The following is a 114,879-nucleotide window of genomic DNA, read 5'->3' on the forward strand; positions in this document are numbered from 1 at the left end:
ACAATGAATTCGGCGCCGGTGGAGAAGCTGGAATCGTCACTGGCCAGGAAGAGGACGGTCCGGGAGACTTCCTGCGCCTCGCCCATGCGGTGCAGGGCGACGTGGTTCATGGGGTTTTCCATGCCTTCGGTCATCGGAGTCTTGATGACGCCGGGGTGGACCGAGTTGACGCGGATGCCGTACTTGCCCAGATCCAGGGCAACGGACTTGGTCAGCCCGCGGACGGCGTACTTGGTGGCGGTGTAGCCCGGCAGCTCCACAAATCCCTGCAGGCCGGCGGTGGAGGAAATGTTGATGATCGAACCGCCCTTGGATTCCTTCAGCGCCGGGATGGCGGCCTTGATGCCCAGGAACACGCCGTTGAGGTTGATGTTCACAATGCTGTTCCACTGCTCGAACGTGTAGTCCTCAATGTGCCCGAAGTTGGCGATGCCGGCATTGTTGACCAGCACGTCCAGCCCGCCGAACTCGGTGACTGCGGTCTGCACAGCGGCGTTCCAGTCCTCGGCCCTGGTGACGTCCAGGTGTACGTAGCGGGCGTTGTCGCCGAGCTCCTCGGCGGTCTTCCTGCCGTCTTCATCGAGGATGTCGCCGATGACGACCTTGGCACCTTCGGCCACCAGCAGCCGGGCATGCGAGGCGCCCATGCCCCGTGCGCCGCCGCCGATTAGTGCCACTTTGCCGCTTACGCGTTCCATACCGCTTCTCCTTCAGATAAGTGTGATCTTGACTTATTCAACACCTGTAGAAGAAGTATCGATGCCCCGAAAGCCATAAATGTGACGGGAGAGACAGTTGCTGGATTTCACGGCCCTCACCCGGGCGGGGCGGTCAGGCGGCACCGGGAAAGCCGTCACGCGGCCACCACGGCGGAAGAAGATGCGGCAGCGACGCCAGCTGCGCTTCGACGTCGTCATCCTCGCCGGCAGCCCACTGCTCGAACCAGGAAGCGTAGGCGCCGCCCAAAAAGGCCGCCACGGTATCCAGGTCAAGGCCGGGCACCAGCCCGTGCGCGTCCCACACGTCCAGAGCCAGGCGGAACCGGCACCTGAGCCCGTCCGCGAGCACTCCCGGAAAGGAGCCGGTGGAAAACAAGGCTCGGTAGACCCGCTGTTCGGACCGGATGTGCCGCAGAATGTGGCGGACAGCGTCGACGTAAAGGATGCCCACCTCTTCTCGGCTGAGCCCGTCACCGTCAAGATCGACGTCAACCGCACCCAGCTTGTCCACAGCCCCCGCGTAGAAGGAAGCTGCGAAATCGAAGATGCTGCGGTGGTGGCCGTAAAACGTAGTGCGGTGCACTCCCGCCCGGCGGCAGAGCGCAGCAACACTGATGTCCGACAACTCGTGGTCGCGCAGCAGTTCCCAAAGTCCGGATTCCAAGGCTTCCCGTGTGCGTACAGTCCGCGGTTCCCCGTCCGCGGGACGGTCCGTTCGGAACGGCGTTTCCGGTGCTGGCATGGGTTCCATCCTCTCAGATACACGGAAGGGCCCCGCCGAAGCGGAGCCCTTCCATGCCGCGGCGCTGGGGGACGCCGCGGGGATGGTGTTCTTGGTTATTCAACACCTGTAGAAGAGACTCTAGCGGAGAATACCCTTCGGAGCACAAACCGCTGCCGGGGCGTGTCGCCGTGAGCTGCGGTCAGCCTGCTTCAGCGGGCCTCGCCCGGTGCCGCGGAGGCAGCGGAATGATGGGCGAAGTCCGCTGCTGATACTGCAGATAGCCCGGATGCCGGGCCCGGGAAATACTCTCGGTAAAAACCGTGGATCCGGCAAAGAGCAGGGTCAGCAGCACGGCACCCAGGACGGTCCAGTGGAACCAGTTCCCGGTGGCGGCAACGGCAAAGCCGTAAAACAGCCACCACTGCGCCTGCTCAAAGAAGAAATTGGGATGGCGGGAAAAGCGGAAGAGCCCGGTCTGCAGGAAATCGGGGCGAGGAGTGCGGCCCGCCCTGCACTCGGCGGCCTTCCACTGGTGAAAGTCCCATTGCTGCTGGTCGGCAACGCTCTCGCCCGCCAGAGCGGCGGCAAACAGGACGGCCAGGATCCAGTCCCCCGTGTTCAGCGGGCCGGGATTCCGGTAGACCGTGAGGGCCGGAAGCGTCATCAGGAAGATGATGACGTTCTGATAGACGCTGATGAACAGGAGATTGAAGAGGGCAAACTGCCACGGTTTCAGCCGTTTTTTCAGGATCCCCCACCGGTAATCCTCGCCGCCGGGCGCATAACCGCCCTTTCGCGCAAAGTTAAAGGTCAGCCGGGCTCCCCAAAGCGTCACCAGCACGGCCATCAGCACCGGGCGCCCCTCAAAACCCGCCGCTGCCGCGAAAACCCACACATAGGCCACGGGCGCCACCGACCAGATGCGGTCGGTCCAGGAGTACTCGCGGGTGACGAGGGACAGCACCCACGTTCCGGCGGTGACGGCGGCGAAAATCCACAGGCAGACCATGACCGGGTTCATGTTTGGAGAATACGCGCGCGGGACACGGCGGGGAACGCTGCAGGACCCGTGGACCCGTGAACCGCCGCAACCTCGAACCTGCCCTGCGGGCGCGCCTGCTAGCCTAGCCGGACCGGCAGTTGGGGGCTGCAGGCGCATCTGGCCCCGCCGCCGCTTCAATGCAGCGAAAGGGATCAGCATGCAGTCAGGACGCCGTCGACCTCGTCAGGACCCGTTGAGCCGGCGACCCCTGCGGCCCCTGCGGCCCGGAACAAAGCGGTCCGGCACAAAGCGGCCCGGCAGGCCGCATCCCGCGGCCGCGGCGGCTGCGGCCGCCGCCTTGCTGATCGTTCTGACCGCCTGCAGCGGTGCCGGCGCGCAGGAGGACGCCGCAGCAGACCCGACCGGCACCGCAGGCACCACCGCTCCGGCCGCCCTGCCTTCCGCCGTCGCGCTGCCTGACACCCCGGTGGGACTTCAGGCGCAATGGGTCCTGGACCTGATTAATGCCGAAACGGCGGTGGAAGGCGACGGATTCGAGACAAACTTCGCCGCAGTTATTCTGCAGGAGCTGCCCGCCGGGGAACTGGCGAAAGTTCTGGAGCAGGTGCGTTCGGAGGGACCGTGGACTCCGGCGAAGGTGGACGCAGTCGCCGGGCAGGGCGTTTTCACGCTGAGCGGCAGCACCGGTGAGCTGGTGGACCTGCAGCTGTCCGTTGATGAGGCCAGCCTGATCAACGGTATTTTCTTCGGTCCCGGAACTCCCGCCCGCACACCGGCTGCCGGCTGGGAGGAGTTGAAGTCCAGTGTTTCCGCGCTGCCGGAGGGCACCGGGCTGGCGGTCTTCCGCGTGGCGGACGGTTCCGCCGTTGTGGACATCAATTCAGCGGCAGGCAAGCCGCTGGGCTCGATCTTCAAGCTCTATGTGTTGACCGCGGTCACGGACGCCGTGGCTGCGGGAACCCTGGGCTGGGACAGTCCGCTCACGGTCACCGATGACCTGCGCAGCCTGCCTTCCGGGGACCTTCAGGACGCTCCCGCCGGCACCGCAGTCACTGTCCGCGAAGCGGCCCTGAAGATGATTTCCATCAGCGACAACACGGCCACGGATCTGCTGATCAACGCAGTGGGCCGCGGTGCGGTGGAGCAGGCGCTCTTCGACACGGGCCATTCCGACCCGGACCGCAACCGGCCGTTCCTCACCACCCGGGAGCTGTTCCAGCTTGGCTGGGGCGTGGAGGAGTCACTGCGCGGGCAGTGGGCGGAAGCCGACGTCGAGGGTCGCCGGGCGCTGCTGGAGAACCTCCCGAAGGGGGTGCTGGATATTCCTGCCGAGGCGGTCTCGACGGCGGTCTGGCAGCAGGGCCTGGACTGGTTTGGCACAGCTGATGACGTGATGCGGGTGCATTTGGCCCTGCAGGAGCGGGCCGGGACGGAAGCCGGAGCACCGCTGCGCGAGATTCTTGGTACCAACAACGGTCTGGGACTGGAGGTCGGCGGCGACTGGAGTTACATCGCGTTCAAGGGCGGCAGCGCCCCGGGTGTGATGGCAGGATCCTGGTACCTGGAGCGCAGTGACGGTGAACGGTTTGTCGTGGTGCAGCAGGGAGTCAGCGATAGGCCGGAAGACGTGGCCAATGCCGGGGCTTTTTTTGGTCCGGCGCAGGACGCCGTCACCCTGCTGGCAGCCGAGGCCGGCAAGTGAGCCGGGGCCGGGGCTTACCGACGGCGGCCGGAAGCGCCGGCGGGTGACTTCCGTACTGCTGCGGCCCTGGCAGCAGGCCGACGCCGGAGCCCTGGCGGCCGCTTACCGGGACAGTGCCGATTTGGAGCGGCAATTGCGTGCGGACGCCGCAACAGCCGACGGCGCGGAGCGCATCATCCGGAAGGATCTGGGCTGGGATCCGCAGACCGCGTGCAATCTGGCCATCCTGTGGGACGGCACGGCCGTGGGTAATGCCGGCATCAGCAGCATCGACGTCCGGCACGGCACCGCCTGGACGTACTACTGGCTGGCCGGGGCGGCGCGGGGCAGGGGGCTAGCGGCGCGGGCCGTTGCGACCCTGGCGCACTGGGCGTTCGTCGAACTGCAGCTGCACCGCCTGGAGCTGGGCCACCGGACCAACAACCCGGCGTCCTGCAAGGTGGCGGAATCCGCCGGTTTTGCTGTAGAAGGAATCCAGCGCGAAAAGCTGCGGTACGGCACCGGCCGCTTCGACGTGGAAATCCACGCTCGGCTGGCCACCGACCCGGTTCCGGAGCTGCAGCGGATCGACCTGCAGCTTCCCTGAGCAGGGAGCTGCAGCCCTGCGCCGCGCTGCCCGCGGCAGCGCGCCCTGCGCCCCCAGGACAGCGCGGCAGTACGGGCTAGTGGTTCGCCGTGTTCCGGGCAGCAAGCGCGTTGAAGAGCGAGGCGGCCGTCGCAGCATGTCCAACCGTGACTGTCAGGCTCTTCCCGCCGCAACCGTGTACCCGGAGCGCTTCGCCGTTGCGGAAGATCAGGCCAACGGAACCCGCTCCGCCAACCCGAATCCCCCACCCGAGAAACTCCGCGGGACCGCGCACAGTAATCACCTCGGCAGTTGCCTCCCGGCCGGCCGGAACATGGAACCGCCCCAGGCCGAGCAGCGTGGTGCAGGTCAGCCCGCGGCTATCGACCGTAACAGTCCACCGTCCGGTGACGATCCCGAGCGCCAGAAGGACCGCTCCGGGAACAGCCAGGAACCAGAGCGGCGTAGCCAGCCCGAGGATGAGCAGGGCCAAACCCGGAATGCCTCCGCCCAATAGGCACACCCAGGCGGTGGCTGCGGTGGCCCAGACGGCGCGCTCCCCCGGAGCCAGATCCAGCGCCGGTACCGGAACACCGGCAGAATCCGGTGCTGCCAGCGGCCGGCTGCCGGCGACGACGGCGGCCAGCAGGCCGTAGGCGAGGCTCAGGAGAGCAACAAGTGCCGTCGAGGAACGCGGATCCGGCGCCTGCAGCGGATCGGCAAGGCCCACCTGGCCGCTGAGCATCGCGGGGAGGGCTGCGGCAAGGAAGACGGCGACACCGGACAGAACACCAACGGACAGCCGGCGGCCCCACCCGGCCAACCTGCCGGACCACTTCAGCACCGCCAAGACGAACAACACCGCTGCAGCCGGAACGGCCAGGGACAGCATGCTGAGCCATAAAGGACTGACCGTAGTGACCCCGCCCGTGGACCAGTTCCACTGCTGGGCCACATCCGCGGGAAGCCGTGTGCTCCATCCTGCGACCACTGCGAGCGCACCCAGCAGCACGGCTGCGCTCGGCAGGAAAACCCCCAGCCAGAACCGGGGGTCCGGGTCTTCCGGAATGCGGGGGCCGGAAAGGTGGGTCGTCATACGGCGGTTTCCTTTTCAAGGCGTTGGCGGAAGAGAGCAAGGATCGTTTCGGCGGACAGTCCAAGTCCGGCCAGCTGTGAAGCGGCGTCATCGAGGATGTGCAGCGCGTGGTCCCGGACGGCAGGGGCGGGGGCAATGACAACCGCTCCCCGTCCCCGCCGCAGCTCAATAAGTCCCTGGCTACGCAGGTCCTGGTACGCATGCAGGACGGTATGCAGGCTTACTCCCAGTGACTCCCCGAGAGCTTTCGCGGCGGGCAGCCGTTCGCCGTTGGCGAGCGAGCCGTCCAAGATGCCCTGCCGAACGGCTCCTGCTATTTGCTCGTGGAGCGGCGACTCGTGAGTGGGCGTCAGGCGGATCAGCACTTGATCAGCCTATTGTTATGGGCAAACCATAACAATAGGCTGAGGAGAATTCTCCGCGATTTCCGGCTGACCGGCTAACGCACCATCCGGAGAACGGGAATATCGTGCGCCGTCGGGCTGCCGGCCACCTGCGCACCGTCGGGGCGGAACCCGTTGCGCCGGTAAAAGGCCTGAGCCCGCGGGTTCTCGGCTGCCACCCACAGCTGTGCGGGGCCCTCCCCCGCCACCGCCTCCAGAAGCGCCTGCCCGACGCCAGTGCCGTGGTGCGAAGCCAGGACGTAGAGCATGAACAACTGCCGTTCCCGCACCGGGGGAAAGGCCGGATGTTCCCGTACCGAGGAAGGCCCGGCCATGGCCAGGCCGACCAGCTCCCCGCCGGCCTCCGCCAGCGCGCTGCTTCGCAGCGGGGAGTCCCCGGCTGAGATACGCTCCCACAGCGGAACGAGCGACGCAGCGGTGAAACCGTCCCAGAAACTGCCGTCCACCTGTCCGGTGTACGTTTCCGTCCAGCAGCGGTGGTGCACACCTGCGAGCGCGGGCGCGTCAGCGGCTGTCGGCGTCCTCAGGGTGAAGTTCATGGGCGGAAGCCTACCGGGATCCTCAGGGCCGGGCTTCGGGAGCGCCGGGACCGCTTTCGTCCTCCGGGTCCTGCATCAGGTCCACGGCCAGGGACGCGAGCGCTACAGCGAGGGCCATCCAGTATCGGGGTGCGGGTACGCGGTGCTTCAGCAGCCAGCGTTCCAGCCGCTCGTCCAGGCGAAGTGACAGCATCTGGATGCCGGATACGACAACTCCGGCACCGACGGCAATCAGGGCGCGCACCGCAGGCGGCCGGGCGAAAAGCGGACCCTTTTCCGCCCCGGCGGAACCGCCGTCGCCCACTGTAATCAGGCCGCGCACCGCGAGCGGCTGAACGAAAAGCGAGCCCGGCTCCGCGCCGGAGGAACCGTCGTCGCCGGCTGCGGTGCCGTGCTGGTTCCGGCCGGCCGGCCGGAACAGCACGGCAGCCAGTCCGCCAACAGCGAGGGTCCCCGGGACCACAACAAAGGCACGGCGAAGCTGCGGAGACCAGTCAGCCGGTCGAAGGAGCGTGAAGGCTCCGGAAATTGCGGACACGGTCAGCGACAGGGGCAGGTTCTTCATGCCTCCACGGTACTGGACCCGGTCTCCGGGCCGGCGGACGGCAGCAACGCGACATCCCGGCACACGGACAGCCTGCCGGCGGCAGCTGCCGTCCCGACACTGAGACCAACGAGGGCTCCGAACGGGTCGAACCCGAAGACCGCCCACAACAGTGCGGAGGGCACCGCGAAAAACACAGCCACATGAATCCATTGCCGGCGCACGGGGCGCAGCAGGAGCCCCAGCACCAGGCCCACGGGAATACCTACCAGCAGCGAAAGCCCGCCAAACATGGTCATCGCAAACAGCCACATACCGAAGGGGTTGACCTCAGATCCCGATTGTTTCGGTTCCTGCAGGAGCAGGACCACATACAGCACCGTCCAGGCCGCCAGCCACAGCCCTGCGGCAACGGCCAGCCCTTTAAACAGGCCGTAGTTGCCCAGCACCACCCGGACTTTTCCGGCCGACTCCGTCGGTTGCTCCTGCATTCCGCCCCCCTGCCCTGCACCGAGCCTAGCCGCACCCTGTTCTGCGCTGTCCTGCGCTGTTCTGTGCTGTTCCGTGCTGTTCCGTGCTGTTCCGTGCTGTTCCGCCACCCTCCGCCCCCTCAGCCCCCGCCCGCGGTCATGCTTCCGGCGCGCCGGCCCGCGGCCCGGGATCGTAAAGGGTGCCGCTGCGGAACCGGTCGCTGAAGTTGCCCAGTGCAAATTCGCGCAGGTCGTAATCACCGGTCAAATGTCCGGCGGCGGCCACCTGCAGGGACAGGGACGCCCGGTGCAGCTGCGCACGCGCCACAAGTTCGGCGTCGGCAATGTCCGCGACGGCGGCTGCACCGAACGCACCGACCAGCGGGGCCAGGTCCATGGCCGGATCCCCCAGGCAGGCGTTGTCAAAATCCACCAGACCGGAGATTTCCGAGCCGGCCCAGAGCACGTTGTGCAGACCGAAATCTCCATGCACGACGCCGGGCGGCACCAGTGCTTCCGCCGCCAGGACCTCCGCGACCACCCGGGTTGCCGCTCGGATTTCGCGCGGAGCCAATCCCGCCGTGATTCCCGCGACGACGGCCGGCCAGTTCCCCGCGCCGCACCACTGCCGCACCGGAGGGAGCACGCCTTCGGAGGGCGGAACCGTGGCGGCCAGGGCCGCGAGCACCTGCTGCAACGGAACCCGCACTGTTTCCCAGCGTTCCAGGGGCCGGTGCTCCCCCGGAACAAAGCCGTTGAACTGCGCTGACCAGCCCTCCCCGTGAAATGGTTCACGCAGCACGGCAGGGATTCGGAACGGCAGTGCCGCCGCGGTGAAGGCTGCCAGGTTAGCCGTTTCGGTGCGGGTTCTCTCCGCATGCCCGGTCCCGAACGCCACACGCACGACGGCGGAGTCCCCCAGCACCGCGACGCGGTGGAACGCCCCGCTCCGGAACTCCGCCCTGTTCCAGTCCAGGTCCGGCCAGAGTGACTGCAGCCCGGCCCAAAACTCGGCCACCGGGTCTTTTCCGTCCCCGATGCCGGTGGCAGCGACCGGTTACTCCTGCTCGCCGGTGAGGCTGACCTCAAGCCGGCCGTTCACAACCCTGGTGCGGAAGACAGGCTGCGGAGCAGTTGCCGGCCCGTGCACCACTTCGCCGCTGCGCACGGAGAAGGTGCTGCCGTGCCAGGGACAGACCACGCACAGCTCTCCCTTGGCTTCCTGAAGATGGCCCTCGTGCAGGGGACCGCCCAAATGGGAGCAGGTATCTGCCAGCACGGAGATGTCCGGCGGCAATCCGCCGTCGGCCTGCCGGAGCACCAGCAGGGGAACGCTGCCAAGCGCGGCTGACTTCAGCTGGCCCGGCGGGAAACTCTCCACCGGCCCCAGGGAGTGCCACCCCTCGGGGACTTCCTCCGGCAGGTCCTCGTTGCGGTTGACTCCGGCACCCTGCCGGTAGGAGAGGTGTCCGCCCAGGAACCCTCCAACCCCCGAAATGCCGAGTCCGGTGAAGGCCAGGATCTTACCCCGGCCGTGATGCCCGCCTTTGCGGGCCAGCCACGACCCCAGGAACAAGGCGGTGGCAACCGCGTTGGCGCCCTGGTGCACGACGCCGGTCCGCTGCTGCATGGTGTCGAGCTGGGAAAAGTCGGTGACTCCGGTCAGGGCAGTGGGCACCGCGGTCACCACCCCCAGTCCCACGAGGGTTTGGGCTGCGCGCTGATTGCCGGGCAGCACGTCCAGGACCGCGGCGGAGACCCAGGCTCCCAGCGGCACAATCACCATGAGGGGATGCAGCGGATGTCCCAGCGGCACGCCGTGCAGCGCATCTTTTACCTGCGGCCACGGCAGCGCCTTGCGTACCAGGCGGGACACCGTTCCGGCGGCGGGATCGAGCCAGGCTGCCCTCTCGAGCTTGTCGGCGACGGTGACCAAAGGCAGACGTGGCATGGCGCTCTCCTCAGACGGGCTGCTGGTGCTCACCAGAGTAGCCATGCTCCCGCACAGGCACCACAGTAAAGGCCGCCGCTGCTTCCGGCGCGGAGTCCTTTGGCGGGGCGGGAGCGGAGACGGCCGGCCCGGCCCGGCATACTGGCCACCAGCCGGTATCGGCAAAAGGGCGGTGCGGGTGCTGCCGGAAACAAGCAGTCAGGAGCAGAAATGGGACATGTGGGTTCGTATGTGTGGGAACTGCGCCAAAAAGTGGGCTCCCGACAGCTGCTGCTGCCCGGGGCCCAGGTCCTGGTCCTGCGGGCTGACGGCGCCGCACTCCTGCAGCGCCGGGCCGACAACGGAGTCTGGGAGCTTCCCGCCGGGGCCTGCGAACCCGGCCAGAGCTTCGCCGGAGCCGCTGCTGCCGAGCTGTTCGAAGAGACGGGCATCCGGGCGGATCCCGCCGGGCTGGTGGCCTTCGCGAGTCTTTCCGATCCTCAGCTGCATCAGTTGGAGTATCCCAACGGTGACCGGGTGCATGCGTTCGCCCTGTGCTTCGTTCTGGAGGGGTGGCAAGGAACGGTGAGACCGGAGGAAGCCGAAGTCGACGAGATCGGTTTCTTTCCCCTGACACGGGTTCCGGCGCCCACCCATCCGCCGACGCTCGAAGTGCTCCGGCTGTTTGAGTTGTACCGGCAGACGGGCGCATTCCAGGCCCGGTGAGAGTCAGTAGCGGCTGTGCGGCGGGAGGGCCGGGAGGGTAAGGCAGACTGGGGGCATGACTTCGGGGGACGAGACAACAACCATGTTCCGCACTCGCATGCCGGTCCGGTACCGGCTGATCCTGGGCCTTCTGGGACTGATCAGCGCAGCCGGAACAGTTGCTGCAGCCCTGGACGCGGACCCGGCGGTCCTCTGGGTTGGCGCCTTCATAGTGCTCATTTTCGTGCCCGTCCTGGTGATGACCGCCAGGATTACCGTGGGTGGGAAGGGCATGGAAATCCGGGTGGCCGGAATGTTCTCCACGGAGATTCCCTACCGGGAGATCACCGCCGTCTCCGCCGGGCCGGACACCGGGATCCGGGAGGGCATGGGACTGCGCATCCTTCCGGACGGAACCGGATATCTGGTGGGCGGGCCGTCGGTGCGGATCGACTGCGGTTACACGGCCGTTCTGGTCTCCTGCCGTGAGCCTGAGCGGCTCCTCGCCTGCCTGGCACCGCACGTGAATTCCGTTCCCGGGCGCTAGCGGGAGACACGCACTTAACCGGCGGTGCCGCCCTCCTCCGCAGCGGAGAAGGACGGCACCAGAGCGTTCAGCGGGCCCAGCCGGGATCAGCGGGTGGCGGCGCCGTCGTGCGCACCGCGGGCAGTTCCCGCAGGCGGTGCAGCCGCCGTGCCGGAATCGCCGTCGGCGTCCGCACCCTCGACATGCGGGTGGCGGCGCTCCAGCGACGCGCCCTCCACATCGACGTCGGGCAGGATCTTGTCCAGCCACTTCGGCAGCCACCAGGCTTTGTCGCCGGCCAGGTGCATCAGCGCGGGGATCAGCAGCATGCGCACCACGAAGGCATCCAGGAGGACGCCGAAGGCCAGCGCAAAGCCGATGGGCCGGATCATGGTGCTGTGCGAGAAGATGAAACCGCCAAACACTGCGGCCATAATGATCGCCGCGGCCGTGACCACCGAGCGGCCCGCACGGACGCCCTGGGCGACGGCGAGCCGTGCCGGCGCCCCGTGGGCGTAGGCCTCGCGCATTCCCGAGCCCAGGAAGAGCATGTAGTCCATGGCCAGCCCGAAGAGGATACCCACCAGGATGGTCGGCAGGAAGCTCAGGATCGGGCCGGGGGTCTCCACACCGAAGACGGCGGAGAGCCAGCCCCACTGGTAGATCGCGACCACTCCGCCGAGGGCGGCGAAGTAGGACAGGATGAAGCCGAGCGTGGCAATGACCGGAACAAAGATGGATCGGAAGACCAGGATCAGGATGAGCAGCGAGAGTCCCACCACCACGCCGAGGTAGACCGGCAGCGCGTCGGACAGCTTGTCGGAGATGTCGATGTTTCCGCTGGCGGAGCCGGCTACGCCGATCTCGTACTCACCGTTCAGGGGAGACATATCCCGGAGCGTATGCACGAGGGTCTCGGTGGATTCGCTGGTGGGGCCTTCCTTGGGGATGACCTGGAAGGCGGATACGGTCCAGTCCTCGGAGGATCCGATGGGAGCAACCGCAGCCACGTCCTCCTGGTCGAAGATGGTGCGGGCAATCTCGGCCTGGGCGGCCAGTGATTCCTCTTCTGTGGAGGCATCGGGTACCTCCGCCACCACCAGCAGCGTGCCGTTCTGGCCTTCGCCGAACTTCTCGGAGACGGCAGCGTAGGCCTGGTACTGGCTGGAGTCGTGTGCTTCGGCGGAGCCGTCCGGCAGGTTCTGGCGCAGGTCCAGCGCCGGGATGGCGATCAGCAGCAGACCGGCGATTGCGGCAACCACGGTCAGGACCGCGCGGCCCGTGCCCATGGCCTTGGCCTTTACGGTCTCCGGGCGTCCGGTGCCTGCTGCGGCAGCTTCGGTGTGAGCGTCAAGGGCAGCACGTTCCTTGCGGCTGAGCACGCGCATGCCGGCGATCTTCAGCAGTGCCGGGGTGAGGGTGACGGCGATCAGCACGGCGACGGCAACGCAGGCGGCGCCCACGGTGCCCATCAGGCCCAGGAAGGGGATGCCCGTGATGTTCAGGGCCAGCAGGGCGATGAACACGGTGGCGCCGGCAAAAACCACGGCGTTGCCGGAGGTGCCGTTCGCCAGCGCGATGGATTCCTGCAGGCTGTACCCGGCCTTGAGCTGGCGCCGGTGCCGGTTGACGATGAACAGCGCATAGTCGATCCCCACGGCGAGGCCGAGCATCAGCCCGAGGATGGGGGTGATCGAAGCCATCTCAACGACGCCGGAGAAGGCCAGTGCGCCCAGCGCGCCGATACCGACGCCGATCAGCGCGGTCAGCAGGGGCAGGCCGGCAGCAACCAGGCTGCCGAGCATGACCACCAGGACGACGGCGGCGACCACCAGGCCAACGACCTCGCCGATTCCGAAGAGGTTCGGGACGGCGGCGGAGATGTCGGCGGAGTAGTTCACCTTCACTCCGTCAATCGGCGAGTCTTCAAAGGCTGCCACGAGGGCGTCCTTGGTTTCCTGCGTGATTTCCATCTGGGTTTCGCTGAAGACCACGTTCAGTACAGCGGCGCTGCCGTCTTCGGAGACGGTGCGGATCTCCTTGGCCATCTCCAGCAGCTCGGCACCCTGCTCCGCGGGCAGAGCCTGCGCTTCTAGGTCCTCGGCTCCTGCATCGAGTTCGGCGCGGCCGGCGTCCAGCTGTGCCTGCCGGGCATCCAGCTCAGCGAGCATCTGGGCCGGCGCTCCGGCAGCCTCAGCCTGCGCGCGGGCCTCATCCAACTGGGCCTGGCCGGCGTCGAGCTGGGCCCGGGCCTCCTCCAGCTGGGCGCGGCCGGCGTCAATCTGTGCCTGGCCTTCGGCCAGCTGCTGTGCCTGCGCAGCCCGCTCTGCCTCGGTGGCAAACGGGTCGACGACGGCTTCCACGCCGTCGAGCTCCGCGGCCTTGGTGACCAGCGCGGAGATTTCCTGCTGCTGCTCGGGCGTGAAGCTCGAGCCGTCCTCGGTCTGGACTATGACTGACCCCGACCCGCCGGAGGCCTGCGGGAGTTTCTCCTGCAGGCGCTCGGTGACCTGGGTGGTGGGGGTATCCGGGATGGAGAACGCGGTTGCGAGCGTGCCGCCGAAGAGCGCGAAGGCTCCTCCACAAAGCACGAGCACTGCGATCCAGGCCGCAAGCACGGTGCGCGCCCTGCGCGCAGCCGCCCGACCTAGTCGGTAGAGGAATTCAGCCATGAGAGTCCTAACAGGGGGTGGGGAGGGAAATTTAAGGTGGCGGAGCTAGGCGGTATCCCGGGCGGGAAGTTCGGCGCAGTGTCCGTACCGGACGGCTTCAATCAGCCTCTCCAGCTGGCGGGACCAGACCTGCCGGGACTCGGGCGTGTCCACGGCGCCCGTTTCGGCGGCCCAGTGGTGGTAGAGGACCCCGACGCCGCCGGCGAGGGAGCCGACCAGCAGGTGCAGGTCCAGCTTGTCGGCGTCCGGGCGGCGGAGGAGGATGGCGGCGAGCAGGAGGTTGCTCACTTCGGTGAACACCCGCAGCGTCATCAGCGCCTGTCGGGGCGACGGCTGCGCGGCGGGGCGGCCAAGCACCCGGGTCAGGTAGGCCAGCGGCGCAACGAGGTCCGCCGCGCGGAGCACAGCCGCCATTTCGTCCATCATCGAGGCATTCGTGCCGTCACCGACGGGAACGTCCGCCAGTCCTTCTATGACGGATCCGAGGGCGTCACTGCACACTTCGACAACCACGTCGTCCAGGGAGGAGAAGTGGTTGAAGACGGTACGGCGTGAAACGTCTGCCCGTTCGGCCAGCTCCTCGACGGTGAAGTCGGTGCCGGACCGTTCGTCCATCAGCGCGGCTGCGGCATCCACGATGGCCTGCCGGTGGCGGTTTTTGAGGGCAGCGCGTCGGTCGGTGGCGGGTTCTGGAAGCACACTCCTACACTAAGTGCACTGATGCACTTAGTGCAATTTGGTTTCCGGTCCGTCCGGAAGCAGGACGGTAAAGACGGACCCCTCCCCCAGGCTGCTGCGGAATGTCAGGCTCCCGCCGTGCAGTTCCACAATGTTCTTCGTAATGGCCAGGCCCAGGCCGGCCCCCGGCACGGCGGCAGTAAGCGCGCTGCGGGAGCGGAAGAACTTGGTGAAGACCTTTTCCTGCTCCTCGGGCGACATTCCCCTGCCGGTATCCTCCACTTCCAGCAGGAGAGTCAGCCCGTCGCGCCGCAGCCGGACCTTTATGGTCCCGCCGTCGGGCGAATACTTCACCGCGTTGGACAACAGGTTCTCAACCACCTCCCCCATCCGCCGGGGGTCCACCTCTGCGGGAGCGGAATCGGGAACATCAAGGGAGATCTTCACGCCGCCGGCAGCCGCGCGCGGAGCAGCGGAGAGAACGCCCGCGCGCACAATCGCCGCCACATCAACATTCTTCCGTTCCAGTTTCTTGGTTCCCGACGCCACGGACAGCAGATCGGACACCAGCCCCAAGAGACGTTCGGCGTTACGCATTGCCACGGAGAGCGAGGCGCTCACGTGCTCCGGCAGGTCGTCAGTGTCCAGGGCCAGGTCAAGGTAGCCCAGGATGGAGGTCAGCGGCGTGCGCAGTTCGTGGGATACGTTCGCCACGAACTCATCCTGCGCTGCGACGGCACGCACGAGCCGGGTGACGTCGGAAAAGGACAGGACAGAGCCGGAGACTCCGCGCGCTCCGCCCACCGGCCGGGCCGAGACGCTCACCGCCATCTGGTGCTCTCCCGTCCCAATCCACAACACTTCATCCGTGAAGGTTTCGCCGGCGGCTGCGCGCGGGATTGGCAGTTTCTCCGGCGGCAGGGGCGTGACGCGGTCCGCACCGAATGCGGCCAGCGCGTCCAAGTTTCCCGGTCCGCCGGCAATCCGCTGCCAACTGCCGGCCAGATGCGAGTTCATCAGAATCGTGGTGCCCTCTCCGTCCACGACCAACAGCCCGACGTCGGCGGTGTTGAGCACCGTTTCCAGCAGTGCCTCCCGTTCCCGGCTCAGCAGGAGGTTCTCCTGCAGGATCCGGTCCTTGGCCTCCAGCGCGTGCTGCTTCTGCCGCAGCCGCTCCTCCGCTGCGGCCCGGGCAGCTTCTGCCGCCTCAGCTTTGCGCAGGGCAGCGGTCAGCTCGCGTTCGAACCGGGTGCGCTTGGGTGCACTGAAAAACGTGAGGCGGTCGAGGCAGGCGCCCTCGCCGTCCGCTGTGCTGTCCCGGGTGCTGTCCCGGACGCCGGACACCAGCATCGGAAGAAGATCACCGCCGGCGCCGGTGAGGGTAAGGGCCATTTCGTCGAAGCAGCCGGTCACTCCCAGCTGCACCATCGCGAATGATGTGTAGAGCACCCGGTCGGCCGCGGGCATCAGTTCGAGCAGGCTTGTACCGATGATCTCTTTACGGGAGAGCTGAAGCCAGCGGGCCAGGGTCTCGTTGACGTCCAGGACGGTGCCGTCCGTCCCGGTGACGAGATAACCCGACGGCGCGGCGTGGAAGTGCGCCGCATAGTCCTGCGTGCCGGCTGGCCGGGTGCCGCCGTTGTCCGGGGTATCGTGACTGTGCATTTCAGGGAAGGACATGGGTGGAGCGGAACAGGTAGTGAAGAACGGCCTCGGCGGTTTCCCGGGGTGCACTGACGTGGGGCATGTTGCCTTTGGCATTGAGGTGGACGAGTACGCTGCTGGCCAGGTTCTCGTGGAGGTAGCGGGAGGCGGCGGCCGGGGTCAGCGGATCTCCCGGTGTTTGCAGCAGCAGGACGGGGATCTGCACCGCGGGCAGCAAATGGCGGATATCGGTTTCCAGGGACAACTGCAGGAAGTCCCGGACATACTCCGGATGGAGCCGGCAGATTGCGGCGGTGAGCTCTTCGGCCAGGACCGATCCGGGCGCCTGTCCCGTCATGGGCGGTGCCATGGCCGCCGCCCACAGCGGAAAGTTCAGGGTGACAGCTTCGAGGATTTTCTCAATGTCTCCGGCTGACAGGCCGCCGGCGTACCTGTCACCCGGTATGTTGCGGTAACACGCGGAAGCTCCAATGAGCGCCAGCCGCGTGATCCTGGCGTTGCCGGCGGCCGCGGCCGCGATGCCCATCATCCCCGCCACTGTGTGGCCCACCAGCGTGACCTCCCGCAGGTCCAGGGCGTCCAAGATGCCGGTCAAATCTTCCAAGTAGCCGTCCAGGGACGAGTATTTTTCGGCTGAATACGCGGATATATCTGCACCTCCGGTCCCCGCATGATCGAAGAGGACAAGCCGGCACTCCTGCAGAAACGGGAGAATCCGGTGCCACACCACTTGATCGCACCCGAATCCCTGGGCCAGCATCAGTACCGGACCGTCGGACGGGCCCACGAGGCGGACATTGTTTCTGGCCAGGATATTGTCGCGCTCCACGGCCTTCAGTTGCCGGATCCGGTTGCGGTGCCGCGGCGGCTCGCGCCCGGAACTGCCGGGATACGGAAAAGAGGGAAAAGGGAAGGTGAATAAGCACTGTAGAACATAAGGGAGACCTTTGGTGCAGAGAAAGGACGAACAGGCATTTACCGGTTCCGGCGGAACGAAGGCTACGGCGTTGTGCGGCTCCAATCGAAATCTAACAGAAAAGGAACCAGCCGGAAGACAGGGCTGCTGCTCCGGAGACTTCCCGCAGAAGCTTTTCCTGCTTTCCGGTGCAGATGAATGTCAGGCTTACGCGTCCTATCAGGGACGACGCACCTGACCTGATGAATTCGCGGAAGCCGGAAGTCCCGGCAAGAATGCATTTGGGTGATTAACGGCACCTCTTTCCCTCCGGGCAGCGGTGCCTGGGAATAAAAGTCCGCAGATAGAGCACGGAATGGCAGCGGGGACCGGTGTCGAACCGTGCCGCCCTTTCGGCGGAGCAGTTCCAGTCCGAGAAGAAAGATATCCGCGGATTTGGCGTGCGCTGCCCGCATCACCTGTGCAAGGGTGGGAAGAAGCAGAAGGCCCACCCCTGACGGGTGAGTCTTGCCACCGGCGTCCGCCGACGTCCGCCATCGACAGGAGCAGCACATGAGTGACCAGGACCAGAGCGTCAACCCCGGCTCCGATGCAATGACCAACAATCTTGCCGGGACACGGGACGAGTTCAATGACGAAGTGACAGCCCGCCTTGTCGAGGAAGCCAAGTCCGAGGAACGCGAGGAAGAGCGCGAGGAGCAGCCGGCCCTGAAGGTGGACGAGGACAGCCCGGCCTCCGACGCCGAGGCCTCCTCCTAACACCCCCGCGGAAAACCGCTTCCCGGAAAGCAGTCCCGGCCGAATACTTGCTAAGCGCACTGTCCTTTTGGGCCCGGCCTTCTTATTCTGGGATTAACCGAAGCGGGTTAATTCCCAAGCGAAGGAGACTCCCATGAGCACCAGCGCAGGAGCAGCCGGCCAGCCGGCCCGCAGGCCAAACCGGGGGGCCGCAGGGCAGCCCGGACAACGGGCTGACAATACCGGCGGACGTGACGGCACGGAGAGCCGTGAGCAGATTGTCGGCCGGGAGAAGGACCAGTTCGGCGGGGTGAAGATTGGTTCGGCGTTTTTTGGCTGGCTCGCCGCCGCGGGAACCACGGTTCTCCTGAGTGCGATTGCCACCGCCTTTGGTGCCGCCCTCATCGCCAATAACGTGGACGTGGCCGGGGAGGCCACGGCGAATCCGGAAGGTGCCGGCATTACGGGCGTCATCATCCTGATGGTGATCCTTTTTGTCGCCTATTTCTGCGGCGGGTACGTAGCAGGACGAATGGCCCGGTTCAACGGAGTCAAGCAGGGTGTTGCCGTGTGGGCCTGGGGTATTGTCATCGCCGTCGTGCTGGCGCTCATCGGTGCCATCGCCGGCAGCCAGCTGAACATCAATGCACAGCTCAACACCTATCCGCAGCTTTCCGGGGACAATACCGCGGCTGCCATCATTTCCGCCGTCATTGCTGCGCTGGTGGCACTCGGCGGTGCCATTTTGGGAGGGCTGGCAGGCATGCGCTTCCACCGGCGTGTTGATAAGGCCGGGCTCGGCACCTAACCGGCATGCGCACCCCTTCGAACCTGCACCGCACTCGGCCCCCGGCTGCCCTCCCGGCGGTCAGGCGCCCGTGAAGGCACGCTCCCTCCCGCCCTGGGTGAGGCGGACCGGCATCGAGGTTGCCGGGTGGATGCTGATCGTCCTCGGACTGGCAGCTCTTGTCCTGCCCGGCCCGGGGCTCCTGGCCCTCGTTGCCGGGCTGGCGGTGCTCTCGCTTCGCTACCGGTGGGCCAGCCGCTTTCTGCGCCCTGTTCGAGCCAAAGCCTTTGAAACGGCAGAAAAAGGCGTGGAGACCTGGCCGCGCATCAGCGCCAGCGTGATCGGAGCGCTCTCCCTCATGGCGGTCGGAATTGTCTGGGGAGTCTGGGCCAGGACGCCGGACTGGTGGCCCTACAGCGACGCACTGTGGCTGCCCGGCGGCTGGGGTACCGGAGCCGGACTGATCATCTCAGGGCTGATTGCCTTGGGCATGATTGTTTACAGCTGCCGCAAATTCAGGGGGAAGGCCAGCCGAGCTCCGCAAAGAGAGCCGGATCCCCGGTAAGACGATTCAGTCTGATCAGGCGCTCTGGCCGGACCTCAGGACGGCATTGAGCGACTGCAGCGCCGAAGCGGCAGCATCCAGTGCCCTGCCTTCTTCGTCACTCAACCCGGCGAGACCGCTCCGAATCGGCCCGGCCCAGGCATCTTCGATCGCTTCATCCTGGGCCAGCGCTTCGTCGGTTGGAACCAGCCGGCTGATCCGCCGGTCGGCGGGACTGCTTTCCCTCGTGACGAGACCGCGCTCCGTCAGGACGCGGACGGCGGCACTTGTGTTGCTCTGCTTAAGAGCCATGCGCCGCGAGAGTTCAGTGACCGTCAACCCGGGTGCCTCCAGAATGTGCTTCAGCACCGCCAGTTCTGTCGAGGCCAGCGGATCGATGCCCGTGACGTCGGGGATGCGCCGGTGAATGGTCCAGGCAAGGTCGCGAAGCAGCACGGCCACTTCACGCTGTCGGGCCGCGGTATCGCTCTCATCCTTCATGGGCTCATCCTAACGCATATGTTGACATATATATGTTGGCATATGTATAGTGGACGGCTCCCGAACCGTCTAGGAAAGTTCCCATGCCCGATTCCACCGCCACTCCCCCTTCCATCGTGCGCCGCACCAGCGGACAACTCATCCTCCTCCTGGCCCTGCTGACCGCCGTCGGCCCCCTGTCCATCGACCTCTATTTGCCGGCCTTTCCGGGGATGGCAGGAGACCTCAATACCACCGCCGCAGGGATCCAGCTCACCATGACCACCTTCCTGGTGGGCCTGGGCCTGGGGCAGCTGTTCATCGGACCGCTGTCGGACGGTATCGGCCGCCGTAAACCTTTGCTGATCGGCACCTTTGTCTGTGCCGCAGCCAGCGCCATCTGTGCAGTTGCCCCCACCGTTGAGATTCTCGCCTCGGCGCGCTTCCTCCAGGGGCTCGGCGGCGCCGCCGGCGTCGTTCTTGCCCGCGCCATTGTTTCGGACACCGCCCGCGGCGCCGCAGCTGCCAAGCTGCTGGGCGTTCTGACCATCATTTGTGTCATTGCCCCGGTCATCGCGCCGCTGGCCGGCGGCGCAATCATCGCGGCTGCCGGCTGGCGCGCTGTGTTCTGGATCCTGGCCGTGCTTGTACTGGTCCTCTTCATGTGGGGCATTTTCGGCGCCAAAGAAACCATGGCGCCGGAAGACCGCAACCACGGAGGCATCAAGACCACGCTGCACGTGGCCAAAGAAGTCCTGAGCAACCGGAACTACACCGGCTATCTGCTGACCTTCTGCTTTGCCTTCGCCGGACTGTTCGCTTACATCTCCGCGTCTCCGTTTGTCATCCAAAACATCATGGGACTATCCGAAACCCGGTTCTCGCTGATTTTTGCGATGAACGCCCTGTGCATCACCATCGTGAGCGTCATCGCTGCGGCGCTCGCGGGCAAGGTCTCCTACCGCCGAATGATTGCCATCGGCTTGGTTGTCGCCGTGCTGGCCGCCGCCGGACTGCTCATTTTTGCCCTCAACGACACCCCGATGGTTCCCATGCTGGTCCTGTTCGCCGTGTTCCAGGGCTCGCTCGGGTTCATCTTCGGCAACGCCACGGCACTGGCCCTCGATGAAGCCGGCCACCACGCCGGTACGGGTTCCGCCTTCCTGGGATGCCTGCAGTACGTGCTGGCGGCCGCCGTCGCACCGATCGTCGGCCTGGGCGGAGAGGACACTGCCGTCCCCATGGGCATAGCCATGGTTGTCTTTGCGGTCCTGGCAGCGGTTTCCTACCTGACGCTGACTCGTAAACCCACGGCCGCTCCCGCCGGCGCGGAGCAGGACAACCACTTGTGTGAAGAGACCCCGCAGCCGGTTTCCCGCGCCTAGCAGCAGCCGGCATAACCGGGAAATATCCGCGCCTCAGACGCGGCCGCACCGCAGAAGCACCCCCGGCTCCGGTGCCTCACCCGAGCCGTTTCTGCGCATCGCCGCTAGGCGCACAAAGCGCAGGTGCATGGATGCACAGGCTGTATGCCGACCGCTCTTCCGAGACTGAAGCTGGTCGCTTCAAAGAGCAGGTCCAGGAACTCGGGAACAGTGCCCGCCCGCGGGCAGTAACGCGAAGATGCGAGGATCGGAGGAAGGGGGTAGACCCGGTCCACGTCGAGGTCCCGGAAGTCCAGTGCCATATCGGCGGCCAGCGCCTTGGACAGCATGTCTTCGGCGGCCGGACTCATGGTCCTCCGGTTGGAAACGCGGTCAATTTTGGGGTGGATCCGGGTGCCCCATGCGTCCAGGTGGACGCGCAGCACGAATTCCAGCGCCAGCATGTCCACTTCATGCAGCGACGGGCCGTCCGTCCACGACACATCGATGGTTGCAATGTCATAAGCAACCATCGGCACCGCTTGGAACTGTACGCCGGGAAAGGCCTCCGCCAGGAAGGCGCGAAGGTGCTCCGCGACGTCACATGGCCACGGGTGTTCCATCATGTGCCCTTCCCTGACCGCGGTCGATCATTGGGACAGGTGCGGTCCCGGGCCGGCCTTGGCCGCCCGGACTATCATTTGTCGCGGTCTGCAACGGGATTGTCGCCGCCCACAACGGATCAGACTCTATGTCCATCGGAGTACCCTCCGCCAGAGTGCAGACGGGGTTAATTTTGCTCCCGTCCCACGGCGCCCCGGGGCGCCCCCTGTTCTCCACCTAATACCCGAAATTCCTGCAGGTGCAACTAATAACTCGGTTTCCGAAGGGTTTTACCGGGACCTCTGGTATTCACGGCGTGTCTGCTGGAAGTATATGAGCCTGACGGCATCACCCAGACGTCGGAAGAAAATCAGCATCCACACCGCACCTTCTACAGTCTTCACCTTCACGGGGGCAGCCTTCCAGATCCCCACGCTGCAGAGGCTGCCGATACATGAACTTTTCCCCCCAAACACCCAGTCTTCCCGCTTCCGCCGCAGCAGATTCCACCGGCGGTTCGCGGCAGCGAGGGCAGCACAGTACTTCGGTTTTCACTTCTTCATGGCCGGATGTCATCGGCCGGCCTGACCCCAACGGGAGGGACCTCGTATGAGCCAGTTAGCTGCGGCACAACCCACCAAGCCGCTAACGCCAGGAGCCGAATGGTGGTCTCTGACCATCCAACCCACTGAAAAAGATGTTTGTGATGCTGTCATCGGAGAGGTCATTACTCCGCTGGCAGCGCAGGCCCGATCGTGGGGTGCACAGCGATGGTTCCATACCCGCTGCATGGACCCGGCTCATCCCTATATACAGGTCCGCATTCTGGGTGCGCCGCGGGTCCTGGACCGGCTGGAATCTCTGATGCGCGCACTGGTGGACCAGTCGGCTCCCAATCTGGGGGAGCTCCAGACCTCGGAGTACCGCGAAGAGCCCATTCCCAGCCGCTGGGATTACGGCCAGGTTTCCGCGAGGGCTGAATCCGATCTGGCGAAATACGGCGGAGCGGACGGTCTGGCTCTGGCAGAGGAAGTCTTTGAACTGTCCTCCGATCTGGCCGCCTGGGCCACGTCCCGGTTCCCCAAGGCGAACAGCCGTTCCTCCCTGGCGGCGCTTCTCCTCTTTGATGCCAGCTATGCCATGATGCGCGGACCGCGGTCACCGGTCTGGGCGGACCGGAGGGCCATCTCGTGGGATTACTACTGGGACAGCCATCTCCGCAGCTGCACCGCGGCTTCCGGCCCGCAAGCGGCGCACATGCGCAATGCACTGACCTCGCAGTTGGCGCCACGCATTCTGCCCGCACACCGGCTGATGGCCGCCACCGCCTCGGAACCGGCTGTGGATAACTGGCGCAAGCGCTGGTCCCGGGCCATCGACACGTATTTGTACCGGGCGGACAAAGTCCGGGCCAGCCGCAGCGCCCAGCAACTCACGGTTTACCAAAGCCGCCTGATGCTGAACCGGTTGGGCATTTCTGTCCGGGACGAGGCCGGCTTGGGGCTGTACGCGCGATCCTGGAGCAAGGAACGGGAAGCTGACTTCCTGAAGATGGCGCCGTAGGGCTTCCTGTACAGGTTCCGCACCCGGCGCGGGTGCGGAACCTGTACAGGAAAAATCCACCCGGGCGCCTGTCACATGGCTTCGGCGGACCGTATAACATCGGCAGCCGTGAAACCTGCCTACTCGACCGAGATCACGCCTACACTCGGCTAATGAAGGCAATCCTGGGCGGAACCTCGGTAGCTGCGGAGCTTCAGCAGCTCATCCTTGAGACTGAGAGCATGGAGCAGTTCCTGGAGGCTTTCGCCCAACACGCGGCCGGGCTGTTCAGTGATCAGGCCCTCCTTCTGTGCGGCGTCACCCTCAAGCGCGGAAGACAGGCGGCAACCGTGGCCAGCAGCAGCGCTGCGGCCAAGGAGCTAGACGAAGTCCAATACGGTTTCGGCCAGGGTCCCTGTCTGCACGCGGCATCGACGGGAGACGTCACGCTGGTGGCTGACACGCGGACCGATCCCCGCTGGCCGGCGTACTTCGATGCAATTCAAGACCGGGGCTACTACTCTATTCTGGCCGTCCCCCTGGTCGTGGGCGACGACGGCGGAGCTGCACTTGATTTGTACGCCCGGGAAACCGGGGTGTTCGACGACGAAATGACGCGCCGCGTCCAGGATTACGCCGCCGAGGCCACTGCCACCCTGCAGGTCGCTGTTCAAATTGCCGCCTACCGGGAAATTAATGAGGACCTGCGCGCAGCCATGCGGTCCCGGACGGCAATCGACGTCGCGGTCGGCATTGTCGCCGGCCAGAACCGCTGCACCCAGGAGCAGGCCTTTTCCATACTCCGCCGCGCCTCCAGCAACCAGAATTTGAAGCTCCGCAGCCTGGCTGAACGTGTGGTGGAGTCGGTCACCGCCGCCAAGGTCCAAACTCACTTCATCGAGTAAGCCGGGTGCCGCCCGATCCGCTGCCGGCCCGGCCTTCAGCGTCCTTTCAGGTGGATTGGTAATACTAATAGGGCAACGCGAGGGGCGCTTCCGGAAGTGAGACCACCGGAGGCGCCCCGCTTTGTTGATCCGGCCGTCGCTGCTGCAACATCTTTTACCGGCAACCCGGGGTGCCGGCGGGTTTCGCTAGGACGCAGAATCCGGTGCCGGGACCGCTGCCGGGACCGGCTGCGGCAGCTCCCGGTCCTCCCCGGACGGCGGCGCGAATCCGTCGTCCGCTTCCGGTTCCTTTCCGGAAACAGCGGCGTTGGCCGAGGTCAGCGACTGATCCCGCAGGTACCGCAGCACCACAATGGTGACGGCGGTTGCGGGAACCGCCAGGAAGGCCCCCACGATTCCGAAAAGGGTGCTGCCTACCGTAACGGACCCGAGGACGACGGCGGGGTGGAGTTTCAGTGTCTTGCCCACGAGGAAGGGCTGCAGGATGTTTGACTCCAGCTGCTGAACGACCAGGACGATGCCCAGCACGACGAGGGCGGTTACCCATCCGTGGGAGACCAGGGTCACGAGTGTTGCCAGGATTCCGGTTGCCACCGCCCCGACGATGGGGATGAAGCTGGCGAAGAAGATCAGGACCATCAGCGCCAGCGCCAGCGGAACATCCAGCAGCAGCAGTGCCAGCCCGATGAACACGGCGTCAGCCAGTGCCACGGTGGCCTGGGCCAGGATATAGGCCGACAGGGTCTGCCATGCCTCCTCGGATACCCGGACTGCGTGGACAAACGCCCGGTTGTTGGTCCAGCGGCTGGCCCAGGGCAGGAATTTGTCCCCGTCCTTCAGGCAGAAGAACGTGAACACCAGGGTCAGCAGGAACACCACGGTGATGGAGGTGACAGTTCCCAGCCCTGCGGTGATTCCCGAGACAATATCGCTGCTGTGCTCGCGGATCTGGGCAACGCCGGCGTCGAGAAGTTCATTGAAATCGACGGTCTGAACGGCGAAGGGCAGCCCGGCGACAAAATCCGTCAGATCTTCCAGGTTCCGCCCGGCCATCCGCGCGAGTTCCTTCGAACCTGACGAGATGGAGGGCAGCACCAGCACGGTCACAGCGGCAATGGCGGCCAGCAGCCCCAGCAGCGACAGAAGGGCGGCCAGCGCCTTGGGAAGCATCTTGCGGAGCACCCGGTTGACGGGCCAGAGGATGGATGAAAGGAGGAGTGCCAGCAGCCCCGGGAGCGCAACCGACCACAGCGAGCGGATGGTGAACCAGAGCACCACCAGGCCGGCCAGGACAATCAGTCCGCGGGCTACCCACACGGACGATGCAACCAGTCCCCGGGCAAAGGTTCCGCGCGGCTTGAGGCCTGCCGCCCTTCCGGACGTGCCTGCCTCCGCGGAGGAACGGTCGGTGGAGCCGGCCGCTGCCGGTGAGGATATGGAATCGGTCGTGTTCACCGTTCCATCTTGCCTCACCGGGGCAGGTAACTATTCAGCGAACTGCGGCTGCCCTTCGATGAACACCCAGTCCCGCTCCTCGAGGATGGGTTCCATCACAGGCCCGCCGGCCTCGGCTATCCGGTCCTGTATTTTCCCCGGAATCCCTTCGTCCCGGAGATTCTCCCGTAGCCACGTCTTGGCCGATCCGTCGAGATACGGCCACCAGCGCTCAATCTGGATGGGTTGCATAACGCCCCCTTTAATCTGCGGTAGATCCACGGTGCCACCGCTGTCCGGACGGCGCAAGGGGGCTACGGAGTACCGGCGGCAGCAGACCCCTAGGGCATGGTGGTGATGCTGTCGATCGCCGTGCGGGCCTGCTCCGCCAGGGTTGCCGGGATCGGGGCGCTCTTGGCGGCGTCCTCCGAGGCGGCCTGGCCCTCGTCGCTGACCACATAGTTGCCGAAGGTCTTTACCAGTTCAACGGTGTTCGGATCCTCGTAGGCGCTGCAGAAAATCTGGTAGGAAACGAGGACCAGCGGGTAGGCTCCGGGGGCCGTGGTGGTGCGGTCCAGATGGAGGGCAATGTCATTGGGCGCGCGGTCCGGGACACGTTTGGCCTGCTCGACGGCGATCGAGGCCCCGTCCGCACTAATGGGAACGTAGTCCTCGCCCACCAGGAGGTTGACGGTACCCATGGAGTCATCGATGACCGAATCGTCGGCATAGGTCACGGCGCCTTCGGTGCGGGTCACGGTGCTGACAACGCCGGAGTTGCCCTGCGCATTTTCACCCGCCAGGCCGCCGGGCCAGGTTCCCGACGGACCGTCCGGCCAAGCCTCCGGAGCCGCTTCATGCAGGTACTCCGTGAAATTCTCGGTGGTGCCGGAATCATCGGCGCGGCTCACCGGCGTGACCGGCGTGTCCGGGAGCTCGATTCCGGGATTCTGGTTGGCGATGGCCGGATCATTCCAGGTCTTGACCTCGCCGCGGAAAATCGCGGCAATGGTTGCTGCGTCCAGGTTCAGGGAATCGATGCCCGGCAGATTGAAGGCGACGGCGATGGGCGAGATGTAGGCAGGTATATCCAGGGCCCCGCCCGGACCGCACACTTCCTTGGCTTCCGCGATTTCTTCGTCCTGGAGATAGGCGTCAGAGCCGGCGAAGTTGACCGCCCCGGCCAGCAGGGCGCTGCGCCCGGCACCGGAACCGTCCGGCGAGTACTGCAGCTGGACGTTCGGATGCAGAATCCCGAATCCCGCAATCCAGGCGTCCATCGCCGGACCCTGGGCGCTGGAACCGGAACCGGAGAGAATGCCGGACAGGGTGGAGGTGCTGTTCTCCGCAGCCTCGCGCTGCTCAGCCCCCAGCGGATAATCGGAGCCGCAGGCAGACAATGCCAGGGCGGCGGCGGCAACCAGTGCAAGGGCACGGACGGGACGGGGTTTGGGCACGGAGGCGGTCCTTCCGGGGACTGTGGCTGGTGGGCACTTCGGGCTGCCCGCGGGCTCCGGAGAACACCGGTTGCCCCTTCAAGGCTAGCCGCCGTTCCCGGTCCTCCGCCAACTCAAAGCTCCGCCCGGCCTTGGCCGGGTGCACCCGAGGTGAAAGGATGGGCCCCACCCGGTGCATAAGGAGTAATTGTGCTCATCACTGCCGCCGTTTTCGCCGTCGTTGCTGCGGGCATCCACCTGTATATCTTCGTCTTGGAGTCCCTGCGGTGGACCGCTCCGTCCACCATGGCCGTGTTCCGGGTTGCCTCCCCGCAGGATGCTGCGGCTACGCAGGCACTGGCCTACAACCAGGGGTTCTACAACCTGTTCCTGGCTGTCGGCATTCTGCTGGGAGTTGTCCTGCTCGGTGCCGGCAGCAGAGTGGCGGGGCTTACCCTGATGAGTTTCGCGTCAGCCTCAATGGTGCTGGCGGCACTGGTCCTGGTTGCCAGCAACCGCAGCATGATCCGTCCGGCGCTGATCCAGGGCGTTGCGCCCGCAGTCTGCCTCGCGTTTACCCTGCTCGGCGCTTAACGCATTGCTAGGCCATTCCGGTCATCCGCAGCGTGATGTTGATCCTGCCGCCGGCCAGTCCGCACTCCGGATCGGCGGTGCCGGGCAAGGTCTTGGGCACGCCGTGGTAAGCGAACCGGGACGGGCCGCCGAAAACGAACAGATCACCGGAATTGAGCTCAATATCGGTGTAGGGACGGGTCCGGGTTGAAGTATTCCCAAAACGGAATATGCAGCTGTCGCCAATACTCAGCGACACTACGGGGGCGCTGGACTTCTCATCCTTGTCCTGATGCATTCCCATGCGGGCACCGTGCGCGTAGTAGTTGATCAGCGCGGTGTCGGGGGTGTAGTCCTCGGGTTGCCAAAGGTCCGGCGCATAGCCCGGCTCGCCCTCCTTGGCGTACGCCTCGGCCACGGCGCGCCGGCCCAGCCGGATCAGCCAGTCCGGGACGTCGGCAACCCTCCCGCCACCGGCGTCGTCCGCGGTGCGCGTGTATTTGTAGGGCTGCCAGTGCCAGCCCAGGCACACTGTCTGCACGGACATTGGATGTCCGCCCGGCAGAACCGCCGCCCGCATCGGGACCGGACCGACGGCCCACTGCCGGCAGGCGGCCACGATTTCGCGCTGCGCCGCCGGGTCAAGCCACCCGGGAACGTGCACTGCCCCAGGTCCGGGCTCCGTCCGGTTCGGCGGAAAAAGCGTCCCGGTCATGCGGCGGCCTCCAGATCCAGGAGCAGGCGTTTGGCGTCGGATCCCCCGCGGTAGTTCCCCGTGGTTCCATCCGAACGCACTACTCGGTGGCAGGGCACGACGACGGGCAGCGGGTTCAGCGCACAGGCCGTCCCCACTGCCCGGACCGCGCCCGGGCTCCCCGCCAGGGAGGCGAGCGCGGAGTAGGTGGCGGTGGAGCCGTACCCGATATCCGGCAGATGCTCGACGACGGACCGGCGGAAGCCGGCGGTCAGCTGCAGGTCCAGCGGAAGGTCGAAGGAGCGGCGGGTGCCGGAAAAGTATTCCCCGATCTGGGCGGCGGCGTCCTGCAGCCGCCCGGGGGCGTTCAGGATCCGCGGGCTGATACGCGCGGCAAGCGTAGCGAGCACCGCACTGTGGTCCTCGCAGGCAAAGGCCACCCGGACCAAGCCGGCCGGGGTGGCGGCCAGGAGCAGCTCGCCCACCGGCGTGCCGATCACGGTGTAGGCCACGTCCAGGATTCCGGCCCCGGCCGCAGCAGCGGCCAGCCGGGCCTGCAGCCGCAGCAGCGTTTCGCCGTCGGCCGGCGCGGGCGGCAGCAGCAGGTCCGGCGGAAGGGTTCGTTCCGGCGGCAGGGTTCGTTCCAGAGGCATGGTCATCGGGAATCCTCCAGGTTCAGGGCTCGCAGTTTTTTCATGCCGTCCGCCGCCGACCGGCGGCAGGCTGCCTCGGTGCCGCCGAGGAGCACAGCCACCTGTGCATAGGGCAGTCCGCCCAGATGGTGGTACGCCAAGGCTTCGCGCTGGCGCTGCGGCAGCGTTTTCAGCGCCGCCCAGAGCGGGTCGTTCTCATCGATGCTGCCGCTGGCTTCCCGGCCGTCACGGTGCGCCGCGCGGTCCGGTCCGCCCCTCTCCCCCCGTGCCGGCAGCTCTGCGACCGGAACCGGCCGGCGCGCGGCCGCACGGTGCAGGTCGATCGCCTTGCGCTTGGCGATGGTGACCAGCCAGGCCTGGACGTTGGCATCCGGGGCCAGGCCGGGGTAGGCGCGCAGGGCCGCCAGGAAAGTCTCGGACCAGGCGTCTTCAGCGTCCTGCGGTCCCAGCACGGCGCGGCACACCCGCAGCACGGCCGGCCCGTGTTCCCTGACAATGGCTTCGAACGGTTTCACTTCCACACCCGGTAGACGTTTCCGGGAGCGGTTTTGTGAGCTCCCGGCTTTCGCTCCCATGCTCTCACCCGAAGGGGCCGGCTGCCCGGCCCCGGGCCGGAGTCTTCCCCGCCGGCGGATGCCCCGGGCAGTCTGCCCTCAGAACAGGGCGGCCTGGGCCCGGCGCGGATCCTCCAGCCCCAGCAGGAAGTGCTTGCGGTCCAGTCCGCCGGCGTATCCGGTGAGCGCGCCCGCCGCTCCCACCACCCGGTGGCAGGGAATGATAATCGAGACCGGGTTCCTGGCATTGGCCGCCCCCACCGCCTGCGCGAGGTTCCGGTCCCCCAGCTGCCGCGCCAGGTCGCCGTAGGAACGCGTTTGTCCGTATGGGATCTCCTGCAGGAGCGCCCAGACCCGCTGCCGGAAGGGATTGCCCGCCGGCGCGAGGGGCACATCGAACTCCCGGCGCTCCCCGGCAAAGTACTCGCCCAGCTGGACCTGGGCCCGGGCAAGGACGGCGGCGGTGACGCTGCCGCCGCCGGGCTCCACCCGGGCGCCGAGCAGCTCCACCGCCGGAGCGCGTTTGTGCTTTTCCATGTAGACCGCGGTGAGCTCCCCGCCGTCGGCCACCAGTGTCAGGAGGCCTATCGGCGAGGCAATTACGGTGTGCGCTGCGGTCATGGTCCCGAGCGTAACCCGTTCAGCCCCCGAGCTGTCCGCTGAGGCGGGAGCGGATCGCGTCGGAGGAGTCGTTCAGTCCGGTGATCCGAACCGTCTTGCCGTGGGTCCGGTATTTCTCGGTAATGGAATCCAGGGCCGCCACCGTGGAGGCATCCCAGACATGGGATCCGCTCATGTCGATCAGTACCTGCTCCGGATCCAGCGCGTAGTCGAACTGCGTGTACAGGTCATTGGAGGAGGCAAAAAACAGCTCGCCCTCCACCGCGTAGGTGACCGCGGCGCCGTCGTCGTCCACTGTGCGCCGGACGGTGACAAAGTGCGCCACCCGGCGGGCGAAGAGCACCATCGCCGCCAGCACGCCCACTGCGACGCCGATTGCCAGGTTGTGCGTCATCACCACCACGGCCACGGTGATCACCATGACCGAGGTTTCGGACTTGGGCATGCGCTTCAGCGTGGACGGGCGGATGCTGTGCCAGTCGAACGTCGCGATGGAAACGTAGATCATCACGGCGACCAGCGCCGCCATCGGAATCAGCGCCACCACATCCCCGAGGACGACCACGAGCAGCAGCAGGAAAACGCCGGCCAGGAAGGTGGAGATCCGGGTCCGGGCACCGGAGGCCTTCACATTCATCATGGTCTGCCCGACGACGGCGCAGCCGCCCATGCCGCCGAAGAAACCGGTGACGATGTTCGCCACGCCCTGGCCCCAGGACTCGCGCACCTTGGAGGACCGGGTGTCCGTGATGTCATCCACGAGCTTGGCGGTCAGCAGTGATTCCAGCAGGCCCACAAAGGCCATGGCCACCGCATACGGCGCGATAATCCGAAGGGTCTCCAGCGTCAGCGGAATGTCCGGAAACAGCAGGGACGGCAGGGACTGGGGCAGCTCGCCCTTGTCCCCCACCGTCGGCACTTTCCAGCCCATGAGGACTGCCGCGGCGGTCAGGACGACGATCGCCACCAGCGGGGCGGGCACCGCCGTCGTCAGCCTGGGCAGGCCGAAGACAATGAACAGCCCGACGGCGGTGATCGGGTACACCAGCCAGGGCACGCCCAGCAGTTCGGGAACCTGGGAGGAGAACACCAGGATGGCCAGCGCATTGACGAAGCCGACCATGACCGAGCGGGGGATGAAGCGCATCAGCTTTGCCACCCCGGCCACGGCCAGCAGGATCTGGAAGATGCCTGCAAGGATCACGGTGGGGACCAGGTACTGCGCGCCGTGTTCGGCCACCACCGGGGCGATGACGAGCGCGACGGCGCCCGTAGCCGCGGAGATCATGGCGGGGCGTCCGCCCACGAACGCAATGGTGACGGCCATCGTGAAGGAGGCGAACAGCCCCACCCGCGGGTCCACGCCGGCGATGACGGAAAACGCGATGGCTTCCGGAATCAGGGCAAGGGCTACAACCAGACCGGCCAGCGCCTCCGTTTTGAGGCGGCGCGGAGACTTCAGGGTGCCCAGCACTGACTGCCGGGCGGCAGGGGTCAGGACAGGTGCCGGGGAAGAAGGCATGGAGGTTTCCTTAAGATTTCGATGGTGGGTCCGTACCGCCGGGTGCAACACCGGGGCGTCATACGGCTCCGGTTCCAGATTACTCCCGGCAATTCGGCGCGGCTGCCCACGCGGTCTCCTCCTTTAGCCCCTAGACCATAAACAGGCTCAGGACCCACACCGCGGCAAATCCGGCAACACCCTGGACGGCCGTGGCCGGGGTAAGCGTCCGGTAGGCCGTCGCCGTCGGGATCCGGCTGAACTGGGACACCACCCAGAAATACGAATCATTGGCGTGCGAGACGACCATGGCGCCGGCGCCGATCGCCAGCACCGCCAGCACAGGGCCGGCGCCCGATGCCAGGCCGAGCGGCTCCAGCAGCGGCAGCAGCATGGCCGACGTCGTGACCATCGCCACGGTGGAGGATCCCTGCGCCGTTTTCAGGGCCGCCGAAATCAGGAACGGCACCGCGATGCCCAGCCCCAGGGTGGCCAGGTTGTCGGAGAGGAAGCCGGTGATGGCACTCTTGCCCAGGACGCCGCCGAAGGCCGCACCGGCGCTGGTGATGAGGAGGATCGGTGCCGCCAGCAGGATCGAGTCGGAAATCTGGGTGTTGAAAGAGGCGAGCTTGCCCTTGCCGCGCAGCAGGAACACTGCCGCCACGAGGCCCAGTGCCAGTGCCACGACGGGAGTACCAATGAAGACCACTGTCTCCGCGAAGCCGCCTTCCCCGAAAGGCTCGCCGGGAAGCTTGGCGATCGATGACAGGCAGATGAGCAGAATCGGCAGCAGGATCGGCAGGAAGGCCATGAAGCCGCTCGGCAGCTTTCCGTACGCAGCCCGCAATTCCTCGTAGCTGACTTCCGCTTCCTCCGCTGGAACCGGAAGCAGCTCGACGTCCTTCTTCAGGAACCGGTTCGCATAAAGCAGGGCGGCGCCGGCTGAAACTGCCGCCACCACAAGGCCCAGGCCGATCAACAGCCCCAGATCATTGACGACGTTCAGGTTTGACGCCGCAGCCAGCGGTCCGGGCGTAGGCGGGACCATGGTGTGCGTGGCGTACAGGCCGGTCATCAGCGCTATGGACATGGCGACCAGCGATACCTTGGCGCGTTCTGCCATGGCCTTTTTGAGCGAGTTCAGAATGATGTACCCGGAATCGCAGAATACGGGAATGGAGACAATGTAGCCAATAATGCTCATGGTCAGCGTCGGGAACCGAGTTCCCAGTATTTTGATCAGGGCGTCTGCCATGGAGATTGCCCCGCCGGACCGCTCCAGGATCACGCCGATCATTGTGCCGAAGAGAATCACCAGGCCAATGTTGCCCATGGTGTTGCCAAACGCCGTCGTGATTGTCGGGATAATCTCCCCGACCGGCAGGCGGAAAGCGAAGGCGCCGATAAAGGCGGCCCCCAGAAGAGCGAGGAACGGGGAAATCTTGAACTTGGCAGTGACGGCAACGATGCCGGCCACAAGCAGCAGCAATATGAGCAGGTCGATCATGGTTTTCCTTTAAGGGAGAAATTCCGCTGTTTCCGGCCGGGCAAATCATAGAGAATCACGGATTCCCTTTATCGCGAAAAACCCGCACCGGTTCATTGACCAATAAGGCGCCGTCGACCGCGGTTCCGGGTGAAACTGCCCGGCACATTTCCGGCGCCCGATCGCAGGCCTGCTCCCGGCTCGCCGTTTCCGGAGCCGGAGGGCGAAGAAAAAAGCGAGCGTCCACGGTGCCCGCTGCGCCTTCCGCCGGGCTACACTGCTCACATACCGCTCAGTATGTGATGCTGCTCACTCTCCGGCCGCTGCCGGTGCGCACTGCTGCCCGCTCGTTCCAGGTCTGATCAAAGGAGATCTTCATGCAAAACCTCGCCGGCATTCTGACCGAGACGGCCGCCCGGCTTCCGGACAGCACGGTCCTGAAACTGGACGACACAAAAATTACCTACGGGGCCCTGGACGCCATGAGCGCCCGGGTGGCGGGGGTGCTCCGCGACCACGGCATTGCACGGGGAGAGCGGGTGGCGCTGATCATGCCCAACATCCCGCAGATGGCGTTCGTCTATTACGGAGTGCTCCGCTACGGCGCCGTGGTGGTGCCGATGAACCCGCTGCTGAAGGCCCGCGAAGTCGCCTACCACCTCTCCGATTCCGGCGCGCGGCTGGTTTTCGCGTGGGAGGGCATCCTGTCCGAAGCACTGGGCGGCGCCGAAGAAGCCGGCGGTGTTCCCGTCATTCCCGTGGACGGCGGAGCATTCATGCAACTGCTTGCCGAAACGGACCCGGAGCCCGGGGTGGAGGAGGTGGACGGCGAGGATGTCGCCGTCATTCTCTACACCTCGGGCACTACCGGGCGCCCAAAGGGCGCAGCGCTGACCCACAACAATCTGCGCAGCAACGCAGATATCTCGCGGAAGCTGCTGCACACCCTGGAATCCGACGTGATCTTCGGCGGCCTGCCGTTCTTCCACGTGTTCGGCCAGACGTCGGCTCTGAACTCCGCGGTGATGGTCGGAGCCTCGATCAGCCTGCTGCCGCGGTTCGACGCGGGCAAGGCCCTGGAAATCATCCAACGCGACGGCGTGACCATCTTCGAGGGCGTGCCGACGATGTACGTGGGCATGCTGCGCCATCCGGACCTGGCCGCCACCGACGTGTCCACGCTCCGCGGCGCCATTACGGGCGGCTCAGCCATGCCGCTGGAAGTGCTGCACGAGTTTGAGCGGGTTTTCAAGACCCAGCTGCTGGAAGGCTACGGCTTGTCCGAAACATCACCGGTGGTCTCCTTCAACCTTCCGGGGCCGGGCCGCATGGCCGGTTCCATCGGCAAGCCGGTGGAGGGCATGGAAGTGCGGATCGTGGATCCGGAGGGCGCGGAGGTTCCGACGGGCGACGTCGGCGAGCTGGCCGTGCGCGGCACGGGCGTCATGAAGGGGTACTGGAACAACCCGGAAGCGACGCAGGCCGCCATTCCGGACGGCTGGTTCCGCAGCGGGGATCTGGCCCGCGCCGACGAGGCGGGCAACCTGTACATCGTGGACCGCAAGAAGGACGTCATTCTGCGCGGCGGCTACAACGTGTATCCGCGGGAGGTCGAGGAAGTCCTGTACGAGCATCCGGCCGTTGCCGAGGCAGCGGTGATCGGGGTGCCTGATGAACTCCACGGCGAGGAAATCGTTGCAGTGGTGGGCCTGAAGGAGGACATCCTGCCGGGTGACGGCGCCGGCCGCGAGTCGCTGCTGCAGGAAATCCGCGACTTCGCCAAGGAGCGGCTGGCGGCCTACAAGTATCCGCGCCGCGTCGTCCTCACCGACGCCCTCCCCAAGGGCCCGACCGGAAAAATCCTCAAGCGCGAAATCCGCGTGGATGCCTCACCGAGCGAGGAGGCACCTGCGGACCGGGTGGAACAGACCGAGCCGCAGGGCTAGGACCGCGGTCCGGGCCGGCAGGGTCCCGGACCGCTCAGGCGGGTAAGGCCGCAGCCGGCGTCGCTTAGGCGGCGTCGCTTAGGCGGCGTCGCTTAGGCGGCGGGGCCGGGCTCGCCGGGGACTTCGCCCGGCAGCCCGGCCCGTTTGTCGGCGCGCACCAGGACCACGCCCAGAACAATCAGTGCGCCTCCGACCAGCTGGATCGGGCGCGGCAGTTCCGCCAGCAGCAGCCAGGCCCAGAGGACGGCGAAGAGCACCTCGGTCAGGGACACAAAGGACGCCACCCTTGATCCGAGCCTGCGGGCCGCCACGATTCCGGTGACGTAGGCGAGAACCGTGGAAAACAGCACGAGTCCGGCCAGCGGCACCCACCAGGAGGTGACCCTGCCGGCCAGCACAACGTCGTCGGTGCTGAAACCGGTGGGCAGCACCCCGGCGACACCGAGCACCAGCATGGTCACTGCCCCCACCAGCATCCCGCCGGTGGCCAGTACCAGCGGGGGCAGGGAATCGTTCTGACGGGCAGTAATAAAGAAGTAGATGGCCAGGCAGACCGCGGCCGCCAAGCCCCACATCACGCCGATCGGATCCACCCGCACGTCCCCGGTCACGTCGAGCACGAGCACCAGGCCGGCGATGGCGGCAACCGCACCCCCGACCGTCTTCCCTCCGGGCCGGCGCCTTGTGGACACCCAGATCCACAGCACCATCAGCACCGGCGCCAGGAATTCCAGCAGCAGGGCGACTCCAACGGACAGGCGCTCCACTGCATTGAAGTAGAAGAACTGACAGCCGGCCACTCCAATAAAGCCGAACGCCAGCAGGGTTTTCCAGTTGTCCCTCACCTGGTGCCAGCGCCCGTGCAGCGCCACCACGGCGGGAACCAGCAGCACCAGGGCGGCGCCTCCCATACGCACTGCAACGGCAGTGGTGGAGGTCCAGCCGGTTTCCAGCAGGGACTTGGCGAAGGAGCCGGAGAGTCCAAAAACCGCCGACGAGAAAAGTGCCACGGCCAGTGCGGACGTTCCCCGTCCGGCATGACCGCTGGATCTCCCGACCGGGCGAACCTGCCTGGGTACGGAGCGACTCATGGCACCTCCAAGGACCGTCATTGCCTGTCCCGCAGGACCTGTCAGGTTCATTCTGCGCCAACGGACCTTACACTGGGAAGACCGAAGGAAAAGATGTCAGGGGTCACCATGGCTTTTACACATGACACGGAGATTGCCCTGCAGGCAGTTGCCAGCTTAATCAACACCGGAGTGGACCACGTGGATCGGCTGCTCACTGTCGCGGATCTCGATGACTTCCTGACGGAGCAGGGCTTCAGCGGCTCGCGCACCCACACCACGGGTGAACTCCGGGCAGTGCGCCACCTGCGCTCCCGCCTGCACCAGCTCTGGACGGCAGACGAGGAAGGGCTTGCGGCCGGAGCAAACCAGCTCCTGCGCAACGCACGCGCCTTCCCGCAGGTGGTCCGTCATGACGGATGGGACTGGCATCTGCACTGCACCTCGCCGGCGGCGCCGCTTGAAGACCGGATGGCCACCGAAGCAGCCATGGCCTTTGCCGATGCCCTCCGCGGCGGCGAGCTTGACCGGCTGGGGACCTGTGCCGCGCCGGATTGCGACGCCGTCCTCCTGGACCTGACGAGAAACCGGTCCAAGCGCTACTGCGACACGGGCAACTGCGCCAATCGGGAACATGTCCGCTCCTACCGCAGCAGGCAGGCGGAGTTGCGGCATCCGGACGGCAAAACTCCTAAGCCCTCTTGTTAGTTACCTCACCTGCCGTTATGCTCTGGGAGAGTTTCGTCTGCCTTCTCGGCGGACGGCCATTCCACTCAGTCTCGACTCTGCATGTTCCGGCCCAGGTCTACACCTGTGCCCTCTGCGGGGATGGGGTCTGTGCCAGTACATAAATGGGGGTTTCAATGCAGGACAACACAAGCGCGTTTTACAAACGCGTTGGCGCGCTAGGCGCCGCAACAGCACTGGCGGTGAGCGGAGCATTCATTGCTTCCCCGGCCATCGCTTCACCAACAGGAGAGCCGGACGCCACGTCCGCAGATGCTCCCGTCACCACAGCCACTGAGGCCCCGGCCAGCGAACCCGCCGTTGACGAAACTGTCACCGGGGAAGCCACCGAAGAAGCCGTCTCCGACGAAGCTGAAGCCACCGAAGAAGCCGGCACGCTTCCTCCCGGCCTGGCTGAAGCACTCCTCCGCGACCTGGGCATGACGGTCGAAGAGTTTGAGGCAGCCGGAGAACTTGGCAAGAAGGCAGCGGATGCCCTTCCCGAGCTCCAGGCCACCGAAGGCTTCGTTGGCATCGCCATTGAAGACGCACAGATTGTCATCACCGGTTCCGGTGAGGCCCTCGAGGCCCTGGCCCTGAAGCTGGACGCCACTCTGGTGGCTCCCGCCGAAGAGGCCGAGGTCACGGAGGCTCCCGCCGACGAAGCCACCGACGCTCCGAGCGCCGAGGCAACCGAAGCCGCCGAGAAGCCGGCAGCAGAGGAAGAAACTGCCGCTCCGATGGCACTCCCCTCCAACCACGGCGACGCAATTGCCGCCATCCGCGCCGACTACATCGCGAACGTGGGTGTACAGGGTCTGCAGTCCATTCTCTGGGACGGCAACAGCTACGTCATCAGCGTGGACCAGACTGCAACCATCGGTGATTCGGTACTGGCCAAGAGCCTGGCCGACGTGACCGGAACTCCGGCCCAAGCCATCGCGGACAAGTACCAGGGCGTTCGGATTGCGAACTCCTCGGGCACGCCCACGTCCGTCGAGGACGTTGTCAGTGGCCAGGGTTATGCCAGCCCGATGGGCGGCGGTTCCTACGCCCTTTGCTCCATCGGTTTCAACGGCTTCAACGCAGCGGGAGATCCCGCTGTCATCACCGCGGGCCACTGCGCGCAGGACGGCGCCGTCAAGGAGGCCGTGCTGACGGACCCCTCGGGCGACGAAGCCAGCGGCAGCGACAACTTCGACCTGGGAAATGACCTGGGAACATGGGGCTTCTCGCAGTTTGGCGGACCGAACAACACCCCGGTCAATCTCGAGACAGGTGAAAACGTCGGCACCGATATCGCTGCCATCGACGGAATCAACTCTGAGCTGGACCTGCTGCCCGAGGTTACGCAGTGGGCTGACGCCACGGACCTCACCGCAACCACCACCAAGATCACCGGAACCGTCGACGCAGTCGTCGGTGCCCCGGTCTGCAAGTCCGGCCGCACCACCGGCTGGAGCTGCGGCGAGGTCACCGGAATCGGCGAATTCCCCGTCGGCGGCCACAACATGGCAACTAATCCCGACGATGTCCGCGGTGTGAAGGGCTTCGAGTCCACTCTGACCGTAAACGCTGCATCGGGTGACTCCGGCGGACCCACGATCTCCGGAAGCAGCGCCATGGGCATCAACAGCGCCGTTGGCGACCGCGAGGGCGTTGCCCGTATGTTCTCCACCTCTCTGTCTGACGGCCTGGGCTACTTGGGCGGTTACTCCGTTGCGGTCTTCGTTGATGCTCCGCAGCTGACCTCGCACGAGGACAAGGGCACCGTCCTGACGGACGCAGCCATCACCGGAACGGCCCCCGCCGGCAGCATCGTCAAGCTCACCCGCGGCGATGACACCATTGACCTGGACGTTGTCGACGGTGCCTGGAGCTTCCCCGCTCCTTCCACTGTTCCTGAAGACGGAAAGCTTGCGTTCACGGTTCAGGCTGTCAACGGCTACAACAAGTCCACGGCTGCTTCCTACGAGCTGACCGTCAAGAATGCTCCGCTGGCCGCTCCGGTCATCACAACTCCTGCCAACGGTGCAGCCATTGCTGATTCAGTTGCAGCCATCACGGGCACCGGCGCCGTGGATGCAGACGTCAAGCTGAGCGTCACGGGAACGGCCTCGGGCTCTGCCGTTGACGAAGTAGCGATCAATGAGACCGTCACGGTCAACGCCGACGGAACCTGGGAACTCAAGCTCAACGACGCCCTCACCTACGGCACCTACACCGTAACCGCTGTGCAGGACGGCATTGCCGGCAAGGAGGCCTCCCCCGAGGCGGTTTCCACGTTCTCCGTCATCCTCGAGAAGGCCGTCATCACCTCGATCACCGAGGGACAGGACTTCGCTGAGGGCGAGAACCCGCGCGACATCTCCGGTACCGGCACCGCCGGCGCCAAGGTTGCTGTCACCATCGGTGAGAACACCCTTTCCGCAACCGTTGGTGACAACGGCGACTGGAAGGTCACTGGCGTCCCGGTCCTGGCACCCGGAGCCTTCACTGTCTCGGCCGTGCAGACCCTCGACGGTGCAACCTCTGAGGCAACCGTTATGAACTTCACGGTTACCGCGGTAGTCGTTGAAGAGGCGGCTCCTCCCGTAGTGCCCCCGGCCCCGGCCCCGGACAACAACGGTGACGGCCTGCCCGACACCGGTGCTGCCGGCATGGGTCTGTTCGCCGGAGCAGGTGCCCTGCTCACCGCCGGCGGAATCAGCGCCCTGCTGATCAACCGCCGCCGCCAGCTGCAGGACGCGTAATCTGCAGCTAGCTGAACATCACTGAAGCGGGTCCTGGTCTTGTACCGGGGCCCGCTTTGGTATTACGTGCATACTGGATCGATATTCAGGAGGCTCCATGTCCCCGCTACTCCGACCAAACAGCCGTACCGCCGAAAAATCGTCACTTCCGTTCCTGCCCCGGGCGAGACGTGCTGCGGCCCCCGAGGCGATCACGGCTCTTTCCCTGGCCGCCCTGCTGGCCGTCAGCGGCTGCGGACAGGACGCCCAGTCACCGGGAGCCCAGTCGCCGGACGCCGGTTCCTCTTCATCAGCCGAAACGCCGGGTGCAGCCGTAACAAGCCCGCCGGACACCCAAACCGGTCCCGGAAGCGCACCGACAAACGAGGGAGCAGCGACGCCGTCGGCTCCGGACCCGGCATCACTATCGGAGGACCGCATGACCGAACTCCTACAGCTCCACACCCAGTTGAGAGCCGACCTCGGCGCCGCCTACTCCGACGCATGGATCGAGGGCGGCCAGCTCCACGTCGCCGTCACCACGCCGGAGGCCGAAGCAGTAGTCTCCGGAGCGGGCGCCGTTCCGGCCAAGACCCAGTTCAGCGAGCAGCAGCTCCGCGAGGCAGCCGATGCCTTTAAGGCCTGGCTCGGTACCGATGCGGCTCCGCAGGTGCAGCTGCACTGGCTCGGAACGAGCGGGCGCACCGGAAGCATCACCGTCCGGGTACCCCCCGAGCAGGTCCAGCCGCTGACCGATGCCGTAGCGCAGCAGCGGCCCACCGGGGATGTGCTGGTCATTGTGGAAGAATCCAGCGGTCCGGCAACCCCCCTCGGAACAAACGCCCCCTAAAGGGTCCGCAACGGGCCAGGAGCTGTCCGGGCTTCGGGGGCGCTGCCTAGACTTGGGGGCGTCGAGCAGACGGCACACCGGCCTCTCCCCAGGACCCGCCCATGGACCAGAAGCTGCAGAACCTCCTGTATTCCCTGCCAACCCGGACCGCCTGGATCATTGCCGGCAGCTGCGCCGCCTTCTGGCTCCTGTGCCTGACCGGCGTCCTGACCCCGCCGATCTCCGCGCCGCCGAACATCACGCTGTTCTGGTTCTACGCCATGCTCATGCTGGTGCTGGCCTCCGGCCTTGCCGTGATCGGTGCCGCCGCCGTCCTGGTGCTGAAGCGCGGCGGCAGGGCCGGACCCGGCGCCCATGCACACATGCCGGCTGCGGCTGCCGGCCCGGCTGCTGCGGCCGCGGCACCAGATCCGGGGTCGGTGCCCGGTGCTGAGTCCGTTCGCGCACCCGGCCGCATCCCGGCGGAAACCGACGACGGCGGTGCGGACCAGCTTGCCGGACTGAGCCGCATACTCGATGACCCGGGGAACCTTGCAGGACGGGAGGCCCAAGTTGCCGCGGCTTCCGCCCCGGCCCCTGAACCGGCTGCTTCCGAGCCGGCACCTTCCCCGGGATCTCCCGCGACCCGTCGTCCCGCCCAGGTGCAGGCTGCCACCAAGCGCAAGCGCCGCAAACGGCGCTGACTTCTCCGGCAGCTGCGCCGCCGGATCCCACGCCCGGCTTCCGGAAGAAGCCGCGTATACCTTCTGCTCAGCCGAGAAGTAAAGCCCTTCTTTTGAGATTTCTCACCACAACTCTTGATAACTAAAGGTGCTTCTGTTTTCCTGAGGTAGCGGTCCAGCAGGGGGCTACGTAGGAACGACGAAATGCTGCCCCATGACGCCTCCTGAGTCCGATGCCCTAGCCCATTTCACCAAAGCCCGCAGCGCCCGCGGCGATCTGCAGCAGGCCCTCCACAATGAACTGGTGCTGCAGCACCGCGACCTCGCAGACAGCGTCGCCGCCGCCTACAGCGGCCCGGGCCGCGACCGCGCAGACCTCCGGCAGGTGGCCTACATCGGGCTCATCAAAGCCGTAAAGCGGTTTGATCCAGCCGTCGGGCGGCACTTTCCCGCATTCGCCGTCCCCACTATCCATGGGGAAATCAAACGCTACCTGCGGGACCTGTCCTGGGTGGTGCGCCCGCCGCGCGAGGTGCAGGACCTGCGCACCACCATCGCCAAGGTCTATCCGTCCCTGACCCAGCGGCTGGTGCGCGAACCCTCCCTGCCGGAACTTGCCCGGGAGCTCGGGCATGACGAAAAAACGGTGTCGGAAGCGTTGAACTGCCAAAGCAGCCTGCAGCCGGACTCCCTCGATGCTCCCTTTGAGGGCGGCTACCTGGCCGATGTCCACGGAAGCATCGACAGCCGGCTCGAGCAGGCGGAGAACCTGGTAATCCTCGCAGAAGCCATCCGCACGCTGGATGACAGCGAAAAGGACCTGCTCACCCGCCGTTACTTTCATGAGGAGCCCCAACACGTCATCGGCGAGCGCCTGGGGATGACCCAGATGCAGGTGTCCCGCCGACTGGCCAAAATCCTCGTCAAGCTCCAGCACGAAATCCTTGGCCGGCCCGTCCCGGCCAAGGCCAAATCCCGGGCGGGGTCGGGGCTGGCCTCGTCCGGAGCCGGACCCGAGGCAGTGAGTGCGTAGGTGGAATCCCCTGACCGCCTAGAGAACCTCCAGCTTTTCGGCGGCCGCGAGCACATCCTCCACCGACACAGCCAGCAGTGCGGGGTCCGGCTCAATGGCAAAGGTGTCCCCCAGACGCCGGTTCTCATCCGTCAGGGTTATGTGCGGGCCTTCCGGAGGACCCCACTCCGCCACGGGTGCCGGACCGAAAATCACCACGGACGGACGCGCATAGGCCGAGGCCAGGTGCGCTGCCCCGGTATCGGCGGACACAACCAGGGAGGCCCCTGCGACGGCGGCCGCAAACTCATCCAGTCCCAGCTGCCCTGCGGCCACGGCAGCGGCCGGAAGGCCGGCCAGCTCCGCAACGGCCAGCGCCCGGGGGCGTTCACCGCCGCTGCCGGTAAACAGCACCTCATGCCCGGCCCGGTGCAGCTCGGCGGCTACTGCGGCAAACCGTTCCACCGGCCAGAGCCGGCTGCCGTAGGCGGCACCCACGTGAATGACGGCCGCACCCGGTGCCGGGCTGGGCGAGGCCGGAGGCAGCAGCAGATAGTCCAGCGGGTCCGCCGGAACGCCGTGCCAGGTCATCAGGTCCGCCCAGCGTTCCCGCTCGTGGACCCCGTCCCGCCAGCCGGGTCCGGGCAGCCCCGGGGCGGCATGGCCGAGCAGGCGGCGCGGCATCAGGGCCTCCAGCCGCCCGGTGCTTTCCGGACCGCTGCCGTGCAGGTTCACCGCCACGTCAATCCGTCCCGGTTCCAGCGGAATCGGAACGTCCAGGCCGTGCAGCGGCAGCAGCGCATCCACGCTGCCCACCAGCTTCACCACCGGCAGCAGCCACTCCTGGGCCGCGTAGAAGATGAAATGGTCCGGAAAGGCCCTGCGCAGCGCCCGCAGCGCCGGAACCGCCACCAGCAGGTCCCCCAGTTTCAGGGCCCGCAGGGCCAGGAGTTCCGGCTGCCCTTTGTTTGCGCTGCCCTGTTCCATTCCAGTCCTCCCGCCGGTGCCTCGCCCCGCCGTCCGGAACGAATGGACATCATCCTGCCAGAGAGCCGCCTTCAAGCTAAGCGAAGCGCGGAGAAGGAGAAGAAGTACGGGCAAAAGTGTTTAGGTCCGATACGGATGGGGAACAAGTTCCGTATGGGACCTCTGAATTCCGACGCACCGCGCGCCGTGCTCTTTGACCGGGACGGCACGCTGGTCCGTGATGTCCCGTACAACGGCAACCCCGACCTGGTGGATCCGTTTCCGCAGGCAGCGGACGTCCTGAGGCAGCTGCGCCGCAGCGGCATCCGCACCGGAGTCATCACCAACCAGTCCGGCGTGGCCCGCGGGCTGCTTACCCCTTCCCAGGTGGCGGCCGTCAACTCCCGGATCCAGCAGCTGCTCGGCCGGTTCGATGTCTGGGAGATCTGCCCGCACGGGCCCGGGGACGGGTGCTCCTGCCGCAAGCCGCAGCCGGGCATGATTCACAGTGCCTGTGCCCGCCTGGGCCTGCAGCCCAACGAGGTGGCCGTGATCGGGGACATCGGAGCGGACATGGCGGCGGCGGAAGCGGCCGGCGCTCGATCCGTACTCGTACCGACGCCCGTCACCCGCCCCGAGGAAACTGCCGCCGCGCCGCTGGTGGCCCGGGACTTGGCCGGCGCCGTCGCGCTGCTGCTGGAGGGCTCGTGAGCCGCGGGGTCCTGGTGGCCCGCCTGGACAGCGCAGGAGACGTCCTGCTCGCCGGTCCGGCGGTTCGCGCCGTTGCCGCGGACCCGCAGACCCGGGTCACCCTGCTGTGCGGGCCGCAGGGCGCCGACGCCGGGCGCCTCCTGCCCGGTGCCGACGACGTCCTGACGTGGACGGCCCCCTGGATCACCCACCCGGCCCCTCCGGTGACCGCCGCAGCCCTCGCAAGCCTGGAGCAGGACGTGCGCAGCGCAGGGATTGACGAAGCCGTGATCCTCACGTCCTTCCACCAGTCCCCGCTGCCGCTGGCCCTGGTGCTGCGCCTGGCCGGCGTGCCCCGGATCACCGGGGCCTCCGTCGACTATGCCGGTTCGCTCCTGGACATCCGCCTGCGGCCCGGCGAGGACTTCCCGGAAGACCAGCCCGAGGCCGAGCGCGCCCTGCAGATCGCGGCGGCGGCCGGGTACCGGCTTCCCGACGACGACGACGGACGCCTGCGCCTGCGCGGCACCGCCGACGTCGGGCATCTGGTGGGCGACGGGCCCTACGTTGTGGTGCATCCCGGCGCCGCTGTTCAGGCCCGGGCCTGGCCGGCCCTGCACCATACGGCCGCAGTGGAGCTCCTGACCGCCGCCGGTCACCGGGTTCTCGTGACCGGCGGTCCGGGCGAAACCCGGCTGACGGCCACCGTTGCCGGCGTTGCCGGCGTGGATCTGGGCGGACGCACCGACCTGCGCTCCCTGGCCGGCGTGCTGGCCGGGGCCTCCGCCGTCGTCGTCGGGAACACCGGCCCGGCGCACCTGGCGGCGGCGGTCGGAACCCCAGTGGTCAGCCTCTTTGCCCCGGTGGTTCCGGCCGTCCGGTGGGCGCCGTACCGGGTGCCCCTGGAGCTGCTGGGCGACCAGAACGCACCCTGCCGGCTCAGCCGGGCCCGCGACTGCCCCGTGCCGGGACACCCCTGCCTTTCCGGCGTAACGCCGGAACAGGTTGTGGAGGCCGTGCACCGCTTAACCACCGGCGTTGCTTCTTTGGGAACGCGCAGAGAAACGAGGACTGCATGAGGATCCTGCTTTGGCATGTGCACGGCGGCTGGATGGAAGCCTTCGTCCGCGGGCCGCATGAGTACATTCTTCCGGTGATGCCGGAGGGCGGCCCGTGGGGGCTGGGCAGGGGCGGGCGGAACTGGCCGGCTTCGGCCATCGAATGTGCCCCCGGGGACCTGCGCGACGCCGGAATCGACGCCGTCGTGCTCCAGCGCCCGGAGGAACTCGCCGCCTGCGAGCGCCTGCTCGGACGGCGCCCGGGCCGCGATCTGCCGGCCGTGTACCTGGAACACAACACTCCGCGCGGCAGTGTGCCCTCCGCCACCCATCCGCTGGGTTCCCAGAGCAGCATCCCCATTGTCCACGTCAGCCATTTCAACGAGCTCTTCTGGGACAGCGGCCGCGCTCCCGTGCGGGTCATCGAGCACGGCATCCCGGACCCGGGCTACCGGTACACCGGTGAACGCGACCAGCTGGGCGTTGTCATCAACGAGCCGGTGCGCCGCTGGCGGGTCACCGGCACCGATTTGCTGCCGCGCTTCGCCCGCGCCGCCCGGCTGGAAGTGTTCGGCATGGGGACCGAGGGACTGGCCGCGGCCACCGGCCTGGGCCCGGATGAACTTACTGCCCGGGGAGACCTGCCGGCGGACGTCCTGCATTCCGAGCTGAGCAGGTGCCGGGCCTACGTCCATCCCATGCGCTGGACGTCGCTGGGACTGTCCCTGCTCGAAGCCATGCACCTGGGCCTGCCGGTCCTGGCCCTGGCCGCCACCGAAGCCGTGCGGGCTGTTCCCCCGGAGGCCGGCGCAATCTCGACCAGTGTCGATGCGCTGGTGCAAACTGCAGCGGACCTGCTCAGCGACCCCGCGGAAGCGCGGAAGCGGGGCCGGGCGGCGCGGGAATTCGCCCTGCAGCATTACGGCCTCGCAGCCTTCCTGGCCGCGTGGGACACCACGCTCTCGGACATCACCACCCGGAGCAGCAGGGTTCCCGTGCTGAGCCATCCGGTAACCACCGGAGAACTGCCGCTGCAGCGGCGAACAGAACTGTCAGGAGCTGCCGGAGGGGGAATGCAGTGAAAATCTCAATGGTGTCCGAGCACGCCAGTCCGCTGGCCGCACTGGGCGGCGTGGATGCCGGCGGGCAGAACGTGCACGTTGCGGCGCTGTCGGTGGCGCTGGCCCGCCGCGGGCATTCCGTGCGCGTCTATACCCGCCGCGATGATCCGGGCCTGCCCGCGGTGGTTCCGGTGCGCGACGGGCTGGAGGTGGTGCACGTGGACGCAGGACCGGCCCGGGCACTGCCCAAGGATGTCCTGCTGCCCTACATGCGGGAACTGGCCGAAGGCATCTCCGCCGACTGGGGGACGGTACCCCCGGACGTGGTGCACGCGCACTTCTGGATGTCGGGAGTCGCGGCCCTGGAGGCGGCCCGCCGGGTCGAGGCGCCGGGGTACCCCGTTCCGGTGCTCCAAACCTTCCATGCCCTGGGCACCGTGAAGAAACGCCACCAGGGAACCGAAGACACCAGCCCGCCGCAGCGCACCTGGCTGGAACCTTCCGTGGGGCGCACCGCGGACCGGGTGATCGCCACCTGCTCGGATGAGGTGTTTGAACTCAAGGCGATGGGAGTGCCCGGGAACCGGATTTCCGTGGCTCCCTGCGGCGTGGATCTGGATCTTTTCGGTTCCGGCGGACCCGCGGAGCCGAAAGGACGGCGTTTCCGGATTGCCGCCGTCGGCCGGCTGGTTCCGCGCAAAGGCGTGGATTTGGCGGTGCAGGCACTGGCGCTGCTGGCCGAAGGCGGCCTCAGCGACGTCGAGCTCCTGATCGTGGGCGGCGCCTCGGACTCCGCCGGGCTCGCCTCGGATCCGGAAGCCCAGCGGCTGCTGGCGCTGGCCCGCATCCTCGGTGTGGCGGACCGCGTGGTGCTGCGCGGGCAGGTCCCGCGGGAACAAATGCCGGCGGTGCTGAGAAGCGCCGATGCCGTGGTGTGCGCCCCCTGGTACGAACCGTTCGGGATAGTCCCGCTCGAGGCCATGGCCTGCGGCGTGCCGGTGGTGGCTTCCGCGGTCGGCGGGCTGATTGACACGGTGGTTCACGGCAAAACCGGCCTGCACGTGCCTCCCCGCGATCCGGTGGCCCTGGCCGCGGCACTGGCGGAGCTGCTGCGCAACCCGGAGTATTCCCGCCGTCTTGGTGCTGCCGGCCGGCAGCGGGCCCGGGCGCGGTATTCGTGGGACCGGGTGGCAGCAGACACTGAAAAGGCCTACCAGGTGGCGGTGGACCGCATGGCACCTGCCCGGCAGGGCAGCCTGCAGCCGCTGGGAGGGAAGGCGCTGTGAAACCCAAACCTCCGGAAGCCGCAGCCGGAACTCTGCTGGCAGACGTGCAGCCCGCCCCCGCTCCCCCGGCACAGGCAACCCGGCAGCCAACCCCGCCAACCCCGCCGGCCCCGGCGCAGCCAGCACAGTCAGCGGCGTCAGCGGCGTCAGCACAGCAGTCAGCCCACCGGGCGGTCCTTGCGCACCTGTCCGATCTGCGGCCGGCGGTCGCCTCGCTCGAGGCGCAGGCACCGCGGCTCACCGGCTGGGGCGTGGAGCTCGCCGTCCGCCTCCTGGCCGGACACCGACTGCTTGCCGCCGGCAACGGCGGCTCGGCGGCGGAGGCCCAGCATTTAACGGCGGAGCTGGTGGGCAGGTTCGACGGCGAACGGCGGCCGTTCTCCGCCATTGCCCTGCACGCGGAAACGTCAGCGGTGACGGCCATTGCCAATGACTACGGGTTTGACCAGCTCTACGCGCGGCAGGTGCTGGGCCACGGACGCCGCGGCGACGTGCTGATCCTGCTCTCCACAAGCGGCAGGAGCCCCAATTTGCTGCGCGCCGCGGAGGCGGCGCGCGCCGAGGGCATCACCACCTGGGCCCTGACCGGCCGCGGACCGAATCCGCTCAGCGAGGCCTGCGACGACGCCGTCAGCATCGACGCGCAGGCGGCCAACGCGCAGGAGGCCCACCTCATTGCCCTGCACGCCGTGTGCCGGGCCTTCGACGCCGAGGTCTTCCGCCGCGGCGGAAAGGAGCAACCGTGAAAATCGTGGTGGTTGGCGACGTTCTGCTGGACACTGACATCACCGGCAGCGCGCAGCGGCTCTCCCCTGACGCCCCGGTTCCGGTGGTTGATGTGGACAGCATCCGCAAGCGCGCCGGCGGGGCTGGCCTGGTGGCCCGGATGCTGGCCCGCGAAGGCCTCGATGTGGCCCTGGTGACGGTACTGTCCGAGGACGGCGCTGCCGCGGACCTGCGCGGTGCCCTCACCGGCATAACCGTCACCGCAGGCCCCTCCGGAGCACCCACGCCGGTGAAGACCCGGATCCGCGCCGATGCCCAGGCGGTAGTGCGCTTCGACGAAGGCTGCTCCCCTCCGCCGGCACCCGCGGTGACCCCTGAGATGCTGTCCGTCCTGTCCGGCGCCGATGCGGTGGTCGTGGCGGATTACGGCCGCGGGCTGACCGGCAATCCGGAGCTGCGCAGCGCCCTGGAAGCGCTGGCGGGGCGGGTGCCTGTGGTCTGGGACCCGCACCCGGCCGGCGCCGACCCGGTGCCCGGCGTTGCCGCCGTGACCCCGAACCTGCCGGAAGCGCTGAGCAGCGGCGGCGGGGGCGGGACGGGCGGAATCCCGGCAGCCCTGCACGCAGCGGAAGTGCTGCTGGGGCGCTGGCGGAGCCGGTCAGTGGTGGTGACCCTCGGTTCCCTCGGAGCGCTCGTCCTGCCCGCCGACGGTCTGCCGCAGGTGATCCCCGCTCAGGAGGTGCCCGCCGGAGATGCCTGCGGCGCCGGTGACCGGTTCGCCGCAACCCTGGCCCTGGCCCTGGCCCGCGGAACCGCACTGGAGCCCGCCGCGGAACAGGCGGTGCAGGCAGCCGCCGGTTTCCTCGCCGCCGGCGGAGTGGCTGCCCTGCACCGGGAAAAAGCGCCCGTGCAGCTGCACAGCGGCAGCCTCGATGCCCTCTCGGCCGCCCGCACGGTGCGCGAGCGCGGCGGAACAGTGGTGGCCACCGGCGGATGTTTCGACCTGCTCCACGCCGGGCACGCCCGCACCCTGTCCGCCGCCCGCCGGCTGGGCGACTGCCTGATCGTGGTCCTGAATTCCGACAGCTCCGTCCGGCGGCTCAAGGGCGAGCAGCGTCCCATCATTGGCCAGGCGGACCGCGCTGAACTGCTGCTGTCGCTGGGCTGCGTGGACGGTGTCCTGGTCTTCGAGGAAGATACCCCCGAGGCGGCCCTGGAGCGGCTCCGGCCGGACATCTGGGTCAAGGGCGGGGACTACCGCGAAGACCAGCTGCCGGAAGCCCGGCTGATCAAGGCCTGGGGCGGAGAGACCGTCACCGTCCCGTACCACCCGGCCCGTTCCACCACTGCACTGGCCGCGGCCCTGGCCCGGGTCGGCTAGCCAGGGTTAGCAAGGCCAGGGTTAGCAAGGCCAGGGTTAGCAAGGCCAGCCCGGCCGGCAGCACCACAGCTTCGGTCCCGGAACGCCGTGGACCCGGACGTACAACCAAAGATGTACAACGAAAGGAAAGACCCATGTCTCTGCAGCTTTCCAACCCCGGACGGGTGCTCATCACCGGCGGCGGCTCCGGCTTAGGCGCCGCCGTTGTCCGGGCGGTAACCGACGCCGGCGGCACCGCCGTCGTACTGGACCGGAACATCAGCACGGTCAGTGCCGCCAAAGCCATTGAAGTGGACGTCTCAGACCGCGCGGCCGTGGAAGCGGCGGTCACCGAGGCCGCCGAATCCCTGGGCGGGCTGGACGCCGTGGTGACCGCAGCGGGCATTGACCGCTGCGGCCGGCTGGAGGACGTTGCGGCCGAAGAATGGGAGAAGGTCATCGGAGTGAACCTGCTCGGCACCGTTTCCGTGGTGCGCGTCGCCCTCCCCTACCTGCTCGAGAGCCACGGCCGGGCAGTGACTGTGGCTTCAAGCCTGGGCATCAAGGCCGTTTCGGACGCCACTGCCTACTGCGCCTCGAAGTTCGGCGTGGTGGGTTTCAGCCGTGCCCTTGCCGCCGAAACCCGCGGCCGGATGGGGGTCACCACCATGATCCCTTCCGGGATGAAGACGAATTTTTTCGACGACCGCACGGAGCAGTACAAGCCGCAGGACGATTCCCGGCTCAACGATCCGATGCGCGTGGCCGAGGCAATTCTCTTCGCCCTGCACCAGCCCCGCGGATGCGAGATCCGCGAGATGGTTATCTGCCACGAGGAGGAGGATTCCTGGCCCTGATCCGGTGATGGCCCGCCCGGCGCCCCGGACACTCTGCTAGGCGGACGGTGCCGCCCGCAGCTCGGCCACGTCTGCGTACACGGCCTCCGGGTCAACAGCGGCCACAAACGAATCATCATGGGGGCAGCGTTCCGCCGTCCAGCCGACCTGGGTGACATCGGCTCCGCAAACCGGGCAGGCGGAAACCCAGGACATGTGCACCCGGTGGCGGGTGCGGCCCATGGCGCCGGCATTGATCGCATTTCCGAACCAGTAGATACCCACTGTCGGCGTGCCCACAGCCTGGGCCAGGTGCCGGGGTCCGCTGTCATTCCCGATCATCACGGCGCTCGCCTTGAGCAGGGCCGCCAGGGTGCCGATATCCAGCTTTCCGGCCACTGAGCCGATGTCGGCCCCGGGCCCGGCGGCCGCCAGGCCCAGCGCGGTAATGTGTTCGGCGAGCTCCCGGTCGCCGTCGTCGCCCACCACCAGAACCTGGCAACCGTCGGCGGCGGCCCGCACCGCCAGTGCTGCAAAGGCCGACGCCGGCCAGCGGCGGCGGGGATCGGTGGCGCCCGGGTGGAGGGTCACCAGGTCCCGGTCCGGGGCCACAAAGGCCGCGGCCTTCTCTTCCTCCGCGGAGAGGACCTCCAGCTGCGGCTCCAGGGAGACGGGAACCGCCCCCGCCAGGCCCGCCACTTCCAGCGCCCGCAGAATCTCGTGCTGGTAGTAAACGTACGGAATGGTGCGTTCCAGGGGTGCCGCGTCGGGAGTCCGGGTGCCAACCGTATGGGCCGCACCCAGTTGCAGGAGGAAAGGATTGGAATTGCGGCCGCCTCCGTGCACCTGGACGGCCAGGTCGAAGCTGCGGGCACGCATGGAATCCATAAACGCCGCCAGCGCTGCAGGATCCTCCGGGCCCGGCCGGATGCCCGGGGCGACAGGCAGCACCTCCACGCGGTGCACCGGGCCCGGCCGTCCCGCCAGCAGCGCCGCATGCAGCGGCGTGCCCAGCAGCGTGATCTCGGCCTCCGGGTAGGCGGCGGCAAGAGCGTCCAGCGCCGGCATGGCAAACATCAGGTCCCCCAGTCCGCCGCCGCGCAGCACAACGATCCGGGCCACTCCCGGAAACTGCTCCAGCACCGGCCCGACACCGCGGCGCACGCCCCGTTCCTCCGGCTGCGCTCCGTCCGGCACCGCCCGCGGCGCCGCGTCCTGCACCGCTGCTGCTGCCTCCGGCAAGCCGTTCCCAGTTCCTCTTTCCACCATTTACCGTCCCTTCCCGGATCTCGTCGGAGCACCTTTGCCCTGCCGCCGCCATGCCGCCGCAGCCCCGGCCGGCCGTTGCCGGCCGATGCGGCGAGCTGCCGCCACCCTGCCGGCGGCTGTTTCTCTGGCCCCACCCTAGGGCCTGGCCCGGCCGATCCCAACCGCAGGACGCGAGGAAAAATCTTCCGCTGCCGATCCGTGTAAACCGCGGCCAAACGGGTAGGAACCCTACACACGAAGTTGCCGCGTATCCGATCCCGAGGAGTTCCATGTCAGCCAGCGTCGCCTCCGCCCCTTCCTCCGTCAGCACGGATTCCCCGGTTGGCCGGATGGCAGTGCGCAATCCTTCCGACGGCACACTGGTGGGGGAATTGGACGCGGCGGGCCTGGAGGAGGTCCGCGCTGCCGTCCGGGCAGCCCGGGCGGCCTGTCCCGGGTGGGCAGCCACCGACCCGGCCGTGCGCGGCCAGGCCCTGCGGGCAGCGGCGGCCGCCGTGGCTGCGCATGCCGGCGAGCTCGCGGACCTGAACAACCGCGAAACCGGAAAGCCCGTGGAGGAAGCGCTCGGCGGCGTGGCCGCCGGCGTCGCCACCCTGGAGCAGTACGCCGAACTGGGACCGGTACACCGCGGGCTGAGCCTGCGCGGCTCGGTGCTGGCAGCGGACTACACCGTCACCGAACCGCGCGGCGTTGCAGTGCTGCTCACCCCGTGGAATGACCCGGTGGCGGTCGCGGCCGGCCTGATCGGTGCGGCGCTGGTAACCGGAAACGCCGTCATCCACAAGCCCAGCGAACGTTCCCCGCATACCGGGGCGCTGCTCGGGGACCTGCTCTCGCCTTTTTTCCCGCCGGGTGTCCTGGCCACCCTCACCGGCGGCGCCGAAACAGGTTCCCTGCTGAGCATGGAGACCGGCGTCGATGTGCTGGCCCATGTGGGTTCCAGTTCCTCCGGAGCGCGGATCGCCCGTGCCGGCGCGCTCACCGGGGCGCACGTGATCCGGGAAAACGGCGGCAATGATCCGCTCCTGATTGATGCCGGAGTGGACCCGGAATGGGCAGCCGGGCAGGCGGCCCTCGGGGCGTTCAGCAACAGCGGCCAGATCTGCACCGCCGTCGAGCGCATCTATGTGCACCGCGACGTCGCCGATGCGTTTTGCGAAGCCCTGGTCGGCGAGGCCCGCCGCCGCAACCGGGACGCCGTGCAGGCGCCGCTGGTGGATGAACGGCTGCGGACCGCGGTGCATGCGCAGGTCACCGAAGCCGTCCGCGACGGCGCGGTGCTGGCCGAAGGAGGCGTCGTCCCGCCCGGGCCGGGCGCCCACTACCCGGCCACCGTGCTGTTGAACTGCACGCAGCAGATGGCGGTGTTCACGGAGGAGACTTTCGGCCCGGTTGCGCCCGTGCAGGTGGTGGACAGCTTCGACGAAGGGCTGGCACTGGCGGCCGGGGACAGATTCGGTTTGGCCGCCACGGTTCTCACGCCGCTCATCGATTCCGCGCACCGCGCCGTTGCTGCCCTGCCGGTGGGAACGGTAAAAATCAACACGGTGTTCGGCGGCGCACCGGGCGGCTCGGCGCAGCCCCGCGGGGAGAGCGGCAGCGGATTCGGGTACGGTCCGGAACTGCTGGACGAATTCAGTCTGGTCAAGGTTGTCCACGTGGGCATCCCGCAGATGCCGGGGCAAAAGTGAGGAGCCCGCAGGACCTGGCGGGGCTGCGCAGCCTGGCTCCGTGGCTGCCCGGCCTCCTTGCCGGGAAAGCACCGCGCATCGCCGTGGTCGGGGACGTCATGCTGGACGGCTGGTGGTCCGGAACCACGGACCGGTTCTGCCGCGAAGCACCCGCGCCGGTGGTGGACATCGAACGCCGGGACTACTCCCCGGGCGGAGCAGCAAACACTGCAATGAACCTGCAATCCCTCGGCGCCCGGGTCCGGTTGGCCGGGCTGGTGGGCGAGGACGAACCCGGACGGCGGCTGCGGGGCCTCCTCGCCGCCGCCGGCATCGACCTGCAGCAGCTGCAGTCCCATCCGGCCGCCCGCACCGCCACCAAATACCGCGTCCAGGCCGGCGAGCAGGTCCTGCTGCGGATGGACGACGGCGGGAGTCCGGTTCCGGCCGAGGCGGAGGAACACCTGGCGGGATCCCTGGATGCATGGCTGGAGGACATGGACGCCGTGGTGGTCTGCGACTACGGGACGGGCCTGCTGCACGGGATGCTGCGGGACGCACTGGTTGCCGCACGCGGCAGCAGGTTCACCGTGGTCGACGCGCACGATCCGGCTCTCTGGGCCGGGCTGGCCGCCGACGTCGTCACCCCCAACGCGCAGGAAGCGGCCCGGCTGCTGGACATCACGCTGCAGCCGCAGGCGGACCGCGCCGAACAGTTCATTGGGCGCGGCCGGGAGCTGCTGCACGCTGCCGGCGCCGGATCCGCCGTCGTTACCCTGGACCGCGAGGGCACCGTCCTTCTCGCGGGGGACGGCACTGTGCACCGGACCTGGGCCCGCCCGGCCGCGGAGAAACACGCGTCCGGGGCCGGCGACACCTTTGTGGCATGCCTGACCCTGGCCCGGACAGCCGGGCTCCCGCTGAGCACGGCAGCGGATTTGGCGCAGAATGCCGCCGACATTGTGGTTCAGCGCGCCGGAACCTCCGTCTGCACCACGGCGGACCTGACGCTGCATCTGACCGCCCTGGCCGACACGGCGCTGCCGCCGGGGGAACTGGGTGAACGCGTGGCTGCGGACCGGGCAGCCGGCAAGCGGATAGTGCTCACCAACGGCTGCTTTGACGTGCTGCACCGCGGGCACACCCGCTATCTGCAGCAGGCCAAGGCCCTGGGTGACGTCCTCGTGGTCGCACTGAACGGCGATGATTCGGTGACCCGCCTGAAGGGGCCGGACCGGCCGATCAATCCGGTCCATGACCGCGCCGGAGTCATCGCTGCGCTGAGCTGCGTCGATTACGTAACCGTCTTCGACACCGACACTCCAATTCCGCTGATTGAGGCACTGCGCCCGGACATCTATGCCAAGGGCGGCGACTACTCCCCCGAAATGCTGCAGGAAACTCCGGTGGTGAGGGCGCTTGGCGGCCAGGTGCGGATCCTGGACTATGTGGCGGACCATTCCACCAGCGCCGTCGTGCAGCGGATCCAGGCTTCGTCGCTGCGGCCGGGCAACCGCCGGCAGCAGGTGGACGCTGAGCAGGCAGCGGGCCGCGGTCCCGCCGCAACCGCCGGCCAGGAGGAAGCGGGGGGCGGGCCGTGAGCCGGAAATGGTCCGGTGAATGGGGGCTGGACGACGACGGCGGCGACGTAGACGGTGTTGGGTCGATTGGGTCGGTTGGGCACGCCGCTGACAAGGGAGCGGGCGGCCGGCAGGTGTCCCTGCAGGTCCTGATCCCGACCCGGGACCGCGCGGCGGAATTGGCCGTTACCCTGGCCGGGCTCGCAGCCCAGGACGGTCCCTCTTTCGGTGTTGTGGTCAGCGACCAAAGTCCCGGACCGCCGTCCTGGGAGCATCCGGCGGCGGCCGCAATGGTTCGGGTGCTCCGTGCCCAGGGACGCCCGGTGCGGCTGGAGCGGAACCTGCCGGCGCGCGGCCTGGCACAGCAGCGCCAGCATTTGCTGGATCTGGCCGAAGCGCCGCTGGTGCTTTACCTGGACAACGACGTGTGGCTGGAGCCGGATATGCTGCGGCGGATGGCCGGGGCGCTGGCGGAGGCGGGCTGCGGGTTTGTCGGCGCAGCAGTACAGGGCCTGTCCTACCTGCGGGACCGGCGGCCCCGCGAGCAGGAATCCTTTGAGCCGTGGTCCGGGCCGGTCCTGCCGGAGCGGATCCGCCGCGGCGCGCCGGGATTCAACCGCTGGCCGCTGCACAACGCCGCGAACCTTACCCACCTCGCCGCGCGCCTGGATGTTCCTGCCGGTTCCTGGCAGCTCTACAAGGTGGCCTGGGTGGGGGCCTGCGTGCTCTTTGACCGCCGGAAACTCGTGGACTGCGGAGGATTCGAGTTTTGGCAGGACCTGCCGCCGGGGCATTCCGGCGAAGATGTTGCCGCGCAATGGCAGGTCATGGAGAAGTACGGCGGTGCGGGTTTGGTTCCGTCCGGCGCCGTGCACCTGGAATCGCCCACAACGGTCCGGGACCGTTCCACAGACGCTGCCGAGCAGATGTTCGGACAGTGAGCAAAGCTGCATACAACACCAAACCGAAGGAGCATCATGGCTGACAAACCAAGCCCGATCGACATTCAGAAGGCATTGGGCGGAATGGACTACCCGGCGTCCAAGGACGAGATCGTGAAGAAGGCCCGGGATTCCAAGGCTGATTCCTCGGTGCTGGATGCGCTGGAAGGCCTGCCCGAACGCCAGTATGACGCCCCGACCGACGTCAGCAAGGAAATCTTCGACTGATGCCGCGGCAGCTGCTGCCCTGCGGACCGGCTGCTTAGGCCGTCGGGTCCGTGGGGCGGGAGTCCGTGGTGCGGGGGTCACTGTCGGCTGCGCCGGGAGCAGTACCGTCCGCGTCAGGCGTGGTGCCGGCGCCGGGGCCGCCCACGCTGCCCGCGCCGCCGGGAATCTTGGCCGAGCTGCGATTGACTCCGGACCCTTCGCTGAGGTGGTCCGGGTTGGGCTTTTCCGTCATCAGCAGCAGTGAGCACACCAGCAGCGAGACGATAAAGGCGATGCCGGCGGCGGTGAAGGCCAGGTCCAGCCGCAGTTCTTTGTCCGCGCCGCCTGTGGCGAAGATCATGGTGGCGACGCCCGCAACGACAGCCAGGACGGCTGAAAAAATGAGCGGGGCCTTCACGGAGTTCCGCTTTTGCGGCCCACCGGATGAGCTGTTCGCCACTGTCTTTCCTCCTGCTGCGTTGGTGTTCACGGGTTCTACAGTACGTAGAACCCGGAGTTGTTCAGTTTACGGCTTTTCCCGGGCTCCCGCTGCCGGGTGTGATCCCGCCTGCGACCGGGCATCCCAGCGGGCACCCAGTCCGGAGGTGGCCAGCACTACGGCAATAATGATTGCCGAGCCGCCGGAGACGCCCAGCATCGCGTGCGCGCCCAGGCCCATGACCTGCACGGCGACGAGAATGGCGGCGGTTCCCAGGCTCACCGCTCCGGTGATCAGCCAGTCCCGCGCGGGGAGGAAGGCACTCCGGGCCTTTGCCCAGAGGAAGAGCTCCACGGCCCCTCCCACCAGCAGCGCGGCTCCGGCCGCGGCGCAGAAGGCCTCAACCGAGCGGAGCGCGAGGACGGCGAGGCCGGCCACGGCGTACACGCCGGCTTCAAGGAGCTGCAGGGTGCGCACCCGGGCCTGGGCACGGATGCCGGCCAGCACGGCCATCCGCCATACGGCGGCGGCGGTAAACAGCAGATAGAGTCCGCCCGCGAACGAGAGCACGTTCACGCCCGGAGACTGCCAGAAGACGGTCAGGATGCCGAAGGCTGCCGCTGCGGCCGAGCGCAGGAGGATGGGTACCCACGGGGTTCCGTGGTTCGAATCTCCCACTGCTGAGCCTCCGCTTTTCGATAACGAGTTGTCTGGCCGGTTGGCCACCAACCAGCTTAGTCGCTTGCGGCGCCCGGCGCCGCCCCGGTGACCATCCAGGCATCCTGCCTGATCCGCAAGGTCAGCGTGACCGCCCGCGCACTCATGTAGCCGAGGGCAAAGGCCGCCCACAGCCAGGCAATACCCTCCGGGCCGGTCAGGTCAGAGACCCGGACCCACCACAGCAGCGGAAGGTAGGCCAGCAGGTTCAGCACTCCGGTGAGGGCCAGATAGCGGGCATCGCCGGCGCCGATGAGCACCCCGTCCAGCACAAACACCAGCCCGCAGATCGGCTGCGAGGCTGCCAGCACCCACAGGCCGGCGGTCAGCGCGGACTGGACACCGGCGTCGGGCGTGAAGATCCAGCCGGCGAAGGGCGCGACCGCGGCCAGCAGCAGGCCGGTGATGACCCCGAAGCCCACACCCCACCGGACCATCCGCCGGGTCAGTTCTCTGGCCAGCGACCGGTTTCCCGCGCCCAGTTCCTTGCCGATAAGTGCCTGCGCGGCGATTGCCAGGGCATCCAGGGCGAAGGCCAGGAACGTGAAGACCGTCATCACCAGCTGGTGGGCGGCAAGGGACTGCGGACCCTGCGCCGTGGCAACCAGCACCGCGGCCAGCACGGCCACGCGCAGGCTGAGCGTGCGCAGCATGAGCCAGGAGCCAACATGCGCGGTGGCGAGGATCCCCGCCGGAGAGGGGCGCAGCGTCACTCCGGCCCGCCGGGCCATCCGACCCACCAGCACCAGATAGACCGCGGCCATCCCCCACTGCGTGATGCTGGTGCCCAGTGCGGAGCCGGCCACGGACAGGTTGAAGCCGTAGACCAGCAGGTAGTTCAGGCCAATGTTCACGCCAAAGCCGATCCCGGCCACGGCCAGCGGGGTGCGCGTGTCCTGCAGCCCGCGCAGCACCCCGGTGGCGGCCAGGACCACCAGCATGGCGGTCAGCCCCGGCATCGAATACTGCAGGTAGTCCACCGCATACCGGTGCACCTCTCCGGTGGCCCCCAGGGCGGACGCCAGCCACGGTGCGGAGAGGATGCCGGCCGCGGAGAGCAGCACGCCCAGGATCAGCGCCAGGCCAATCCCGTCGCGGCCGGCTGCCACCGCCTCCCGGTGCCGGTCACCGCCCAGGAATCGCGCCACGGTCCCGGTGGTCGAATAGGCAAGGAACACCATGAGGCCGACGGCGGTCTGCAGCACGGTGGATGCCAGCCCCACCCCGGCGAGCTGGTTGACGCCCAGATGCCCCACAATGGCGGAATCAGCGATCAGGAACAGCGGTTCGGCGATGAGCGCACCCAGCGCCGGAACGGCCAGAGCCAGGATGCGGCGGCCCAGGGCCGGGCTGGAAGTCTGCGATGAAGAAGTGCCCACGGTTCCAGCCTACGGTTTTTCGAGCGCGGGACTGGCCGGGGCGGCACCGGACTCCGGAGTGAGCACCGCGGCGGCTGCGGCTGCGGCCGCCGCCAGCAGCAGTCCCACAAAGGCGCTGAGCCCGGCCCAGCCCCAAAGCTGGAAGAAAAAGCCTCCGGTCCAGCCGAGCACGCTGGAGCCCGCGTAATAGAACAGGTTGTACAGGGATGAGGCCTGGGCGCGGCCCTCGGTGGCCAGGAAGGGCGCCCAGCCGGACGCAATGGAGTGCGCGGCGAAAAAGCCTCCGGTGAACACCACCAGTCCGGTTATCACGGCCGGAAGCCAGGGAGCCAGCGTCAGCGCCAGCCCGGCGGCCATGACTGCTGTTGAACCCAGCAGGACGGTCCGGCGGCCGCCGTGGGCGGAGAGCCGGCCGGCGAGGGTTCCGGCCGCCCGGGAGGACCAGGTGCCGGCCAGATACGCCAGGAACAGGAAGCCGGCAACGCTCTGCGGCAGTGAAAACGGTGCCTCACCCAGCCGGAATCCCAGATAGTTGTACACGGCCACGAACCCGCCCATCAACAGGAATGCCTGCAGGTACAGGCCTGCCTGCCGCGGATCGCGCAGCTGGGCCAGCAGCCGCCCGCCGAGGCCCGGGCCGGGATCGGAGCGCCGCAGCGGCGAGAACCCCTGCTGCTTTGGTGCCGTCAGCAGAAACACCACGGCGGCCGCTGCGGCCAGGAGACTGACAACGCCGACGCCGATCCGCCAGTTGGCGGCCTCGCTCAGCGGAGCAGCCACGATGCGCCCCGCCAGGCCCCCGATGGTGGTGCCCGAAACGTAGCTTCCCGCCGCGACGGCGGCATGTACCCGGGAGACCTCCTCGCTCAGGTAGGCCAGGGCGACGGCGGGGATTCCGCCCATCGCGGCGCCCTCGATAAAGCGCAGCACCAGCAGCGCGGGCAGGCTGGGGCTGAACGGAACCGCCAGGCCCAGGACGACGGCGGCCAGGATCGCCAGCCGCATTACCGGAAGCCGGCCAAAGCGGTCAGCGGCGGCAGACCAGGGAATCACCGCTGCGGCCAGGCCCAGTGTGGCCGCGGAAACCGTCAGGGCTGCGGAGGAGGCGGAGATCTCCAGGTCCGCTGCCAGACCGGGAAGCACCCCCTGCAGTGAATACAGCTGGGCGAAGGTGGCCATGCCGGCGGCGGCCAGGCCGATGAGCACGCCGCGGTATCCCCGGCTGCCTTTGGCATGCCCGGTCCACGGCTCACCGCTGCTGTTCACCCCTGCTCTCCCGTACGCACAGTAGAACTCTAGGGCTTCCTCCCGGCTTTCCCGGAGTCGGCGCCGGGATTGCCGGCGGGATTGCCGGCGGCCGCAGCGAGCTCCGACTCCAGGTTCCGCCGTGCCGGTTCTTCCCAGCGCTCCCGGGCTGCAGCAGTGGAGAAGATGGGTTCCAGGGCAAGCAGCCCGCGAACCACCCGCCGCCGTCCTGATGCGAACTCCGCATCATCCAGGTGCCGGTACTCGCGGCGAACGTCGGACACGTAGCGGGCGTAGGCTGCCGGTTCCCGGGCCAGCACGGCCAGGTCCGCATCGCACAACACTTGGCCGGCGGGGTCCCCGGCCGCGGGATCATGTCCCGCGGTCACCAGGACCAGCCGCTGAACGTCACGGATTTCCGGCACCGGAACCCCTGCCTCGGCCAGCAGGGCTGCGGCCAGGCGGGCGGATTGTCCCTCGTCGTCGGGAGCGCCCCGGTACACGGCGTCGTGGAACCAGGCGGCCAGGAGGAGCGGGCGCGGCGGCGGCCCGTCCCACAGCAGTTCCACCGCTTCCAGGACCGCGAGCAGGTGCCGCCGGTCATGGTACCGGCGGTCCGGTTCGCCCCAGCGGTTCAAAAGCTCCGCGCCCAGCTCCCGGTTCCCCGGCAGCAGTGCCTCCCACCGGGTGAGCAGCGGATGCACCAGCGAAGCGCTGCGCTCCCGGGCCTTGATCCGCAAACCGCTGCGGATCAGCAGGCGCACCAGGGTGCCGCCGTCGACCTCCACCGCTCCCCGGGCCACCAGATCCCGGTAGCGGCGGGCCGGAACGTCGTAATGGTCCAGATCAAACGCACGGAAAGCTATTCCGGCATCCGCGGCGAAGCTGTGCAGCTCGTCCAGCGAGGTGTCGGACACCAAATGGGAGAACACGGTGTTGTGCGCCGGCCACCGCGGCGGGTCAATGTAAATCATCGGGCAGGTCCCCGGTGCAGCAGGAAAGACATTCCTTATACCTACCGGAGAGAAGGAAGTATTTCCATGCGGCTCCGGCAGCGGGGCCTTGTCCGCAGGCGCGGGGCGTGGTCGAATGTTCGCATGAAAAACGGGGACACCGCGGTCCTGGCCATCGGCACCAAGAAGGGCCTGTGGCTGGCCGAGAGCGCCGACCGCCAAGCATGGAATGTCACCGGTCCGCACTTCCTGATGGACGAGGTCGCCTCCCTGGCGATCGACACGCGCGGCGGTACGCCCCGGATCCTGGCCGGCATCATGAACTGGCACTGGGGCCCCTGCGTTGTGCACTCCGATGACCGCGGCGCCACCTGGAGCGAACCGGAGGACGGCGCCGTCCGGTTCCCCGAGGACACCGGCGAGGCACTGGCCCGGGTCTGGCAGCTGCAGCCCGACAGCGACGCGCGGCCCGGGGTGGTGTGGGCCGGTGCCGAGCCCATCTCCGTGTGGAAGTCCACGGACGGCGGTGAACACTTCGAAATGAACCGGCCGTTCTGGGACCACCCGCACCGCAGCGAGTGGGGCGCCGGCTTCGGCGGCGCGGCTGCCCACACCGTGCTGCCGAGCCCGGCGGACGACAGCGTGCACGTGGCCATCAGCGCGGCAGGGGTGTACCGCACGGACGACGGCGGCGCCTCCTGGGCACCCCGCAACAACGGCATCAGCGCCTACTTCCTGCCCGATCCCCATCCTGAGTTTGGCCAGTGCGTGCACAAGGCAGCCCGTGACGCCGGCGACCCCCGCCGGCTCTACGCGCAGAATCGCCACGGCGTGTACCGCTCCGACGACTCCGGAGACTCCTGGGTTTCGATTGCCGAAGGGCTACCGGCCGACTTCGGCTTTGTCATGCTGGCCCACCCCACCCGGCCCGGCACCATCTGGACCATTCCCCTGAAGGCCGACGGCGAGCGTATCCCGCCGGACGGCCATCCGGCGGTCTACCGAAGCACCGATGCCGGCGGAACCTGGACACGGCTGGACCGCGGCCTGCCCGAGACGGACTTCAACGCCGTGCTCCGCGATGCAGCCGCCGTAGATAACGGGGAACCGGCGGGCGTGTACTTCGGCACCCGCGGAGGCCAGGTGTTCGCCAGTGCCGACGAGGGCGACACCTTCTCGCTGGTGGCGGGAAACCTGCCGGATGTGCTGTGCGTCCGGGCCGGAATTGTTTCCGCCGAGCCGGAGCCGGCCTGATGACTGCGCAACCCGTGCGCCTGGTGCTGCCGGCGGCGCTGTCCACCGCCGCAGAAGGGCACCGCGAGCTGCACCGCGCCGCCGGGACAGGCCTCACCGCAGCCGGGCTGCTGGACGGCCTTGCGGTGGACTACCCGCGTCTGGAGCGCCGCATCCGGGACGAGGCCGGCCAGCTGCGCCGCTACGTCAACGTTTACATCGACGGCGAGGAACTGCGTGCCCTCGACGGGCTGGCAAGCACGGTGCCCCCGGGAGCCGAAGTCCTGATCCTGCAATCCATTGCCGGAGGGTAGCCCTCTCCGAAGCCGGTCCGTCAGGCGCCTGCCCCGGGATGCGCGGGCGAAGGATAAGCACGGCAGGGGTTAACGACACAACAGGCACTAAGACACAACAGGCACTAAGACACAGCAGGCATTAAAAACAGCAGGCACCCCGCCGGTCAGCGGGACGCCTGCTGTTCACGGAACCCGCGGTTCGGCGGGACTCCTCTGTTGTCTTTCCTGATCCGGTGGTTAGGCCGGCAGCTGCAGCACGTGGCCGGTGAAGATGAGGTCGGGGTGGATGACCGTGTCGGCGTTGGCGTTGTACAGCGCCTCCCAGCCACCCTCGATGCCCAGCTTCTCGGCGATGATGGACAGGGTGTCACCGGACTGGATGGTGTAGGTTTCACCGCTCAGCGCCGGGGCCGGGGTCTGTACCGGAGCCGGAGTCTGCACCGGTGCCGGTGCAGCAACCTGGGCCTCAGGCAGGACCTGGGTCTGCGGCACTACGGCTTCCGGAGCAGCCTGGGGCTGCGGTGCGGCGTAGGTCTCGGCCGGGACAGTTTCCTGGACCGGTGCTTCCGGGACGTACTGCTGCGTCGTTTCCGGTGCCACATATTCCTGAGCGGCCGGCGGTGCGACGTATTCCTGGGTGGCCTGCGGGGTCACCGTCTGGCTCTGGGCGCTCACCGAACCGGCACCGCCGGACAGGCCCAGCTTGGCGGAGCAGGCGGGCCAGGCTCCCCAGCCCTGGCCGGCAAGTACGCGTTCGGCCACGGCGATCTGCTGTTCACGGCTGGCGGACGTGGGATCGCCCTGCCCACCAAAGGCGGCCCAGGTGCTCGGCGTGAACTGCAGTCCGCCGGAGAACCCGTTTCCGGTATTGATGCTCCAGTTACCACCGCTTTCGCACTGTGCCAGTGCATCCCATGTACTCGCGTCGGCAGCCTGGGACGGTACTGCGGTCAGGGCGAGGCCTGCACCTGAGATGGCTGCAACAGCAAGTCCCCGGCGCACGTTTCGGCTGATCTTAGACTTGGTCATTAGTGTGGCTGCTCCCAGGGCCCACCGGCGTTCCACCCCTCCCGGGGCTTCTCTACGCTGCCGCCAACCCATGAAATATCGAGGGCATGGTTACGGTGCCTGACGAAGTGGCGACATCTGGTGGCTCGCGGCACCGAGCGTGCGGCTGCACCTGGAACGGCGCCAGCCTGGTCGCCGGACATCTATTTGGTCCGGCTGGGGGTCCGGTCTTTCCCGAACCGTTAACCACCGTAAGGGACGCTGCGCCGGAACCTCAAGCGAATCCAAATTGGTATGAATCACACCTAATCGTTATCGTTTCGAAATCCGCGGGAACAAGCCGATCTGCTATAAGCCCTGCGTCCGGCTGTGCGAAAGCTCATATCCGGTGCAACCCCGCCTTGTGGACAGCCGCTGACGCCGGGTCTAGGGTTTGTCCACGTGCTCACATTCTTCAATGCGTTAAAGCGCATTCTGGTCGGGCGTCCGTACGGCAATGAACGGCTCTCGCGCACTCTCCTGCCCAAGCGCATCGCACTTCCCGTATATGCGTCCGATGCCCTCTCATCAGCGGCCTACGCTCCTGATGAAATCCTGCTGACCCTGGCACTGGCCGGAGTGACCGCCGTGACCCTCTCACCCTGGGTTGGCCTGGCGGTCATCGTGGTCCTCCTGACGGTCGTGGCCTCCTATCGGCAGAATGTGCATGCGTATCCGTCGGGCGGCGGAGATTATGAGATTGCCAGCAGCAATCTCGGCAAGCCGGCAGGATTGACGGTGGCATCCGCCCTGCTGGTCGACTACGTCCTCACGGTTGCGGTGTCCATGTCCTCGGCCTCCCACTACCTCATAACGGCGGTACCCGCACTCAACGGCATGCAGGCACCAATAGCAGCCGTCGGCGTCGCCGTCCTGGTCCTGGTCAACCTGAGGGGCATCCGTGAAGCCGGCGCATTGTTTGCCGTGCCCACTTACCTGTTCATGGCCTCGGTGCTCGGCATGTGCGCCTTCGGAGCATTCCAGGCAGCCGCCGGAACCCTGGGCGATTCGCCCTCCGCTGCTTTTGACCTCGTTCCCGAGTCCGGGCTGGACAGCGGGCTGGTGGGCCTGGCCGGAGCGTTCCTGCTGCTGCGCGCCTTCTCCTCGGGTGCCGCGGCGCTGACCGGGGTGGAGGCCATCAGCAACGGCGTGCCGACGTTCCGCAAACCCAAGAGCACCAATGCGGCTACAACGCTGCTGCTGCTGGGCGTCGTGTCCGCGTCCATGCTGGCCGGGATCCTGTCCCTGGCCAGCGCCACCGAGGTCCGGGTGGTCCAGGACCCGGAAACCCAGCTGACCCTGAACGGCAGCCCTGTGGGTCAGGACTACGTGCAGCACCCGGTTATCAGCCAGCTGGCGGAAACTGTCTTCGGCGACGGGAGCATTCCCTTCTACATTGTGGTGGCCGCCACCGGCCTGATCCTGGTGTTCGCCTCGAACACTGCGTTCAACGGTTTCCCGGTACTCGCATCCATCCTCGCGAAGGACGGTTTCCTGCCCCGGCAGATGCGCACCCGCGGCGACCGCCTGGCGTTCAGCAACGGCATCATTGCCCTGGGGCTGGGAGCCCTGGCGCTGATATTCGTCTTCGACGCCGATGTCACCCGGCTGATCCAGCTCTACATCGTTGGTGTCTTCGTGTCCTTCACCGCCAGCCAGCTGGGAATGATCCGGCACTGGACCGGCAAGCTGCGGACCGAACGCAGCCGTGAAGTCCGGCACCGGATGCAGCGGTCACGGGCCATCAACGCCGTCGGTTTTGGCATGACCGCACTGGTGCTGCTGATCGTCCTCGTCACCAAGTTCACCCACGGAGCGTGGATAGCCCTGCTGGCGATGGGCGGGCTGTACCTGCTGATGTTCACCATCAGGGCACATTACGACTCCGTGGCCCGGGAGCTCTCCGTCGAGGACGACCACCGCGGGCTGGCCCTCCCTTCCCGGGTGAACGCGGTCATCCTGGTGTCAAAGGTCCACAAGCCTGCCCTGCGGGCGCTGGCCTACGCCAGGGCGTCCCGGCCCTCCAGCCTCAACGCCATCATCGTGGACATCGACCCGGAGGACACCGAGCGCGTGATGGAAGAGTGGGAGCGGATGCAGATCCCGGTGCCGCTGACCGTGCTGTCCTCGCCCTACCGGGAGACCGTCTCCCCCGTTCTCGACTATTTGCGCGAGGCCCGGCGCACTGCCCCGCGCGAACTGTTTGTGGTCTACATCCCCGAGTACGTCGTCGGGCGCTGGTGGGAGCAGCTGGTGCACAACCAAACGGCGCTGCGAATCAAGGCGCGGCTGCACTTTGAGCCCGGCATCATGGTCGCCAGCGTTCCCTGGCAGCTTGCCTCCAGCCGCGACCGCGACGCCGCCCCGACGCCGGGCTCCGGGCTGTAACCGCCCCGACAACACACTCATGCCGCTGGGATTCGGCGCACTCTGGCTTCCTTAATGGTGCAGGAATTACCACTGTCTCCGCACCCTGCTCAACCGTAAAATTTGCGGCGGGATTATGACTCAGGTGACCGATACACGCCATTCCCCATTTAAACTCTTGCCACCCTATGCAAATGAAGCCTAGCGTTCCCCTTGAAAGTCAATTCATGAACGACTTTCACAGTTGCGGAATTGCCATTCCGCAGGTGCTTGGGATCGCACTCCCACTCTTAGAAGGGGCATTTGCATGTATGAACGAAACAGCCTTACTTTATGGAAATCAAATCGAGGCAAGGTTGCGGCTGCTGCCGTTGCATCGGTAGTGGCGCTTTCATTCTCCGGATTGTCAGGACCAGCGGCAGTAGCAGCACCGCCTCCCGGAGAAACAGAAACCCAGCAGGGTGAATCAGCGCCTGAATATATCTTGGGGCAGCTGTCGCCCCAGGAAATGCACCAAGAGAATCCCACAGAAGCTCCCCGTCCGCTTTTTGCTGACAAATCTGCGCTCAAGGACCAGTCACCCCGAGTTGCGGAACACCCACGTCCGTCCGCACCTGAGAGCAACCTGCGCTCCCAAGCTGCACAGACATGCTCCTCCGCGGATTTCGCGGACCTGAGCGGCAGCGCTCTGGTCTCCAAGATCAAGACCAGTACGCCGGATTGTATAAATACTCTCTTCAACACCAAGGGGGAAGATTCAGGCAAGCTTTTTTCAGAATCACAAATGACAACAATCGCCCAAGCGCTTCTCCTAAATGCTCAGAACTATACGGGAGATAACGCAGCGAGTACTGTGCAGTTGGTGCTTTTCCTGCGGGCCGGTTATTACGTTCAATTCTATCAGCCAGCGGCAGTTGGCGAGTACTCACCAGCACTGCGTCAGGAAGTGGAAAAGGCACTGCGCGCCTTCTTTGATTCAGCGAGCTCCAGTCTGGTAAATGACGCAAACGGCGAGATCCTCGCCGAAGCCGTAACCCTGATCGACTCCGCCGAACTCAACGCACAATTTATTCCCGTCATCAAACGGTTACTCAACGGCTACAACCAAAGCTACGACTCATCGTGGTGGATGCTGAACGCCGTCAATAACACATTTACGGTCCTTTTTCGCGGGCACCAGGTTCCGGAGTACATTGAGGCAGTAAGCCAAGACCCCAGCATCCTCAACACGCTGCACGATTTCGCCGGAAAGAACATTGGCCTGCTCTCGACCGATCGGTCCTATCTCGTCTCCAACGCTGGACGCGAGCTCGGACGGTTTCTCAGCCAGCCGGCCCTGAAGGCCCACGCTAAACCCCTCGTTATTGATCTGCTTTCACGGAGCCAAATGGTAGGAGACACCGCAGGCCTCTGGGTGGGGCTAGCGGAAATGACGGCCTACTATGATTCTTCCAACTGTGCCGACTACGGAACCTGCAACCTGGAACAGAAATTGCGGCAGGCCGTGCTCCCGCAGGAGCGTCAGTGCAGCACGAGCATCAAATTTGTCACCCAGTCAGTCAGTCAGGGCGAGTTCGATGCCAGCTGCACCAGCCTTATCAACCAGGACGCATATTTTCACGCTACGGCTAAGGACCCGGGACCGGTCTCCAATGACCAGAACACCAGTATTGATGTTGTTGTGTTTGATTCGAGCACCGATTACCAGACATACGCAGGTGCGATTTTTGGGATCGATACAAACAACGGCGGAATGTATTTGGAAGGGGACCCCTCCCAAGCGGGAAACACACCGGTGTTTGTTGCTTACGAGGCTGAGTGGGTCAAGCCTGAGTTCCAAATTTGGAACCTGAACCATGAGTACACCCATTATTTGGATGGTCGCTACAACATGTACGGCGACTTTGGCGAGAACATCGCTACCCCCACAATCTGGTGGGTGGAAGGATTTGCCGAGTACATTTCTTACGGATACCGGAGTGAGCCCTACACGGCAGCGAATTCTGCGGCAGCATCGGGTGAATACAAACTTAGCCAGCTTTTCGATACCACATATGATCACGGTACCGAGCGTGTTTATCGGTGGGGATACCTTGCGGTGAACTTCATGCTCAACAAGCACCCCCAGGAAATGCAAACTGTACTTTCCCATTACCGGGCCGGAGAATGGGACCAAGCGAGATCATATCTCAAGAATTCAATCGGCACCGCATATGATGCCGAGTTTGCAGAGTTTCTTACGGTGTGTGCTGCCGGCAACTGTGCCCCAGTTCCGCCTCTTCCCGGAGGCGGCGAGATCCCGGGGCAGGAATGCGAGATCGGAAATCCGAACCTGGTGGCTCCGAACTGCGATCGTACCGGAATTGCGGGAACTGCAGGTGAAGGCCATCATTTCTATCTGAACGTACCAGAAGGGACCGCCCGGCTTACCATTACCACAAGTGGCGGCAGCGGAAACGCAGATATTTATTACAATCCCTGGAATTGGGCTTCTGCCACGGACCATAATTACCGTTCCACTAACGCCGGCAACAATGAGACCATTGTTGTCGATTATCCGCCGGCCGGTTACAACTACATTGACATTGAAGGAGTTGATGATTTCACCGGCGTCACACTTAAGGTGGCGTATTAGGCACTCCCTCAGTAACGTCTAGGACGGCTGCGGGAACACACTGCCTGACAAGTCTGACTACAGCGATGAAGCCAGGGCCGCACTTAGCGGCCCTGGCTTCATCGGCGTGGCCGGGCCCGCCGCTCAAGTAACTTGCAGCCCGCTCATTGCACCAAGCTGGAACCGGCTGGACGCACCGAAGTTTCGCTGGATAATTTGCACCTTTCGCTGAACAGTGCGCACGCTGACACCCAGGGACCGAGCGACTGACTCATCGGTAAGACCAGCTGAAAGCAACCGGAGAATATCGACTTCTTCCTCGGTCAGCAGCCTTCTGTCATCCAGTCTCTCAGTCGTCAGTGGCAGGGCTGACCGCCAAATCGTTTCAAAAGTACCCGTCAGGAACTCAGCGAACCAAGAAGCCTGGATCCGAACTGCGAGGAATCCGCTCCTAGCAGGCGCCCTACTGAAAATCAGGAACTCCTCCCGGTCCCGGATTAATATCCGAGTGGGGACAATCGTTGAGACCCGGGCTTCCTCGCCCTGCCGGACAGACGTCAGCATAGCCTCACGCAAGGACTCACGCTTAAAAACGGAAGGATCGTAAATCACCCGGTAATGGACGCCACGCGCCAAAGCCGGCGGCTGAGCACTGGACTGCCCCCTTGTTTCCGGGCCGTGCATACCGTAGTCGAAGGCTTCCACCGAACGCTGTGCGCGGTGCTGCATATCAGAAAATATGGCGTCCAAACGTTGCTGCGCGGTTACGACCTCCACATCGAGGACGGCTTCGGCGGATGGGTCAGAACCCTTGGGGCGCGCCAGAAACTTAGCGCTTTGAGCCAGCTCTTCGAGCTGGTCGCATAACTCACTCAGTGACGAAACATTCACCCTATGTCCTTGGCCGGATAAGAAAATCCTGTACGGGCACAGGCTGTTGCCCCCACGACGAAGTACAGCGGTGCCATTTTTCACAGGTTACAAGCGTGCGTCTGGTATATCCACGGTAGACATGTCCACAAGCTCACTCTCGCATGCAGGCGGCGCACCGGCATACAGCCGACGGGTTTGAAACGGCAACAGTTGGTTGGGACTGCCGGGCAATTCGCCAGCCGGCAACCCCAACCAGTACAGGCACCCGCTTATGTCTGATCCCGCATCCATAATTCCAGTCCCGAAGCGTCCAGCGGCAATTCTGCGGATAGGACTTCACTGCCGGTCTCTGTGAGGAGGATGTCATCTTCGATGCGTACGCCAATGCCCCTGAGTTCAGGGGGAACCGTCAGATCATTGGCGTGGAAGTAAAGTCCTGGCTCCACGGTCAGCACCATCCCGGGGAGCAATAGGCCGTCCTGATAGGCAGAATAGGAGGACTGGGCACAGTCATGGACGTCCAGCCCCAGATGATGGCCGACCCCGCATACCAGGTAGCGGCGGTGCTGCTGCCCGGACGGCGACAGCGCCTCGTCCACTGAGACTCTCAGCAGGCCCCAGTCATGAAGCCCTTCGGCAATCACTTCCATGATGGACGTGTGAAAATCACTGAAGATTTTGCCTGGGCTGACTGCGGCAAGCCCTGCCCGGTGCGCCTTTTCAACCAGATCATGCACTAGGCGCTGCTCGTTGGTATAGGTCCCCGAGGCCGGGAACGTCCGGGTAACGTCTGCTGTATAGAAGCTTTTGGTTTCCACACCCATGTCCAAGAGCAGCATCTTGTCCTCCAGCACGGGTCCGTCACAGCGCACCCAGTGCAGCGTGGGAGCATGTTCGCCGCTGCCGACGATTGTTGCGTACCCGGCCCCGTTCCCGAAGGTCCTGGCGTGCCGGTCAAATGTTCCCTGCAGCCAGCGTTCACCCAGGCCGCTGACGGCAGCCGGTATCTCACGGATGACGGCACGGAATCCGTCCACCGTGTGCGTTACCGCCTCCCGCAGCTGCTGGATCTCCCACGCGTCTTTGACCATTCGCAGTTCTGAAAGATGCCGCACGAGAAGCGTGGATCGGGCGGCGTCGAAATCCACGCTGATGAACGCGGGAATGTTGCCGACGCACAGCGGGCTGGCAAGATGCTTCAAATCACTTTGCAGCTCCGTGAGGGGCTTGACCGTCAGTCCCAGCGCCTCCGACCAATCGGCAAGCGAGGGTGCGGGGCCAACCCAGAGCTCCCCGTGGGCGGCATCAGCAAAAAAATCCCGGTCCCCCGGGAATGCCGGCGGGGGTGCATAGAGGACCGCTTCGCCGCCTTGGGCGGAGGGCCGAATAACTAGCACGGCGTCTTCTATCGCGCAGCCCGTCAACCAGTAAAAATTGCTGTCAGGGCGGAAATCGTAATTCGTGTCATTGCTGCGGACCGGAGCATGACCGGCTCCAAGAACTATTGTGGCTTCACCGTATTCCGCCTTGAGCTGTTGACGGTGCCGGCCTGCGGCCTCGGCCGCTCCCGGGATGACCGGCGGTGTCCTGTCTGGTTCAGACCATCCTTGGCCCATGTACCGGACGAAAGAGCCGCTCTCGGCCAGTCTGGGAGTACGGGGATCCGGCTCCGTCGGCGTTGGCATGGATGAAGCCGGCGGGATGTGCAGGTCAGTCAAGAAAAGCTCCTTCTCCAGGGTTAATGCGTGGGTCGTTGAAGTACCGGACGGGGCTTTCGTCGGAAAAAACGGCGAAAGGTTGAGGCAGGGTTTTCTTAGCCGGCAACTCGGACCCGGGCGTCGAGCATGACATAGACAATGTCGACCACGATGTTCGCCAAGACGATAAATACCCCACCCACCAGGACTATCCCGATGACCACCGGACGGTCCTGGTTGTGCACGGCGCTGACTGCGAGGTTACCAATGCCGGCGAGGCCGAATACCTGCTCAATCACAATGACTCCGCCAAGCATCAGGCCAATGTCTGTCCCGAGCTGAGTGACCAGCGGCGTCATGGCGCTGCGCATGCCGTGGCGATAGATCACTGTCCTTTCAGGGAGGCCTTTGGCCCGTGCGGTGCGAATGTAGTCCTCACCCAAGACTTCAAGCAGCTGTCCGCGTGTCAAGCGCGCGTAAGTCGCGGCGGTGACTAAGGCAAGGGTGGTCCACGGCAGTGCCAGATGCCAGGCCCAGGACATCACCCCTTCCGAGAACGGAGCATAACCGCTGGGAGGAAAAAGGAGGACTCCTGCCTTGGTCGGCAGGAAATACAGCAGGTACAGGGAGAGCATGCCGATGACAAACGTAGGAAAGCTGATTCCGGCGAGGGCAAAGACGACGCCCAGCCTGTCCCGAAGACTTCCGGGGCGCCGGGCCGAAGCAACCCCGATAGGGATACCGATCGCCAGCCACAGCACAACACCACCGGCGACCAGTGCGGCGGTGGCAGGCAGCCGATCCAAAATCAGCTCACCGACAGCCTGCTGGCTGCGGTATGAAAACCCCAAGTCCCCCTGAAGGAGCTGACCAATGAAATTCAGGTACTGCACGTGGATTGGCTTGTCCAGCCCCAGATTGGATCGAATCTGGCTCAAAATTTCCGGTGTTGCCTTGTCCCCTGCTATGACCCTCGCCGGGTCACCCGGAGCGACGAAAAACAGAATAAAGACAAATATGCTGAGGCACAGCAGTACCAACGCGCCGAAAGCCAATCGTTTTACCAGGAAAGGGATCATCGTCTAACCCTCCTGCGTGCACGAGGATCCAGGGCGTCACGAATACCGTCACCCAGGATGTTGAAGGCGAGAGTAGTCAGCAGCAGAATAGTCCCTGGAAAAACAACCAGCCACCATGCTGAGAGATAAATCGAGTTGGACGCCGCTTCTGAAAGCATCCCGCCCCAGCTCGCAGCCGGGGGGACAATACCCATTCCAAGAAACGATAATGTGGCTTCAAAGACGATCGCGTTGGGGATCATGAGGGTGGCGTAAATAATGATGGGAACTGCCAGATTAGGGACAATCTCCCGAACCATGATGGACAGATGTCCAGCTCCCATGGAACGGGCCGCTTCCACGTAGTCACGCTGCCGCAGGGACAGAACCTGACCGCGAATTACCCGGCCCATCGCCGTCCAGCTAAAAAAGATGATGACGCTGATACTCAAGGGCAGGCTGGGCCCGAAAACCGATACAAGGGCAATTGCGCACAGAAGGAACGGCACGCTCATCACCAGGTCCATAACGCGGCTAAGCACCGAGTCCGTCCGCCCGCCAAAATACCCCGCAAGCAGCCCGACGAGCACGCCTATTAGAGCTGCGGACAGAGAGGCGGCGACCCCGACAATCAGGGACACCCGTGCACCGTGGGCCAGACGGACCAGCACGTCCCTGCCAAGTTGGTCCGCTCCCAGCAGGAATTCACTGTTAGGACCGGCAGGATTTCCCGCCGGTCCCATGCCGGTCTCCCGGAACTGTTGATTGACCTCATGTCCCGTTAATTGATCCGTCAGGGGCGCTGCGACCGCGAAGAGAATCAGCAACAGAATAAACAGACCGGATAGGAGCGAGGATTTGTCCCTGCGCAGGCGGCGGAGCGTCAAGTCCAGGGAGCCCCGCTGAATGACCGGGGCCGGCTGGGAAACCGCCCCCTGCTCGGTGAGGTTTTGCTGGCTCATACTGATGCTGCCCTCGACGCTGCACCGATCATCTGCCGCCGCGGTAGTGGGTCCCCAGCGTCGGATGTCGGGAGAGCCGCCCTCAACAAGGACTTCGTGAATTCCTTTTGCGGGTTGTGATAAATATCTTCAGTTGTGGCCAGTTCCACAATCTGCCCCTGATCCATGACAGCTATTCGGTCACACACATGGCGGACAACGGACAAATCATGGGAGATAAACAGGTAAGTCATGCCGAACTCCTTTTGGAGGTCGCTCATCAGGTTAATAATCTGGGCCTGGATGGACACGTCCAGTGCCGAAACCGGCTCGTCGTAGATGATGACGGACGGATTAAGCGCCATGGCACGGGCAATGCCAATACGCTGGCGCTGCCCACCGGAGAAGTCAGCGGGAAAGCGATTGTAATGCTCGGGGTTAAGCCCAACTGTTTCCATCAGTTTCTGCACACGGCGTTTGTATTCAGGACCGGAGCACACCTGATGGATACGGAAGGGGTCACCAATGATGGACCCTACGCGCCTGCGTGGGTTGAGAGCTCCAAAAGGATCCTGAAAGACGAGTTGCACTTCCTTGCGCAGCTCGCGCCATTCCCGGTGGCTGATCTGTGAGAGATCGCGGCCGGCCAGTGTGACCGAGCCACCCGTGATGGGCGCAAGTCCGGCGAGGACGCGTGCCAGAGTAGATTTTCCACAACCGCTTTCGCCGACGAGCCCCAGTGTTTCGCCGCGCTCGATCACCAGGTCAACCCCTTTGAGCACCTCTTTGCGGCGCTTTTTCCTCCACCCGCCGGAACCATATTCAAGGGTTACACCCCTGGCTTCGATGACCGGCGATACCCCGGCTCCAACGGACCGCGGCGCCGTTGCGGTGGAGAATGCCTCCGGCACGGACGGCGGTACCGTCAGCCAGCAGTCAGCTTGCCCGCCGTCCGCAAACTGGATGGTGGGCGGCTGCAGTTCGCGGCAGTGCTGCATTACGTCCGGGCATCTGTCCGCAAACACGCAACCTTTTGTTCGTTCAAGCAGGCTCGGGGGCCTGCCCGCGATGGGAATCAGTTTCGAGCCCGGCTTATAGTTGCCCGGTGTCGACCGAAGCAGGCCAGCGGTATAGGGGTGCGCAGGTTGCTCAAAGACCGCTTGCGTACTCCCGTATTCCATGCGGTTTCCTGCATACATCACCATGCTGCGTTCTGCTACGCGTGCGAGTACGGCAAGATCATGGCTGATCATGAGGACGGTGGTATTGAACTCTTTGCGCATATCGTTCATGAGGGTAAGGATCTGGGCCTGAACGGTTGAATCAAGCGCTGTTGTCGGTTCGTCAGCAATGATGAGTTTCGGGTTGAGCGCCAACGCCATCGCAATCATCACCCGCTGACGCATGCCCCCGGAAAATTGATGGGGGTAGCTGTCAAAATGGGCGGCGGCATCGGGGATACCCACCTTTTCCAGCATCTCGGTGGCACGCTGCCTGACGTCCTGCCTTGAGGCCTTTTCATGGACGAGAATCTGCTCGCATACCTGCTGACCGACGGTGTACTGCGGATGAAGGCTGCTCAGGGGATCCTGAAAGATCATGCTGATGTCGCTGCCCCGGAGCCTTCGGACGGCCTCGGGCGAGAGGGCTAGCAGATCTCGTCCCTCGAAGAGCACCCGGCCGGTTATCTCAGCCCCTGGCAGCAGCCCCAGTATGGCTTGGGCCATAACGCTTTTCCCAGATCCCGACTCGCCCACGATTCCAAAGAACTCGCCGTGCTCGACTGTGAACGAAACATCCTGCACTGCATTCACCGTCCCGTCTTCAGTGGGAATCCGAACGTTGAGGTTACACACTTCTAATAGGCTCATAGGGACCTGTCCGGCTTGGGGAGGGAGTCATTGCAGTCGCGAGGGAGCCGGCATCCGTGGATGCTTGATACCGGGTGGAGCATCGGACTCAGTGTTCGAGCCAGACGTTGGTCCAGTCGCCCTGGACGCTGAGCGCGTAGGGTACAAAGTTATTGACCCGCTTGCCGTGGTACAGGACCGCCTTCGGTGCGGCCACAGGAATGACAACGGCGTCCGCCATCACCTTCTCGTCGACCTGCCCCCACAACTTTGCGGCTTCTTCCGGATCGTCAGCGGAAATGGCCCGGGAGGCCAGCTCGGTCGCTTCGGCATTGTTGTAGTCCATGTAGTTGTACGTCTGGGTTGTCTTCTCGAAAGTGAACTGCGGCTGGAAAACCGAACGCGCCGCACCGCCCTGCCAGTCCGGCGTCCAGCCGACCGGTGCTATATCCCAGGACCCCTCCTCCGTGGACGATCGGTTGGTGAGGAATTTGGAGTAATAGTCTGTTGGGTTCACGGGGATCAGCTCCACCTCGATGCCGGCGTCCGCAAGGCTGGCCTGGATTGTCTGGGCAATCTGCGGCTCCAGATCCTTGGTCCGGTACGGCATCTTGAGGCGCAGCCCCTCAGGGTACCCGGCCTCAGCCAGCATGTCCCTGGCCTTCGCCGGATCGCCTTTGTCGCCGGGCGTCGGGTAGAGGTTGAACTCGTGGAACCCCAGGATGCCGGGACCAAAAATGCCGTGCTGAACTTTGGTGTTATCCGTTCCGCCCAGTGTCTGGACCACCGCGGCCTTGTCCACCGCGTATTGCAGGGCCTGCCGCACCTTGAGCTCCTTCAGTGCTCCGCCGTTGTTCCCGGTTTTAGTGTTTATCCAGATAAACGGGTTCACTTGGCCTGAGGCGACAGTAGAAAGCTTCGGGTCGGAGGAGGCCTTTAGCTGCTGGGCAACCGACGTGGAAATCGACGTGTCAAAGGCCATGTCCAGGGAACCGGCCTGCAACTGTTGGGTGACCGCATCGGTGGACAGCCCCATGGTCATCTCAATGCCGTCAACATGCGCCGCACGAAGCGGGTCGGAGTCAGCTACCCATGCGGGGTTACGCTCGAGCTTCAGCGATTTGTCGGGTGTGTAGGCAGCTATTCGGTAGGGGCCGCTGGCAATGAAGTTGTCCCGGTATTCGGGTGAGTCCGGAAGGTAGCTGAGGACCTCAACAGGCGCCGGTGACGCGGCGCTCAGCGACAGCATGTAGACAAAGTCGCCGGCTTGTTCTTTAAGATTGAACTGCACAGTTGTGGAATCAGTGAAAGCGATGCCCTCAACATCATTATTCTCGACGTACTGCTTCATGGCGTTGACTTCCGGCGGCACCTCAGCAAAACCGTCACAGAAAGCGTCCATGCCCTTAATGAGACTGGTGAAGTAGGTAACGTGGGGGCTGGCCTGATAAGGATTGCACAGCCGCTTGATCCCGCGTTCGACGTCCGCGGCCTCAATGGCTCTGGGTGCGCCGGGAGTGTCCCACCGGACGTCGTCGCGCAGTCTGAACGTGTAGGTTAGTCCGTCGTTGGTGGCAGATGGAACGTCCACCGCCAGATCACCCCGCGGAGCTATGCGACCGGCTTCATCCTCGACGGTCTCGTAACTGACGAGTTGCCTGGTTATCGACCTCATAAGGGCGCTTGCAGGCACATATGCAGTAAGTGCCGGATCAAGGTGGTCAATGTCTCCGTTGGAACCCACCATCAGCGTCCCGCCCGCAGTGGCCTCACCGGCAGGAGCTCCGTCATTTTCTGCGCTCTCCAAACTGCATCCCGCGACAGCTGCCACGAGAGCGGCCGCACCAAGGATGGATAGTGCGGTCTTGACGCAACCATAGCCTGGCATCAGATCCCCTTTAATTGTGATTCGGCTCACACGCTGAGTACGAGTGAAATGTTATACGTCACATGGGAAGCACGGTCAGGAATGACGGGATGATGCCAAACGGCTCCGAGGGGACTTGTTCCAATGTCGTGTTTACGTCGTCTGCGGCCGGGCAGCGCCACCCGCCGGAAAACCCCTAGAGATTGAACCGCCGGCCGGACCACCGGCGGCGAAACCACCGGTCGTGGCTGGCCACCACCACCGTTCCGGGGTACGAGTCGATGGCCCGCTCCAGTTCCTCGGCCAGGGACAGCGCCAGGTGGTTGGTCGGCTCGTCGAGCAGCAGCAGCTGCGGCGGTTCGGCCACCAGCGCAGCCAGGGCCACGCGGCGCCGCTGGCCCGGCGACAGCTCTCCCATCGGCTGTTCCTCCTCGTCCGGGCGCAGCAGCCCGAGTTCGGCCAGCGGAGGCGCCTCCTCCGGGCGGGCCAGCCGGGAGCGGTAGGCAGCCGCGGCCGGGAGTGCCGGATCAGGCCAGCGGTCCTCCTGCAGGAGCAGGCCAACGCTGAGCGCCGGCGCATGCCGGACATCACCGGTGTCAGCCGCGAGCGAGCCGGCCAGCACCGCGAGCAGCGTCGATTTGCCTGCCCCGTTGCGGCCTTCCACGAGGATCCGGTCCCCGCTCTCCACGACCAGGTCGACCGGACACAGCCGTCCGTCCACCCCTGCGCCCCTCAGGACCAGGATCTGCGTTCCGTCTGTAACCGGGGAAAATCCGTCCACTGCGCGGGCGGAGGGGAGTCCACGGAAAACCAGCGGCTGCCGGGGCTCCGGAACCGCCGTCCGGTCCAGCTCCGCCAGTCCCCGCAGCGCCGACCGCACCCGCCCTCCCACGGTCTTCGCAGCCCTGTCGCTGTAGAACTTTTTGGCACCCCGGATCTCGGTTCCGGGAATCGTGGTGTGAAAGATGTTCCGCCCGTCGACGTCGGCGATGCGCCGCAGCCTCTCCCGCTCCGCTTCCTGCGTTTCCCACGCTTCACGCCAGCGCCCGCGGGCAGCGGACCGTGCGGCCAGGTAGTCCGTGTACCCGCCGGTGTAGCGCCGGCCCTGCACTGACGGGCCGGCGTAGCTCTCCGCTCCGGATGCAGGATCAAGGTCAACCAGTTCAGTGGCAACGGCATCCAGGAACCACCGGTCGTGGCTGGCCATCAGCAGCGGGCCCTGCCGGGCGCGGAGTTCGGCGGCCAGGTAGGCGACGGCGTCGTCGTCGAGGTGGTTTGTAGGTTCATCCAAAAGCAGCGCAGCCGGGCGCCCGAGCAGCAGTGCAGCCAGGGCCAGACGGCGCCGCTGGCCGCCGGACAGGCTGTGCACCGGCCGGTCCCGTTCCAGACCGGCCAGGCTCAGGCCCGCGAGGACCTCGCTGATCCGGGCGTCCAGTGCCCAGAGGCCGGAGTGTTCGGCCTCCGTCAGGGCGGCGTCGTAAGCATCGGCGACCGACACATCCTCCGGCACCACGGCGAGCCGGCCGCCCAGGTCCTCCAGGAGGATGCCGAGCCCGCGGACGGGAGCGACGGCCGCCTCAAGCACGTCAGCCAGCGTTGCCCCGGGCACGGGAAGGAGTTCCTGCCGCAGGAAGCCAAGCGATGCAGGCCGGACAACGGACCCCGCGTCCGGGGTCAGCACCCCGGCGGCGATCAGCAGCAAGGTTGATTTTCCGGATCCGTTTTCCCCAATCAGAGCGGTGCGGTTTCCTGGGGAAACGGAAAACGTGACGTCCGTGAGCACCCGGCGGCCTGGGTAGCCGAGGCTGACCGCTTCAAGCCGCAGGTGGCTGCCGCTCGCGGCACGCGGGACGGAACCCGGCCTGGGATCAGTTCGCGGCGGGAAACCGGGAGCCGCGGAATCTGCGCGGGAAGGGGTGCGGGAAGGGGTGGGGCGTGAGGCGGCCATGGGAATCCTACTGTCCTGGAAGCTGCCGCCCGCCGGGCACATCGGGCACCGCCGCCCCGCACGTACAGGGGGGGGGCGGTGCCAGCCTCTGGCGGGCGCGGAACAATCAGGAAATCAGCATGGGTCCGATGCTAGTTTTTCCGGTCCGCAACGGCAACCCGGGTCGGCCGCAGCCGACCGCAGCCGGACCGCACGCCGGCCCGGCTCAGGCCCCGGGCTGATCCGGAACGGGCAGTCCCCGCCCGGCGAGGACGGACCGGTAGGCATACTCGGTCAGGCGGCCTTCACTGCGGGCCTGTTCCACGGCGTCGAAGGACCGCGGCCCGGGGCCGTCGCTGTAGGGGAAGTGGATCAGCTCGGCAACGAGTTCCCATTCTTCGGCAATGCTGTCGATCAGTTCGCCGGGTGTTTCATCCTGGCCAGGGCCTCCGCCCAGCACGGTCCATGAGTCTTGGGGAACGCGGTAGGCCTCCAGCCGGTCCAGATCCGCTTCGAGTTCTTCAAGGGTGTTGTATTCCGTTTGCGCCTCGGGCGGAACTGACCCGTCCGCCGTCGCGAGCTGGCTGACGAATCCGGTTTCCAGGGGGTAGACGGAGGTTGGCACCGGTTCGCCTTCCTCCAAGTAGGCGGGGAGCTGCGAGGGCATCCAGTACCAGGCATCGCCCTGGTCTGCGCCGCCGGGCTGGCTCCGCTCGCTGATCCAGCCGCGGGCCGTGAGCAGTGCTTCCCCCTCGTCGCTGACAAACACGGGGGTGTTGCCGAAGAGCAGATTTGTTTCGTGCTCCGTGCGGCGGGCCTGCTTCTTTTTGGCTGCCGCCTTCTTGCGGGGTTTGGACTTGGGCACGGAATACTCCTCGGGACGAGCTGGTCAGGGGGCGGCTGGCGAAGAACCCTGGGGTGCAGACCGGCACTGACAATTCTAGTCGCCAGGCCCGGGGCGTCCCGCAGCCTCCCCCGGCAGCGGGACTAGAAGCCTGAGCCGCCTTCAACCGCCATGTTGGAGAAGCGGGAGTAATGGCCCTGGAAACCCACGGTAATGGTCTTGGTGGGGCCGTTACGGTGCTTGGCGACGATCACGTCGGCTTCACCGGCACGCGGGGATTCCTTGTCGTAGATGTCCTCGCGGTGCAGCAGGATCACCATGTCGGCGTCCTGCTCGATCGAGCCGGATTCACGAAGGTCCGAAATCATCGGCTTCTTATCGGTTCGCTGCTCGGACCCGCGGTTCAGCTGGGACAGGGCGATGACGGGGACTTCGAGTTCCTTGGCCAGCAGCTTCAGGGCACGGGAGAACTCGGACACTTCCTGCTGGCGTGATTCGACTTTCTTGCCGGAGGACATCAGCTGAAGGTAGTCGAGGACCACGAGCTTCAGGTCGTGCCGCTGCTTCAGCCGCCGGCACTTGGCGCGGATTTCCATCAGGGACATGTTCGGGCTGTCATCGATGAACAGCGGCGCCTCGTTCATCCGACCCATGGTGGTGGCAATCTTGCCCCACTGCTCGTCCTTGATGGTTCCCTTGCGCAGGTCCTGCAGCGCGATCGTGGCCTCGGCGGAGAGCAGGCGCATGGCAATTTCGTTGCGGCCCATTTCCAGCGAGAAGAAGACCGTGGTCATGTTGTTCTTAATGGCGGCGGAGCGGGCGAAGTCCAGGGCGAAGGTGGACTTACCGACGGCGGGTCGGGCGGCGATGACGATCATCTGCCCCGGGTGGAGTCCCTGGGTCAGTTCATCGAGTTCATAGAAGCCGGTGGGCACGCCGGTCATGCCCTCGCCCTTGTGCTGGGCGGCTTCGATTTCATCTACGGTGCCCTCGATGATGTCCTTCAGGGGAACGTAGTCTTCAGCGGTGCGGCGCTCCGCGACGGCGAAAACCTCGGCCTGGGCGGCGTTGACGATGTCGTCGACCTCCATCCCGTCGCCCGAGTACCCCAGCTGCACAATCTTGGTGCCTGCATCAACCAGGCGGCGCAGCACGGCCCGCTCGCGCACGATCTCCGCGTAGAAGCCGGCATTGGCCGCCGTAGGCACCGACTGGATCAGCGTGTGAAGGTAGGCAGGCCCGCCGATGCGGCCGATCTCGCCGCGTTTGGTGAGCTCATCGGAGATGGTGACGGCGTCAGCCGGCTCGCCGCGGCCGTACAGGTCAATAATGGCTTCAAAAATGGATTCGTGCGCGGGGCGGTAGAAGTCGACCCCGCGGAGAACCTCGACCACGTCTGCGATTGCATCCTTGGAGAGCATCATGCCGCCCAGGACTGACTGCTCGGCAACCAAATCCTGCGGCGGAGTGCGCGCGAAGTCGGAGCCCGAACTGGATGCCGGCGCGTCAGTATGCGTGAGCGACACTGTGTAACCCTTTCCCAAGGTACTGCTGTGGTGCGATCCCTGCCCGGTGGCAGCTGATTCAGGTCTATCCCGCCGCGGTGACACTTTGGGTGCGGCGGCTGCCGTTGAAGTGCGGCACCGTCCCAGTGACGGGCATGGAGTCGATTAGAAGGGATTCACCCGCAACCGTAGCCCTCAAACTCCCTGCCCCCAAACGAGTTATCCACAGGCCTTGTGGACAAGGTGTTCATAACTGGGCGTGTCTTGTGCACAGGTTGGGCATAAGGGTGTGGATAAACTATTATTTTCTAGGCAAATAACGCTCTGACTAGGGGAAACATTTTTCCACACCTGTGTATAGAGACTATTTTTTCCCAACATTCACCCCCTGCTTGCAGGTTGACAGATGGCTGCAGGGCGCCTATGGGCGCTAGTTATCCCCGATTTCCACAGCTGATATCCACAGCGGCCCGGAGAGGGGTGTGGATAATGCGGATCGGGCCTGCCCCGGGTCCGCCGGACCCGGGAATCCTGCTCATACACCCCTGTGCGGGACGTGGAGCACGCAAAAGCGCCCTCCGCCTATAACGGCGAAGGGCGCTTCTTACACGCCGGGAGGCGTGCAGGTGTCCGTACTAGCTGGCTACGACGTTGAGGTCGATGACAGCAGCTACGTCGTCGTGCAGACGAACGTTGGCCTGGAAGGAACCAACCGACTTGATGTGCGTCGGCAGTTCAACCTTGCGCTTGTCGATGGTGCCGAGACCGGCAGCTTCGACGGCAGCAGCAACATCGGCGGCCTTGACGGTTCCGAAGAGGCGTCCGGACTCGCCGGCCTTGACGGTCAGCGTGACCGGCTTGGCGGAGAGTGCAGCTGCCTGCTTCTGAGCATCTTCCAGGGAAGCGTGCTCGCGGGCGGCGCGGGCAGCCTTGATGGACTCAACCTGCTTCTCGCCACCCTTGGTCCAGGTCAGTGCGAAGCCGCGGGGCAGAAGGAAGTTACGTGCGTAACCGTCCTTTACCTCGATGACGTCGCCGGCAGCGCCGAGACCGGTTACTTCGTGGGTCAGAATGAGCTTTGCCATGAGTTAGGGTTCCTTTCCTTAGCCGCGGCCAGCGCCGGAGTACGGCAGGAGAGCAACTTCACGGGCATTCTTGATTGCCTGTGCAATTTTGCGCTGTTCCTGCACGGTTACGCCAGTTACGCGACGGGCGCGGATCTTTCCGCGGTCGGAAATGAACTTGCGCAGCAATGCTACGTCCTTGTAGTCGATGACAGTGATGTCAGCGGCCTTCAAGGGATTGGACTTTGGTTTGGGCTTGCGAAGTTCAGCCTTAGCCATCGTGGAGCTCCTTATGTCTAGTGGAGCCCGTGGATCATTCCACGGGATGGGCTCGACGGCGAATGCCGTCTGAGGTTGCGCCCGAAGGCGCAGGGGTGGAGAGAAGCACGTTCCCCGCAGGGGGAGGCGCCGCTCTCCGGTCGAGATTTAGAAGGGCGGATCGTTGGAATCCGGTCCGTTGCCCCAGCCGCCGGCGTTTCCGCCGCCTGCGGGAGCACCCCAGGGGTCATTGGCCGGTGCAGCCTGAGGCTGCTGCTGGCCTCCGCCCCATGCAGGGTTGGAATTGCCGCCGAAGCCGCTGTTTCCGGAGTTTCCGCCAAAGCCGCCGCCACCGCCGGAGCGCTGGGTGCGGGTGACCTTCGCGGAAGCGTACCGAAGCGAGGGGCCGATCTCGTCGACCTCAAGCTCCATGACGGTGCGCTTTTCGCCCTCTTTGGTTTCATACGAACGCGACTTCAGGCGGCCCTGGCAAACAACACGCGTCCCCTTGGTCAGGGATTCGGCCACGTTCTCAGCGGCTTCGCGCCAGACAGATGCTCGGAGGAACAGCGTTTCGCCGTCTTTCCAGTCATTTGACGTGCGGTCGAAGGTCCGCGGAGTCGAGGCAATGGTGAAGTTGGCCACTGCCGAACCTGACGGCGTGAACCGGAGTTCCGGATCATTCGTTAGGTTGCCGACGACGGTAATAGTTGTCTCGCCTGCCATGTTGCCTCCTGATATCGGTTTGGTTTGCAGAAATTACTCTGCGGAAACCTTTGCAGCTTCAGCCTTAGCGGCCTTCTTGGCATCCTTCTTCGAGATCTTCTGCTCTTCCGGGCGGATGATCTTGGTGCGCATGATGGTCTCGTTCAGGCTCAGCTGGCGGTCAAGCTCAGCGGCAGCTGCAGGCGTCGCGGTGAAGTTAACCACTGCGTAGATGCCTTCAGCCTTCTTCTGGATTTCGTAGGCGAGGCGGCGACGGCCCCAGATGTCGACCTTGTCGATGGTTCCACCATCGTTGCGGACAACATTGAGGAACTTATCGAGCGAAGGCTCGACTGTACGCTCTTCTACCTCGGGGTCGATGATAACCATCAGTTCATAAGCACGCATTTGTGAACCCACCTCCTTTGGGCTATACGGTCACGGCATTTCCGTAACAGGAGGTTCTTTTGCGTTGTCGTCCCGCGGGATCTGGGTGACCAGGCAGCGGGAAAGCCGTCGACATTGCCGACAGCACAGACTTAGCTAGTCTACCGGACGCTGGAAGGTGCTCCGGACAGGGTGGAACCCGAAACCGGGACGCAGCCCGCAGTGGCCGGCCCGTCCCGGTCCTCTTCTCGTGCCCGCCCGCCCGGGTCACCCGGTGAAAAACACTTCGCTCACCTTCGCCAGATGGTAGGGATCCTGCACTCCGGCCATTTCGCGGGCTGAATGCATGGACAGCAGGGGAATGCCGACGTCGACGGTGCGGATGCCCAGCCGGGTGGCGGTCAGGGGTCCGATCGTAGACCCGCACGGCATCGAGTTGTGCGAGACAAACTCCTGGTACGGAATGTTGGCCTGCCGGCACAGCCCGGCCCAGCGTGCGGCACCGGGTGCGTCGGTGGTGTAGCGCTGATTGGCGTTGATCTTCAGCAGCGGTCCGCCGTTGAGGACGGGGTGGTTCGCCGGGTCGTGGCGCTCGGCGTAGTTCGGATGCACGGCATGGCCGGCGTCGGCGGAAATGCAGAACGAGCCTGCGAACGCCCGCTGCCGGTCCAGGGCGGATCCGCCCAGGCCGCCGGAAATCCGGTTCAGTACATCCTCCAGGAACGGTCCGGCCGCTCCGGAGCGACTGCCGCTGCCAACCTCCTCATGGTCGAAGGCTGCCAGCACCGCGATGGAGCCGTCCGTCTTCGTTTCGGCCGCCGCAATCAATGCCGCCAGTCCGGCATGCACCGAGGAGAGGTTGTCGAGCCTGCCGGAGGCGAAGAATTCATTGTCGGCGCCGAAAGTCCGGGGTTCCTGCGTATCCGCCGCCACGATGTCATATCCGCCCACCTGGTCGGCCGACAGGCCGGCGCGTGCGGCCAGCAGCTCCAGCAGGTCAGCGGTGGAGGGGTCACCGAGCCCCCAGACCGGGTTCATGTGCTGCTGCTTGTCGAGTTTCAGGCCCTCGTTGACCGCCCGGTCCAGGTGGATGGCCAGCTGCGGAAAGCGCAGCAGCGGACCGGTTTCCACCAGGTGCTCCTCGCCGTCCATGGTGACCAGGCGTCCGGCGAGCTGCAGTTCACGGTCAAGCCAGGAGTTGAGCAGGGGTCCGCCGTAAACTTCGACGCCAGCCTGGAGCCATCCCAGCCGGCCGGTGGTGGGCCGCGGCTTGAGTTTGAAGGACGGCGAGTCGGTGTGCGTGCCCAGAATCGAGAACCCGGTTCCGGGGGCGGCCCCCTGCGGAACAATCCACGCGATCAGGGCGCCGTCCCGCACCACCTGGTATTTTCCGGGCTCCGCCGGCCAGTCCAGGCTTTCGTCGAGTTCTGTGAACCCGGCGGCAGCGAGACGGCGCGCGCCCTCGCGGGCCGCGTGGAAGCTGGAGGGAGAGGCGCTGACGAAAGCACCGAGGTCGTGGATGTGATCCGTTGCATCAGACATACTCCGATTCAACCAGAGCCGGCTCCGCGCACGTAATAGCTGCCCGGAACCCGGGACAACCGGGGTGTTAAACGCGGAAACTCCCCGCTGTGGAGGAGTTTCCGGCCCGTAACGGGTGTCCGGCAAAGGAGGCTGCGGCCGTTCTTCCGCCGCCTCCTTCACCGAAGAATGGAGTCCCTAGACGTCGCGGCGTTTGGCCACGAGCAGGGAGATGATGAGCAGCGCCACGGCCCAGGCAGCCATGACCAGGCCGCCCTCCAGCGGATTGAGCTGCCCGGCGGTCTCGGCCGGGAACATCAGCATTCGATCCCCGGCGTTGGTGGGCAGGAAGCGGGCGGCATCAGGAATCCAGTCAGCGAGCCCCTGAATGAGGTTCACGATGATGACGGGAAAGACGAAGAACAGTCCGATGGCCGTCACGACGCCGCCGGCGGTGTTGCGCAGGAGCGTGCCGATGGCCATGGAGATCACGGCAATGAACGCCAGATAGGTTCCGGTGTTCAGGATGGAGCGCAGTACGCCCTCGTCAGTCAGTGCAAAGTCCAGATCTTCGGCACCAAGGATTGGCTGGGCAATGAAGTAGGAGATGAACGCCGCGCCGGCACCGAGGATAAACGCGATCAGGGCAATGACCAGGTTCTTGGCCAGCAGGGCAGGGATCCGGGTGGGCACGGCAACCATGGTGGACCGGATCATCCCGGTGCCCCACTCCGAGGCGATCAGGACAACCGCCAGCGAGGCGATGAGCAGCTGGCCGAAGATGTACCCGCTGGCAGGTGCCATCAGCGCCTGTTCACGAAGCATCTCCATGCCGCCGCCCATCTGGGCCTGCATCTCCGGGGAAGCATCCGCCATGAAGTCGACCGACACTGCTATCTGCCAGGCATAGAGGGCGCTGAGCCCCACCATGACAATGAGGGTGATGGCCAGGAGGATCACGGTAGAGGGAACGGTGGTGACCTTGATCCATTCCGAACGCAGAATTCGTCCGAAGCTCAGGCCCGAACCGTCCCGGCTCCGGGTGGGAGCCGGTGTTGGTGCTGTCTGGATGCTCATGCTGACTTTCCTCCGCCGCTGGTCAAGGTGGCTTCGGCTGCGGGGGCCGGTGCCTGGGGCTGTTCGATGGCCTGTGACTGGTATTCGACCTGGTCCCGGGTCAGCTCCATGTACGCCTCTTCAAGCGAGGACTGGCGGGGAGTCAGTTCATAGATCAGGATCTGCCGGGCCAGGGCGGCCTCGGCAATGCTGCGTGGTTCCCGGCCGGTGATTTCCAGCAGGTCCGGTTCCAGCTGTGTAAACGAGGTTTCCCGGTTTTCGAGTGCCCGGCGCAGTTCCTCCGGCTGGTCCGTGCGCACAAGCGTGCGGATCTTGTCCTGTCCGGCAATAATCTCGCTGATCGGTGCGTCTGCAATGATCCGGCCCCGCCCAATCACGATCAGGTGGTCCGCAGTGACGGCCATTTCGCTCATCAGGTGCGAGGAGAGGAAAACGGTGCGTCCCTCCGATGCCAGGCCCTTGGCCAGGTTGCGGACCCAGAGGACTCCCTCCGGATCCAGTCCGTTGACCGGTTCGTCGAAGATCAGCGTCTGAGGGTCCCCCAGAAGTGCGACGGCGATACCCAGCCGCTGCCCCATGCCCAGGGAGAAGCCGCCGACCCGCCGCTTCGCCACGGGACCCAGCCCGGTCAGTTCGATGACCTCGTTGACCCGCTTGTTGGAGATGCCGTGGGTGGCGGCCAGCGCGCGCAGGTGGTTGTACGCAGAGCGCTTGGTGTGCACGGCCTTTGCATCGAGCAGTGCACCGACTTCATGCAGGGGTGCCTTGTGCTGTTTGTAGGGTTTTCCGTTGACAGTGACGGCACCGCCTGTGGGCCGGTCCAGGCCCACGATCATGCGCATGGTGGTTGATTTTCCGGCGCCGTTTGGGCCAAGAAAGCCGGTGACCTTGCCCGGCTGGACAGTAAAGGAAACGTCGTCAACGGCAATTTTGGCGCCGTAGCGTTTCGAGAGGCCGTGTGCCTCGATCATGGTGATCCTTACATTTGGGCGGACGTGAAACCTGGGGGGGCTTCCTCCACCCTAGGGGAGAGCACGATCTCAGACACCGTCCCAGAGGATGAGTTCGGTACTTTTCCGGGTCCTCCCCCAGGATGACTCAGGGATGACCCTGACTCTGTTCAGGCATGCGCCGCCACGGTCAGATGTCCCGCTTCTTGAGAACGACGACGGCGCCTGCCAGCAGCACCACGGCCCAGCCGGCAAGAATGAGACCGCCTTCGGCCTGGTTGAATGCCTCCGGGGCTACCCGGGTGGCCACCAGTGCGGAAGAGGCGCTGCTGGGCAGGAAGCGTTCGGCGTCCACCACCCAATCCGCCAGGCCTGAAAGCAGCCCGGTAATAATCGGCAGCACAAAAAGCGCTCCAACCAGGGTCACCACTCCCCCGGCCGTGCTGCGCAGCAGGGCACCGATGGCCACGCCCATGACCGCGATCAGTGCCAGCACCGTGCCGGTATTGATGATGGAGGGCAGCACCCCCTCCGCATCCAGCCCGAAATCAAGATCGGACCCGGACAGTATCGGCTGCGCCACCAGATAAGTGACGAAGGCTGCCAGGACGCCCAGGATGAAGGAAATGACCGCAATCACCAGGGTCTTGGCCAGCAGCGCCGGCGTGCGGGTGGGTACGGCCACCATGGTGGAGCGGATCATGCCGGTGGTGTACTCGGATCCAATCAGCACCACCGCCAGCGCGGCGATTAGCAGCTGGCCGAAGGGCAGCCCGGATGCCGGGATGTCATAGGCCAGGCTCTGCGCTGATGCGCCGAAACCTCCGGGCGGGCCAGCCGCCGGGTCATTCACCAGCTGTACCGTTCCCCAGGCAACCAGGGCGCCCAGCCCAACCATCACCGCGAAGCTCACTGCCAGCAGGATGACGGTGGAGGGCACGGTGGCGGTCTTGATCAATTCGGAGCGCAGCACGCGCGGAAAGGTGATCCGACGGGATCCGGAAGTGCGGGGCTCCTGCGCGGCGGGGGCTGCTGCTGCACTCATGCCTGTTGTCCTTCCTCGGCCGGGAGGGAATCGGATGATGGGTTGATGTGGCGTGACTGGTACTCGACCTCTCCGCCGGTCAACTCCATGTAGGCGTCCTCCAAGGAGACCTGCTGCGGGGTGAGTTCCGTCAGGAGGATTCCAAGGGAACTTGCTGTTTCCGCAATGCTCCTGGACGTCAGGCCCAGAATCTCCAGCTGATCCGCCGCCGGTCGGCGCACTTCCACTCCGGGCGAGCCGACGGCGGCAGCCAAGCCGGCGGCGTCGTCGGTGCGCACCAGGACACGCTCCTGCTGGCTCCCGGCCAGCACTTCCCCGATGGGGGCATCGGCCAGAACCCGGCCGCGGCCGATTACGATCAGGTGATCGGCGGTCACCGCCATCTCGCTCATCAGGTGGGAGGAGATGAAGACGGTACGGCCTTCAGCTGCCAGTCCCCGGACCAGGAAGCGTACCCATTTCACGCCTTCCGGATCCAGCCCGTTGACGGGCTCATCCAGGATCAGGGTGTGCGGGTCCCCCAGCAGTGCGACGGCGATGCCCAGCCGCTGCCCCATGCCCAGCGAATACCCGCCGACCCTTTTCCGCGCCGCCGATCCAAGGCCCGTGAGTTCGATGACTTCGTTGACGCGGGCGGAGGAAATGCCTTCGGTGGCGGCGAGAGCCCGCAGATGGTTGTAGGCAGTGCGTTTGGGGTGGACTGCCTTCGCCTCCAGCAGGGCACCCACCTCGTGCAGGGGGGACCGGTGCCCGGCATACGGTTTTCCGTTGACCGTCACCGTTCCGCCGGTGGGATGGTCCAGCCCAACGATCATCCTCATGGTCGTTGATTTTCCGGCACCGTTCGGTCCAAGGAATCCGGTGACCTTGCCCGGCGGGACCGAAAAGGTAACGCCGTCGACGGCGGTTTTCTCGCCAAAGCGTTTGGTGAGTTCGCGTGCCTCAATCATGGTGTGTCCTCACACTTGGTGTCTCCATCTTGGGGCCTGGGGTTCCTAGCGGGAACTCACCGACTCGAATTTGCGCACCGCCAGCGGAACAAACACCAGCAGCATCACCACCGATCCGATCAGCACGGTTGCCACCGCATGCTGCATGGGCCAGGTGTCCGGAACAGGAGTGTTGCCGAGGTTACCGAACAGCTCCCGTGCCGCCTGGACCAGGGCCGAGACCGGGTTCCACTCGGCAAAGATCCGCAGCGGCGTCGGCAGCGTGGAGCTCTGCACAAAGGCGTTGGAAATGAAGGTGATGGGAAACAGGATCATGAAGGAGGCATTGTTGATCGTTTCCGGAGTCCGCACGGTCATGCCAAGCAGCGCCATCACCCAGCTGAACGCGTAGGAGAAGAGCAGCAGCAGCCCCACCGCCGCCAGGAAGGAGGCAAAGGAGGTGTTGACCCGCCACCCCACCAGCAGCCCCGTGGCCATCATGATGAGCATGGAAATGGCGTTGAGCACCAGGTCCGAGTTGGTCCGTCCGATCAGCACCGCCGACGGGCTCATGGGCAGGGTGCGGAACCGGTCCACAATCCCCTCCTTCAGGTCCTGGGCCATTGCCGCACCGGAGAACGTGGAACCGAACACCACGGTCTGGGCAAAGATGCCTGCCATCAGGTACTGCGTATAGTCCGTGCCGGCCACGGAGATCGATCCTCCGTACACCTGGCTGAACAGCAGCACGAACATGATCGGCTGCAGGACGGCAAAAATGATCATGTCCGGCGAGCGCTTGATCTTGATCAGGTTCCGCCAGGTCACGGTCCAGCCGTCGGCGGCCCAGTTTGCTGCGGCTGCCCTGCCGCCGGTCCTTACGGCAGGCAGCCGGGTGGTTGCGGCGCTCATCGGCGGGCTCCTTCCCTGTCCTGTGCGCCTTCCGGGGCGCCGGACGCCGGTTCCTCTTCGGCCGGACGGCCGGTGAGCTGCAGGAAGACGTCATCGAGCGTGGGACGGCGGATGCCGGCGTCGTGCAGCGCAATGTCCCGGGACTGCAGGTCCGCGAGGACAAGCTGCAGCGACGCCGGTCCGTTCTGGACCGTGACCTCCAGGGTCCGGCCGTCATCGGCGGTGTGCGGCTGACCGGCGCCGTGGCGGGCCAGGACGGCCCTGGCCGCGGCGGCGTCGCTGGCGTCCACCAGTGCCACGGCGACGCTGTGGCCGCCGATCAGCGACTTGAGCTGGTCCGAGGTGCCTTGGGCAATGACCGCCCCGCGGTCGATGACGGCAACGGTGTCCGCCAGCTGGTCGGCTTCCTCCAGATACTGGGTGGTCAGCAGCAGCGTGGTGCCCGCCGCCACCAGGTCCTTGATGACCTGCCACAGGGCCAGGCGGCTGCGGGGGTCAAGGCCGGTGGTCGGCTCGTCCAGGAACAGGACCCGGGGACTGTTCACCAGCGCTCCGGCCAGGTCCAGGCGCCGGCGCATGCCGCCGGAATAGCCCTTGACCGGCCGGTTTCCGGCATCGGTCAGCTCGAACATGTCAATGAGCTCGGCGGCACGTTCCCGGGCCTGCCGGTCCGGGAGGTGGTACAGCCGTCCCACCATCCGCAGGTTTTCCGTGCCGGTCAGGTTCTCGTCCACTGCCGCGTACTGGCCGGAAACGCCGATGATCCGGCGGACTTCCTTGGGGCTGTCCAGCACGTCGATGCCGTCAATGGTGAGGACGCCGGCGTCGGGCTTGATCAGGGTGGTGAGGACCTTGACGGCGGTGGTTTTCCCGGCGCCGTTGGGGCCCAGCAGGGCCATGACCGTGCCTTCGGGGACCGCGATGTCCAAGCCGTCCAGTGCGTGCACCGGCCCGGACTTCGATTTGTAGGTCTTGCTGACTCCGTGCGCCTCAATCAGCGGTGAACCGGAACCGCGGCTGCGGGCAGGAGGGGTTGGGGAAGTGAACATTGGTCGAAGATAGACCCGGCACTCCTGCTCCGGTACCCCTATTGCGGACACATGCGGTCCGCTGGTTGTGCTCCCGGGTGAGTGGCCCGGCTATTGCCGCCGGCTATTGCCGCCGGCGCTACGGAGCGGCCTCCGGAACCTTTTTCTGCTCGGCGGCAGCGGGGGCCACCAGGATGGACAGCAGCATGGCGGCTCCCACCAGCAGGAGCGCATTGCGGACGCCCCACAGCTCGCCGACGAAACCCAGCACCGGCGGGCCCACGAAGAAGGCCATGTAGCCGATCGTGGAAACGACCGAGACGCGGCTGGCCGCGCGGGCCGGGTCCTCGCCGGCGGCGGACATGCCCATCGGGAAGCCAAGGGCCGCCCCGATTCCCCACAGGACGGCGCCGATGCCGGCGAGCACCAGGTTCGGCGCCAGGACAAAGAGCAGGAGCCCGGCCAGTGACGCACTCATGCAGATCCTCAGTGCAGGCACCCGGCCCAGCCGGTCGATCAGGCGCGCGCCGAACCAGCGGGTGGCGGTCATTGCGGCCACAAAAACGCCGAACATCACGGCGCCGGCGGTTTCGCTCGCGCCGAGACCGTCAACGGTGGCTTTCGCCACCCAGTCGTTGGCGGCTCCTTCGGTCAGGGCGGCACCCAGGACCACCACCCCGATCAGCAGCGTGCGGCCTTCCTTCCAGGCAGCGAAGCGCGACGGCGGAGCAGCGGCGCCGCCGCCGTCGTCGTGCACGGGCACCGGATCCGGCAGGAAGTTCCGCGGCACGGCCAGGACCAGCACCGTAGCGATCACCAGGATGCCCACCAGATGCAGGGACAGGGAGATGCCGGCCGCCGAAAGCACTGCCCCAACCATCGCGCCCACAAAAGCCCCGCCGCTGAAGGCGGCATGGAACTTGGGCATCACCGTACGGCGGAGGTGGCGCTCCACCTCGGCACCCTCCAGGTTCATGGCCACGTCCCACAGCCCGATCCCGGCGCCGAACAGCAGCAGTCCGCCGGCAGCCAGGGGAATGTTGGGCCACCACAGGGATGCCGCAATAATCAGTGACGCGGCCGACGTCATCAGTCCGCCGGCGCGCACGGCGCCGTCGGTGCCGATCCGCTGCGCCACGGACCCGGCCAGCGGAAGGGAGCACACTGATCCCACGGCGGAAAAGAGCAGCAGCACTCCGACGCCGGCAGCGCCGATGCCGAGGGATTCGGCTGCCGCGGGAATCCGCGCGGCCCAGCTGGCGAAAATGAGGCCGTTGAGGCCGAAGATGACGAAGACGGATATCAGGGCACGGTCCAGGGAGCTCTTCACGCCTCCAGTTTGCAGGGATTGGCCCCGCAAAGGGAAACCTGGCCCGGTCACACTGGCGCCGGACGAAATCCGCAGCGGCCTACCGGGCGCGGACCACCCTTTTCTCGTCCCAGACCGGGGTCTCGGATTCGTAGACCTTGCCGTCGGAGCCGAACACCAGGAACCGGTCGAAGCTGCGGGCGAACCAGCGGTCGTGGGTGACAGCCAGCACCGTTCCTTCAAACGCGTCGATGGCCTTTTCCAGGGCTTCGGCCGAATGCAGGTCCAGGTTGTCGGTCGGTTCATCCAGCAGCAGCAGGGTGGCGCCGGAGAGCTCCAGCAGCAGGATCTGCAGGCGGGCCTGCTGTCCGCCGGAAAGCGAATCGTATTTCTGCTCCGAGGAGGCAGCCAGCCCGTAGCGGTCCAGGGCCCCGGCCGCAGCTTCGCGGCCCAGCCCGGAGCGGTGGTCATCACCGCGGTGCAGAATGTCCAGCAGGGTTTTGCCAAGCAGGTCCGGACGCATCATGGTTTGCGCGAAGAACCCCGGGCGGATCCGGGCGCCGAGCTTCACCGAGCCCTCATGCGGCACCGGGGCTATTTCCACCTCGGAGACGGGCTCGTGTTCCTTTTCCGGATCCGTACCGCCCGCGGCCAGCAGCCGCAGGAAGTGGGACTTGCCGGAACCGTTGGACCCGAGCACGCCCACCCGGTCGCCGAACCAGATTTCAGTGCTGAAGGGCTTCATCAAGCCTGTCAGTTCCAGCTTCTGCGCGACGACGGCGCGCTTGGCGGTCCGCCCGCCGCGCAGCCGCATCTTCACGTTCTGCTCGATCGGCAGCGCCTCGGGCGGACCGGCCTCGAGGAACTTCGCCAGCCGGGTCTGCGCGGCCTGGTAGCGGTTGGCCATGTCGGAGCGGAACGCAGCCTTGTTCTTGTACATGTTGACGAGTTCCTTGAGCTTCAGGTGCTCCTCGTCCCAGCGCCGGCGCAGCTCCTCGAACCGGGCGTTGCGGTCCTCGCGGGCCGTGACGTAGCTGCTGAAACCCCCGCCGTGGATCCAGGCGGAGGCCCCGTTGATGCCCGGCTCCAGGGTGACGATGCGGGTGGCGGCGTTGTCCAGCAGCTCCCGGTCGTGGCTGACGAACAGCACCGATTTCTTGGATTCGGCCAGCTTGCCTTCCAGCCAGCGCTTGCCCGGAACGTCCAGGTAGTTGTCCGGCTCATCCAGCAGCAGCAGGTCGTCGGGGCCCGAGAAGAGGGCCTCCAGTACCAGGCGCTTCTGCTCTCCGCCGGAGAGGGTGGAGGCCTTGCGGTACTGGGCGCGGTCAAAGGGCATGCCGAGCGCGGCCATGGTGACCTCGTCCCACACGGTTTCCTGCTCATACCCGCCGGCGTCGCCCCAGTCGGCAATGGCCGTGGCGTAGCGCATCTGGGTCGGCTCGTCGTCGTGCTCCATCATGGCCAGCTCGGCGTCGTCCACCGCCTTGGCCGCGGCGGCGAGCGCGGGCGGCGCGGCGGAAACCAGCAGGTCGCGGACCGTGCTGTCATCGCGGACCTGGCCTACGAACTGCCGCATGATGCCCATGGATCCGGACTTGGCCACGGTGCCCTCATCGGCCTTGATGTCCTCCGCGATGATGCGCAGGAGCGTGGTCTTGCCGGTGCCGTTGGGGCCAATCAGGGCAGTCTTGTGCCCCTCCCCCACCTTGAAGCTGACGCCGTTGAGCAGCTGCCGGCCGTCGGAAAGGAAATAGTCAATGTTGGATACGTCGAGGTGAGCCACCCTCCCATCCTCCCATCCGCCGGCGCCGGCGCCGCAGCCGTCCGCATGGACACAGGGCGCGCCCGTCTGCCTACGATGAAGGTCCGCAATTACGGGTCCAACCATCAGGAGCACAGATGATCTTTATTACCGTCAAGTTCAACGTCAAGCCCGAATGGGTCGACCGCTGGCCGGAGCTGACCGCTGATTTCACCGCCGCCACCCGTGCGGAGCCGGGCAACCTGTGGTTCGACTGGTCGCGCAGCCTGGAGAACCCCAACGAATTTGTCCTGGTCGAAGCCTTCAAGGACGACGCCGCTGCCGCCCACGTCCAGAGCGACCACTTCCAGCAGGCCATGAAGGACATGGTGCAGGCGCTGGTGGAGACTCCCAAGATCATCAACACGACCATCGACGGCGAAGAGTGGTCCAGGATGGGCGAACTGACCGTCGACTAGTTTGCCGGCAGCTCACCGGCCGGCCCTCACAGGCCGGCCGGGCGCTACTTGGTGTCGAGGCTGTACCCGGCGCGGGTCAGGATCTCCCGCAGGTCCACCACGGTCTGCTCGTCGATGTCCTTCCCCCGGGGCGGCTCAAGGATATCGGTCTGGCCGGCGAGCGTGACTTCGTATTTGCCGTTGTGTTCCCGGGTGGTGTCAGCCACCGCCTCCAGCAGGGACACCACGTTCTTCCATTCGATGTTTGAGCTCGTGGGATGGCGCAGGATCTTTTCCAGCGTGTCCCGGTGGTGATTGTTCAGGTGTTCGGTCATAACAAACCTCCTGAACCCAGTTCCCCATGCCGGAGCCGGGAGCGCAAGGGATGAAGGCTCCCGCTCCCTGCCGGGGCGCTCAGTTGCCGGCAGGACGCAGGAACGCCGCTATCCGCGCGGGCACCAGATGTTCCACGTGCCCTGCCATCGTGCGGGATCCCGCCTCAATCAGCAGCCCCCACGCCGCCATCACCAGGAAGGTCCAGGGAGCGGGTCCAACGGTGCCGAAGCCGGTTCCGCCCCCGCCGCCGGCGGACGTCTGGCCGGCCAGCACGACTCCGAGAACGGATACGGCTGCCCCGGCGAGACCGAAGACCAGCGGCAGGGTCAGCCAGGAGGTGCGCCGGCCCGCCGGGTCCGGGAGCCGATCCCGGTCCCGGTCCCGGTCCCGTGCGAGGAACCAGGCCACGGACGCCGCGGCGGCCAGCAGAAGGGTCAGGACGCCCACTGCCGCGCTGGCCCACACGGGCAGGTCACCGATGGACCCGGGAAGGTTGGCGGCCGCCGGCAGTCCCTGTTCCGTCACGGTGGAGAGATGGCCCAGGCCGTAGGACCACGCCGCCGCGGTGGGCAGCCACAGCGGTGATGCGAAAGCCACGGCTGTGCCGCCCTTGACCAGGGCCGTGACCACCAGTGCCGTTCCGGTGACTGCCGTATAAACCAGGTAGTGACCGGCGGCCACCCGCAGCGCCGGCCGGACTCCGGGCAGGGACCGTTCCGTCCGGGTGATCCAGCGCGGGACCGTTCCGGTCCCGTGTTTCCGCCCGGCCCAGCCGGCAAAGGTGCCGAGCAGCACCGCACCTGCCACGAGGCTCGGTGAAGCCGCGGTCAGGAACATAGCCCCGGCTTCGGTGTCCTCCCGCAGCGAGACCAGCAGGCTCAACAGGACTGAAACGGCAGCCAGGCTCAGCCCGGTCAGGGCGGAATACAGCCACCGGTGCCATTCCGAGCCCAGGGGCTGCCTTCGTTCGGCCCGGCGGCCCAGCTGCCACAGGGAAGCAGCCGCCACCGCGGTGAGGAGCAGGGGAAGAGCACCGGCCCAGAGGCTGACCAGCGGGGCGGGAAGGTCCGCGTACCCGGCCGCCGAGACGGTCAGGACCGGGGTTCCGCCCAGAGCCATGGCAGCCAGGAAAAACGGATAGATCAACAGCGCTGACGGACCGTCCAGCCGGGCGCCCATGTTGCCGGCGGAATCGTTCATGCCGTTGAGCGCTCCGGTCCCGCCCAGGAAGAATCCCAGGACCAGCAGTGCCATCGTCACCAGTGCGGCGCCCAGCGTCAGCCCGTAGGCATACAGCGCCGACTGCACCGCCAGCCACCACTGCGGGTGCTGGCGGCCGCGCTCGGCAGGCGGAGCAAGGGTGTCCGGGTGCCCCGGAAACCCCTTGTCCTGGTTTTCCATGTGTCCATTCCCCCTGCAGAGCGTTGGCTGCTGTGCGCCGGACTTAAACATACAAGGTGCCGGCCCCCTCGCCTGCGCCCACGCATGGAGGTGACGTCCCCTAACCGCGGGTCAGCTGCCCGGGCTCAGGTCCGGCACCTCCATGCCGTGATCCCGGCGCAGGGCCAGTTCGGCCGCATGCCGGCCGCCCATGCCGTGGACGCCGGGTCCGGGCGGGGTGGACGCGGAACAGAGGTAGACGCCCGGAAGCGGCGTCTGCCAGGGGTTCACCGCGGGCACTGGCCGCGCCGCCATTTGCCGCAGGTTCACGGCGCCGCCGCCGAAGTCGCCGCCCACATAGTTTTCGTTGTAGCGCTCCAGGCCCGCCGCCGTCGTCACCTGCGAGCGCACGACGACGTCCCGGAACCCCGGGGCGAAGCGTTCGATCTGTGCGGTGACGGCCCCGGTCATGTCCGCGTCGGAGCCGGCGGGGACATGGCAGTAAGTCCAGAGGACGTGGCGGCCCGCGGGCGCCCGGGAAGAATCAAAGCTGCTGGGCTGGGAGAGGAGCACGTAGGGCCGGTCCGGATGACGCCCTGCGGCCACCTGGGCTTCGGCTCGTGCCAGTTCGGCGCGGGTCCCGCCCAGGTGGACCGTGCCTGCCCGGCCCACCTCCCCGTTGGCCCACGGCACCGGCCCGGAAAGAATGAAGTCCACCTTGCAGGCCGCGTTGCCGTAGCGGAAGCGCTCGAGGGCCCGGGCATACGGGCGCGGCAGCTCCGGCCCGGCCAGGTCCAGCAGGGTGGCCGGGGAAACGTCGAGCAGGACGGTTTTCGAATCGCGCAGTTCCTTCAGGGAAGCCACCCGGTGCCCGGTCACCAGTTCACCGCCGTGGGCCTGCAGGTCCGCGACCATGGCATCGGCTATCGCCTGCGAGCCTCCCTCGGGAATCGGCCAGCCCACGGTGTGCGCCAGCAACGACAGCAGCAGCCCGCCGCCGGCCGAAGGCAGCGAAGGCATCCGCCCCACCGGGTGCGCGGCAACACCGGTCAGGAGAGCCGGGGCTTTCTCACCGGAGAACCGCCGGTTCCACAGCCGGGTGCCCTGCTCCAGGGCTGCACGTCCGAAGGCCAGCGCCGCAGCCGGTTCGCGGTAACCGCGGACGAGCGGAGACATCAGCAGCTTCGTGATGTCTTCGCTGCGCTCCGTCAGGGGCAGCATCAGCCGGCGGAAAGCCGGGCCGTCAGCACCCAGGCCCTCCGCGGTGCGGTCCAAATCCCGGTAGGCCAGGCCCGCCTCGCCGCCGTCGAGGGGGTGGGCATAGGAAACATCCGGAACAGTGAGCCGGATCCGGTCCCCCAACCCAAACTCGCGGAAAAAGGGCGAAGCAAGAGCCATGGGATGAACGGCTGAACAGACGTCGTACCGGTAGCCCGGTTCCAGCAGTTCCTTGGTCCGGCTCCCGCCGCCGGCCGTGGGGCCTGCTTCAAAGACCCGCACCGACAACCCGGCACGGGCCATGATGACCGCCGCTGCCAGTCCGTTGGGTCCCGCTCCTACCACCGAAACGTCCGTCATGAATCTCCTGCTTTCTGGGCCGCCGCCTGCGCCGCGGGCGGAACGGAAACAGCCCGCCCGTGCCTGCGGCCAAGCCGGAACCGGTCCGGTGCGTGGTCAAAGGGTCCGCCCTGGGGATCGTCCACGTCGAGCCGGCGGACCGGATCCCGTGCGGGGGTCAGGATATCGAAGACCACCCGCGCCATCAGCCAGGCGGTGGCTGCCATGTGTCCGGCCACGGCCCAGACATAATATGCCGCGTCGATGTTGTTGCGGGGGTCTCCCCCTGAGGTCAGGGCCCCCAGATACATCCATACTGCCCACCAGTGCATCACCTCGAAGAACTGCCAGACCAAAAAGTCCGTCCACCGCGGCCGGGCGAGGGCCGCCAGCGGAATCAGCCACAGGACAAACTGGGGCGAGTACACCTTGTTGGTGAGCACAAACGCCGCCACGATCAGGAAGGCCAGCTGTGCCAGCCGGGGCCGGCGGGGTGCCGCGAGCGCCAGCACGGCTATACCGGCGCAGGCGGCGGCGAAAAGGAAATATGCCCCGAAATTGATGAACTCCGGTCCCGCTTCGGCGCGTCCGGTCCGTTCGGCGATCAGGTTCCAGGCAAACCACCCCGAGGAGAACCCCGCCGGACGCTCGCCGGTGAAGGCGAGGAAGTATTTCCAGCCGGTGAAGTCGGTGATCATGAAGGGAACGTTGACGACAAGCCAGGCTGCGGCCGCCCCGGCGAAGGCCTGGCAGGCCGGCCGCAGCCGCATCGTCCGCAGGGCCAGAACCAGCACCGCGCCCAGGATCAGCACCGGATACAGTTTCAGCGCCGTGCCCAGTCCCAGGAAGACTCCGGCCAGGACGGGACGGCTGCGGGTAAAGGCGAGCATGCCAAGGGTGGCCAGGAGCACGGCCCAGATGTCCCAGTTGATATAGATGGAGAGGATCATCGCCGGGGCCAGCGCCACCATTGCCGCGTCCCAGGGCCGCCGGTTGGTCATGCGCAGCGTCGCCGCCACGGTGGCGATCCAGGCCAGGGCAGCGAGCGCGGCGTTAATGTCGAAGTAGGCCAGCGCCCGTTCCGGCGCGGCGTCTCCGCCCGGAACCAGCAACGCCACTGCTCCGGCCAGCAGTCCCAGCAGGACCGGATATTCAAAGGGGGCGCCCGGTGTCAGGAAGGGAAACACCCCGTCGGCCAGGCCCCGCGTGTCAAACAGCACCGGCCAGTCCGAATAGCAGGCCCGGTAGAAGTGCTCCGGCGTGGACCAGCCGCCGACGCGGCAGGGGTTTTTCACGACCAGGGCCAGCAAAGCCGCGGCGGTCGTCAGAAGAATCAGTACCCGCTCCACGGTGAAAAACCCCGGCGTCACGATCCCCGGGGCCGTGAGCCGGCCCAGCGGGCCGCCGATGGCTGCGGTCAGGTTCCTGAGCAGCGGATCGTTGCGGCTGGGGACCACTATCCGCAGTGGCCGCCGTCGGGGCTTGGGCTCCATGCTTACCAGTATGACGCGGCGATCGCGAGGGCTGCCTCCGCCCGCGCGGCGTTCCTGTGATGGTTCACACAGACACTGCACGTTGAGGCCGTAGACTGGGCCGGTCTTGCCGCGTCCGGCGCGGCAACGGAAAAATGTTTGTCTTCAAAGGAGAACCGTGGCAAAGAACCCCATTCGGGTCGCAATCGTCGGTGTTGGAAACTGCGCAGCGTCGCTGGTCCAGGGCGTCCAGTACTACCGCGACGCCGACCCGGACCTGACCGTTCCGGGCCTGATGCACGTGAAGTTCGGCGACTACCACGTCAATGACGTGCAGTTCGTGGCGGCCTTCGACGTGGACGGCAAAAAAGTCGGGCTGGACCTGGCCGAGGCCATCGGAGCCAGCGAGAACAACACCATCAAGATTGCCGACGTCCCGGAAACGGGTGTCACCGTACAGCGCGGCCACACCCTGGACGGACTGGGCAAGTACTACCGGGAAACCATCGTTGAGTCCGACGCCGAGCCGGTGGACATTGTCGCCGCGCTGCGGGACAACAGGGTCGATGTCATGGTCTGCTACCTGCCCGTGGGCTCCGAGCAGGCCGCGAAGTTCTACGCCCAGTGCGCCATCGACGCCGGGGTCGGCTTCGTCAACGCCCTGCCGGTGTTCATTGCCGGCACCAAGGAATGGGCCGATAAATTCACGGCCACCGGAGTTCCCATCATCGGCGACGACATCAAGAGCCAGATCGGCGCCACCATCACCCACCGGGTGATGGCCAAGCTGTTCGAGGACCGCGGCGTCATCCTGGACCGCACCTACCAGCTCAACGTCGGCGGGAACATGGACTTCAAGAACATGCTCGAGCGCGAGCGGCTGGAGTCCAAGAAGATTTCCAAGACCCAGGCCGTCACCTCCAACACTTCGGCGGACCTGAAGGCCGACGACGTCCACATTGGTCCCTCCGACTACGTGGCCTGGCTGGATGACCGCAAGTGGGCCTTCGTCCGCCTCGAGGGACGCAACTTCGGCGACGCTCCGGTGTCGCTGGAATACAAGCTCGAAGTGTGGGACTCCCCCAACTCCGCCGGAGTGATCATCGACGCGATCCGCGCCGCCAAGATCGCCCTGGACCGCGGCGTCGGCGGGCCGATCCTCTCGGCTTCAAGCTATTTCATGAAGTCTCCGCCGGAGCAGTACAACGATGACATTGCCAAGGAAAAGGTGGAGCAGTTCATCCGCGGCGAGGTAGAGCGCTAACCTCCCCTCCCCCGCGAGACGGCAGAAAGTGCGCTTCCCAGACCCGGGAAGGGCACTTTCTGCCATCTCGGCAACGGGGCAGGCCGGGGCTCCGTGGAGCGGGGACCGCGGGCAGCTTAGGACAGGCCCTGCGGCGTGCCGTCCGCCGCGACATCCATGCGCATGGCTGCGGGAACTTTCGGCAGCCCGGGCATGGTCATCACTGCCCCGGTGAGCGCGACGACGAAGCCGGCGCCGGTTTTGAGGATCAGGTCCCGCACGTGCACGGTGAAACCCGTCGGCGCGCCGAGCAGCGAAGCGTTGTCGGAGAACGAGTACTGGGTCTTTGCCATGCACACCGGCAGTCCGTCCCAGCCCCCGGCCTTGATCTCCTGAAGCCGGCGCAGCGCCGGAAGTGAGAATTCGACGTCGTCCGCTCCGTAGATTTCCCGGACCACGGTGCGGATTTTCTCCTCCACCGGCAGCTCCAGCGAATACAGGTACCGGAAGTCCGAGGGCTTCTCCAGTGCGGTGCGGACTGCAGCTGCCAGCGCATCTCCGCCGGATCCTCCTCCGCCCTGCGCCCAGACGTCAGCGGCGGCGGCCGCCACGCCCTGGGCCGCGCACCAGTCCAGCAGCCACTGGATTTCCTCCGGCGTGTCAGTGCTGAAGACGTTGACGGCCACCACCGGATCCAGGCCGAATTTCCTGATGTTCCCGATGTGCCGGCGCAGGTTGGCCGTCCCCGCCTCCAGCGCTTCCGGATTCGCCTTGTCCAGCTCGTCCCGGGGTACCCCGCCGTGCATTTTCAGGGCGCGGACCGTGGCCACCAGGACGACGGCGTCGGGCGCCACGTCCGCGGCCCGTGCCGCGATGTCCATGTACTTTTCGGCTCCCAGATCCGCACCGAAACCCGCTTCGGTGACCACCACGTCTGCGACGTTCCGCGCGAGGTCGGTGGCAATGACTGAGTTGCAGCCGTGGGCAATGTTGGCGAACGGACCGCCGTGAATCAGGGCCGGCGTGCCGGCGATGGTCTGCACCAGATTCGGCTTGATCGCGTCCCTGAGCAGCAGCGCCAGCGCCCCCTGAACGCCGAGGTCCCGCACCGTCACCGGCTGCCGGTCATAGGTGTACCCCACGGTAATCCGGGCCAGCCGCTCCTTGAGGTCGGGGAGGTCGCGGGCGAGGCAGAACACGGCCATGATCTCGGACGCAACCGTGATGTCGAAGCCGTCCTGGCGCGGGGTGCCCTCCGCCGGTCCGCCCAGGCCAATCACGATGTTCCGCAGCGAGCGGTCGTTCATATCCATCACCCGGCGGAAGATGATCCTGCGCGGGTCGATGCCCAGCTCATTGCCCTGGTAAATGGAGTTGTCCAGCAGCGCCGTCAGGGCGTTGTTGGCCGTGGTAATCGCGTGGAAATCCCCGGTGAAGTGAAGGTTGATGTCTTCCATCGGCACCACCTGGGAGTAACCGCCGCCGGTGGCACCGCCCTTCAGCCCCAGCACGGGTCCCAGGGAGGGCTCCCGCAGTGCAATAACCGTGCTGACTCCCGCTTTGGCCAGCGCATCGCCGAGGCCGACAGTGACGGTGGACTTGCCTTCACCGGCAGGAGTGGGACTCATCGCGGTAACCAGCACCACCCTGCCCCGGGTGCTGCGGGGAGGTACAAGCAGCGGATCAACCTTGGCCTTGTAGCGCCCGTACAGTTCCAGGGCCTCTTCGGGAATGCCGGCGGCGCGCGCCACCTCGGTGACGGGTTTCATCACCGCCCGGCGGGAAATCTCCAAATCGCTGGACATGTCTGCGGCTGTGCGCATCTCTGCAATCCTTCCGGGGCCCCTCGCCGGTATCCCGTCGGCTCCGGCGGGATACCGTCCAAGCTATCAGCGGACGGAGTGCACCGAGAACTGTTCAGCGGCCTGCAGGTAGCTCTGCGCGGTAAGCGAGGCCGTGCGCTTCCAGCCGAAGGCCGAGGCATGCACGGCGGCGCCGTACCCCAGGGCCCGCCGCAGACCGGCGTCGTCGTACAGCCGCTCCAGCTCCGCCGCCCAGCGGCCGCCGTCGTGCCCGTCCACCAGCAGCCCGGTGCGTCCGTGCCCAACCGCCTTGGGCAGACCGCCGACGTTGGCAGCCAGCACGGGTGTCCCGCAGGCCTGCGCTTCCAGCGCAACCAGGCCGAAGGACTCGCTGAAGGAGGGCACCGCAACGACGTCGGCTGCGCGGAACCAGTCGGCCAGCTCGGCGGCGCCTACGGGCGGATGCAGTGCTACCTGGGCATGCAGCCCCAGGGAATCGATGAGCGGCTGCAGGTTCAGCACCTCGGACCCGCTGCCGGCCCCGAGAATGCTGATCCTCAGGGGAATGTCCGGGCGGCGGGCATGCAGTTCCGCCGCTGCGCGCACCAGTACCTGGGGGCCCTTCATCCGCTGAATGCGCCCGGCGAAGACCACGTGGAAGACCTCCCGGGGCACGCCCAGACGCGCACGGGCGGCCTTGGAATTCCGGTTGGAGAAAATTTGCAGGTCCACGCCCGGAGCCACTACGTCCACCTCGCGGAGATCGGCTCCGTACAGTGTTTCCAGCTCCCCGGCCTCGGTGCTCGTATTGGCAATGAGGCGGGTGGCGCCGTCCACAATTTCCTGCTCCCCGTCAATCCGCACTCGGGGTTCGGGTTTTTCGCCGGGCTGAAGCCGGAGGTTCTTGACCCGCGCCATGGTGTGCATGGTGTGCACCAGCGGCACGTTCCAGGCCCGGGCGACCGCCAGCCCTGCTGTCCCCGACACCCAGTAGTGCGAATGGATGACGTCGAAGCGGCGGCCGGTGGAAAGGGGATGGAGATCGGTAACCCCCTGTGCCAGCTCTGCGGCCAGGCCGGGCAGCGCTTCCTTGGCGATCCGGCGGCGCGGTCCCGCGGCAACATGGCGCACAGTGACACCGGGGACAACTTCCACGGCAGGCTTCTGCCGGGAATCCGAGGCGCGGGTAAAGATCTCGACTTCGACGCCGGCCCGGGCAAGTTCAACTGCCACTGAGCGGACGTAGACGTTCATTCCGCCGGCGTCGCCGGAGCCCGGCTGCTCCAGGGGTGACGTATGCAGCGAGAGCATAGCCACGCGCTTTACCTGAAGCAACAGCACTCCCTTCTTGGCCCGCCGCAGTCCTAGTCCCTTAAGACTTTATAACGCCGCGGGGCAGACCATGGTTTCGGGGCCCGGTTGCCCTGATCACTTCCGCGGCGGCACGCCAAAAGGGGAGTTCGCACAGTACAGCACGAACTCCCCCGGTTTTGTTCCCTGCAGGCAGGGGCTACTTGACCGAACAGGCGTAACGGGCGAGCAGGTGCCACTCCGGGCCCGTCAAGCACGCGTCCAGGCGGGATTGGTGGACCGCCTCGGAACGGGCGAAGGAAGCCTGCAGGCGGCTGAGGGCGGCAAACACCCTCCGGGTTTTGGACAGTCCCGGGGCCGCGGGAGCGGATGACGGCGGATGGTTTGACGGTGGATGGTCCGACGGCGGATGGTCCGACAGTGCGGGGCGCAGGGCCGGCGCGGCGGGTTGCGGAAGCGCGGGCGCTTCACGGAAAGGGGACGCGGGCAGGTTGAAAGAAGGCACGATAAACTCCGAAAGAATGGCGCACCTGATTTTGGGTGCACGAAAGTGAGGTAAAAGAAATGAGGCACAAGGTCCCGGCGCAGGAAAGGCGGCACTTATCGCGGCTGCATTATCTTTCCTAAGCGGGCGTACGGAATCAGCCAATTAGTGCGCGGGATTAGTGCGCCGGTATTGACGGGATGTACGCAAAGAGGAAAGAACGCCGAGGTGTGCCGGCAGGACCCCGTCCGGCACCGCCGCCCACATCCGGCACCGAATCCGGTGCGCGGAAGACCGCCGCGGGAATCGCTTCGTGATCCCGGGGGGCTTTAAAGGTATTGGAGGACGTCGGGATGCCGGCCGGCAGAAGCAGCCGCCGAACCAGGCCGCAGAACAGCCGGGAACAGCCGGGAACAGCCGGAGCGGCAGCCGGGCTAGATACCTAGGTGTTGGTGACTAGGTATCCGGCGACTGGACCTCTAAGTGCCGCTAGGCGCGGCCGGGGCCAAACGCGTAGCCGGTACGTAGTGCCCGCTTGCCCGGCCAGCCGGCCGCAGCGGCCATCCGACGTCCGGTTGGCCGGATTGCCGGCCGTGCAGTCGAAGGGATGGACGTGCGGGCCTGCGGGCAGGCAACCGTCGCGGCAGTGAGGAATACGTGGTTCATAATTACCCCCACCTCCCTTTCTTGAGTGCGTGGACTTGCGGATGAGCCGGCGTGCGGGGAGCACGGGACCGGCGTGGTTTTTCAGTGGTTATTCAGTGGCTCTTCAGTGGTTCTTGAAGGGCTGGTGCGGCCCTGCCGATAAGAATTCCGGGCCGCACTAAAAACATACAACAGGTTTCAGTTCCCTGCCAAGGTTTTTTCTAAACTTCTTTTAATTCTTTTCGTACTAATAGTTCCAGCGCACTATCGCCGGCGTATGTTTGTCCCAGCCCAGGGTGCAGACAGCAGCCGTGCCAAGCACAAAATGCCGTCCCTGGTCAGCCGGAAGCCCGAGCCAGCGGGCAGCAAGGATCCGCAGGAAGTGGCCGTGCGCCACGAGCAGGACCTTCTCCACCGGAGCTGCCTCCGGATCCCGGTCCATCGGTGTTCCGCAGCCGGCCTGCACCTGTGAAATGATCCGGTCGGCCCGCTCCGCCACCTGGTCCAGGGTTTCGCCGTTGGGGACCCCGTTGTTCCAGATGATGTACCCGGGGTTCTCCGCCCGCACCTGGGTGCTCTTGCGGCCCTCGTTGTCTCCGTAATCCCACTCATGGGCATGGGGCAGGATCTGCGGGTTCGGGTGTCCCACCAGCTCGGCGGTCCGCCGGGCGCGGATCAGCGGTGAGGACAGCACGAGGTCAAAATCGACCTGTCCGATTTTTTCCTTCGCGGCGATGGCCTGCGCCTCGCCCTCCGCGGTCAGGGGAATGTCCGTCAGACCGGTGTAGTTTCCCTCGCGGGACCACTCCGTTTCGCCGTGGCGCAGCAGCCACAGGCGCGGCAGCCGCGTTCCTGCCGGCGTCGTATCCGGAACCGCCGGACCGAAGTCCTCAGCGTCGCTCATTTACTTCCTTCCGCTGGTGTGGACGGGTTTTCGTCCGTTCCCATTTTGTCACCGCTGCCAAGGGCTGCTTCATCGCGGCTTTCGGGCTGGTCCGCCCACCAGCTGCGGAGCAGGGCCGCTGCTTCCTCCTGGGAGGAGGGTCCGTTCTCCATGCGTTCTTCCAGCAGGAACCGGTACGCGCGCCCCACCACCGGACCCGGCCGGATGCCCAGCAGCGCCATGATGGCCTCGCCGTCCAGATCCGGGCGGATGGCTGCCAGCTCCTCCTGCTCGGCCAGTGCGGTGATGCGCGCTTCCAGGTCGTCGTAGGCAAAGGCCAGGCGTTCGGCCTTGCGCCGGTTCCGGGTGGTCACGTCGGACCGGGTCAGGCGGTGCAGCCGCTGCAGCAGCGGGCCGGCGTCGTTGACGTAGCGGCGGACGGCGGAATCGGTCCAGCCGGCGTCTCCGTACCCGTAGAAGCGCATGTGCAGTTCCACCAGGCGGGACACTGCCTTGATGGTGTCGTTGTCGAAGCGCAGGGCCTTCATCCGTTTGGCCGTGAGCTTGGACCCGACGGCGTCGTGGTGGAGGAAACTCACGGAACCGTTGGGCTCAAAGCGGCGGGTGGCGGGCTTTCCGACGTCGTGCATCAGTGCCGCGAACCGCAGGACGAAGTCCGGGGCGGGAACATCGCCGTCGGGACCGGTCTCGTGGCCGCAGGCCTGGCGGAGTACCGTCAGCGAGTGCTGATAGACGTCCTTGTGCCGGTGGTGCTCGTCAATTTCCAGCTTCAGGGCGGAGACCTCGGGAAGCACGTGCTCGGCGAGGCCGCTTTCCACGAGCAGGTCGATGCCGGTCCAGGGCGCCTTGCCGTTGATCAGCTTGACCAGCTCGTCGCGGACCCGTTCGGCCGAGATGATGGTGATGCGGCCGGCCATGTCCTTCATGGCCGCGAACACCTCGGGCGCCACCTCCACTTCCAGCTGGGAGGCGAAGCGGGCGGCGCGCATCATCCGCAGCGGATCATCGGAGAACGACGTCGACGGCGCGCCGGGGGTGCGGACGAGCCCCGCCTGCAGGTCCTGCAGCCCGCCGAAGGGATCCACCAGTTCCATGGAGGGCAGCCGCAGGGCCATGGCATTCATGGTGAAGTCACGGCGGAACAGATCGTCTTCGAGCCTGTCCCCGAAGGCCACTTCCGGCTTCCGTGAATCCGGGTCATAGGCGTCCGCCCGGTACGTGGTGATCTCGATCTGGAAGCCGGCCTTGCGCATGCCGATGGTGCCGAAGGCGCGGCCGATTTCCCAGTAGGTGTCACACCAGCGGCGGATGACGGTGATGATGTCGTCCGGCCGGGCGTTGGTGGTGAAATCCAGGTCCGGAGACACGCGTCCGAGAAAGAGGTCGCGCACGGGACCGCCGACGAGCGAGAGCTCGAAGCCGGCGTCCCGGAACAGAGTGCCGAGCTCGCCGACAACAGAGGGAAGGGGAGTCTTCAGAGCCGAACTATCAAAAAGGTGCGCCATAGTGCTTTAAGCCTGCCAGATAAAAGGTCCGCGGACGCACAGCAGGTCCCCGCCGGGGTCCGGACACGCCGAGGGTTGCCGCGTCCTCTCCGGGCCTCCCTCTGACAGTCATCATCCCCGGACAAAGATCGTTAGAGTGGTCCTATGGCCCATCCCGTACCAAGCGCACCCAAGCGAACCCCGTTGACGGCGTCAATGGGCGGAGCCGGTGCGCATCCGGTACATGCCGCGCTGCCGACAGTGGAAGAGGTTTCCGCCGGTGGAATCGTGGTGGACACTTCCTCCTCCGACCTGCCGGTGGCGATCATTGCCCGGCTCAACCGCGGCGGCCGGCTCGAATGGTGCCTTCCCAAGGGCCACCCCGAGAACGAAGAAGACAGCCGCGAGGCGGCCATCCGGGAAATCGCCGAAGAAACAGGAATCGACGGGCGGATCCTGACCGCCCTGGGCAGCATCGACTATTGGTTTACGGTCAGCGGCCACCGGGTGCACAAAACGGTGCACCATTTTCTGCTCGCCGCCACCGGCGGACACCTCACGATCGAAAACGATCCGGACCATGAGGCCGTGGATGTCGCCTGGGTCCCGCTTGCCGAACTCGGCAAGAAGCTCTCCTTCCCGAACGAACGGCGCATTGCCGACCTCGCCCGGGAGATCCTCCCCCGGTACCTCTAGCTCCCTGCCGCACCGCCTGGTTTAAGCCCCGCGCGCTTGAAGTGAGAACATAGGGACACGATGGCCGAAAACACTATTGCCCCCAGCACGGCGCGTTCAAGCGCCATCATGGCAGCTGGCACCCTGTTGTCCCGCATTCTTGGCCTTGTCCGGACTGCCCTCCTGGCGGTAGCCATCGGAAATGCCGGGCTGGTCACGGACATCTTCAGCTCCGCGAACGTGCTGCCCAACTTCATCTACCTGCTGCTGGCCGGCGGCGTGTTCAATGCCGTCCTGGTTCCGCAGATTATCAAGGCGAGCAAGCGGCCGGACCGGGGCCGGGAGTACATCTCCTCGATCATGACCCTGAGCCTGGTCGGGCTTGCGGCCATTACCCTGCTGGTCACACTGGCGGCTCCGTGGATCCTTCCCCTGGTGACCTTCCTGAACGAGTCCCAGCTTTCCCTGGCCACCACGTTTGCCTACTGGCTCTTCCCGCAGATCTTCTTCTACGGTGCCTACGCGGTCATCGGCCAAACACTGAACGCCAACGGCCGTTTTGGCGCCTATATGTGGGCTCCGGTGCTCAACAACGTGGTGGCCATTGCCGGCCTGATTGTTTTCATCACGGTGATCGGCCGCCAGGAAACCAACAATTTCTCGCCGGAAAACTGGACATCGTCCGCGACGCTGGTCCTGGCCGGCAGCACCACGCTGGGCATCGTCCTGCAGGCTGTGGTGCTGCTGATCCCGCTGCGGCAGCTGGGATTGGGGCTGCGCCCCAACTTCCGCCTGCGCGGCACCGGCCTGCGGCAGACCGGCAAGGTGGCCAAGTGGACCATCATCACCATGCTGGTGGGCAACGGCGCCTACCTGGTCTACACCAAGGTCGCCACCATCGCCACGGACGCGCGTCCGGACTACGCCGCAATGAATCCGCCGGAGGTCATTGCGGGGCACATGAACCTGGAGACCGCGTCCATGTTCTACATGATTCCGCACTCCGTCATCACGCTCTCCCTGGCCACCGTGCTGTTCAACCAGATGTCCCATGCTTTCACGGAAGGCAACCTGGCCCAGGTCCGGAGCACCATCTCCTCCGGTCTGCGCTCCATCGGCGTGGCCACCATCTTCTGCTCTGCGGTACTGGTGGTGCTGGCCGGTCCGATCAGCATGTGGTTCAGCGGCGGGTCCACGGCGTCGGCCGTCGTCCAGGGCCAGGTGCTGGTGCTGCTGTCAATCAGTGCGCCTTTCCTGAGCGCCACCTTCCTGATGAACCGCGCTTTTTATGCGGACGAAGACGGCAAGACACCCATGATCATGCAGATCATCCTCTCCGTTTTCGGCATCCTGCTGGCTGTCGGGGCCGCTACCCTGCCGGCCAACCGCATTGTCTTCGGGCTGGCCGTTGCCTATTCGCTGGGCAACATCGCGGGCGTGCTGATCAGCCACGTGTTCCTCACCCGGAAACTGGGCAACTACGGTGCGGCCGGGATCTTCGACGTGCATGTCCGCATGACGCTTGCCGCCCTGGGCTGCGCGGCACTCGGGTCGGCGGCCCTGGGCCTGCTGGGCGGCTACTCGGCCGACGGGTTCGCCTGGCAGTCGCTGACCGGTTCGCTGGTCTCGCTGGTGGTCTGCGGCTCGCTCATGGCCGTGTCCTACTATTTCCTGCTCAGGGTTCTGAAGGTCCGGGAACTGGATGCCTTCCTGGCCCCGGTCATTGCCAAGGTCCGCCGCTAAGCGGAGGCTTTCGGGCTGATCCGGGATCTGCAGGTTCTGAGCACCAGGCACGGGTGCGCCAACTCAGGGTTTGGCAATCCGCGCGGGTAGCATGGGTAATAAGGTATGCGATGGAGTCTCGTCGTTAAGAACAGTCGTTAAGAACAACAGCCATCAAGCAAGCAGCAGATCAGTCCGCAGCATATTGAATAGCAGTAATTGCCGTTTCCATGGGAGGAACACGTGCCACAGCCGGTAGACGCAGGCTCAACTCTGGGGGGCCGCTACAAGGTCACCGCCCAGGTTTTGGCCTCAGCGGAGAACGATCTGGTCCTCGACGGCGTGGACCAGGTACTGAACCGTGCCGTGAGCATCCTCCTCGCCGCGCCCGAGAACACTGCCCAGGTCAGCGCCAGTGCCCGCGAGATCGCCACCGGCGAGCGGGCCAGCAACGTGCAGATCCTGGATCTGGGCGTCAGTGACGGCCGCACCTACCTGGTCACCAACAACGCCAACGCCGCGGATCTGCTGGACCTGGTCATCGAACGCGATGCTCCGTTTGTTGAACCCTTCTTCACCGATACCCTCGGGTCCGAGATCTTCGGAATGCCCCGCTCCCGCGAGCCGGAAACCGAGGATGAGGACCGGTACGTTGACGAGCCCGCGGAACGCGCTCCCCGCAAGCCGCTGATCTCCGGCCGTCCCCTCCCAAAGCTCCCAAAGTTCGGCCGGGCCGGTGCAGCGGCAGGCGCCGGCGGCACCCTCTCTGCAGCCGAGGAAGCTGCTGCAGCCCGTGACCTGGAATTCGGCGGCGCAGGGGATGCGCCCGCCGAGGCAGCCACCGGAGCGGCCAACATGCCGCCTCCCCCGGCCTCCCGGCCCGTCTCCGGCCAGGCCAAGGCTCCGGCCACCGGCCAGACCCCCAAGGTTTCGCGCTGGACGGAAACCGACTACGAGCCCGAGCAGACCCCGGCCGAGGACGCCGGCGCAGTGTCCGCGCCCGCCCGCAACACCCCCGACGGCGGCACCGGACGGCCGCCCTCCAATTTCCCGAAGTCCGCTGTTGCCTCCAGCGCTGCCGCTTCCGGCGGCGCCGGGGACGGCGAGGACTACGAGGACTATGAGGACGACGACGATTCCTCCGGCGGACGCCGCACCCTTGGCCGGGTGCTGGTGGGCGCTGTCCTGACGCTGGTTCTGGTTGCCGCCGTCGTCGTGGCGGTCAGCACACTGGGCAGGGTCAGTAACGGCCCGGAGGCCGGTGCCACAACCGAGCCCACGGTGTCGGCTCCCGCACCCGCGGAGGCCCCGCCCGCCGACGCACCGGCCCCGGCTGCGGCCGCACCGGTGCCGGCGGGAATCAGCCGCCTGGTACCTGCGAATCCTGCGCTCGACGCAGAAAACGACGGCGCGCTGCCCCAGATTCTGGACGGCAACCCGGCCACCTACTGGTCCAGCTACGTCTACGCCAACGACACCTTCGGCGGCTACGCGCCCAACCTCGCGCTCGTCGTCGAGCTGGAGGAAGAGTCGGCTGTCAACAAGATTGACATCAGCCAGCTCAACGGCACCGGCGGCAGCTTCTCCGTGCTGCTCAACGACTCCCCGAGCCTGGACGGTGCCGTCCCGGTGGCCGAGAGCGGCTTCACCGGCCCGACCACCAGCTTCCAGGTGCCCAAGGTGGACGGCGAAGCGGCTACGGCCAAGTACGTGATCGTGAACTTCACGCAGCTGCCCCGCCTGAGCGGCGGCCTCCAGGCCGCCTATCCCTGGGGCCTGCGGATCGCGGAGATCAACGTCTCCTAGGAGATAACCCGTGCCGGCGCCCTCCCTGCCGCTCCCAGGCCGGGAGCGCAGGAAGGATGGGGGCGCGGGCACCCCGGAGCGGGGCACTGCCGTGTCCGGCAAGCCCTGTCCGGAATAAGCTGAAGGCTGTAACGGTTGTGCCCACTGATCCCGGAGTCAGTAAAGGGCGTCATGGCTTATCTGTATTACTGCCGGATCGAGAGAGTTTTCAACAGGAAGAGGAACACTTAACCGTGAGCATCGAAACCCCCGCAGCCGCCGACGGCGTCCGCGACGTCATCATTGTCGGTTCCGGTCCGTCCGGTTACACCGCGGCTGTTTACACTGCCCGCGCCAACCTCAAGCCGCTGCTGATCGCCAGCTCCGTCACAGCCGGCGGTGAACTGATGAACACCACCGACGTGGAGAATTTCCCCGGCTTCCCCGAAGGCGTCATGGGGCCTGACCTCATGGCCCAGTTCGAGAAGCAGGCCGCCCGGTTCGGCACCGAGATCCTCTTTGAAGATGTCACCAGCGTCGAGCTGGAGGGCGACATCAAGAAGGTGACCATCGGCACCGGTGAAACCTTCCTGGCGCGCGCCGTGATCATCTCCACAGGCTCCGCCTACCGCGAACTCGGCCTGGAGGATGAAAAGCGCCTTTCCGGCCGCGGCGTCAGCTGGTGTGCCACCTGCGACGGCTTCTTCTTCAAGGGCCAGGACATCGCCGTCATCGGCGGCGGTGACTCCGCCCTCGAGGAGGCCCTGTTCCTGACCAAGTTCGCCGCCACCGTCACCGTGGTCCACCGCCGCAGCACCCTGCGCGCCTCCAAGATCATGCAGGACCGGGCCCTGTCCCACGAAAAGATCCGCTTTGTCTGGGACTCCGAGGTCGTGGGAATCCACGGCGAGGACAAGGTCACCGGGCTGCGCCTGCGCAGCACCGTCGACGGCGCCGAATCGGACCTCCCCGTTACCGGTGTCTTTGTGGCCATCGGCAACGACCCGCGTACCGACCTGGTCAAGGACCAGCTGGAGCTGACCGCCGAGGGCACCATCGCCGTCGCCGGTCGCACGTCCAAGACCTCGCTGCCCGGCGTCTTCGCTGCCGGCGATGTCATTGACCCCACCTACCGCCAGGCGATTACCGCCTCGGGTTCGGGCTGTGTGGCGGCCATCGACGTCGAGCACTATCTGGCCGATCTCGGCGACGCCGTCGAGACTGCCGCGGAAGTTCCGACGCCGCCGGCAGAAGCCGTATCCGAACACGCAGCCCTCTAAGAACCAGAACCTGTTAGGAGCAACAACATGAGCAACGCAAAAGATGTAACCGACGCTTCCTTTGGAGCCGATGTCCTCACTGCAGACAAGCCCGTAATCGTCGATTTCTGGGCGGAATGGTGCGGCCCGTGCCGCATGCTCTCCCCCATCCTCGACGACATTGCCGCGCAGTACGCCGACAAGGTGGACGTCGTGAAGGTCAACGTGGATGACAACCCGGCCATCGCCGCCAAGTACGGCATCACGTCCATTCCCGCCGTGTACGTTTTCAAGGGCGGCGAGGTGGCTGCCACGTCCATCGGCGCCAAGCCCAAGCAGGTCCTTGAGCAGGAATTCGCGGCGTTCCTGAAGTAAAGACAGAGATTATGCACTCGGCAGGAGAAACCCTGCGGAGAATGGATGCCGGCCGGCACGTAGTATCGCTTCGTGAAGCGTTGCTGCGTGCCGGCATCTCCATGTCCTACCTGGCTCCGGACTCCGTCAACAACCCCACCCTTTTCGACGACCACGTCGACGCCGCCGTCCGCTCCTTCCAGCAGAGCCGCGGCCTCATTGTCGACGGCGTCGCCGGCCCGGATACCCTGCGCGCCCTGGCCGACGCGCAGTACCGGTTCGGAGACCGCACCTTGGCCTTCAGTGAAGGCGAACCTGCCGCGCGCGGAGACGACGTCGCCGAACTGCAGCGGCACCTCTCCCACCTGGGGTTCTACTACGGCCATATCGACGGTGAGTTCAGTGTGCGCACCCGCTATGCCGTGGCCGAGCTGCAGCAAAACCTGGGCATCCCCGTCAGCGGCATCTGCGATGCAGCCACCATGCAGGCAATGGCCCGGGTCAACCGCGCCATTACGCCGAGCCAGGCCTTCGCGCTGCGTGATTACGAGCGGCTCGACCGCTCCACCACGGCGCTGCGCGGCCGCCTGATCGCGCTGAGCACGGGCCGGTCGGAGCTGGCCTCGCCGCACGCCGTCGAACGCCTGACATCCGAGCCGTTGACCGAGGCTCTGGTCGCTGCGGACATCGGCCGGCGCGTGGAGCGGATTTTGCGGGAGTTCGGTGCCCGCGTTGTCACCCGCTCCTCCGCAGCCGGTCCCAACCCCGGCGGCGAACGGGTACCCAGCCTCAATCTGGACCTTCACTGCGATTGGCTGGACCAGCAGGCAGCCTCCGGAATTGCTGCGTTTTACTGGGGTCTGCCCGGGACGGGCGAGCCGCGTTCGCCCATCGGCCACCGTGCCGCCATTCTCCTGATGAAGGAACTGGCAGTGCGCACGGGAATGGACAGCCTGGGCGTGCACGGACGGACCTGGGACACCCTGAAGCTCTCCGGCATCCCCTCCGTCGGCCTGGATCTTGGCTACCTGAGTAACAGGAGCGACGCGGAACGGCTCGCTGATCCCGTCTTCCGCCAGACGGTCGCCGATGCCATCGTGATCGGCATCCAGCGGCTTTACCTGCTTGAAGAGGAAGACCAGCCCACCGGCACTCTGGCGCTGGACGACGTCATCCGGTTCAACCCCATGGAAGAGCCGGAGGAACGGCGCGTAGCCGGACTCTAGGCTCCTCCACCCTCGCCAGCGGCAGCGGCGGCATCCCCGACAGGGGGTGCCGCCGTTGCTGTTTCGGCGTGGAATTCGTTTCTTGGACACGGCCGGTACGCCGGCTCCACTACTTGTCTTTGCCGCCCGCCCAGCCGTACTGCTAGGTGCCTGCCGCGAGTTACCACCAGGAGAACCGGTAGCCGTTACGCAGGCCGCACGGCGGCCGTTTTCCTAGCCTGAACTCGTCGATCCGACACCAAAGTCCATGCACGAGGCTGCGGAGCATCAGAGCAGCGAACACCCGCCCCGCTTCGGACCGCAGGCTGGACTTGCCCGCCACTGCCTCCATCAGCGGCGGATATCCCTGCCCTCCGGCAGGGGCTCGGTCGACGCCCTTCATGCGGATCCTTCCCCATGATCGATGCCCATTTCTTTGACCAGACAAGGGGGGTCCGGCCGTGACCCTACAAGAAGCACCTCTGCCTTTGCCGGAAATTGCTGTGGCCGGCGTACCCGGCGCCGAGCTTCCGGGCCCCGAGCTTGCGGGCGCCCCTGGGGTTGCGGCATCCGCCGCTGTCCGCTTCGACTTCGACGTCGCGGTCGTGGGTATGGGGTACGTCGGCCTGCCCACCTCCCTGGCATTCCGGGAAGCCGGATACCGGGTGCTCGGAATAGACGTCAGCGACCAGCGCCTGCAGACCATCAGGGACGGGCGAGCCGACCTCCTGGAGGCGGACCGTGACCGGCTGGACCAGGCCCTCGTTGACCCCGCCTTCGAACTGACGTCCGATTCCAAGCGTCTCTCCTCGGCCGCCGCCGTCGTTATTGCCGTTCCCACCCCGGTTGACCACCACCTGGTACCGGATCTTTCCATCCTGCGCAGCGCCTGCGCCGGAGTAGTATCGCGTGCCGTGCCCGGACAGCTTCTGGTGCTGACCTCCACCAGCTATGTGGGCAGCACCCGGGACCTGCTGGTGCAGCCACTGAAGGAACGCGGGCTGTACCCGGGGACTGATCTGCACGTGGCCTTCAGCCCGGAACGCATCAACCCCGGGGTCAGCGACTTCAGCCAAGAGGAAGTCCCCCGGGTGGTCGGCGGCATCACTGCAGCATGCGGCCACCGTGCAGAGTCGCTGTTGGGCAAGTATGTTCCCAGGGTCCACCTGGTTCCCACGGCGGAGGCAGCCGAAATGACCAAACTGCTCGAGAACACCTTCCGGGCGGTGAACATTGCCCTGGCAAATGAATTCGCGGACATCTGCGGTGCGCTGGATATTTCGGTCATGGATGTCATCGATGCTGCGGCTACCAAGCCCTTCGGTTTCATGCGCTTCAATCCTGGCCCAGGAGTAGGGGGTCACTGCATTCCCTGCGACCCCCACTACCTCCTCTGGCAGCTGCGCAGCAACCGGCTGCATGCGCCTGTCATCGAACAGGCCATGCAGGTTATCGCTGCCCGGCCGCGCCGCGTGGTGGACCGGACCCGGAAGATGCTCTCCGACCGGAAGCAAGGGCTCTTCGGAGCCCGCATCCTGGTTGCCGGCGTCGCCTACAAGCCCGATGTGGAGGACGTGCGTGAATCCCCTGCTCTGGAGATCCTG

At 66.0% G+C, this 114,879-nt stretch carries 106 protein-coding genes (2 of these 106 cut by a window edge); 41 read left to right on the top strand and 65 right to left on the bottom strand.

Annotated elements, in window-relative coordinates; all coding sequences use genetic code 11:
• From WKB88_RS10095 to WKB88_RS10105, 3 genes are all read right to left on the bottom strand, one after another.
• On the bottom strand, nt 1–698 hold the 5' portion of the coding sequence (locus WKB88_RS10095) for a glucose 1-dehydrogenase (protein ID WP_341394437.1). It extends 37 nt beyond the left edge of the window; the window shows 698 of its 735 coding nt (coding positions 1–698); the start codon lies at nt 696–698; its stop codon lies off the left edge, out of view.
• A 133-nt stretch (nt 699–831) separates the two neighbouring features.
• Nucleotides 832–1,383, bottom strand: a complete 552-nt coding sequence (locus WKB88_RS10100; RefSeq protein WP_341394438.1) for a TetR/AcrR family transcriptional regulator — start codon at nt 1,381–1,383, stop codon at nt 832–834.
• 259 nt (nt 1,384–1,642) lie between these two features.
• Complete coding sequence (locus WKB88_RS10105; protein ID WP_341394439.1) at nt 1,643–2,464, bottom strand: DUF1295 domain-containing protein; 822 nt, start codon at nt 2,462–2,464, stop codon at nt 1,643–1,645.
• 319 nt (nt 2,465–2,783) lie between these two features.
• On the opposite strand from WKB88_RS10105, the gene WKB88_RS10110 reads away from it, so the two are divergent.
• Together WKB88_RS10110 and WKB88_RS10115 are read left to right on the top strand one after the other, a co-directional pair.
• On the top strand, nt 2,784–4,148 hold the full coding sequence (locus tag WKB88_RS10110; RefSeq protein WP_341394440.1) for a Cpe/LpqF family protein: 1,365 nt from the start codon (nt 2,784–2,786) through the stop codon (nt 4,146–4,148).
• Between the two features lie 43 nt (nt 4,149–4,191).
• Entirely contained in the window at nt 4,192–4,734 is a 543-nt protein-coding gene (locus WKB88_RS10115) for a GNAT family N-acetyltransferase (RefSeq protein ID WP_341394441.1), read from the top strand.
• Nucleotides 4,735–4,810: 76 nt separating this feature from the next.
• Here the strand turns inward: WKB88_RS10115 and WKB88_RS10120 are convergent, their stop codons facing one another.
• The 7 genes from WKB88_RS10120 to WKB88_RS10150 all read right to left on the bottom strand — a co-directional run bounded on the left by WKB88_RS10120 (nt 4,811) and on the right by WKB88_RS10150 (nt 9,717).
• Nucleotides 4,811–5,809 carry a hypothetical protein gene (locus tag WKB88_RS10120; RefSeq protein ID WP_341394442.1) on the bottom strand — a complete coding sequence of 333 codons (999 nt, stop codon included), beginning with the start codon at nt 5,807–5,809 and terminating at the stop codon, nt 4,811–4,813.
• Nucleotides 5,806–6,174 carry a GntR family transcriptional regulator gene (locus WKB88_RS10125; RefSeq protein ID WP_341394443.1) on the bottom strand — a complete coding sequence of 123 codons (369 nt, stop codon included), beginning with the start codon at nt 6,172–6,174 and terminating at the stop codon, nt 5,806–5,808. Before WKB88_RS10125 ends, WKB88_RS10120 begins: the two co-directional genes overlap by 4 nt.
• A 74-nt stretch (nt 6,175–6,248) precedes the next feature.
• Nucleotides 6,249–6,752, bottom strand: coding sequence for a GNAT family N-acetyltransferase (locus tag WKB88_RS10130; RefSeq protein WP_341394444.1), 504 nt, complete (start codon nt 6,750–6,752; stop codon nt 6,249–6,251).
• 22 nt (nt 6,753–6,774) lie between these two features.
• Nucleotides 6,775–7,317, bottom strand: a complete 543-nt coding sequence (locus WKB88_RS10135) for a hypothetical protein (RefSeq protein WP_341394445.1) — start codon at nt 7,315–7,317, stop codon at nt 6,775–6,777.
• A complete protein-coding gene (locus tag WKB88_RS10140; protein WP_341394446.1) occupies nt 7,314–7,787 on the bottom strand; it encodes a hypothetical protein in 474 nt (157 codons plus the stop codon). Before WKB88_RS10140 ends, WKB88_RS10135 begins: the two co-directional genes overlap by 4 nt.
• Nucleotides 7,788–7,923: 136 nt before the next feature.
• Nucleotides 7,924–8,784: a phosphotransferase family protein gene (locus tag WKB88_RS10145; RefSeq protein WP_341394447.1), complete on the bottom strand. Its 861-nt coding sequence runs from the start codon at nt 8,782–8,784 to the stop codon at nt 7,924–7,926.
• 39 nt (nt 8,785–8,823) lie between these two features.
• Nucleotides 8,824–9,717 (bottom strand): Rieske 2Fe-2S domain-containing protein, encoded by an 894-nt coding sequence (locus tag WKB88_RS10150; protein WP_341394448.1) that lies wholly within the window; start codon nt 9,715–9,717, stop codon nt 8,824–8,826.
• 210 nt (nt 9,718–9,927) lie between these two features.
• Here WKB88_RS10150 and WKB88_RS10155 point away from each other — a divergent pair, with 210 nt between their 5' ends.
• The gene (locus WKB88_RS10155; protein ID WP_341394449.1) at nt 9,928–10,422 is read left to right on the top strand and encodes an NUDIX domain-containing protein; all 495 of its coding nucleotides are present in this window, start codon (nt 9,928–9,930) and stop codon (nt 10,420–10,422) included.
• A gap of 55 nt (nt 10,423–10,477) precedes the next feature.
• Nucleotides 10,478–10,948: a hypothetical protein gene (locus WKB88_RS10160; RefSeq protein WP_341394450.1), complete on the top strand. Its 471-nt coding sequence runs from the start codon at nt 10,478–10,480 to the stop codon at nt 10,946–10,948.
• An 86-nt stretch (nt 10,949–11,034) separates the two neighbouring features.
• Here WKB88_RS10160 and WKB88_RS10165 read toward each other — a convergent pair whose 3' ends face one another.
• Genes WKB88_RS10165 through WKB88_RS10180 form a run of 4 tightly spaced genes read right to left on the bottom strand, consistent with a single transcriptional unit; the run spans nt 11,035 to nt 16,771 of the window.
• Nucleotides 11,035–13,599, bottom strand: a complete 2,565-nt coding sequence (locus WKB88_RS10165; RefSeq protein WP_341394451.1) for an MMPL family transporter — start codon at nt 13,597–13,599, stop codon at nt 11,035–11,037.
• Between the two features lie 45 nt (nt 13,600–13,644).
• Nucleotides 13,645–14,298, bottom strand: coding sequence for a TetR/AcrR family transcriptional regulator (locus tag WKB88_RS10170; RefSeq protein WP_341394452.1), 654 nt, complete (start codon nt 14,296–14,298; stop codon nt 13,645–13,647).
• Nucleotides 14,299–14,325: 27 nt separating this feature from the next.
• A complete protein-coding gene (locus WKB88_RS10175) occupies nt 14,326–15,957 on the bottom strand; it encodes a PAS domain-containing sensor histidine kinase (RefSeq protein ID WP_341394453.1) in 1,632 nt (543 codons plus the stop codon).
• Nucleotides 15,944–16,771, bottom strand: a complete 828-nt coding sequence (locus tag WKB88_RS10180; protein ID WP_341394454.1) for an alpha/beta fold hydrolase — start codon at nt 16,769–16,771, stop codon at nt 15,944–15,946. Before WKB88_RS10180 ends, WKB88_RS10175 begins: the two co-directional genes overlap by 14 nt.
• Before the next feature lie 639 nt (nt 16,772–17,410).
• On the opposite strand from WKB88_RS10180, the gene WKB88_RS10185 reads away from it, so the two are divergent.
• From WKB88_RS10185 to WKB88_RS10195, 3 genes are all read left to right on the top strand, one after another.
• The gene (locus WKB88_RS10185) at nt 17,411–17,617 is read left to right on the top strand and encodes a hypothetical protein (RefSeq protein WP_341394455.1); all 207 of its coding nucleotides are present in this window, start codon (nt 17,411–17,413) and stop codon (nt 17,615–17,617) included.
• A 133-nt stretch (nt 17,618–17,750) separates the two neighbouring features.
• Nucleotides 17,751–18,404 (top strand): hypothetical protein, encoded by a 654-nt coding sequence (locus WKB88_RS10190; RefSeq protein WP_341394456.1) that lies wholly within the window; start codon nt 17,751–17,753, stop codon nt 18,402–18,404.
• Between the two features lie 70 nt (nt 18,405–18,474).
• Nucleotides 18,475–18,948 carry a PGPGW domain-containing protein gene (locus WKB88_RS10195; RefSeq protein ID WP_341394457.1) on the top strand — a complete coding sequence of 158 codons (474 nt, stop codon included), beginning with the start codon at nt 18,475–18,477 and terminating at the stop codon, nt 18,946–18,948.
• Nucleotides 18,949–18,963: 15 nt separating this feature from the next.
• Here the strand turns inward: WKB88_RS10195 and WKB88_RS10200 are convergent, their stop codons facing one another.
• Nucleotides 18,964–19,428: a MarR family winged helix-turn-helix transcriptional regulator gene (locus WKB88_RS10200; protein ID WP_341394458.1), complete on the bottom strand. Its 465-nt coding sequence runs from the start codon at nt 19,426–19,428 to the stop codon at nt 18,964–18,966.
• Between the two features lie 83 nt (nt 19,429–19,511).
• Here WKB88_RS10200 and WKB88_RS10205 point away from each other — a divergent pair, with 83 nt between their 5' ends.
• Nucleotides 19,512–20,792 (top strand): multidrug effflux MFS transporter, encoded by a 1,281-nt coding sequence (locus WKB88_RS10205; RefSeq protein ID WP_341394459.1) that lies wholly within the window; start codon nt 19,512–19,514, stop codon nt 20,790–20,792.
• Between the two features lie 104 nt (nt 20,793–20,896).
• Here WKB88_RS10205 and WKB88_RS10210 read toward each other — a convergent pair whose 3' ends face one another.
• Nucleotides 20,897–21,397, bottom strand: coding sequence for a hypothetical protein (locus tag WKB88_RS10210; RefSeq protein ID WP_341394460.1), 501 nt, complete (start codon nt 21,395–21,397; stop codon nt 20,897–20,899).
• A gap of 586 nt (nt 21,398–21,983) precedes the next feature.
• Between WKB88_RS10210 and WKB88_RS10215 the strand changes: the two genes are divergently transcribed.
• Complete coding sequence (locus tag WKB88_RS10215) at nt 21,984–22,937, top strand: lantibiotic dehydratase C-terminal domain-containing protein (protein WP_341394461.1); 954 nt, start codon at nt 21,984–21,986, stop codon at nt 22,935–22,937.
• Nucleotides 22,938–23,089: 152 nt separating this feature from the next.
• The gene (locus WKB88_RS10220; RefSeq protein ID WP_341394462.1) at nt 23,090–23,821 is read left to right on the top strand and encodes a GAF and ANTAR domain-containing protein; all 732 of its coding nucleotides are present in this window, start codon (nt 23,090–23,092) and stop codon (nt 23,819–23,821) included.
• Between the two features lie 186 nt (nt 23,822–24,007).
• Here WKB88_RS10220 and WKB88_RS10225 read toward each other — a convergent pair whose 3' ends face one another.
• The 3 genes from WKB88_RS10225 to pstS all read right to left on the bottom strand — a co-directional run bounded on the left by WKB88_RS10225 (nt 24,008) and on the right by pstS (nt 26,712).
• Nucleotides 24,008–25,276 carry an AI-2E family transporter gene (locus WKB88_RS10225; protein WP_341394463.1) on the bottom strand — a complete coding sequence of 423 codons (1,269 nt, stop codon included), beginning with the start codon at nt 25,274–25,276 and terminating at the stop codon, nt 24,008–24,010.
• 30 nt (nt 25,277–25,306) lie between these two features.
• Nucleotides 25,307–25,507, bottom strand: a complete 201-nt coding sequence (locus WKB88_RS10230; protein WP_341394464.1) for a hypothetical protein — start codon at nt 25,505–25,507, stop codon at nt 25,307–25,309.
• Nucleotides 25,508–25,596: 89 nt separating this feature from the next.
• On the bottom strand, nt 25,597–26,712 hold the full coding sequence (gene pstS, locus WKB88_RS10235; protein WP_341394465.1) for a phosphate ABC transporter substrate-binding protein PstS: 1,116 nt from the start codon (nt 26,710–26,712) through the stop codon (nt 25,597–25,599).
• A 189-nt stretch (nt 26,713–26,901) separates the two neighbouring features.
• Here pstS and WKB88_RS10240 point away from each other — a divergent pair, with 189 nt between their 5' ends.
• Complete coding sequence (locus WKB88_RS10240) at nt 26,902–27,285, top strand: DUF1304 domain-containing protein (protein WP_341394466.1); 384 nt, start codon at nt 26,902–26,904, stop codon at nt 27,283–27,285.
• A gap of 7 nt (nt 27,286–27,292) precedes the next feature.
• Here the strand turns inward: WKB88_RS10240 and WKB88_RS10245 are convergent, their stop codons facing one another.
• From WKB88_RS10245 to WKB88_RS10270, 6 genes are all read right to left on the bottom strand, one after another.
• A complete protein-coding gene (locus WKB88_RS10245) occupies nt 27,293–27,979 on the bottom strand; it encodes an alpha-ketoglutarate-dependent dioxygenase AlkB family protein (RefSeq protein WP_341394467.1) in 687 nt (228 codons plus the stop codon).
• Entirely contained in the window at nt 27,976–28,611 is a 636-nt protein-coding gene (locus tag WKB88_RS10250) for a methylated-DNA--[protein]-cysteine S-methyltransferase (RefSeq protein ID WP_445818909.1), read from the bottom strand. The genes WKB88_RS10245 and WKB88_RS10250 overlap by 4 nt, the downstream gene beginning before the upstream one ends.
• Before the next feature lie 2 nt (nt 28,612–28,613).
• Entirely contained in the window at nt 28,614–29,126 is a 513-nt protein-coding gene (locus tag WKB88_RS10255; RefSeq protein ID WP_341394469.1) for an RNA polymerase sigma factor, read from the bottom strand.
• A gap of 138 nt (nt 29,127–29,264) precedes the next feature.
• A complete protein-coding gene (locus tag WKB88_RS10260) occupies nt 29,265–29,786 on the bottom strand; it encodes a methylated-DNA--[protein]-cysteine S-methyltransferase (protein ID WP_341394470.1) in 522 nt (173 codons plus the stop codon).
• Nucleotides 29,787–29,805: 19 nt separating this feature from the next.
• The gene (locus tag WKB88_RS10265; protein WP_341394471.1) at nt 29,806–31,308 is read right to left on the bottom strand and encodes a SulP family inorganic anion transporter; all 1,503 of its coding nucleotides are present in this window, start codon (nt 31,306–31,308) and stop codon (nt 29,806–29,808) included.
• Nucleotides 31,309–31,438: 130 nt separating this feature from the next.
• Nucleotides 31,439–32,794 (bottom strand): GntP family permease, encoded by a 1,356-nt coding sequence (locus tag WKB88_RS10270; protein WP_341394472.1) that lies wholly within the window; start codon nt 32,792–32,794, stop codon nt 31,439–31,441.
• A 356-nt stretch (nt 32,795–33,150) separates the two neighbouring features.
• On the opposite strand from WKB88_RS10270, the gene WKB88_RS10275 reads away from it, so the two are divergent.
• Complete coding sequence (locus tag WKB88_RS10275; RefSeq protein ID WP_341394473.1) at nt 33,151–34,719, top strand: long-chain-fatty-acid--CoA ligase; 1,569 nt, start codon at nt 33,151–33,153, stop codon at nt 34,717–34,719.
• Between the two features lie 92 nt (nt 34,720–34,811).
• Here WKB88_RS10275 and WKB88_RS10280 read toward each other — a convergent pair whose 3' ends face one another.
• The gene (locus WKB88_RS10280; protein ID WP_445818898.1) at nt 34,812–35,810 is read right to left on the bottom strand and encodes an EamA family transporter; all 999 of its coding nucleotides are present in this window, start codon (nt 35,808–35,810) and stop codon (nt 34,812–34,814) included.
• 108 nt (nt 35,811–35,918) lie between these two features.
• Here WKB88_RS10280 and WKB88_RS10285 point away from each other — a divergent pair, with 108 nt between their 5' ends.
• The 5 genes from WKB88_RS10285 to WKB88_RS10305 all read left to right on the top strand — a co-directional run bounded on the left by WKB88_RS10285 (nt 35,919) and on the right by WKB88_RS10305 (nt 41,792).
• Nucleotides 35,919–36,497 (top strand): CGNR zinc finger domain-containing protein, encoded by a 579-nt coding sequence (locus WKB88_RS10285; RefSeq protein ID WP_341394474.1) that lies wholly within the window; start codon nt 35,919–35,921, stop codon nt 36,495–36,497.
• 155 nt (nt 36,498–36,652) lie between these two features.
• Nucleotides 36,653–39,268, top strand: coding sequence for an LPXTG cell wall anchor domain-containing protein (locus tag WKB88_RS10290; RefSeq protein ID WP_341394475.1), 2,616 nt, complete (start codon nt 36,653–36,655; stop codon nt 39,266–39,268).
• Between the two features lie 97 nt (nt 39,269–39,365).
• Nucleotides 39,366–40,097 (top strand): hypothetical protein, encoded by a 732-nt coding sequence (locus WKB88_RS10295; protein WP_341394476.1) that lies wholly within the window; start codon nt 39,366–39,368, stop codon nt 40,095–40,097.
• Nucleotides 40,098–40,198: 101 nt separating this feature from the next.
• The gene (locus tag WKB88_RS10300; RefSeq protein ID WP_341394477.1) at nt 40,199–40,780 is read left to right on the top strand and encodes a hypothetical protein; all 582 of its coding nucleotides are present in this window, start codon (nt 40,199–40,201) and stop codon (nt 40,778–40,780) included.
• Nucleotides 40,781–40,973: 193 nt separating this feature from the next.
• A complete protein-coding gene (locus tag WKB88_RS10305) occupies nt 40,974–41,792 on the top strand; it encodes a sigma-70 family RNA polymerase sigma factor (RefSeq protein ID WP_341394478.1) in 819 nt (272 codons plus the stop codon).
• Nucleotides 41,793–41,810: 18 nt separating this feature from the next.
• Here the strand turns inward: WKB88_RS10305 and WKB88_RS10310 are convergent, their stop codons facing one another.
• A complete protein-coding gene (locus WKB88_RS10310) occupies nt 41,811–42,758 on the bottom strand; it encodes a glycosyltransferase family 9 protein (RefSeq protein ID WP_341394479.1) in 948 nt (315 codons plus the stop codon).
• Nucleotides 42,759–42,911: 153 nt separating this feature from the next.
• Between WKB88_RS10310 and WKB88_RS10315 the strand changes: the two genes are divergently transcribed.
• The 7 genes from WKB88_RS10315 to WKB88_RS10345 all read left to right on the top strand — a co-directional run bounded on the left by WKB88_RS10315 (nt 42,912) and on the right by WKB88_RS10345 (nt 49,775).
• Nucleotides 42,912–43,448: a D-glycero-alpha-D-manno-heptose-1,7-bisphosphate 7-phosphatase gene (locus WKB88_RS10315; protein WP_341394480.1), complete on the top strand. Its 537-nt coding sequence runs from the start codon at nt 42,912–42,914 to the stop codon at nt 43,446–43,448.
• A complete protein-coding gene (locus WKB88_RS10320; RefSeq protein WP_341394481.1) occupies nt 43,445–44,506 on the top strand; it encodes a glycosyltransferase family 9 protein in 1,062 nt (353 codons plus the stop codon). The genes WKB88_RS10315 and WKB88_RS10320 overlap by 4 nt, the downstream gene beginning before the upstream one ends.
• Nucleotides 44,503–45,567 (top strand): glycosyltransferase, encoded by a 1,065-nt coding sequence (locus tag WKB88_RS10325; protein ID WP_341394482.1) that lies wholly within the window; start codon nt 44,503–44,505, stop codon nt 45,565–45,567. The genes WKB88_RS10320 and WKB88_RS10325 overlap by 4 nt, the downstream gene beginning before the upstream one ends.
• Nucleotides 45,564–46,832, top strand: coding sequence for a glycosyltransferase (locus WKB88_RS10330; protein ID WP_341394483.1), 1,269 nt, complete (start codon nt 45,564–45,566; stop codon nt 46,830–46,832). The genes WKB88_RS10325 and WKB88_RS10330 overlap by 4 nt, the downstream gene beginning before the upstream one ends.
• On the top strand, nt 46,829–47,578 hold the full coding sequence (locus tag WKB88_RS10335) for a D-sedoheptulose-7-phosphate isomerase (protein ID WP_341394484.1): 750 nt from the start codon (nt 46,829–46,831) through the stop codon (nt 47,576–47,578). Before WKB88_RS10330 ends, WKB88_RS10335 begins: the two co-directional genes overlap by 4 nt.
• A complete protein-coding gene (locus tag WKB88_RS10340) occupies nt 47,575–48,939 on the top strand; it encodes a PfkB family carbohydrate kinase (protein WP_341394485.1) in 1,365 nt (454 codons plus the stop codon). The genes WKB88_RS10335 and WKB88_RS10340 overlap by 4 nt, the downstream gene beginning before the upstream one ends.
• 134 nt (nt 48,940–49,073) lie before the next feature.
• Nucleotides 49,074–49,775, top strand: a complete 702-nt coding sequence (locus WKB88_RS10345) for an SDR family oxidoreductase (protein ID WP_341394486.1) — start codon at nt 49,074–49,076, stop codon at nt 49,773–49,775.
• 36 nt (nt 49,776–49,811) lie between these two features.
• Here WKB88_RS10345 and WKB88_RS10350 read toward each other — a convergent pair whose 3' ends face one another.
• Nucleotides 49,812–50,996 carry a glycosyltransferase family 9 protein gene (locus tag WKB88_RS10350; RefSeq protein WP_445818899.1) on the bottom strand — a complete coding sequence of 395 codons (1,185 nt, stop codon included), beginning with the start codon at nt 50,994–50,996 and terminating at the stop codon, nt 49,812–49,814.
• Between the two features lie 296 nt (nt 50,997–51,292).
• Between WKB88_RS10350 and WKB88_RS10355 the strand changes: the two genes are divergently transcribed.
• The 4 genes from WKB88_RS10355 to WKB88_RS10370 are packed head-to-tail and all read left to right on the top strand — an operon-like array spanning nt 51,293 to nt 55,442.
• Nucleotides 51,293–52,714, top strand: a complete 1,422-nt coding sequence (locus WKB88_RS10355) for an aldehyde dehydrogenase family protein (protein WP_341394487.1) — start codon at nt 51,293–51,295, stop codon at nt 52,712–52,714.
• The gene (gene rfaE2 / locus WKB88_RS10360; protein WP_341394488.1) at nt 52,711–54,294 is read left to right on the top strand and encodes a D-glycero-beta-D-manno-heptose 1-phosphate adenylyltransferase; all 1,584 of its coding nucleotides are present in this window, start codon (nt 52,711–52,713) and stop codon (nt 54,292–54,294) included. Before WKB88_RS10355 ends, rfaE2 begins: the two co-directional genes overlap by 4 nt.
• Nucleotides 54,291–55,214: a glycosyltransferase gene (locus tag WKB88_RS10365; RefSeq protein WP_341394489.1), complete on the top strand. Its 924-nt coding sequence runs from the start codon at nt 54,291–54,293 to the stop codon at nt 55,212–55,214. The genes rfaE2 and WKB88_RS10365 overlap by 4 nt, the downstream gene beginning before the upstream one ends.
• Nucleotides 55,215–55,250: 36 nt before the next feature.
• Nucleotides 55,251–55,442: a DUF2795 domain-containing protein gene (locus tag WKB88_RS10370; protein ID WP_341394490.1), complete on the top strand. Its 192-nt coding sequence runs from the start codon at nt 55,251–55,253 to the stop codon at nt 55,440–55,442.
• A 34-nt stretch (nt 55,443–55,476) separates the two neighbouring features.
• Here the strand turns inward: WKB88_RS10370 and WKB88_RS10375 are convergent, their stop codons facing one another.
• From WKB88_RS10375 to WKB88_RS10395, 5 genes are read right to left on the bottom strand one after another with little or no spacing between them, the layout of a single operon-like run.
• A complete protein-coding gene (locus WKB88_RS10375) occupies nt 55,477–55,911 on the bottom strand; it encodes a hypothetical protein (protein WP_341394491.1) in 435 nt (144 codons plus the stop codon).
• Between the two features lie 36 nt (nt 55,912–55,947).
• Complete coding sequence (locus WKB88_RS10380; RefSeq protein ID WP_341394492.1) at nt 55,948–56,538, bottom strand: hypothetical protein; 591 nt, start codon at nt 56,536–56,538, stop codon at nt 55,948–55,950.
• A gap of 56 nt (nt 56,539–56,594) precedes the next feature.
• Nucleotides 56,595–57,956 (bottom strand): MATE family efflux transporter, encoded by a 1,362-nt coding sequence (locus WKB88_RS10385; RefSeq protein ID WP_341394493.1) that lies wholly within the window; start codon nt 57,954–57,956, stop codon nt 56,595–56,597.
• A gap of 9 nt (nt 57,957–57,965) precedes the next feature.
• Complete coding sequence (locus WKB88_RS10390) at nt 57,966–59,222, bottom strand: MFS transporter (RefSeq protein ID WP_341394494.1); 1,257 nt, start codon at nt 59,220–59,222, stop codon at nt 57,966–57,968.
• Between the two features lie 29 nt (nt 59,223–59,251).
• The gene (locus tag WKB88_RS10395; RefSeq protein WP_341394495.1) at nt 59,252–60,175 is read right to left on the bottom strand and encodes a DUF4031 domain-containing protein; all 924 of its coding nucleotides are present in this window, start codon (nt 60,173–60,175) and stop codon (nt 59,252–59,254) included.
• A gap of 123 nt (nt 60,176–60,298) precedes the next feature.
• Between WKB88_RS10395 and WKB88_RS10400 the strand changes: the two genes are divergently transcribed.
• Complete coding sequence (locus WKB88_RS10400; RefSeq protein WP_341394496.1) at nt 60,299–61,408, top strand: WD40/YVTN/BNR-like repeat-containing protein; 1,110 nt, start codon at nt 60,299–60,301, stop codon at nt 61,406–61,408.
• Nucleotides 61,408–61,701: a MoaD/ThiS family protein gene (locus WKB88_RS10405; protein ID WP_341394497.1), complete on the top strand. Its 294-nt coding sequence runs from the start codon at nt 61,408–61,410 to the stop codon at nt 61,699–61,701. Before WKB88_RS10400 ends, WKB88_RS10405 begins: the two co-directional genes overlap by 1 nt.
• 219 nt (nt 61,702–61,920) lie before the next feature.
• Here the strand turns inward: WKB88_RS10405 and WKB88_RS10410 are convergent, their stop codons facing one another.
• Nucleotides 61,921–62,712, bottom strand: coding sequence for a transglycosylase family protein (locus WKB88_RS10410; RefSeq protein ID WP_341394498.1), 792 nt, complete (start codon nt 62,710–62,712; stop codon nt 61,921–61,923).
• A 420-nt stretch (nt 62,713–63,132) separates the two neighbouring features.
• Between WKB88_RS10410 and WKB88_RS10415 the strand changes: the two genes are divergently transcribed.
• Nucleotides 63,133–65,118 carry an APC family permease gene (locus tag WKB88_RS10415; RefSeq protein ID WP_341394499.1) on the top strand — a complete coding sequence of 662 codons (1,986 nt, stop codon included), beginning with the start codon at nt 63,133–63,135 and terminating at the stop codon, nt 65,116–65,118.
• Between the two features lie 286 nt (nt 65,119–65,404).
• Entirely contained in the window at nt 65,405–67,732 is a 2,328-nt protein-coding gene (locus tag WKB88_RS10420) for a M9 family metallopeptidase (RefSeq protein WP_341394500.1), read from the top strand.
• Nucleotides 67,733–67,855: 123 nt separating this feature from the next.
• On the opposite strand, the gene WKB88_RS10425 is transcribed toward WKB88_RS10420, so the two are convergent.
• The 22 genes from WKB88_RS10425 to WKB88_RS10530 all read right to left on the bottom strand — a co-directional run bounded on the left by WKB88_RS10425 (nt 67,856) and on the right by WKB88_RS10530 (nt 93,241).
• The gene (locus WKB88_RS10425) at nt 67,856–68,602 is read right to left on the bottom strand and encodes a helix-turn-helix transcriptional regulator (RefSeq protein WP_341394501.1); all 747 of its coding nucleotides are present in this window, start codon (nt 68,600–68,602) and stop codon (nt 67,856–67,858) included.
• 251 nt (nt 68,603–68,853) lie between these two features.
• Nucleotides 68,854–70,269, bottom strand: coding sequence for an aminopeptidase P family protein (locus tag WKB88_RS10430; protein ID WP_341394739.1), 1,416 nt, complete (start codon nt 70,267–70,269; stop codon nt 68,854–68,856).
• Between the two features lie 128 nt (nt 70,270–70,397).
• Nucleotides 70,398–71,360, bottom strand: a complete 963-nt coding sequence (locus tag WKB88_RS10435; protein WP_341394502.1) for an ABC transporter permease — start codon at nt 71,358–71,360, stop codon at nt 70,398–70,400.
• Nucleotides 71,357–72,301 (bottom strand): ABC transporter permease, encoded by a 945-nt coding sequence (locus WKB88_RS10440; protein WP_341394503.1) that lies wholly within the window; start codon nt 72,299–72,301, stop codon nt 71,357–71,359. Before WKB88_RS10440 ends, WKB88_RS10435 begins: the two co-directional genes overlap by 4 nt.
• A complete protein-coding gene (locus WKB88_RS10445; RefSeq protein WP_341394504.1) occupies nt 72,298–74,151 on the bottom strand; it encodes an ABC transporter ATP-binding protein in 1,854 nt (617 codons plus the stop codon). Before WKB88_RS10445 ends, WKB88_RS10440 begins: the two co-directional genes overlap by 4 nt.
• A gap of 88 nt (nt 74,152–74,239) precedes the next feature.
• Complete coding sequence (locus WKB88_RS10450) at nt 74,240–75,937, bottom strand: ABC transporter substrate-binding protein (protein WP_341394505.1); 1,698 nt, start codon at nt 75,935–75,937, stop codon at nt 74,240–74,242.
• Between the two features lie 256 nt (nt 75,938–76,193).
• On the bottom strand, nt 76,194–77,945 hold the full coding sequence (locus WKB88_RS10455; protein ID WP_341394506.1) for an ABC-F family ATP-binding cassette domain-containing protein: 1,752 nt from the start codon (nt 77,943–77,945) through the stop codon (nt 76,194–76,196).
• Between the two features lie 205 nt (nt 77,946–78,150).
• Nucleotides 78,151–78,789: a hypothetical protein gene (locus WKB88_RS10460; protein WP_341394507.1), complete on the bottom strand. Its 639-nt coding sequence runs from the start codon at nt 78,787–78,789 to the stop codon at nt 78,151–78,153.
• A gap of 122 nt (nt 78,790–78,911) precedes the next feature.
• Nucleotides 78,912–80,294, bottom strand: a complete 1,383-nt coding sequence (gene dnaB / locus WKB88_RS10465; protein ID WP_341394508.1) for a replicative DNA helicase — start codon at nt 80,292–80,294, stop codon at nt 78,912–78,914.
• Nucleotides 80,295–80,908: 614 nt separating this feature from the next.
• The gene (gene rplI, locus WKB88_RS10470) at nt 80,909–81,358 is read right to left on the bottom strand and encodes a 50S ribosomal protein L9 (protein WP_227890903.1); all 450 of its coding nucleotides are present in this window, start codon (nt 81,356–81,358) and stop codon (nt 80,909–80,911) included.
• Between the two features lie 18 nt (nt 81,359–81,376).
• Entirely contained in the window at nt 81,377–81,616 is a 240-nt protein-coding gene (rpsR, locus tag WKB88_RS10475) for a 30S ribosomal protein S18 (RefSeq protein WP_003800144.1), read from the bottom strand.
• Between the two features lie 147 nt (nt 81,617–81,763).
• A complete protein-coding gene (locus WKB88_RS10480; RefSeq protein ID WP_341394509.1) occupies nt 81,764–82,321 on the bottom strand; it encodes a single-stranded DNA-binding protein in 558 nt (185 codons plus the stop codon).
• A gap of 33 nt (nt 82,322–82,354) precedes the next feature.
• A complete protein-coding gene (gene rpsF / locus WKB88_RS10485) occupies nt 82,355–82,708 on the bottom strand; it encodes a 30S ribosomal protein S6 (RefSeq protein WP_152220935.1) in 354 nt (117 codons plus the stop codon).
• A 246-nt stretch (nt 82,709–82,954) separates the two neighbouring features.
• The gene (locus WKB88_RS10490) at nt 82,955–84,229 is read right to left on the bottom strand and encodes a M18 family aminopeptidase (protein WP_341394510.1); all 1,275 of its coding nucleotides are present in this window, start codon (nt 84,227–84,229) and stop codon (nt 82,955–82,957) included.
• A 177-nt stretch (nt 84,230–84,406) separates the two neighbouring features.
• Nucleotides 84,407–85,285 (bottom strand): ABC transporter permease, encoded by an 879-nt coding sequence (locus WKB88_RS10495; RefSeq protein ID WP_341394511.1) that lies wholly within the window; start codon nt 85,283–85,285, stop codon nt 84,407–84,409.
• Nucleotides 85,282–86,256: an ABC transporter ATP-binding protein gene (locus WKB88_RS10500; RefSeq protein WP_152220929.1), complete on the bottom strand. Its 975-nt coding sequence runs from the start codon at nt 86,254–86,256 to the stop codon at nt 85,282–85,284. The genes WKB88_RS10495 and WKB88_RS10500 overlap by 4 nt, the downstream gene beginning before the upstream one ends.
• 169 nt (nt 86,257–86,425) lie before the next feature.
• Nucleotides 86,426–87,280, bottom strand: coding sequence for an ABC transporter permease (locus WKB88_RS10505; protein ID WP_341394512.1), 855 nt, complete (start codon nt 87,278–87,280; stop codon nt 86,426–86,428).
• Entirely contained in the window at nt 87,277–88,230 is a 954-nt protein-coding gene (locus WKB88_RS10510; RefSeq protein WP_341394513.1) for an ABC transporter ATP-binding protein, read from the bottom strand. Before WKB88_RS10510 ends, WKB88_RS10505 begins: the two co-directional genes overlap by 4 nt.
• 45 nt (nt 88,231–88,275) lie before the next feature.
• The gene (locus WKB88_RS10515; RefSeq protein WP_341394514.1) at nt 88,276–89,121 is read right to left on the bottom strand and encodes an ABC transporter permease; all 846 of its coding nucleotides are present in this window, start codon (nt 89,119–89,121) and stop codon (nt 88,276–88,278) included.
• Entirely contained in the window at nt 89,118–90,170 is a 1,053-nt protein-coding gene (locus tag WKB88_RS10520; protein WP_341394515.1) for an ATP-binding cassette domain-containing protein, read from the bottom strand. Before WKB88_RS10520 ends, WKB88_RS10515 begins: the two co-directional genes overlap by 4 nt.
• Nucleotides 90,171–90,288: 118 nt before the next feature.
• Entirely contained in the window at nt 90,289–91,479 is a 1,191-nt protein-coding gene (locus WKB88_RS10525) for an MFS transporter (protein ID WP_341394516.1), read from the bottom strand.
• 79 nt (nt 91,480–91,558) lie between these two features.
• Nucleotides 91,559–93,241 (bottom strand): ATP-binding cassette domain-containing protein, encoded by a 1,683-nt coding sequence (locus tag WKB88_RS10530; protein WP_341394517.1) that lies wholly within the window; start codon nt 93,239–93,241, stop codon nt 91,559–91,561.
• 116 nt (nt 93,242–93,357) lie between these two features.
• Between WKB88_RS10530 and WKB88_RS10535 the strand changes: the two genes are divergently transcribed.
• A complete protein-coding gene (locus tag WKB88_RS10535) occupies nt 93,358–93,678 on the top strand; it encodes a putative quinol monooxygenase (protein WP_341394518.1) in 321 nt (106 codons plus the stop codon).
• Nucleotides 93,679–93,722: 44 nt separating this feature from the next.
• Here WKB88_RS10535 and WKB88_RS10540 read toward each other — a convergent pair whose 3' ends face one another.
• The 4 genes from WKB88_RS10540 to WKB88_RS10555 all read right to left on the bottom strand — a co-directional run bounded on the left by WKB88_RS10540 (nt 93,723) and on the right by WKB88_RS10555 (nt 98,423).
• Complete coding sequence (locus WKB88_RS10540; RefSeq protein WP_341394519.1) at nt 93,723–93,992, bottom strand: hypothetical protein; 270 nt, start codon at nt 93,990–93,992, stop codon at nt 93,723–93,725.
• A 79-nt stretch (nt 93,993–94,071) separates the two neighbouring features.
• Nucleotides 94,072–95,394, bottom strand: a complete 1,323-nt coding sequence (locus WKB88_RS10545; protein WP_341394520.1) for a hypothetical protein — start codon at nt 95,392–95,394, stop codon at nt 94,072–94,074.
• A 111-nt stretch (nt 95,395–95,505) separates the two neighbouring features.
• Nucleotides 95,506–96,951, bottom strand: a complete 1,446-nt coding sequence (locus tag WKB88_RS10550) for a phytoene desaturase family protein (protein WP_341394521.1) — start codon at nt 96,949–96,951, stop codon at nt 95,506–95,508.
• Nucleotides 96,948–98,423, bottom strand: a complete 1,476-nt coding sequence (locus WKB88_RS10555) for a glycosyltransferase family 87 protein (RefSeq protein WP_341394522.1) — start codon at nt 98,421–98,423, stop codon at nt 96,948–96,950. Before WKB88_RS10555 ends, WKB88_RS10550 begins: the two co-directional genes overlap by 4 nt.
• 157 nt (nt 98,424–98,580) lie before the next feature.
• Between WKB88_RS10555 and WKB88_RS10560 the strand changes: the two genes are divergently transcribed.
• Nucleotides 98,581–99,666 carry an inositol-3-phosphate synthase gene (locus WKB88_RS10560; protein WP_341394523.1) on the top strand — a complete coding sequence of 362 codons (1,086 nt, stop codon included), beginning with the start codon at nt 98,581–98,583 and terminating at the stop codon, nt 99,664–99,666.
• Between the two features lie 116 nt (nt 99,667–99,782).
• On the opposite strand, the gene WKB88_RS10565 is transcribed toward WKB88_RS10560, so the two are convergent.
• The 4 genes from WKB88_RS10565 to WKB88_RS10580 form a co-directional block, all read right to left on the bottom strand.
• Nucleotides 99,783–101,468, bottom strand: a complete 1,686-nt coding sequence (locus WKB88_RS10565; RefSeq protein ID WP_341394524.1) for a formate--tetrahydrofolate ligase — start codon at nt 101,466–101,468, stop codon at nt 99,783–99,785.
• 66 nt (nt 101,469–101,534) lie between these two features.
• Entirely contained in the window at nt 101,535–102,782 is a 1,248-nt protein-coding gene (gene mshA, locus WKB88_RS10570; protein WP_341394525.1) for a D-inositol-3-phosphate glycosyltransferase, read from the bottom strand.
• A gap of 1,352 nt (nt 102,783–104,134) precedes the next feature.
• Nucleotides 104,135–104,791 carry a histidine phosphatase family protein gene (locus tag WKB88_RS10575; RefSeq protein ID WP_341394526.1) on the bottom strand — a complete coding sequence of 219 codons (657 nt, stop codon included), beginning with the start codon at nt 104,789–104,791 and terminating at the stop codon, nt 104,135–104,137.
• Nucleotides 104,788–106,296, bottom strand: a complete 1,509-nt coding sequence (locus WKB88_RS10580) for a CCA tRNA nucleotidyltransferase (protein WP_341394527.1) — start codon at nt 106,294–106,296, stop codon at nt 104,788–104,790. The genes WKB88_RS10575 and WKB88_RS10580 overlap by 4 nt, the downstream gene beginning before the upstream one ends.
• 144 nt (nt 106,297–106,440) lie before the next feature.
• Between WKB88_RS10580 and WKB88_RS10585 the strand changes: the two genes are divergently transcribed.
• The 6 genes from WKB88_RS10585 (at nt 106,441) to WKB88_RS10610 (ending at nt 113,296) form a co-directional block, all read left to right on the top strand.
• Nucleotides 106,441–106,971 (top strand): NUDIX hydrolase, encoded by a 531-nt coding sequence (locus tag WKB88_RS10585; RefSeq protein WP_341394528.1) that lies wholly within the window; start codon nt 106,441–106,443, stop codon nt 106,969–106,971.
• A 60-nt stretch (nt 106,972–107,031) separates the two neighbouring features.
• Nucleotides 107,032–108,693 (top strand): murein biosynthesis integral membrane protein MurJ, encoded by a 1,662-nt coding sequence (gene murJ, locus WKB88_RS10590; protein ID WP_341394529.1) that lies wholly within the window; start codon nt 107,032–107,034, stop codon nt 108,691–108,693.
• A 222-nt stretch (nt 108,694–108,915) separates the two neighbouring features.
• Nucleotides 108,916–110,478 (top strand): ABC transporter substrate-binding protein, encoded by a 1,563-nt coding sequence (locus WKB88_RS10595; protein ID WP_341394530.1) that lies wholly within the window; start codon nt 108,916–108,918, stop codon nt 110,476–110,478.
• Nucleotides 110,479–110,717: 239 nt separating this feature from the next.
• Nucleotides 110,718–111,737 carry a thioredoxin-disulfide reductase gene (gene trxB / locus WKB88_RS10600; protein WP_445818910.1) on the top strand — a complete coding sequence of 340 codons (1,020 nt, stop codon included), beginning with the start codon at nt 110,718–110,720 and terminating at the stop codon, nt 111,735–111,737.
• Nucleotides 111,738–111,764: 27 nt separating this feature from the next.
• Complete coding sequence (gene trxA, locus WKB88_RS10605) at nt 111,765–112,091, top strand: thioredoxin (protein WP_341394532.1); 327 nt, start codon at nt 111,765–111,767, stop codon at nt 112,089–112,091.
• An 11-nt stretch (nt 112,092–112,102) separates the two neighbouring features.
• Entirely contained in the window at nt 112,103–113,296 is a 1,194-nt protein-coding gene (locus tag WKB88_RS10610; RefSeq protein WP_341394533.1) for a peptidoglycan-binding protein, read from the top strand.
• Between the two features lie 160 nt (nt 113,297–113,456).
• Here the strand turns inward: WKB88_RS10610 and WKB88_RS10615 are convergent, their stop codons facing one another.
• Entirely contained in the window at nt 113,457–113,678 is a 222-nt protein-coding gene (locus tag WKB88_RS10615) for a hypothetical protein (protein WP_341394534.1), read from the bottom strand.
• A 100-nt stretch (nt 113,679–113,778) separates the two neighbouring features.
• On the opposite strand from WKB88_RS10615, the gene WKB88_RS10620 reads away from it, so the two are divergent.
• On the top strand, nt 113,779–114,879 hold the 5' portion of the coding sequence (locus tag WKB88_RS10620; protein WP_341394535.1) for a nucleotide sugar dehydrogenase. The gene runs 234 nt beyond the window's last position; 1,101 of the gene's 1,335 nt are visible here — the first part of the coding sequence; it begins with the start codon at nt 113,779–113,781; its stop codon lies beyond the right edge, outside the window.

The organism is Arthrobacter sp. G119Y2 (assembly GCF_038069765.1).
Classification (GTDB): domain Bacteria; phylum Actinomycetota; class Actinomycetes; order Actinomycetales; family Micrococcaceae; genus Arthrobacter_B.

Bases quoted from the DNA above. Each gene is read 5' to 3' on its own strand.
- WKB88_RS10105 (WP_341394439.1), bottom strand. From the start codon at position 2,464: ATGAACCCGGTCATGGTCTGCCTGTGGATTTTCGCCGCCGTCACCGCC.
- WKB88_RS10120 (WP_341394442.1), bottom strand. From the start codon at position 5,809: ATGACGACCCACCTTTCCGGCCCCCGCATTCCGGAAGACCCGGACCCC.
- WKB88_RS10130 (WP_341394444.1), bottom strand. From the start codon at position 6,752: ATGAACTTCACCCTGAGGACGCCGACAGCCGCTGACGCGCCCGCGCTC.
- WKB88_RS10135 (WP_341394445.1), bottom strand. From the start codon at position 7,317: ATGAAGAACCTGCCCCTGTCGCTGACCGTGTCCGCAATTTCCGGAGCC.
- WKB88_RS10140 (WP_341394446.1), bottom strand. From the start codon at position 7,787: ATGCAGGAGCAACCGACGGAGTCGGCCGGAAAAGTCCGGGTGGTGCTG.
- WKB88_RS10150 (WP_341394448.1), bottom strand. From the start codon at position 9,717: ATGCCACGTCTGCCTTTGGTCACCGTCGCCGACAAGCTCGAGAGGGCA.
- WKB88_RS10155 (WP_341394449.1), top strand. From the start codon at position 9,928: ATGGGACATGTGGGTTCGTATGTGTGGGAACTGCGCCAAAAAGTGGGC.
- WKB88_RS10160 (WP_341394450.1), top strand. From the start codon at position 10,478: ATGACTTCGGGGGACGAGACAACAACCATGTTCCGCACTCGCATGCCG.
- WKB88_RS10165 (WP_341394451.1), bottom strand. From the start codon at position 13,599: ATGGCTGAATTCCTCTACCGACTAGGTCGGGCGGCTGCGCGCAGGGCG.
- WKB88_RS10175 (WP_341394453.1), bottom strand. From the start codon at position 15,957: ATGTCCTTCCCTGAAATGCACAGTCACGATACCCCGGACAACGGCGGC.
- WKB88_RS10185 (WP_341394455.1), top strand. From the start codon at position 17,411: ATGAGTGACCAGGACCAGAGCGTCAACCCCGGCTCCGATGCAATGACC.
- WKB88_RS10190 (WP_341394456.1), top strand. From the start codon at position 17,751: ATGAGCACCAGCGCAGGAGCAGCCGGCCAGCCGGCCCGCAGGCCAAAC.
- WKB88_RS10200 (WP_341394458.1), bottom strand. From the start codon at position 19,428: ATGAAGGATGAGAGCGATACCGCGGCCCGACAGCGTGAAGTGGCCGTG.
- WKB88_RS10205 (WP_341394459.1), top strand. From the start codon at position 19,512: ATGCCCGATTCCACCGCCACTCCCCCTTCCATCGTGCGCCGCACCAGC.
- WKB88_RS10210 (WP_341394460.1), bottom strand. From the start codon at position 21,397: ATGATGGAACACCCGTGGCCATGTGACGTCGCGGAGCACCTTCGCGCC.
- WKB88_RS10215 (WP_341394461.1), top strand. From the start codon at position 21,984: ATGAGCCAGTTAGCTGCGGCACAACCCACCAAGCCGCTAACGCCAGGA.
- WKB88_RS10220 (WP_341394462.1), top strand. From the start codon at position 23,090: ATGAAGGCAATCCTGGGCGGAACCTCGGTAGCTGCGGAGCTTCAGCAG.
- WKB88_RS10230 (WP_341394464.1), bottom strand. From the start codon at position 25,507: ATGCAACCCATCCAGATTGAGCGCTGGTGGCCGTATCTCGACGGATCG.
- WKB88_RS10245 (WP_341394467.1), bottom strand. From the start codon at position 27,979: ATGACCGGGACGCTTTTTCCGCCGAACCGGACGGAGCCCGGACCTGGG.
- WKB88_RS10250 (WP_445818909.1), bottom strand. From the start codon at position 28,611: ATGCCTCTGGAACGAACCCTGCCGCCGGAACGAACCCTTCCGCCGGAC.
- WKB88_RS10260 (WP_341394470.1), bottom strand. From the start codon at position 29,786: ATGACCGCAGCGCACACCGTAATTGCCTCGCCGATAGGCCTCCTGACA.
- WKB88_RS10265 (WP_341394471.1), bottom strand. From the start codon at position 31,308: ATGCCTTCTTCCCCGGCACCTGTCCTGACCCCTGCCGCCCGGCAGTCA.
- WKB88_RS10270 (WP_341394472.1), bottom strand. From the start codon at position 32,794: ATGATCGACCTGCTCATATTGCTGCTGCTTGTGGCCGGCATCGTTGCC.
- WKB88_RS10275 (WP_341394473.1), top strand. From the start codon at position 33,151: ATGCAAAACCTCGCCGGCATTCTGACCGAGACGGCCGCCCGGCTTCCG.
- WKB88_RS10280 (WP_445818898.1), bottom strand. From the start codon at position 35,810: ATGAGTCGCTCCGTACCCAGGCAGGTTCGCCCGGTCGGGAGATCCAGC.
- WKB88_RS10285 (WP_341394474.1), top strand. From the start codon at position 35,919: ATGGCTTTTACACATGACACGGAGATTGCCCTGCAGGCAGTTGCCAGC.
- WKB88_RS10290 (WP_341394475.1), top strand. From the start codon at position 36,653: ATGCAGGACAACACAAGCGCGTTTTACAAACGCGTTGGCGCGCTAGGC.
- WKB88_RS10295 (WP_341394476.1), top strand. From the start codon at position 39,366: ATGTCCCCGCTACTCCGACCAAACAGCCGTACCGCCGAAAAATCGTCA.
- WKB88_RS10300 (WP_341394477.1), top strand. From the start codon at position 40,199: ATGGACCAGAAGCTGCAGAACCTCCTGTATTCCCTGCCAACCCGGACC.
- WKB88_RS10305 (WP_341394478.1), top strand. From the start codon at position 40,974: ATGACGCCTCCTGAGTCCGATGCCCTAGCCCATTTCACCAAAGCCCGC.
- WKB88_RS10310 (WP_341394479.1), bottom strand. From the start codon at position 42,758: ATGGAACAGGGCAGCGCAAACAAAGGGCAGCCGGAACTCCTGGCCCTG.
- WKB88_RS10315 (WP_341394480.1), top strand. From the start codon at position 42,912: ATGGGACCTCTGAATTCCGACGCACCGCGCGCCGTGCTCTTTGACCGG.
- WKB88_RS10325 (WP_341394482.1), top strand. From the start codon at position 44,503: ATGAGGATCCTGCTTTGGCATGTGCACGGCGGCTGGATGGAAGCCTTC.
- WKB88_RS10345 (WP_341394486.1), top strand. From the start codon at position 49,074: ATGTCTCTGCAGCTTTCCAACCCCGGACGGGTGCTCATCACCGGCGGC.
- WKB88_RS10355 (WP_341394487.1), top strand. From the start codon at position 51,293: ATGTCAGCCAGCGTCGCCTCCGCCCCTTCCTCCGTCAGCACGGATTCC.
- WKB88_RS10370 (WP_341394490.1), top strand. From the start codon at position 55,251: ATGGCTGACAAACCAAGCCCGATCGACATTCAGAAGGCATTGGGCGGA.
- WKB88_RS10395 (WP_341394495.1), bottom strand. From the start codon at position 60,175: ATGATTTACATTGACCCGCCGCGGTGGCCGGCGCACAACACCGTGTTC.
- WKB88_RS10400 (WP_341394496.1), top strand. From the start codon at position 60,299: ATGAAAAACGGGGACACCGCGGTCCTGGCCATCGGCACCAAGAAGGGC.
- WKB88_RS10405 (WP_341394497.1), top strand. From the start codon at position 61,408: ATGACTGCGCAACCCGTGCGCCTGGTGCTGCCGGCGGCGCTGTCCACC.
- WKB88_RS10410 (WP_341394498.1), bottom strand. From the start codon at position 62,712: ATGACCAAGTCTAAGATCAGCCGAAACGTGCGCCGGGGACTTGCTGTT.
- WKB88_RS10420 (WP_341394500.1), top strand. From the start codon at position 65,405: ATGTATGAACGAAACAGCCTTACTTTATGGAAATCAAATCGAGGCAAG.
- WKB88_RS10430 (WP_341394739.1), bottom strand. From the start codon at position 70,269: ATGCCAACGCCGACGGAGCCGGATCCCCGTACTCCCAGACTGGCCGAG.
- WKB88_RS10435 (WP_341394502.1), bottom strand. From the start codon at position 71,360: ATGATCCCTTTCCTGGTAAAACGATTGGCTTTCGGCGCGTTGGTACTG.
- WKB88_RS10440 (WP_341394503.1), bottom strand. From the start codon at position 72,301: ATGAGCCAGCAAAACCTCACCGAGCAGGGGGCGGTTTCCCAGCCGGCC.
- WKB88_RS10445 (WP_341394504.1), bottom strand. From the start codon at position 74,151: ATGAGCCTATTAGAAGTGTGTAACCTCAACGTTCGGATTCCCACTGAA.
- WKB88_RS10455 (WP_341394506.1), bottom strand. From the start codon at position 77,945: ATGGCCGCCTCACGCCCCACCCCTTCCCGCACCCCTTCCCGCGCAGAT.
- rplI (WP_227890903.1), bottom strand. From the start codon at position 81,358: ATGGCAAAGCTCATTCTGACCCACGAAGTAACCGGTCTCGGCGCTGCC.
- rpsR (WP_003800144.1), bottom strand. From the start codon at position 81,616: ATGGCTAAGGCTGAACTTCGCAAGCCCAAACCAAAGTCCAATCCCTTG.
- WKB88_RS10480 (WP_341394509.1), bottom strand. From the start codon at position 82,321: ATGGCAGGCGAGACAACTATTACCGTCGTCGGCAACCTAACGAATGAT.
- rpsF (WP_152220935.1), bottom strand. From the start codon at position 82,708: ATGCGTGCTTATGAACTGATGGTTATCATCGACCCCGAGGTAGAAGAG.
- WKB88_RS10490 (WP_341394510.1), bottom strand. From the start codon at position 84,229: ATGTCTGATGCAACGGATCACATCCACGACCTCGGTGCTTTCGTCAGC.
- WKB88_RS10495 (WP_341394511.1), bottom strand. From the start codon at position 85,285: ATGAGCATCCAGACAGCACCAACACCGGCTCCCACCCGGAGCCGGGAC.
- WKB88_RS10500 (WP_152220929.1), bottom strand. From the start codon at position 86,256: ATGATCGAGGCACACGGCCTCTCGAAACGCTACGGCGCCAAAATTGCC.
- WKB88_RS10505 (WP_341394512.1), bottom strand. From the start codon at position 87,280: ATGAGTGCAGCAGCAGCCCCCGCCGCGCAGGAGCCCCGCACTTCCGGA.
- WKB88_RS10510 (WP_341394513.1), bottom strand. From the start codon at position 88,230: ATGATTGAGGCACGCGAACTCACCAAACGCTTTGGCGAGAAAACCGCC.
- WKB88_RS10515 (WP_341394514.1), bottom strand. From the start codon at position 89,121: ATGAGCGCCGCAACCACCCGGCTGCCTGCCGTAAGGACCGGCGGCAGG.
- WKB88_RS10520 (WP_341394515.1), bottom strand. From the start codon at position 90,170: ATGTTCACTTCCCCAACCCCTCCTGCCCGCAGCCGCGGTTCCGGTTCA.
- WKB88_RS10535 (WP_341394518.1), top strand. From the start codon at position 93,358: ATGATCTTTATTACCGTCAAGTTCAACGTCAAGCCCGAATGGGTCGAC.
- WKB88_RS10540 (WP_341394519.1), bottom strand. From the start codon at position 93,992: ATGACCGAACACCTGAACAATCACCACCGGGACACGCTGGAAAAGATC.
- WKB88_RS10545 (WP_341394520.1), bottom strand. From the start codon at position 95,394: ATGGAAAACCAGGACAAGGGGTTTCCGGGGCACCCGGACACCCTTGCT.
- WKB88_RS10550 (WP_341394521.1), bottom strand. From the start codon at position 96,951: ATGACGGACGTTTCGGTGGTAGGAGCGGGACCCAACGGACTGGCAGCG.
- WKB88_RS10555 (WP_341394522.1), bottom strand. From the start codon at position 98,423: ATGGAGCCCAAGCCCCGACGGCGGCCACTGCGGATAGTGGTCCCCAGC.
- WKB88_RS10565 (WP_341394524.1), bottom strand. From the start codon at position 101,468: ATGCGCACAGCCGCAGACATGTCCAGCGATTTGGAGATTTCCCGCCGG.
- WKB88_RS10575 (WP_341394526.1), bottom strand. From the start codon at position 104,791: ATGAGCGACGCTGAGGACTTCGGTCCGGCGGTTCCGGATACGACGCCG.
- WKB88_RS10580 (WP_341394527.1), bottom strand. From the start codon at position 106,296: ATGGCGCACCTTTTTGATAGTTCGGCTCTGAAGACTCCCCTTCCCTCT.
- WKB88_RS10585 (WP_341394528.1), top strand. From the start codon at position 106,441: ATGGCCCATCCCGTACCAAGCGCACCCAAGCGAACCCCGTTGACGGCG.
- murJ (WP_341394529.1), top strand. From the start codon at position 107,032: ATGGCCGAAAACACTATTGCCCCCAGCACGGCGCGTTCAAGCGCCATC.
- trxA (WP_341394532.1), top strand. From the start codon at position 111,765: ATGAGCAACGCAAAAGATGTAACCGACGCTTCCTTTGGAGCCGATGTC.
- WKB88_RS10610 (WP_341394533.1), top strand. From the start codon at position 112,103: ATGCACTCGGCAGGAGAAACCCTGCGGAGAATGGATGCCGGCCGGCAC.
- WKB88_RS10615 (WP_341394534.1), bottom strand. From the start codon at position 113,678: ATGAAGGGCGTCGACCGAGCCCCTGCCGGAGGGCAGGGATATCCGCCG.